Below are 95,291 nucleotides of genomic sequence, written 5' to 3' on the forward strand. Positions count from 1 at the left end.
TAGGTTTCCACGCCCTGTTTGCCGAACTGCTTGCGCAGCAGGTTGGGCAATTCGGTGAGCGGGATGACATGGCGGCCTTCGTCGGTGTCCCGTATGAAATCACTGAGCGCCAGCATTTCGCCGGGCACTATCATCAGCAGCAGTTCATCCTGGCGGGCCTGTCGGCTGCTGCCGGCGGTATCCAGGTGGGCGCGCACGCCGATCACCGCAGTGAAGGGCTCGGCGGTTTCGCCCTGGGTCGGATGGAACACGCCAGCGATGTAGCCATCGGTGGTCCAGGGACGGGCGAAGGCGCCGTCATCACAGCCCAGCACGTAAGAGGCGAGGGTGCGCACCTGTTTGCCACCGCGGCCACGCTGGGTAGTTTCGTCCTGCCCGGGGTTATAGTTGAACAGGTTGTCATGGGCAGCGGTCATCAGAGTCTGCAGGGCGTCGGCGGCGGTGGTCTTGCCGGAGCCATTGCCGCCGGAGAACAGGTTGATCGGGCCGTATTCCATTTCCTCGACCGGCAGGTTACCCCAGTTGGCGGTAATCGAGCGTTTCAGGTACATGCTCAGTTGGCTCCTTCGGCAAGGTCAGGGTGTTCGTCAATAGGGTTTTCGTCATCCAGTACCACGCCGCCGGCCAACTGGCTGAGGGCGGTATCGGTCACCAGGCTGATGATGCCGGGGCGGATGATCAGCCAGCCTTCGCCATCTTCCAGGGTGCCATCGCCGGGGCTGCGGATCAGGCGCAGCTGGCGCATGCGCCGCAGCAGGATCTGGCGTTCGCCGGCGTTCTCCGGCAGGGGCCGCCCGAGCAGGTGGCGGTGGCTGAGGCTGAGGGCTTCGAGGGACAGCATGACCTGGCCCAGCTCATCCACCTGGCCGTCACGCAGGGCCTTGTCGTACTCGGCGCGCAGTACCAGCACCAGCGACACTTCCTGCTGATTGAGGCGTTCACGCAGGCCGCTGTTGAAGCTGTCGTCGCTGTCGGACAGACCGGGCACTTCGGCGCCCGGCGGGAAGATGCGCACCATGTTGAAGCGCGATTCGTGGAGCAGGCGGATGCGCAGCACCCACAGGTAATCCTCGACCAGCGGCTGCACCTGCAGGAAGCGGTCGTAGAGCTCGGCTTCGCGCTTGCTTTCGTCACGGCACAATACGCCGCGGTCGAGCAGGCGGATCATCAGGTCGGAAAAGTCGTCGGCGCTGATGCCGTGTTGCTGCAATTGGTCTTCCAGGGCGTCACGCATGGGTATCTTGTTCCAGTTCGATGATGAATCCGTCGCGGCGGTTGAAATAGGTATCGCCGGTCACCGGCTGGCCGGTCGGCTCGATCTTCACGCGAAAGCCGGCGGCGGCCTGGTCGGCGCTGCCCAGGGCGATCACGTGGCTGACCGCCAGCAGATCGCTGGCGCCATGGATGGGCAGGTCACCACTGTTGATGCGGCGGCCGTCGCCCAGGGCGCTGCGCAGGTAGTCGCGCATGCCGCTGGCATTGATGTTGAACGCTCGTTCCAGCAGTTGGCTGACCGCCAGTGAACGCAGGGTGTCGTCGTCGGGCATCCCGGGGTCGTCCATGTGGCTTTGTACCGGCTGGCGATTCTGCCGCTCGCGCAGGCGCACCTGGGCGGGATCGATGAGTTCCACGCGGATGCGCGCCATGGCGTCGCCGGCGGCATTCAGGCGCTGTTCGTAGCTGGCTGCATCGAGGGTGCTGAGTTCCCGGCACAGACCGACGATGTCGTTGTGCTGTTGGGTTTGCAGGTAGCTGAGTTGGCGAATGAGGATGTCGGCGCGTTTGGTGAAGCTCTGCAGGGTGCGGCGCAGGGCCGGCAGCATGATTTCCGAGGCGTTGCGCAGGCGGTTGTCGATGGTGTCGAGCAGTTGCCAGAGCACCGAAGCGCTATCGTCGACGATCAGGTCGGGGGCCAGGCGGCGCAGTTCCCGTTCGGCATTGGCTTTCCAGTCCCTGGGCTTGTGGCGGATACGGCGCAATACGTCGTGGATGCGGTCGCGGTGTTTTTCCACGCTGTCGGCGGACAGGCGGATCGACACGTCGGGCTGGAAGCGGCGCTCCATGAAGTCGAAGAACTGGTCGCTGGCCTGTTGCACCAGTTGCTGGGCTTCGACTTCGCGCACCAGTTGGCGTTTGCGCTCTTCCAGCTCGGCGATGATGTCGGTGAAGTCGGCGATGATGCGTTCGGAGTATTCGTAGGCGTCGAGCAGGTCATAGACTTCGCCGCGCTCGGCGAAGGCGGACAGGGCGTTGAGGGTGTTACGGGTGTTGCGATGCCGGGTGCGTACGCTGTGGCCGACGGCTTCGACCAGTGACTGGGTGAACAGGCGGCCGAGGCGGCTGAAGGGGTAGGTGGACTGGAAGGTGGCTTGGTCTACCTGGCGTTCGAGCCAGCCGTGTTCGATCAGACTGTTGAGTACCCAGCCGGCCTGTTCGCGGTTGTTGCGAAAGCGGCTCTGTTCGTCATCGTCACCGTCGAGCAGGGGCGCGCGCTCCAGGGCTTCGCTGAAGATATCCAGCACCTGTTCGCGCTTTAGCGATTCGCCGTAGTCGGCGCTGGCGCTGTACAGGCGGTCGTGCAGCAGGCGCAGGCATTCGACGATCTGTTCGCGGTATTTGCTGGTCAGTGGTTTGAAGAACTGCAGGCGCTGGTCGGTAAAGAACATGGGGCGTCCGGAGTGGGTGAATCAGCCGGGTATTATGCCGCATGCGGCGGGGGATTTGAGCTTTCCCGGGTCGGTGATGGGTGGTTTTTGTGGACCGGGTCTGGGTATCTGGCTGCAGATGGTTCTTTACGCTACGCGCGGCGGTGCCGAGTTAAATCGCTGTATCATGAAACACTTGGGCGCACGGGGTGCGCCCGGGAGGTATAGAGCAGTCTTCCGTTATTGGGTCGACAACCGCTGGCGGATGGATTTTTCGATGCCTGCGGCATCCAGGCCGCATTCGGCCAACATGCTGTTGGGCTTGTCGTGTTCGACATAGATGTCCGGCAGGCCGAGGTTGAGCACCGGGATCTGGATGCCTTGGGCAAGCAGCCATTCGTTTACCGCGCTGCCGGCGCCGCCCATGATGGCGTTCTCTTCGAGGGTGACCAGCAGGCTGTGACTGTCGGCCAGTTGCTGCAGCAGTTCGGTATCCAACGGTTTGACGAAGCGCATGTTGGCCACGGTGGCATTCAGCGTTTCGGAGGCGAGCATGGCATTGGCGTGCAGAGTGCCGAAGCTGAGAATGGCGACCTGTTCACCCTGGCGGGTAATCACGCCCTTGCCGATGGGCAAGGGCTCGAGCGCCGAGTCGATCGGCACGCCTGGCCCGGTGCCTCGGGGGTAGCGCACGGCGGCAGGGCCATTGTGCAGGAAGCCGGTGGTGAGCATCTGCCGGGTTTCGTTTTCATCGGCCGGCGCCATGATCAGCATATTGGGAACGCAGCGCAGGTAGCTCAGATCAAAGCTGCCGGCATGGGTTGGGCCGTCCTCGCCGACCAGACCGGCGCGATCGATGGCGAATAACACGTCCAGATCCTGCACCGCGACGTCATGAATCAGCTGGTCGTAGGCGCGTTGCAGGAAGGTTGAGTAAATGGCCACCACCGGCTTGGCACCTTCACAGGCCATGCCTGCAGCCAGGGTGACGGCATGCTGTTCGGCAATGGCGACATCGAAGTAGCGCTGCGGGAAGCGTTCGCTGAAGGCAATCAGGTCGGAGCCTTCCTTCATCGCGGGGGTAATGCCGACCAGCCGTGCATCGGCTTCGGCCATATCGCATAACCACTGACCGAAAACGCTGGAGTATTTCGGCTTGCTTTGCCCATTGCCTGCAGGCTTGGGCTCGAGCTTGGTGATGGCGTGGTAGCCGATGGGGTCGGCTTCGGCAGGAGAGAAGCCCTTGCCCTTTTTGGTCACCACATGGAGAAACTGCGGACCCTTGAGCTGGCGCATGTTGCGCAGGGTGGTGATCAGGGTCGGCAGGTCGTGGCCGTCGATGGGGCCGATGTAGTTCCAGCCCAGTTCCTCGAACAGTACGCCCGGTGCCAGCATGGCCTTGGCAGTTTCTTCGGTCTTGCGTGCCAACTCCCATGCGGGGGGGAGCTTTGATAGTACCTTCTTGCTGCCTTCACGCATGTGCGCATAGGTGCGGCTGGAGAGGATCTTGGCCAGGTAGTTGGACAGCCCGCCGACGTTATGCGATATCGACATGTCGTTGTCGTTCAACACCACCAGCATGTCGGCATCGACCACACCGGCGTGGTTGAGTGCTTCGAAGGCCATGCCGGCGGTCATGGCACCATCGCCGATGACTGCGACGGAGCGGCGATCCAGTCCTTGCAGGCGAGAGGCGATGGCCATGCCCAGGCCGGCGCTGATCGAAGTACTGGAGTGACCGACGCCAAAGGTATCAAAAGGGCTCTCACTGCGTCGTGGAAAGGCGGATAGCCCGTCTTTCTGGCGCAGACTGGCCATCTGTTCGCGGCGACCGGTGAGAATCTTGTGGGGGTAGGCCTGATGGCCGACGTCCCACAGCAACCGGTCTTCCGGGGTGTGATAGATATAATGCAGAGCGACCGTCAACTCGATTACTCCGAGTCCGGCGCCAAAATGTCCGCCGGTCTGGCCGACCGTCCATAGCAGGAACAGGCGCAGCTCATCCGCCAGGTCAGGCAGCTGTGCTTCGTCGAGTTCGCGCAGCTGGGCTGTGGTGTCAAGGCTGTCCAGCAGGGGAGTGCAGGGACGGTCACGGGGTATGTCGTGGAAAGTGCTAGGCATCAAACAAGGCTCTGATTGCCGCAGGGTGCAGCAGGAAACAAGCGCGCAGTTTAACCGATGAGGGATGGATAGCCCAACCTCGACTGCGCTGTCCGACGGAACTGGTGCTCAGAACCGGCGTTCCACAATGTAGCGGGCGACTTGGCGCAGGCGCTCGGCGGGACTGCCGAACGGCTCAAGCGTGCTGATCGCCTGATCACACAGCGAGCGCGCCAGCGCATGCGCGCCGTCGAGTCCGAGCATGGCGGGGTAGGTGGGTTTGCCCCGCGCGTGATCGGCGCCCTGTTGCTTGCCCGACACGCTGGTATCGCTTTCGATATCGATGATGTCATCCTGCACCTGGAATGCCAGGCCGATGCAGCGAGCATACTCTTCCAGTGCCGCCAGCTGATCATCATCGGCACGCTCGGTCGCTAGAGCGCCGAGCCGCACGCTGGCGTGAATCAGTGCGCCGGTTTTATGTTGATGCATGTCTTCCAGCGCGTTCTGGTCCAATTGCGCGCCTACCGAGGCGAGGTCGATGGCCTGGCCACCTACCATCCCCTGCGGACCGGCGGCGCGGGCCAGCAGAGTGGTCATGCGTAGCCGGGTCTCGGCCTGCCAGCTGCCTTCGCAGCTGATCCATTCAAAGGCCAATGCCTGAAGCGCGTCACCGGCCAGAATGGCGGTGGCTTCGTCGAAGGCGCGATGGCAGGTTGGACGTCCGCGCCGCAGGTTGTCGTCATCCATAGCGGGCAGGTCGTCATGAATCAGCGAATAGGCGTGAATCAGTTCGACGGCGCCCGCAACCACATCCACCGGCTTGTCGGTCCCGCCCAGCGCTTCGCAGCTGGCGTAGGCGAGGAGCGGGCGGACGCGCTTGCCGCCGCCGGTGACGCTGTAGCGTATGGCGGCGTAGAGGCGCTCCAGCCCAGGGTGGCTGTTGCAGAACTGCTGATCGAGATGGGTGTCGATGCGTTTCTGGCAGGCCTTGAGATAGTCGCCGAAATCGCTCATTGCGCGTCATCCGCAAAGGGCGCGGTCACCAGTTGGCCATCCTGCTCCAGCAGCTGCGAGACCTTCTGTTCGGCCTGGGTCAGGGCCTGCTGGCATTCGCGGGTCAGGGTCACGCCCTGCTCGAAGGCGCTGAGAGAATCTTCCAGGCTGAGATCGCCGCTTTCCAGGCGTTCAACCAGGGTTTGCAGAGCGCCCAGCGATTGCTCGAAATCGACTGCGGTTTTTTTTCGGGCCATGGGTCGCTACCTCGATTGAATGATGGATCGGAAAACCGCTGAACATTACCCAAGCCGGTGGGTGTGGTCAATTGCAGCTCGACCAGCCTCAGAAATCGCCCCACAACTGTTGCGCAATGCTCAGCGCTACTACGGGTGCGGTTTCAGTACGCAGCACACGCGGGCCGAAGCGTGCAGCCTGGAAACCGGCGCCTTCTGTCTGCTCTATTTCGGCGGCGCTGAGTCCGCCTTCAGGGCCGATGAGCAGACCCAGCGTTTGTGGCGGTGTCATGCTGGACAGGCGCTGGGTAGTGCGATGATGCAGCACCAGTTTCAGATCGACCTTGAGCGAGCTGAGCCAGTCGGCCAGCGCAATGGGCGGGTTGATGATCGGTACCACGCTGCGTCCACACTGTTCGCAGGCGCTGATCGCGATTTGCTGCCAGTGGTTCAGCCGTTTTTCTGCACGCTCACCTTGCAGGCGCACCTCGCAGCGTTCGGTCATCAATGGCGTGATCTGCGCTACGCCCAGCTCTACGGCTTTCTGAATGGCCCAGTCCATGCGCTCACCGCGAGACATGGCCTGCCCCAGATGCACACGCAGCGGCGACTCGGTCAGCCCGGCCATCGGTGCGCCTAGTTCAATGCGTACCTCGCGCTTGCCAGCTTCCAGCACCTCGCCGGGCCATTCCTGGCCGCTGCCATTGAAGATCTGCACCGCTGCGCCTGCGCTCAGGCGCAGCACGCGACTTATATAGTGCGCCAGATCACCGTCCAGCAGCTGTTCGCCCTGGCTCAGGGGCGCATCCAGATAGAAGCGGGAGACACGCACGGCTCAGTTCCTTGTAGCCAGTTCGATACCTTCCCAGGCGACGCTGGCGAGATGGTCGATCTGGTCGGGGGTGATGACATAGGGCGGCATGAAATACACCACGTTGCCCAGTGGGCGCAGCAGGGCTTCGTGCTTGAGGCCGTATTCATAAACACGGATACCGCGGCGCTCCTGCCAGGGGTAGGGCGTGCGGCTGGCCTTGTCCTGCACCATTTCGATAGCCAGCACCATGCCGGTCTGGCGAACCTCGGCGACATTGGGATGATCGGTGAAATGCGCCGTGGCCTTGGCCATATGCGCGGCCAGAGTCTTGTTGTTTTCGATCACATTGTCCTGCTCGAACAGATCCAGAGTCGCCAATGCCGCGGCGCAGGCCAGCGGGTTGCCGGTGTAACTGTGCGAGTGCAGGAAGGCGCGCAGGGAGCTGTAATCGTCGTAGAAGGCTTCATAGATCCTGTCGGTGGTCAGACAGACCGACATCGGCAGATAGCCACCGGTCAGCGCCTTGGACAGACACAGGAAGTCCGGACTGATATCGGCCTGTTCACAGGCAAACATGCTGCCGGTACGTCCGAAGCCTACGGCGATTTCATCATGAATCAGATGCACGCCATAACGGTCACAGGCTTCACGCAGCAGCTTTAGATATACCGGGTGATACATGCGCATGCCGCCCGCACACTGGATCAGCGGTTCGACGATGACCGCGGCGACTTGCTCATGGTTCTCCGCCAGGGCGCGCTCCATGTGCTCGAACATGAGTCGGCTGTGCTCTTCCCAGGTGGAGCCCGGTTCGCGATCGTAGCAATCGGGCGATGGGACGGTAATGACCTCCATCAGCAGGGGCTCGTAGGTTTCCTTGTACAGCGGCACATCACCTACCGCCAGGGTTGCCAGGGTCTCGCCGTGATAGCTGTTGGACAGGGTGATGAAGCGTTTCTTCTCCGGTTTACCGATATTGAGCCAGTAATGGAAGCTCATCTTCAGCGCCACTTCGATGCAGGAGGAACCGTTGTCGGCATAGAAACAGCGGGTCAATGGTTCCGGGGTGATGGCGACCAGGCGCTCGGAGAGTTCGATGACCGGCGGATGGGAAAAACCGCTCAGAATGACATGCTCGAGGGTGTCGAGTTGCTGCTTGATCCGCTGGTTGATGTAGGGGTTGGCGTGGCCGAAGGCATTGACCCACCAGGAGCTGACCGCATCCAGATAACGGTTGCCCTCGAAGTCATGCAGCCACACACCTTCACCCCGCTGAATTGGGATGATCGGCATGTGTTCGTGGTCTTTCATCTGGGTGCAGGGATGCCAGAGTACCGAAATGTCCCGCTGCATCCACTCGTTGTTCAGACCCATAGTCGCCTCGCCGGATAGGAAATTATCCGGCGATTGTACATCAAGCTAACGGGTGGCTGCAGAGCCTCAGCGGGTACCGTAGACCACCATGGTCTTGCCCTTGGCGTGAATCAGGCCCTGGTCTTCCAGCGTCTTGAGTACGCGACCGACCATCTCCCGTGAGCAACCGACGATACGGCCGATTTCCTGGCGGGTGATTCTGACCTGCATGCCGTCAGGGTGAGTCATGGCGTCGGGCTGTTTGCACAGATCCAGCAAGGTGGCGGCGACCCGACCGGTGACGTCGAGAAATGTCAGGTTGCCTACCTTGCGGGTAGTGCGGCGCAGGCGGTCGGCCATTTGCCGGCCCACTGCATAGAGCAGTTCAGGATCGCGGGCGGTAATGGCGCGGAACTCGGCATAGGGCAGTTCAGCCACTTCACATTCGGTTCGCGCCTTGACCCAGGCGCTGCGGTCCTGTTCGGCGAAGCCTTCGTCGAACAAACCCATCTCGCCGAAAAAATCGCCCTGATTGAGGTAGGCGAGAATGACGTCGCGGCCAGGGGCTTCCTGGAGGGTGATGGTGACCGAGCCCTTGACGATATAGAACAGGCTGTTGGATACATCTCCGGCATGAATGATGGTGCTGCGGGGCGGGAAGAGATGATGCTCACAATGTCCCAGAAACGCATCGATGTTTGTTGTTATGAGTGTCGGCGAATTAGCAATCATTGTTGTCATCCTGGCAGATATGATTGAGCAGACCATGCATACATGGGCATCCTTGCAGCCTCAATGCGAGACCAAATCGGATTATGTCCAGTTTTGCGGCGAATGACCAGCTCCAGCTGTCGCACCGGCGCTGTGCTATTCTCCGCCGCCAGCGGATAACTTATTGCAGCGGGAGAAAGAAATGAAAGCGCATATCAAGTGGGTGGACGGTGCCATGTTTCTGGGCGAATCGGGCAGCGGTCACACCGTGGTGATGGATGGGCCGGAAGAGGCGGGTGGGCGCAACATGGGCGTGCGCCCCATGGAGACCCTGCTCATCGGTCTGGGTGGTTGCGCCAGTTACGACGTGGTCAGCATTCTCAGGAAAGGGCGGCAGAATATTCACAACGTGGAGGCCAAGCTGGAAGCGGTACGCGCTGACAGTGAGCCAAAGGTGTTTACCCGCATCCACGTGCATTTTGTAGTCAAGGGCAGGCAACTGAAAGAAACTCAGGTCAAACGTGCGGTAGAGCTGTCGGCAGAGAAGTACTGCTCCGCCTCTATCATGCTTGGTCGCGGTGGTGTGGAAATTACCCACGACTACGAGATTATCGACGTCGACTGAATGCGGCTCGGCTGTGACTGGCGCCAGGGTCAACAGACCCTGGGCTCAGATCCGATAGGTTGCTGCAGTCATGACTCTAGACATCAGTTTCATGACACCTTTAACCGGTCGCGGAAAGTCCACGCCGCCGGCCTGAAGTGCCTGGCTACCATGTTCGATCTCGTCCAGGCGCATCTGCTCAAGAATCGCGCGGGACTTGAGATCATCCTCTGGCAGTTGACGAAGGTGATCATCCAGATGCCGTTCCACCAGCTGCTCCGTAGCGGCAACAAAACCCAGACTGATACGATCGCTGATCTTGCCTGCGGCGGCGCCGATACCGAAGGATAAGCCGTAGAACAGTGGATTGAGTACGCTGGTACGGCTGTCCAATTCGCGCAGACGTTGCTCGCACCAGGCCAGGTGATCTACTTCCTCGGCGGCGGCCTGTTCCATCTTGCCGCGTACCTCGGGCAATCTGGCTGTCAACGCCTGCCCCTGATACAACGCCTGGGCGCATACCTCGCCGGTATGGTTGATGCGCATCAGGCCGGCAGTGTGTTGGCGCTGCTGCCCGGCGACGGCATCGGTACGCAGATGCTGCGCCGGGGAGGGACGGCCGGGTTGGGCAGCACCGGGCACCAGGGTGCGCATGGCCTGATCGGACTGGCTCAGCAGCCGGTCAAGCAGACTGTATTGGCGTGTACTCATGTCATGTCTCCTGAAACGTACTTGCAGTATAGCGGTAGCGTCAGCGGCGGCCATTGTTGCAGATCAACCCGGTGGCCAGCCCATCTGCCGCTGCCCGAGTACATGCAGGTGAATGTGGTACACCGTCTGGCTGCCCATTTCCTTGCAATTGAATACGGTACGGAAGCCGCCATCGCAGCCCAGTTCCAGGGCCAGCCGCTGGGCGGTATAGGTCATATGGCCAACCAGCTCGCAATCTTCCTCTGTCATGTCATTCAGAGTGGCGATATGCTTTTTCGGAATCACCAGAAAATGCACCGGAGCCTGAGGGTTGATATCGTGGAAGGCCAGCACACGGTCGTCTTCGAAGATCTTCTTTGATGGGATCTTGCCTTCGGCAATCATGCAGAACAAACAGTCCACGGCATGCTCCTGGTTATTTGTGAGAGTGCCGCCAGTTTAACCGACCATCGGCAGAATGTAACAGCGAGGGATACGCAGTGAAAAATGACATCCAAGATCTAGGGCTGGTGCTGGAATCCCGGGTCCGCTTGGTGGTTATCGAATCCTGGGAAGAGCGGCGCGTGCTTGAAGCCATAGGGGCGCTTGCGATCAAGCGGCAGCAGACCTGGTATACCTGGGATCAGATTGACGGGTTGCAGCGCCTGGGTTTCGGCAGCGCGCTGGAAGAGGCGGATGACCTTGTCGATCCGGAAGTGGCTCTGGACCACATCCGACGGCATCGTCAGCCGGCGTTGTATGTCTTCTGCGACCTCCATCCGTTCATGCAGTCTCCACGCTTGATTCGCCTGCTCAAGATGATCGCCATGGACCCATCCGATAACGCGCCGACGCTGTTGCTGATCAGTCATGAGCTTTCATTGCCGCCGGAACTGCAGCGGCTGACTGCGCGCCTCAGCCTGAGCATGCCTTCGGACGAGCAGCTTGCAGCCATCATCCGTGAGGAAGCGGCCCGGTGGACCGAGCGCAACCAGGGCCAGCGCGTGCGCACCGACAACCGCACTCTGCAGCAGGTAGTGCGCAACCTGCGCGGTGTAACGCATGAGGAAGCGAGACTGCTGGCGCGCAAGTTGATTGTCGACGACGGCGCCATTACACAGGAAGATCTGCCGGTGCTGAACCGTGCCAAGTTCAGCCTGCTGGATATGCAAGGCACGCTGAGTTTCGAGCAGGATACAGCCCGTTTTGCCGATGTGGGTGGGCTGACGCAGTTCAAGTGCTGGTTGGCTGACCGCCAGGCCGCCTTCCATGAACCACGAGTGAACGGTGACACCCCCAAAGGTGTATTGCTGGCGGGTGTGCAGGGTTCCGGCAAGAGCCTGGCAGCGCGCGCTGTAGCTGGGCTGTGGGGACTGCCGTTGCTGCGGCTGGATTTCGGCGCCTTATACAACAAGTACATCGGTGAAACCGAGAAGAATCTGCGAGAGGCGCTGGCCATGGCCGATGCCATGGAACCCTGTGTGTTATGGGTCGACGAGATCGAGAAAGGTCTCGGTGAGGACGGCGCCGATCAGGGCGTTTCGCGACGTGTGCTGGGCACCTTGCTGACCTGGATGGCCGAGCGCAAGAGCCGGGTGTTTCTGGTGGCCACGGCAAACAATGTCATGCAGCTGCCACCGGAGCTGATTCGCAAGGGGCGCCTTGATGAGCTGTTCTTTGTCGACCTGCCAGATGCGCGGGTGCGCGAGGATATCTTTCGTATCCACCTGGGCAATCGCGAACTGGCCGTCGAGCGTTTCGACCTGCCCGCGCTGGCCGATGCCAGTGAGGGTTTCGCTGGCGCCGAAATCGAGCAGGCCGTGGTCTCGGCGGTGTACTGCGCTGCCGCCCGTCGGGAAGAGGTCGAGAGCGCACACCTGCTCGATGCGCTGAGTCAGACCTCGCCTTTGTCAGTGGTTATGGCTGAACGTATTCAAGCCCTTCGTGACTGGGCCCAGGGGCGTGCGGTAATGGCCGATTGATCAGAAGGGTTTCAGCACCGCAAGCAGCACGGCACCGACCAGCGCGATCACCGGTGCCTCGTTGAACCAGCGGTAGAACACGTGGGAGCGGGTGTTACTGTCGGCGGCGAAGCGTTTGAGTTGCGCACCGCAGAGAAAGTGATAGCCGATCAGCAGCGCGACCAGGGTCAGTTTGGCGTGCAGCCAGCCCTGCGCGAGCCAGCCGGGAGTCAGGACCAGCATCCAGATACCCAGTCCGGCGGCGACCAGCATCGAAGGGGTCATGATGCCGCGATACAGCTTGCGCTCCATGATTTTGAAGCGGTCACGGCTGATCTGGTCCTCGCTCATGGCGTGGTAGACGAACAGCCGCGGCAGGTAGAACAGGCCGGCGAACCAGGTGACGACGGCCATGATGTGAAAGGCTTTGATCCACAGATACACGTTTGACTCCTGAAATGGATGACGCGAAACCCCATACGCGTTGGTTGTCGTCAGGGTTTACTGGTAATTTCCCTCAGCGCTTTTATCATAGGGGGCTTGTCAGCCATGTTAATCGATTCGAGGCGTAAAATGATCAAGATAGGCATTGTAGGGGGAACCGGTTATACCGGTGTCGAATTGCTGCGTTTGCTGGCAGTGCACCCGGAGGCGCATGTCGAGATCATCACGTCCCGATCGGAAGAAGGCGTGCGCGTGGCGGACATGTATCCCAACCTTCGGGGCCACTATGATGAGTTGGCCTTCAGCGTGCCGGACACCGCCACCCTCGGCAAATGCGATGTGGTGTTCTTCGCCACACCCCACGGCGTTGCACATGCTCTGGCAGCCGAACTGCTGGCGACGGGCACCCGTGTCATTGACCTGTCCGCGGATTTCCGCCTGCGTGATGCCGATGTCTGGGCCGAATGGTACGGCCAGCCTCATGGCGCGCCCGAATTGCTCGGCGAGGCGGTCTACGGTCTGCCGGAGGTCAACCGCGAGGCTATTCGTGATGCACGGCTGATTGCAGTGCCCGGCTGTTATCCCACATCGGTGCAGTTGGGTCTGATTCCTCTGCTGGAGGCCGGTCTGGCGCGTACCGATAACCTTATTGCCGACTGTAAATCCGGAGTCAGCGGTGCCGGGCGAGGAGCTAAGGTCTCGTCGCTGTTCGGTGAAACCACCGAAAGCATGAAGGCCTATGGCGTGGCGGGGCACCGTCATCTCCCGGAGATTACCCAGGGGCTGCGGCGTGCGGCGGGCAGCGATGTCGGTCTGACCTTCGTGCCGCACCTTACGCCGATGATCCGCGGTATCCACTCCACCCTGTACGCGCATGTGCCGGATCACAGTGTCGATCTGCAGCAGCTGTTTACCGAGCGCTATGCCAACGAGCCCTTCGTTGATGTGATGCCGGCTGGCAGCCATCCGGAAACCCGCAGCGTGCGCGGCGCCAACGTCTGCCGCCTGGCCGTGCATCGGCCCCAGGGGGGCGATCTGGTTGTGGTGTTATCGGTGATCGACAACTTGGTTAAAGGCGCCTCGGGGCAGGCCATCCAGAATATGAATATCGCTCTGGGGCTGGATGAGTCCATGGGGCTGGCTCATCCGGCGCTCATGCCTTGATGGATAGCGAGCAGACCAGCGGGCCCGCCGACGAGCGCAGTTTAAGCCTGTTGCCAGTTGCGCCGGTGTCGCGCCGACGCAAGCTGCTGGTATGGGTGCTGTTCGCCGGCTTGCCGCTCTGCGGCTGGTTGGGCTGGACGGCGGCGATGAATTCCTCGCAAATGCAGGATTATCAGCGCCTGCAACAGGAGCGTAGCGGTATCCAGACCGAGCTGGAGGAGACTCGTCTACGTCACCAGCAGCTCGAAGTGGATCTGCTGGTGGCACGTCAGTCCGCCAGTGATGGGCAGCAGACCATTGATGATCTTGAGCAGCAGTTGTTCCGTCTGCAGCAGGATCTGGCCCAGTATCAGGGTGCCTTGGCGCCCAACGCGATGAACCCGGGCGTACGCTTTCAGGCCTTCGAATTGCAGGCCACTGATGTGCCCGGCGTTTTCCGGTACAAGGTGATGGTAAGTCGCGTCGGCAATGAAAGTGATACCGTTCAGGCGAGTTTGACCGTGTCGGTGCAGGGTAAGCTCGAAGGCAAAGACACCCGGGTAAGCTTGTCCGAGCTCACTGGCGGCAGAATCAGCGCATTAGAGCTGAATTTTCGGTATTTTCAGGTGGTGCCGGCAAATGGTAACGATGCCGAGCTGATGCTACCGGTGGGCTTTGTGCCGGAAAGCGTGCATCTGCGTGCCGAACAGGATGGCAAGCTGCTGCTTGAACAGACAATGGAATGGACCGAAACGGGAGTCAGATCCTGATGTTGAATTTGAATAAGCGCAAGAGAGCGGGTATCAATCAACCCGCTGGCAAGACCACCTTCATCGCCGGGGATACAGAACTGCGTGGTAATCTGCGTTTCAGCGGAGCGGTAAAAGTCGAAGGGCGGGTCATCGGTAATATTGATGCGGACGAGGGCGCGATAGCTGTCGGGCAGGAAGGCTATGTGGAAGGAATCATCAAGGCACCGAGCGTGCTGGTGAATGGCGTGATAGTCGGTGATGTGCACGCTTTCGAACATCTGCAGCTGGATGCCGAAGCTCGTGTCGACGGTGATCTGTATTATCGCTTCATGGAAATGGTTTCGGGTGCGCAGATCAACGGGCAGCTGCACTACCTCGGTGAAGGGCAGAGCGCGGATGCTGGCAATGAGTTGATGCCCCCGCAGCTGAAGAGTAGTTGACCAAAAGAGTCGGATAAATGGATAATAGCCGGCTTGTTGTGCTGCGGCACTTGCCGCCGGAGGTTGTATGTCTAGTGCTGAAGTTTTTACCCCTGCTGCGATGCAGTTTTCCGATAGTGCCGTGGGCAAGGTTCGCGCGCTGATCGAGGAAGAGGGTAACGAACGCCTGAGTTTGCGTGTATTCGTGACCGGGGGCGGTTGTTCCGGCTTCCAGTACGGTTTCACCTTTGATGACGAATTGGCCGAAGACGATACCGTGGTTGAACGCGGCGGCGTCAGGTTGGTGATTGACCCGATGAGTTTCCAGTATCTGGCCGGCTCGGAAGTGGATTACCTGGAAGGGCTGGAGGGTTCTCGGTTCGTCATCAACAACCCCAACGCCACCACGACCTGCGGTTGCGGTTCGTCATTCTCCATCTGACGTCCGCCGGGCGCTATTCAGGCGGGATATATCGCCCCCAGAATGCGCTCGCCGCGGGCGCCGGTAACCGCCGGCAGATTACCACTCTGGCGTGATGTGCAGCGCCACGCCAGCCAGGCAAAGGCGATCGCCTCCATCCAGTCCGGGTCCACGTCCAGAACCGCTGTGCTATGGATGGACCTGGGAGCCAGCAGTTGTTGCAGACGCTCCATGAGCCAGCCGTTGCGTACCCCGCCTCCACAGATATAAACCTCTTCCGCTGGTGGTTGGCAGCTTGCCAGTGCATCGACAATGGTCCGGGCAGTCAGTTCCAGCAGGGTTGCCTGTACATCGACCGGTTTGTCCTGCCGCCTGCTGAGCCGCTGTTCCAGCCAGGCTGGATGAAAATACTCCCGCCCCGTGCTTTTCGGCGCGCCGCGACTGAAGTACGGGTCCTGCAGCATGTTTTCCAATAATCTCGGCACTACCTGGCCGCTCCGTGCCCATGCACCGTCAGCGTCGAACAGCTGGCCCATGTGTCGCTGCGCCCAGTAATCCAGCAGCACATTCCCGGGGCCGCTGTCGAAGCCACTGACGCGCCCTTCGCCAAGCAACGTCATGTTGGCAAAGCCGCCAATATTCACCAGCGCCCGGGTATGTTGCGCAGAGGTCAGCAGCCAGGCGTGAAAAGCCGGTACCAGAGGTGCGCCTTCGCCGCCGGCCGCCAGATCGCGGTTGCGAAAATCACAAATCACATCGATACCACACAGCTCTGCCAGCAGCGCTGGCGCGCCAATCTGAACGCTGAAACTGGATTCGGGATGATGGCGAATGGTTTGGCCATGGCTGCCGATAGCCGATATCTGGCTATTGGCAATGCCTTGCTGCTGCAATAGCCGGTTCACCCCCTGCGCCGCCAGCGTAGCCCACTGCTGGCCTGCAATGCCGGCACGGTGAATTTCGTCCGCGCCCGGTTGGCAGAGCGAAAGCAGGTCATTACGCAGGGCAGTGGGGAAAGGCATGCACAGCGCGCCCATCAGGGTGGCGCGCTGTGCTGATGGGGAAAAGGAGGTCAGGGCGATGTCGATACCATCCAGGCTGGTGCCTGACATGATACCGACATACAGCTGTTCCACTTACTCGTCCAGCTGGGCCAGCTGTGTGCCACCCTGCTGGTCGAGACTGGCCATCATCTGATCGCTCAGCGCCATGAACTTGGTGCGTTCGTTGTTTGCGATGGGGTCGGACGCCGGAAGCTTGACGCTGAGTGGGTCCACGTGCCGGCCACTGACGCGGAATTCATAATGCAGATGTGGTCCTGTGGCCAGTCCTGTCATGCCGACATAGCCGATGATCTGGCCTTGGGCGACGTTGCTGCCGGACTTGATCCCTTTGGCGTAGCGGCTCATATGTGCATATAGGGTCTGGTAGGTCTGGCCATGCTTGATGACCACGGTATTACCGTATCCACCCTTGCGTCCCGCATGAACCACGCGGCCGTCGCCGGTTGCCTTGATCGGGGTGCCGGTGGCGGCAGCATAATCCACACCATTGTGCGCGCGGATCTTGTTCAATACAGGGTGGCGGCGGTTGGGGTTGAAGCGTGAACTGATGCGGGCGAATTCAACCGGGGTGCGAATGAAAGCCTTGCGCATGCTGGTACCGTCAGCACGATAGTAGCTGCTGTTGCCGCTGCTGTCGGTATAACGCACTGCGGTGAAGGTGCGGCCGCGGTTGGTGAAACGGGCAGCAAGAATATTGCCGCTGCCGACGCGCTGATCGCCGACATGTTTGTCCTCGAATAACACTTCGAAACTGTCGCCCTGGCGAATTTCGCGGGCGAAATCCACGTCATAGCCAAAAATATTTGCCATCTGCATGGTCAGGTTGTGCGACAGCCCGGCATTCTGAGCGGCGACAAACAGCGAGCTGTTGATAGTGCCATTGGCGAAGCGGGTGCTGATCTCGGGCTCGATAACGTCTTTGCTGAACGCATAGTCGTCACCATCGCGATCAATCTGGATAGTCTCGAGGCTGTTCAGCTTGGAGCGCATGCCGAGCAGCTCGCCGTTGTCGTCCAGTTTGAATTCGAGTTCCTGGCCAGCGCGAAGGCGAGTGAACGCTCTGGCTTCCTTGCTGCTGCTGATGACCGAATGCAGCGTATTGGCCGACAGGCCGGCATTCTGAAACAGGATCGACAGGGTATCGCCAGTGGTGACCGTTACGCTTGACCATTCAGGGGCGGGCGAGGCAGCAGCTTCTGCTGCTTCTTCCGACACGAGGGGTAGCGCGAGGCCGGTTTGAACGATCTCCGGAGACGCGGCGGTATTCAGCGACTCGGAGGTGCTGGTCATTTCCAGCGGAGAGCTGATTGTGACTGTTTCACTGATCAGTGCATCCAACTCTTCAGAGAGAGCGGATTTCGAGTTGTCCAGCTGCATATCCTGCAGTTCGAGCTGGACCAGAGTCTTCTTGGCTTCGACTTCGGTGGTGGGGATGACGAGCAGAAAAATGCTCAGCGCGGCGGCGATACCACTGGCGGCCATAAGATGGCTTTTAGGGTAGCGCGGTGACTTTGACTTGTGATGGCCCATAAGCGCTCTTGTAGTTGATTCTGTGAAATGTTGACTAACTTGCTAAAATATAACTGAAAGTGCCTCAAGGCAAGCTTTTGCGCGTCCGCCTGTCAGGTTACCGGCGCCATTTTTCAGTTTGTGCTACGCGAGTTATGTCGGCATCAGGCGTTGCAAGTTTAATCTTGATCGTCAATGTTGTATCGTTTGCCGCCTTTCTTCTTTGACCTCTATCAATCTTCACAGACAGGAATCACGCATGAAACCGGTTGACGAGCAGTTGGCGCTGATCAAGCGCGGGGCGGACGAAATACTGGTGGAAGCCGAGCTGCTGGCCAAGCTTGAGCGCGGTACACCGCTACGCGTCAAGGCCGGTTTCGACCCGACGGCGCCGGATCTGCATCTTGGTCACACCGTTCTCATCAATAAGCTGCGTCAGTTCCAGGACCTGGGGCACGAGGTGTTGTTTCTCATTGGTGACTTCACCGGCATGATTGGCGATCCGAGTGGCAAGAACAGTACCCGTCCGCCGCTGACTCGCGAACAGGTATTGGCGAACGCCGAGACCTATAAGGAGCAGGTGTTCAAGATTCTGGATAGGGAGCGCACCCAGGTGATTTTCAATTCGGAGTGGATGGATGCCTTTTCCGCTGCCGACATGATCCAGCTGGCGGGTAAGTACACCGTGGCGCGAATGCTTGAGCGGGATGATTTCGACAAGCGCTATAAGGGTAATCAGGCAATTGCGATTCATGAATTCCTCTATCCATTGATACAGGGCTATGACTCGGTCGCGATGCGGGCTGATATCGAGCTGGGTGGCACCGACCAGAAATTCAACCTGCTGATGGGGCGAGAGCTGCAGCGTCAGTATGGGCAGGAGCCGCAGATAACATTGACCATGCCGCTACTGGTTGGGCTGGATGGTGAGATGAAAATGTCCAAATCGCTCGGCAACTATGTCGGCATCAATGATCAGCCGGGCGTGATGTACAACAAGATAGTGTCTATGCCGGATTCGTTGATGTGGCGTTACTTTGAATTGCTCAGCTTCCGCAGCATGGAAGAGATCAGTGGCTTGCGTGCAAATGTCGAGGCCGGTGCCAATCCACGGGATATCAAGATAAAGTTGGCGGAAGAGTTGGTTGCGCGTTTCCATGGTGAGGAGGCGGCGGCCAGCGCTCATCGTTCAGCGGGTAACAGGCTGAAGGAGGGTGAGCTGCCCGAGGATTTGCCGGAAGTAGTGCTGGAGGCGGAGTCTGATCTACCGGTATCGGCTGCACTCAATCGTGCGGGGATGGCAAAGAATGCGGCAGCGGCGCGGGATCTTCTGAGTGCCGGTTCAGTGAAGGTGGATGGCGAGGTGGTCGGTCGGGGATTCATGTTCAAGACCGGATCGGTGTACGTCTGCCAGGCGGGCAAGAAGAAGTTTGCCAGAATTACCGTAAAAACCCCTTGACGGAAAAGCTGAGGGGTCTATAATTCGCCCCTCGCAAGCCGCGGTGCTTTGAAAAAAGCCCAGGCCAATCAATAAGTTAGCGATAACTTGGGGGTTGACAGGCAAGCGAAACGGCGTAGAATGCGCCGCTCACTGAAGAGGCCGGTTTGGTCGCTTCTTCAGGGTGAGAAAGGAATTTCAGGAAGGCGTTGACAAGGGGTTTTACTCCTGTAGAATGCGCCTCCCTGGTCCGGAACAGCAGCAGCGTTCCAGGCCGATGTGCCAAGCGGTGCAGCGCTGAAAAGCCTCACAAAAAACGCTTGACAGATCAGAAGGTTAGCGTAGAATGCGCGGCCTTGGTTAAGCGGAAACGCAGACCGAATCGCTCTTTAACAAATTGGAATCAAGTAATTCGTGTGGGTGCTTGCTCAATGGAGAGATGATCGCAAGATTATCAGCCTAAGCAAGTTACTCTGTGAATTCATCGAGTTTATAGAATTTTTTGTACGGCTGAGCCAAGTTTAGGGTTTTCTCAAAACCCAATCAGTATTTTAACTGAAGAGTTTGATCATGGCTCAGATTGAACGCTGGCGGTAGGCCTAACACATGCAAGTCGAGCGGATGACGGGAGCTTGCTCCCTGATTTAGCGGCGGACGGGTGAGTAATGCCTGGGAATCTGCCTGGTAGTGGGGGATAACGTTCGGAAACGAACGCTAATACCGCATACGTCCTACGGGAGAAAGCAGGGGATCTTCGGACCTTGCGCTATCAGATGAGCCCAGGTCGGATTAGCTTGTTGGTGAGGTAATGGCTCACCAAGGCCGCGATCCGTAACTGGTCTGAGAGGATGATCAGTCACACTGGAACTGAGACACGGTCCAGACTCCTACGGGAGGCAGCAGTGGGGAATATTGGACAATGGGCGAAAGCCTGATCCAGCCATACCGCGTGTGTGAAGAAGGTCTTAGGATTGTAAAGCACTTTAAGTTGGGAGGAAGGGTTGTAGCTTAATACGCTGCAACTTTGACGTTACCGACAGAATAAGCACCGGCTAACTCTGTGCCAGCAGCCGCGGTAATACAGAGGGTGCAAGCGTTAATCGGAATTACTGGGCGTAAAGCGCGCGTAGGTGGTTCAGTAAGATGGGTGTGAAATCCCCGGGCTCAACCTGGGAACTGCTTTCATAACTGCTGAACTAGAGTACGGTAGAGGGTAGTGGAATTTCCTGTGTAGCGGTGAAATGCGTAGATATAGGAAGGAACACCAGTGGCGAAGGCGACTACCTGGACTGATACTGACACTGAGGTGCGAAAGCGTGGGGAGCAAACAGGATTAGATACCCTGGTAGTCCACGCCGTAAACGATGTCAACTAGCCGTTGGGAACCTTGAGTTCTTAGTGGCGCAGCTAACGCACTAAGTTGACCGCCTGGGGAGTACGGTCGCAAGATTAAAACTCAAATGAATTGACGGGGGCCCGCACAAGCGGTGGAGCATGTGGTTTAATTCGAAGCAACGCGAAGAACCTTACCTGGCCTTGACATGCTGAGAACTTTCCAGAGATGGATTGGTGCCTTCGGGAACTCAGACACAGGTGCTGCATGGCTGTCGTCAGCTCGTGTCGTGAGATGTTGGGTTAAGTCCCGTAACGAGCGCAACCCTTGTCCTTAGTTACCAGCACGTTATGGTGGGCACTCTAAGGAGACTGCCGGTGACAAACCGGAGGAAGGTGGGGATGACGTCAAGTCATCATGGCCCTTACGGCCAGGGCTACACACGTGCTACAATGGGGGATACAAAGGGTTGCCAAGCCGCGAGGTGGAGCTAATCCCATAAAGTCTCTCGTAGTCCGGATTGGAGTCTGCAACTCGACTCCATGAAGTCGGAATCGCTAGTAATCGTGGATCAGAATGCCACGGTGAATACGTTCCCGGGCCTTGTACACACCGCCCGTCACACCATGGGAGTGGGTTGCACCAGAAGTAGCTAGTCTAACCTTCGGGAGGACGGTTACCACGGTGTGATTCATGACTGGGGTGAAGTCGTAACAAGGTAGCCGTAGGGGAACCTGCGGCTGGATCACCTCCTTAATCGAAAGATCACCTCTGTTTTTCAAGCACTCACACGAATTACTTGATTCCGAAAGAAAGGCGATTGGGCCTGTACTCCAAGCAGCAACGGTGGCAGCCCGAGATAATTGGGTCTGTAGCTCAGTTGGTTAGAGCGCACCCCTGATAAGGGTGAGGTCGGCAGTTCGAATCTGCCCAGACCCACCAATTATCGAGGTGTCAGATTCGTCAGGTCTGAACGGGGCCATAGCTCAGCTGGGAGAGCGCCTGCCTTGCACGCAGGAGGTCAGCGGTTCGATCCCGCTTGGCTCCACCAGGTCAGCATGCAGGCTTGGAAGATTGACCAACATCGCCGGTACTCGATAAGAGTTCATACATGAATTATCCCGCAGGTTTATGATGGGATGATTGATGTCTGATCTTTGATCAGTCGCTCTTTAACAATGTGGAAAAGTGATAGAAGTAGACAAGACATAACGGGTGTTTCACTGCACACGTTATGGCTAAGGTAACTTGTGATCTCAAGTGCAAGTTCCGGATTGTCGTGAAATCATGTCAAGACGTATGGCAGCAAGCGATCAGCGCAAGCAGATTGTTTGGGGTTATATGGTCAAGTGAATAAGCGCATACGGTGGATGCCTTGGCAGTCAGAGGCGATGAAAGACGTGGTAGCCTGCGAAAAGCTTCGGGGAGGTGGCAAACGACCTTTGATCCGGAGATATCTGAATGGGGAAACCCACCCAGCATAAGCTGGGTATCACACACTGAATACATAGGTGTGTGAGGCGAACCCGGGGAACTGAAACATCTAAGTACCCGGAGGAAAAGAAATCAACCGAGATTCCCCAAGTAGTGGCGAGCGAACGGGGAGCAGCCCTTAAGCGGTATTGAGTCTAGTGGAACGCTGTGGGAAAGGCGGCCATAGTGGGTGATAGCCCCGTACACGAAAGACTCTTTGCCGTGAAATCGAGTAGGTCGGCGCACGTGAAACGTTGACTGAACATGGGGGGACCATCCTCCAAGGCTAAATACTCCTGACTGACCGATAGTGAACCAGTACCGTGAGGGAAAGGCGAAAAGAACCCCTGTGAGGGGAGTGAAATAGATCCTGAAACCGTATGCGTACAAGCAGTGGGAGCCGACTTGTTCGGTGACTGCGTACCTTTTGTATAATGGGTCAGCGACTTATATTCAGTAGCGAGCTTAACCGTCTAGGGGAGGCGTAGGGAAACCGAGTCTTAATAGGGCGTTTAGTTGCTGGGTATAGACCCGAAACCGGGCGATCTATCCATGGGCAGGTTGAAGGTGCCGTAACAGGCACTGGAGGACCGAACCGACTACCGTTGAAAAGTTAGCGGATGACTTGTGGATAGGAGTGAAAGGCTAATCAAGCTCGGAGATAGCTGGTTCTCCTCGAAAGCTATTTAGGTAGCGCCTCGTGTATCACCACTGGGGGTAGAGCACTGTTTGGGCTAGGGGGTCATCCCGACTTACCAACCCCATGCAAACTCCGAATACCAGTGAGTGCAGAGCACGGGAGACACACGGCGGGTGCTAACGTCCGTCGTGAAAAGGGAAACAACCCAGACCGTCAGCTAAGGTCCCAAAGTTATGGTTAAGTGGGAAACGATGTGGGAAGGCTTAGACAGCTAGGAGGTTGGCTTAGAAGCAGCCATCCTTTAAAGAAAGCGTAATAGCTCACTAGTCGAGTCGGCCTGCGCGGAAGATGTAACGGGGCTCAAACCATACACCGAAGCTACGGGTGCATCTTAGGATGTGCGGTAGAGGAGCGTTCTGTAAGCCTGTGAAGGTCAATTGAGAAGTTGGCTGGAGGTATCAGAAGTGCGAATGCTGACATGAGTAACGACAATGGGAGTGAAAAACTCCCACGCCGGAAGACCAAGGGTTCCTGCGCAACGTTAATCGACGCAGGGTGAGTCGACCCCTAAGGCGAGACCGAAAGGTGTAGTCGATGGGAAACGGGTTAATATTCCCGTACTTCTGGTTACTGCGATGGGGGGACGGAGAAGGCTAGGCCAGCACGGCGTTGGTTGTCCGTGTTTAAGGTGGTAGGCTGAGATCTCAGGTAAATCCGGGATCTCAAGGCCGAGAACTGATGACGATCCTTCTTTTTAGAAGGAGAAGTGGTTGATGCCATGCTTCCAGGAAAAGCCTCTAAGCTTCAGGTAACCAGAAATCGTACCCCAAACCGACACAGGTGGTCAGGTAGAGAATACCAAGGCGCTTGAGAGAACTCGGGTGAAGGAACTAGGCAAAATGGCACCGTAACTTCGGGAGAAGGTGCGCCGGCTAGGGTGAAGGACTTGCTCCGTAAGCTCTGGCTGGTCGAAGATACCAGGCCGCTGCAACTGTTTATTAAAAACATAGCACTCTGCAAACACGAAAGTGGACGTATAGGGTGTGACGCCTGCCCGGTGCCGGAAGGTTAATTGATGGGGTTAGCTTCGGCGAAGCTCTTGATCGAAGCCCCGGTAAACGGCGGCCGTAACTATAACGGTCCTAAGGTAGCGAAATTCCTTGTCGGGTAAGTTCCGACCTGCACGAATGGCGTAATGATGGCGGCGCTGTCTCCACCCGAGACTCAGTGAAATTGAAATCGCTGTGAAGATGCAGTGTATCCGCGGCTAGACGGAAAGACCCCGTGAACCTTTACTATAGCTTTGCACTGGACTTTGAATTTGCTTGTGTAGGATAGGTGGGAGGCTGTGAAACGTGGACGCCAGTTCGCGTGGAGCCAACCTTGAAATACCACCCTGGCAACTTTGAGGTTCTAACTCTGGTCCGTTATCCGGATCGAGGACAGTGTATGGTGGGTAGTTTGACTGGGGCGGTCTCCTCCTAAAGAGTAACGGAGGAGTACGAAGGTGCGCTCAGCACGGTCGGAAATCGTGCGTAGAGTATAAAGGCAAAAGCGCGCTTGACTGCGAGACCAACACGTCGAGCAGGTACGAAAGTAGGTCTTAGTGATCCGGTGGTTCTGTATGGAAGGGCCATCGCTCAACGGATAAAAGGTACTCCGGGGATAACAGGCTGATACCGCCCAAGAGTTCATATCGACGGCGGTGTTTGGCACCTCGATGTCGGCTCATCACATCCTGGGGCTGAAGCCGGTCCCAAGGGTATGGCTGTTCGCCATTTAAAGTGGTACGCGAGCTGGGTTTAGAACGTCGTGAGACAGTTCGGTCCCTATCTGCCGTGGACGTTTGAGATTTGAGAGGGGCTGCTCCTAGTACGAGAGGACCGGAGTGGACGAACCTCTGGTGTTCCGGTTGTCACGCCAGTGGCATTGCCGGGTAGCTACGTTCGGAAAAGATAACCGCTGAAAGCATCTAAGCGGGAAACTTGCCTCAAGATGAGATCTCACCGGGGACTTGATCCCCCTGAAGGGCCGTCGAAGACTACGACGTTGATAGGCTGGGTGTGTAAGCGCTGTGAGGCGTTGAGCTAACCAGTACTAATTGCCCGTGTGGCTTGACCATATAACACCCAAACAATTTGGGCCTATGGCTTGACGCATTGAACGACAGTCTGGAACTGCAGGAGATTGCAAGTCCTTAACCTTGTCTGATAAACAACTATCACTTTTCCCACCCTTTACGCCGTGTGGACTGACAAACGCACAGCAACGAATTGCTTGACGACCATAGAGCATTGGAACCACCTGATCCCATTCCGAACTCAGCAGTGAAACGATGCATCGCCGATGGTAGTGTGGGGTTTCCCCATGTGAGAGTAGGTCATCGTCAAGCGCTATACCGAAACACCCCGATCTGGAAACAGGTCGGGGTGTTTCTCTTTGTGCCGTCCAAAATCTTGATGCTTATTACTTATCGTTTGGAGTAATAAGCAAAACGGTATAACGCATATATTGTTATATAGAGGTGGCTTCGTTATGCTCTTCGGCCTGATTAACCCATTGCAATAATCTGCCTGGAGGATGTATGACCACCAACCGTTCTTTGTTCAAGCGAGCCAGCCATCTCGGTGGTGTGCTGATGTTGAGCGTCGGTTTGTCCGTTGGTCACGCCCAGGCGGCGGATCAGGAGTTGCTCAACTCATCCTATGATATTGCTCGCGAATTGTTCTCTGCCTACAACGAGCTGTTCACCGAGCAATGGCAGAAAGAGACCGGCAAGACTGTTGAGGTAAAACAGTCGCATGCAGGCTCCTCTCGTCAGGCCCAAGCCATTATCCAAGGGCTGCGGGCGGATGTGGTTACTTATAATCAGGTGACCGATGTCGACATCCTGCATGAGCGCGGCAACCTGATTCCGGAAGATTGGCGCGATCGATTGCCCAATTCCAGTTCGCCGTATTATTCGACCATGGCTTTCCTGGTTCGCAAGGGTAACCCGAAGAACATCAAGAACTGGGACGACCTGGCTCGTGATGACGTGAGCTCGGTACTACCCAACCCGAAGACCTCTGGCAATGGCCGCTACACCTATCTCGCTGCTCTGGGCTACGCACAGAAGACCTACGGTGATGATCAGGAAGCGATTGATGGCTTCTTGCGCACCATGCTGGGTAATGTCGCCGTATTCGACACCGGTGGCCGTGGTGCGACCACGACCTTCGTTGAGCGCGGCATCGGGGATGTGCTGCTGACTTTCGAGTCGGAAGTGAACAACATTGCCGCGCAGAATGCAGATTATGAAGTGGTAGTGCCGAAGATCAGCTTCCTGGCAGAGTTCCCGGTTACCTGGATCGACAAGAGCGTCAAGCACAATGGAACCGAAGAGCTGGCCAAGGCCTATCTGGAAGGGCTGTATTCCGAAGATGCCCAGCGCTTGATTGCCGGTTTCTATAACCGCGTGCATAACGAGACGGTGAAGGCCGAATTCTCCGAGCAGTTCCCGGAAGTCGAATTGTTGCCGGTGGAAGAGATTGGCGGTAGCTGGGAAAATGTCATGAAGGTGCATTTCGCCAGTGGTGGTAAACTTGACCAACTTCAACGTCGGTAAAATAGCTTTCAGATGAATCGATCTTTTTCCGGTCTGTTACCGGGTCGTTCCAGCCAACCCGGCAAGCGTGTCTTGCCGGGTTTTGCTTTGAGTCTCGGTGTCTCGCTGTTCTTCATCAGTATCGTCCTGTTGTTGCCACTCACTGGTCTGATCATGCAGACCACTGGCATGGGCTGGGAACAATATTGGGCGGTGGTCACCGATGAGCGGGTAGTCGCCTCCTATAAGGTCACCTTGTGGACTGCGGCGATTGCGTCGATGATCAACGGCCTGGTGGGGCTGTTACTGGCCTGGGTGCTGGTACGCTACGACTTCCCCGGCAAGCGCATCATGGATGCGCTGATCGACTTGCCGTTTGCATTGCCCACGGCTGTCGCCGGGATCACCTTGACCGCATTGTTTGCTGCAGATGGTTGGTACGGGCAGTTCTTCACTGCTCTTGGCATCAAGGTGGCGTTCACCCCGCTGGGCATCATAGTAGCGATGTCGTTCACCAGTCTGCCTTTTGTAGTGCGAACGGTTCAACCTGTCTTGGAAGACCTGGCACCCGAGGATGAAGAGGCAGCGGTGAGTCTGGGTGCCTCTGATTGGACGGTGTTTCGCAGAATACTGTTTCCGGCGATGTGGCCGGCACTGATGACCGGTGTGGCCTTATCGTTCACGCGCAGTCTTGGTGAATTCGGTGCGGTGATCTTCATCGCCGGCAACATGCCCTACGTCAGTGAGATCATCAGCCTGATGATCTTTGTGCGACTGCAGGAGTTCGATGCTGCGGCTGCCAGCGCCATCGCGTCGGTGGTACTGATCGCTTCGCTGATTCTGCTGCTGGGTATCAATCTATGGCAGGCGCGATATCTGCGCCGGTCGCACGGACGGTAACGAGCATGCATGAACGCAAAACAATGCGCGCAGGTGATCAGTCCTGGGTGAAATGGTCATTGATCGGTTTGGCCATGCTGATGACCATATTGATGCTGGTCATACCGCTGATCATCATTTTCACCCAGGCATTTTCCGCTGGCGGCGCCAATTACTGGGCCAACCTGACCAACAGCTACACCCTGCACGCAATCGGGTTGACCCTGATGGTGGCAGCGCTGACGGTGCCCATCAACCTGGTTTTCGGGGTGCTGCTGGCCTGGCTGGTGACGCGCTTCGACTTCCCCGGACGCAAGGCCTTGATCACGCTGATCGACATCCCCTTCGCCGTCTCGCCTGTGGTCGCCGGTCTGTTGTATCTGCTGTTGTATGGCAGCAATGGCTGGTTGGGCAGCTGGCTGATCGATCGGGATATGCAGCTGATGTTCTCCTGGCCGGGTATCGTGATGGTGACGGTATTCGTGACCTGTCCTTTCGTGGCCCGCGAGCTGATCCCGCTGATGCAGCAACAGGGGCGCGAGGAAGAAGAGGCGAGCGTGGTTCTGGGTGCCACCGGCTGGCAGTTGTTCCGTCGGGTTACCCTGCCGAACATTCAATGGGCGCTGCTGTATGGCGTGGTGCTGACCAACGCGCGGGCGGTTGGTGAGTTCGGCGCGGTATCCGTGGTATCGGGCAACATCCGTGGTCAGACTAACACCCTGTCATTGCACGTCGAGCTGCTGTATCAGGATTACAACGTGGTTGGCGCTTTTGCCAGTGCATCGTTGCTGGCCGGTATCGCGCTGCTGACCATTATTGTGAAAAGTTTTGTGGAGTGGCGGCAGGCACGTCAGCGTGCTCCTCTGAATGAACAATCGGATAATCGCTGATGAGTATTTCCATAGAAGGTATTAGCAAGCATTTTGGCTCCTTTCAGGCACTGAAGAACATCTCGCTGGACATCCCGGATGGTCAACTGGTGGGTCTGCTGGGGCCATCCGGATCGGGCAAGACCACCTTGCTGCGCATCATTGCCGGTCTGGAAACCGCCGATAGCGGACGAATTCTCTTTCATGGCGAAGACGTTACCAATTTGCACGTGCGCGAACGCAAGGTCGGCTTCGTGTTTCAACATTACGCGCTGTTCCGGCATATGACGGTGGCGCAGAATGTGGCCTTTGGTTTGGAGGTGCTGCCTGCACGGGAGCGGCCACCTGCGGCGGAGATTCGCAAGCGCGTCGACATGTTGCTGGAGATGGTCCAGCTCGGTCAGCTGGCTGAGCGTTATCCGGCACAGCTGTCCGGTGGCCAGAAGCAGCGTATTGCCCTGGCGCGCGCTCTGTCGATGAAGCCTCAGATCCTGTTGCTGGATGAGCCCTTCGGCGCTCTGGATGCCAAGGTGCGTAAGGATCTGCGCCGTTGGCTGCGCGCTCTGCATGCGGAGTTTCATTTCACCAGCGTCTTTGTCACCCATGACCAAGAGGAGGCGCTGGAGCTGTCCGATCAGGTGGCGGTGATGAGTGCAGGGCGGATCGAGCAGGTAGATAGACCGCAACAGCTTTATGCCGAGCCAACCAGCCGCTTTGTGTTCGACTTCCTCGGTCATGTGAACGTCTTCGCCGGCGACCAGCAGGGTTCGTCGCTGAGCCAGGGCGATGCCTGGGTGCGTCTGCCTGCCAATGCGGCAGAGCAGGCGGCGCAACTGTATATGCGTCCGCATGAAGTCAGTCTGCAGAGCATGCCAGCTGCGCATGCGAACCTTCCGCTACGTATCGAATCAATCAGTCTGGTGGGGGCCGAGGTACGACTGGAGTTGTCCCCCATCGGCTGGGAGGCGCAGGAACACTGGGAAGTCGGCATCACTCACGCGCAATTCAACAGCTGGCAACCGTCCCGGGGCGATCACTGTTTTGCCGCGCCGCGAGTCGCTCATATTTTCGGACATGAAGAGCAGGCGCCTGAAGCGATACGCTGGGAAATCGGTGAGCTGGACGACCCGGCCGCGATGATCTGATATTGGCGTGACATTATCTCGAGCAGTGATTAATATCCGAAACGCGTACTTGATGTAGGCAAGGAACGGCTGCTATCGAGCAGCCCCATAGAATGGAATGGAGTAAGTTCATGTTGCGTAAGTCACTGTTGGCGATCCTGGTTTCTGGTGCAATGGTTGCTGGTGTTCAGGCCGCCGAAATTCAGCCTAATGGTTATCTGTTTGGTAATATCGGGAAGTCTGATGCAGATACACCTGACTATATTAGCGGACTGGATCGCGAGTTAGGTATCACTGCCAACGACTTCGGGCTGGGGTTCGGGTCGGATTATGATGAGCAGGACTCTGCATTCAAAGTTGGCGCGGGCATTCAAATAAATCGTCACGTCGGTTTGGAGTTTCAATACATAGATTTGGGTACAGTTACATATAAAGCAAGACTGAGCGACGGTATCGATACATTGAACGCCAAGGTTACCGGAGGCACTGATGGCTTCGGTGCGAATGTGGTTGGTACGTTGCCCTTTGACCGCTTCAAGCTGCTCGGCAAGATCGGATACCATAAACTCAAAACCGAAGTTAAGGAAAAGGTATCAGTCGTTGGCATTGGTACCTTTGCAGAAGGAAAGGAGTCGGTTACCGAGTGGGTTAGCTCGTTTGGGGTTGGTGCATCCTACGCTTTTACTCCGCAGATTGAGCTGGTGGCTGAATTCGAGCGTTATCAGGACGTGGCAGATGAATACGATGTGGACTTCGCCTCCATCGGCCTGCGCTACAACTTCTGATCCCTTCAGCCCGGGGCGCTCTGCCCTGGGCTGTTTCCGCAATACGCCGTACTGAATCAAAGCTGTCGCCGACCAAATTCCCTCGAAGCACCGTCCCCTTTGCACTATAATCGCCCGTTTGCGTAATTGCCTGGCTCCGCGCCCGGCGAATTCGAGGGCCATGACATCGTGATCAAGACGCCGTATTACCTGATCGACAAGATCAAACTGCAGCGCAACATGGAAAAAATCGCCTATGTGCGCGAGCACTCCGGCGCCAAGGCATTGTTGGCGCTCAAGTGTTTTGCTACCTGGTCGGTATTCGACCTAATGCAGGAATACATGGACGGCACCACGTCATCGTCGCTGTACGAGGTCAAACTCGGCAAGCTCAAGTTCGACGGCGAGACTCATGCCTACAGCGTGGCCTATGCCGATGATGAAATTGAAGAGGTGCTGGCCCATTCGGACAAGGTCATCTTCAACTCCATCAGCCAGCTGCAGCGTTTTGCCGATGTCTCGGCCAATCACACCCGGGGGCTGCGACTCAACCCGCAGATCAGCAGTTCCGACTGGCTGATTGCTGACCCGGCACGTCCGTTCAGCCGACTGGGCGAATGGGACGCACAGAAGGTCGAGCAGGTTGTCGACCAGATATCCGGCTTCATGATCCACAACAATTGTGAGAACAGTGATTTCGCCCTGTTCGACAGCATGTTGCAGCAGATCGAGGAGCGCTTCGGTGAATTGCTGAAGCAGGTGCAGTGGGTCAGCCTGGGTGGTGGAATTCATTTCACCGGCGAAGGCTATCCGTTGGATCAGTTCTGTGCTCGTCTGAAGCAATTCTCCGAGCAGTACGGCGTACAGGTGTACCTGGAGCCAGGCGAAGCAGCTATCACCATGAGTACCTCACTCGAAGTGTCAGTGCTGGATACGCTGTATAACGGCAAACAACTGGCCGTGGTCGACAGTTCCATTGAAGCGCACATGCTGGACCTGTTGATATATCGTCAGCCGGCGAGAATGGAGCCCTGTGATGGCGCCCATGAATATATGGTCTGCGGCAAGTCCTGCCTGGCCGGTGATATTTTCGGCGAGTTCAGATTTGATCGCGAACTGCAGGTAGGTGATCGTCTTTCGTTCATCGATGCTGCAGGTTACACCATGGTAAAGAAGAACTGGTTCAATGGCGTAAGGATGCCATCCATCGCTGTACGCCAGCTTGATGGTGAGGTTGAACTGGTCCGGGAATTCGGATTCGAAGATTTTGTAAGTGCCCTCTCCTGAGGTCATGCCCAAGCCGAGGAGGCATTCAGAGGAAGAGAAATGAAGAGAAACGTTCTGATTATTGGTGCCGGAGGAGTGGCTCAGGTCGTCGCGCACAAGTGTGCGCAGCATAATGACGTGCTGGGTAACATCCATATCGCCTCGCGTACTGTCGAGAAGTGTCAGGAAATAGTCGACAGCGTGCGGGAAAAGGGCAGTCTGAAAACTGCCGGTGAATTGCAAGCCCATGCTCTGGATGCGCTCGATATCGAGGCAACCAAGGCTCTGATTGCCAAGACACAGTCGCAACTGGTCATCAACGTCGGATCGCCTTTCATCAACATGTCGGTCTTGCAGGCCTGTATCGAGACCGGCGCCGCCTACCTCGACACCGCCATCCACGAAGACCCAGACAAGATCTGCGAAACACCGCCGTGGTATGCCAACTATGAGTGGAAGCGCCGCGAGCTGTGTGCAGAGAATAAGGTTACTGCCATCCTCGGGGTGGGTTTTGACCCGGGCGTGGTCAACGCCTATGCAGCAATCGGGGTGAATGAGTATTTTGACAGTGTCAGCGATATCGACATCATCGATATCAACGCGGGTAGCCACGGTCACTATTTCGCTACCAATTTCGACCCGGAAATCAATTTCCGTGAGTTCACCGGCCGGGTGTGGAGTTGGCAGAACAGCCAGTGGGTGCAGAACAAGATGTTCGAGGTCAAACGCACCGACGACCTGCCGGTAGTCGGCCAGCACTCGAGCTATATGACCGGTCACGATGAGCTGCACTCGCTGTCGAAGAATCTGGATGTGCCGAACATTCGCTTCTGGATGGGATTTGGCGATCACTACATCAATGTATTCACTGTTCTGAACAGTTTGGGTCTGCTGTCCGAGCAGCCGATCACTACCGCAGAGGGTCTGGAAGTGGTGCCGCTCAAGATGGTCAAGGCAGTGCTGCCCGACCCGGCCTCGCTGGCCCCGAAATACACCGGCAAGACCTGCATTGGTGACATCGTCAAGGGCAAGAAGGACGGCAAGGACAAGGAGATCTTCATCTATAATGTCGCCGACCACGCCGAGGCCTATGAAGAAGTGGGCAGCCAGGGCATTTCCTATACTGCCGGTGTACCTCCAGTTGCTGCGGCGATTCTGATTGCTCAGGGCGTCTGGGACGTGCAGAAGATGGTCAACGTTGAAGAGTTGGACTGCAAACCCTTCATCAATCTGCTCAATGAGATCGGCCTGCCGACGCGAATCAAGGATGCGGACGGCGATCGCCTGTTGAGTTTCTAAGGCGACTTGCGACATGAAAATCCCCGGCTCAGGCTGGGGATTTTTCGTTGCGTCAGCAGTGGGGCGGGTCAGTGAAATTATTCACCAAGCAGCCAATGCGGTAATATCGTTGCCTTTTCCAGGCAGGCAGCTGTCTCAACAAGGTGTTTTCCCCATGACCTCTCTATCCGCAGCTCAATCTCTTTCCCAGCGCCTGGATGGCATAGGCGAGGTTGAGTTTCTGATTCCAGACATGAATGGAATACCGCGCGGCAAGGTGATCCATGCCCGGAATTTCATAGAGGGGCGTCGGGTGCAGATGGCCTATGGCGTGCTGGTGCAATGTCTGACCGGTGAATATCCCGATCCGCGCTATTACGGCTACGATGACAGCGACTTCATCCTGCACCCACTGCCGGGGCAGCTGCACATCACACCATGGACGGCGACGCCGCGGGCGCTGGCCTTGTGTGAAGTACTGGAGATGGATGGCGCGCCATCCAAACTGTCCTCGCGCAGCATGCTGCAGCGAGTGGTGGAGGGCTATGCAGCGCGGGGCTGGGCACCCAAGGTGGCCACCGAGATGGAGTTCTATCTCTTCGAACAGAACGCCGATGTGCAGCAGCCGTTTCGCCCACCGGTGGGATTGGATGGCCGCCGTGAGGTGGGTAGTCAGGCCTTTGCTGTCGGTTCGGTGACCGGTCTGCAGCCCTTTTTTGCTGAATTGAAGGCCGCTATGACGGCCCTGGGTATTCCCTGTGAAGCAGTCATGCACGAGATGGGATTGAGTCAGTATGAAGTCAACTTCACCCATGACGATCCGCTGCTGATCGCCGATCAGACGTTCCTGTTCAAGTACCTGCTGCATGAGGTTGCCCTCAAGCACGGCCTGATTGCGGTCTGCATGGCCAAGCCCTTGTCGAAAATGCCTGGCTCGTCGATGCATATCCATCAGAGTGTGGTGGACCAGAGCGGGCAGAATATCTTCACTGATCCCGACAGTCTCCAGGCTACGGCGGCGTTCCGGTATTATCTCGGCGGTATGCAAGCGCATCTGGGTGATCTGATCCTGCTGATGGCACCAAACATCAACTCCTATCAGCGCTACTGTCACACCTACGCCTCGCCGAACAATCTGTGCTGGTCGAATGACAACCGTCGCACCGGTCTGCGCGTCCCCGCCAGTGAGCCGGATGCGCGGCGTGTGGAGAACCGTGTGCCCGGCGCGGATGCCAATCCCTATCTGGCGGTAGCGGCCAGTCTGGCTGCCGGACTGCACGGCATTGATCATGCACTGGAGCCGGATCTGCCGGCCCAGGGCGAGTTCGAGGTGCCGGAGGATCTGCGTCTGAGCTGCACTTTGCACCGTGCGATTCGTCGGCTGGAACGCAGCAGCATGGCCCGCGAGGCGTTCACCGATGAATTCATCGACGGCTATCTGGCATGCAAGCGCGTGGAACTGGAACATTTCCTGGACGAAATCAGTCCCTGGGAGCGGCGTTTCCTGGGTAGCGTGATCTGAGTTCAGGCTCCGGTTTCAGCCATTTGCGTTCCGGCGCACGCGACGTCGCAATGGGCTGGTACTATCTGAATGACGGGCCGGGATAGATAGCCGGCCGCCTCATTGCTGCACAGGAGCTGGCATGTCGGACGCCGAATCACTCGTACCAGGTTTCATGATCATCCATGGCAATCGCCTGGAAGGCCTGCGCCAGCTGGTGGTGAACTGGGTGGCCAGGTATCCGCTGGGGCCGCTGGAAAATGATGTGGTGCTGGTGCAGAGCAACGGCATCGCCCAATGGCTCAAGCAGGCGCTGGCCGCGGATGTGACTGATGACGAAACCAGTGGCTGCGGGATTGCTGCTGCTTTTGATGTAAAACTTCCAGCTCGCTTTCTATGGGATGCCTACCGGGGCGTGCTGGGAGCAGAATCCGTACCGGCCAGCTCGTCGCTGGACAAGGCACCGCTGACCTGGCGGCTGATGCGCCTGTTGCCGGCGGTCATGCATGAGCCGGTGTTCGAGCCGCTGCAGCGTTTCCTGGCCGATGATCAGGATTGCCGCAAGCGCTATCAACTGGCCGAGCGACTGGCTGACCTGTTCGACCAGTATCAGGTGTATCGTGCCGACTGGCTGGGCGACTGGGCCGCCGGTCACGACCAGATTCGCCATGCCCGCGAAGGGGTAAAACCGCTGGAGCCAGCCGACTGCTGGCAGCCTGCGCTATGGCGAGCGTTGTTGCAGGATGTTGGCGAGGCCCGTCTGGCGGATAGCCGGGCAGGTATCCATCCGCGCTTCGTCAGCCAACTGGCCGAGCTGAGTGAACGCCCCGCTGGCTTGCCGCGCCGGGTCATCGTGTTTGGTATCTCGTCATTGCCAGCGCAGACACTGGAGGCGCTGGCAGCCATCGGTCGGTTCAGTCAGGTGCTGCTCTGCGTCCTCAATCCCTGCCAGCATCACTGGGGTAATATCGTCGGTGATCAGGATCTCCTGCGTCACCAGTATCAGCGTCAGCAGCGTCGTCCCGGCAGCCCGCTGGATCTGGATGAGAACAGCTTGCACCAGCATGCTCATCCCCTGCTTGCAGCTTGGGGAAAGCAGGGTCGCGACTATATCAACCTGCTCGACAGCCACGATGAGCGTGCCAGTTATGAGCATCAGTTTCAGGCCATCAATGGTGGGCGCATCGATTTGTTCGATGAACCGGATACGGTGTACCTGCTGGGTCAGCTGCAGTCGGATATCCTTGACCTGCGTCCGCTGGCCGAGACCCGCGTACAATGGCCGCCAGTAATGGCGCAGGATCAATCCATCTGCTTTCATCTGGCCCATAGCGCCCAGCGCGAGGTCGAGATTCTGCATGATCAGTTACTCGCCTGGTTCAATGCTGATCCCAGCCTGAAACCGCGCGACATCATTGTCATGGTGCCGGACGTCAACGCCTACGCGCCCTCGGTGCAGGCTGTATTCGGTCAATACACGCCGGATGACAAGCGCTACATTCCCTTCACTCTGGCCGATCAGGGCCAGCGTGGTATTGAGCCTCTGCTGATCGCGCTGGAGTCATTACTGCGCCTGCCGGACAGCCGCCTGCCGGTGAGCGAGGTACTCAGCCTGCTGGATGTGCCCGCGCTGCGCGCGCGCTTCGGTATTCAGGAAAGTGAATTGCCCACGCTGCGGCGCTGGATCGAGGGGGCCGGCATCCGCTGGGGCATGCATGCCGAGAGTCGCGCCGCGCTGGGTCTACCGGGCGGGCTGGAAGCCAATACCTGGCGCTTCGGTCTGCGGCGCATGTTGCTCGGTTATGCAGTAGGTGCGGGTGATCCTTATGCCGGTATCGAACCCTACGATGAAATCGGCGGACTGGATGCAGCGCTGATCGGCCCTCTGGTGGCACTGCTGGAAGCGCTGGATCAAGCCTGTGCTCGGCTGGCTGAGCCGGCTCCGGCAGTTACCTGGGGCGTGCGTATGCGCGCGCTGCTGGAAGACTTTCTGCTGCCAGCCGGCGAGCGTGACGAGCGCCTGCTGGGGCAGCTGGATGAAGCCATGGATCAGTGGCTGGAGCTGTGCGCCGGGGTCGAGCTCAACGATGATCTGCCGCTCAATGTGGTGCGTGAGGCCTGGCTGTCCGGGGTCGAGCAGAGTCAGTTGGGGCAGCGCTTTCTAGCGGGGGCGGTGAATGTCTGCACACTGATGCCAATGCGTGCCATCCCGTTCCGGCGCATCTGCCTGCTGGGCATGAATGATGGTGATTATCCACGTGCGCAGCCGCCGCTGGATTTCGACCTGATGGCCCGCGATTATCGTCCTGGTGACCGTTCGCGTCGGGAAGACGATCGCTACCTGTTACTCGAAGCCTTGCTCTCGGCACGCGAGCGTCTGTATGTCAGCTGGGTAGGGCGCAGTATCCATGACAACAGTGAGCGCCCGGCCTCGGTACTGGTCGGTCAGCTGCGTGATCATCTGACCAGCGGTTGGCGCGCCGAGCATGATGAAGCGCTGCTGGCGATGCTGACCCTGGAGCATCCTCTACAACCCTTCAGCAAGGATTACTTCCAGGGCGACGAGGCGCTGTTCAGCTATGCCCACGAATGGCTGCCGATGCATGGGGTGCAAGGGGTTGGCACAACCGCCGCGCGTTTGTCCGACCTGCTGCCCGATGCGCCGATCGAAGTGGAGCAGCTGCAGCGCTTCCTGCGCAATCCCGCCGTGCACTTCTTCACGGGCCGGCTCAAGGTGTTTCTGGATGAGCGCAATGACAGCCTCGACGACCATGAACCCTTCGCTCTGGATGCCCTGCAGAACCACCAACTGAGCGAAACCCTGTTGCAGGCCTGTCTGCCGCTGCCAGCAGAGCAGGATGTCGATGACGCGCTGACCCATCTGGCTTCGCGCTTGCAGGGGCAAGGCCGGTTTCCGTTAGCGGGCTTCGGCGAGCTGGCTCGCAGCCAGCTGATTCTGCCGCTGGGCGAGCAGATGCGCCGTTTTCAAGCGGTGGCGGCCGAGTGGCCGGAGATTATCGACAACCCGCTGGCGCTGGAGGCGGGGCAGCATCAGGTGCAGCTGGCCAGCTGGCTGAGCGGCGTGCGCAAGGCCTCCGGCAGCGATGCGCTGGCGAGGATCAACCTGGTGCCGGGCAAGCGGTTGGGCAAGAAGAAGTCCCTGCGCTGGCGCCAGCTGATGGCCGACTGGGTCATACATGTGCTGGCCTCGGCCAGCGGCCATGACCTGCAGACCTGGGTCGTGGCCGGCGACGCCACGCTGCATTTCAAGCCATTGCCCGCACCGCAGGCGCAGAATCTGCTGGAAGTCTGGTTGGCCGCCTGGCTGGAAGGGCTGAGCCGACCGTTGCCCTGTGCTCCGGACACCGCCTTTGCCTGGCTGGACAATCTCGCCAACGGTGAGGAGAAAGCCACTCAGGCAGCGCAGGCGGCCTATGAAGGCGGTTTCAAACTGACCGGTGAGGTCGAGCGCAGTGCAGCCCTGCGCCGGCAGTATCCCGATTTTGCCAGTCTGATCGCGTCGGGCGAGTTTGCCGAGCTGAGTCAGCAATTGTACGCGCCGTTGACCGAAGCCTGCCGCGACCAGTTGCTGACCCTGGTTGACGCTATCGGAGAAGATGCATGAGCACTGATAACCTGCCCTTGGCGCTGCGCTTTCCGCTGCGGGGCAGCCGCCTCATCGAGGCCAGCGCCGGGACCGGCAAGACCTTCACCATCTCCGCGTTGTACCTGCGTCTGGTTCTGGGCCATGGTGATGACGATTCCCGTTTCAATCGTGAGTTATTGCCGCCGGAAATTCTCGTGGTCACCTTCACCGATGCTGCCACACGCGAATTGCGTGACCGCATTCGCGCAAGGCTGGTGGAAGCAGCCCAGGCTTTCCGTGGTGAGTTGGCCCGTCCCGATCCAATCCTGCTGGCACTGTTGGCGGACTATCCCGAGCAGAGCCATGCGGGATGTGCTCGCCGCTTGGACATTGCTGCCCAGTGGATGGACCAGGCCGCCGTATCGACCATTCACAGTTGGTGCCAGCGCATGCTGCGCGAGCATGCCTTCGATAGCGGCAGCCTGTTTGCCCAGCAACTGGAAACCGATCACAGCGATCTGCTGGCGGATGTGGGACGCGATTACTGGCGCGAGCAGTGCTACAACCTGCAAGGCCCGGCGCTGCACTGGGTGGTGGAGAAGTGGCAGCAGCCGGACAACCTGATCGCCCGGGTCAGAGTCTTGTTTCGGGAATCCTTGAATGACGCCGGGCAGGGGCTGCAGCATATCATCGAGCCGGCTTTGGAGCAGTGCAGCCAACGTCTGGCTGAATTGAAACAACCCTGGCTGAACTGGGCCGACGAGTTGGAGCAGTTGCTGGACAGAGCGTTTGAGGCGGGGCAGGTCAACAAGCAGAAGATTCACAGCCGTTACTACCGCAACTGGTTTGCAGTCTTGCGCGACTGGGCCGCGAACGAGGCGCTGACGGAGTTGAAACTGCCGGATTCCGCTTGGAATCGCCTGAGCCACGATGGTCTGGCAGAAGGCTGGAAATCCGGCGAGTTGCCGAGTCACCCAGCTCTGGACGCGCTCGGCCAATTGCGTGTGGCGCTGAATAATCTGCCTGATCCGGGACAGCCGGCCCTGCGGCATGCGGCGTGCTGGATTCGCCAGCGTTTCGAACAGGAAAAGCGGCGGCGCGCGGAAATGGGTTTCGATGACATGCTGGAGCGGCTCGAGGCGGCCCTGCAGGGCGTGAATGGCGAGCGCCTGGCCGAGGTCATCCGCCGTCAGTTTCCGGTGGCCATGATTGACGAGTTTCAGGACACCGACCCTCTGCAGTACCGCATCTATGACCGTATCTACCGGGTCGAGGCCAATGACCCCGAGCATGGCCTGTTTCTTATCGGCGACCCCAAGCAGGCGATCTACGCTTTTCGCGGCGCGGACATCTTCACTTATCTCAAGGCCCGTCACGCCACCGCCGGGCGGCACGACAACCTGGATACCAACTACCGCTCCAGCCAGCCCATGGTCGACGCGGTCAATCATGTTTTCCAGCTGGCCGAGCAGCGTCCCGACGGGCATGGCGCCTTTCTATTTGCCCGTGACGGGGACAATCCGCTGCCGTTCATTGCGGTGGGCGCACAGGGGCGGGCAGAGCAGTGGACGGTCAATCAGCAGCCACCAGCCGCACTGACCGCCTGGCACCTGGCGAGTGATAAACCGCTGTCCGGTGATGCCTATCGGACCGAGATGGCAACGCGCTGCGCCAGTGAAATGGTGCGCCTGCTCAATCTCGGGCAGCACGGTGAAGCGGGTTTCATGCATCCAGAAGAGGGGCTGCGGACGGTCTGCCCGGCGGATATGGCGGTACTGGTGCGAAACTTCCGTGAAGCCCAGGCGATCCGGGACGAGCTGGCTGCACGCGGTGTGCGCAGCGTCTACCTGTCGGACAAGGACTCGGTATTTGCCAGTGCCGAAGCAGTCGATATTCTGCGCTGGCTGCGTGCTTGCGCCGAACCGGATAATGATCGGCTGCTGCGCGCGGCGTTGGCCAGCCCGACGTTGAATCTGGATTGGCAGGTGCTGGATGCTCTGAATCAGGATGAGCGCATCTGGGAGCACCGGGTCTTCCAGTTCCGCGATTATCGACGCATTTGGTTGCGTCAGGGGGTACTGCCGATGTTGCATCGGCTATTGCACGACTTCAGCCTGCCGGCGCAGTTGCTGGCCGGCAGCGATGGCGAGCGGCGTCTGACCAATCTGCTGCATCTGGCCGAGCTGCTGCAGCAAAGCGCCCGTGAACTGGATGGTGAGCAGGCGCTGATCCGGCATTTTGAAGAGCTGGTGATCAACCCCGGAGACAATACCCAGGATGAGCAGGTGCTGCGGCTGGAAAGCGATGCGGCGCTGGTCAAGGTGGTCACCATCCACAAATCCAAGGGACTGGAATATCCGCTGGTGTTCCTGCCATTCATCTGCAATGCCCGCATGACTCAGGGCGACCAGCCACTGGCGATCCATGGCGATGGCGGTACCCAGGTGGTGCTGCAGCCGACCGAGGAAGACGTGCAGCGCGCCGATGCCGAGCGGTTGGCCGAGGACATGCGCCTGTTGTATGTCGCGCTGACCCGCGCGCGCCACGCTTGCTGGCTGGGCATGGCCGATCTCAAGTACGGCAACAAGGCGTCGTCGGTGCTGCACCGTTCCGCGATTGGACAGTTGCTCGGCGGTGGCCAGTCACTGTCAGCTTCCGCCGATCTGGCGGCCTGGCTGGGGCAGTGGGATGCCGAAGGGATTGCGCTGCTGCCGGCGCCGGAGATCGACGATAACCACTACACACCGCCCCAGGTGGAGAGTCAGCAACTGCAGGCACGCGAAGCCAGACGCCGCGCGGCCGAGCACTGGTGGATCGCATCCTACAGCGCCCTGCGCCCGGGTGAGACGGCAATACCACGCACGCGCAGCGATGACGCTTCACCGGATAGCCCGGCGGCGCAGAAAGCCGCCGATGACGATCGCCGGGCAGTATTCCAGCCGCTGCGTCCGGGCGAGACGCCGAGCATCCATCGTTTCCCCCGCGGCCCAAACCCCGGCACCTTTCTGCACGGCTTGCTGGAGCTCGCGGGGAACGAAGGCTTTGCCAGTCTGGCTTCTGCCGAGGCTTGCGCTCGATGGCTCAGGCCACGTTGTGCGCGCCGGGGTCTGAACGAGTGGATCATACCTTTGAGCGAGTGGCTGAGCAGGCTGATCAACCGCACGCTGCCGCTGGATTCAGATCATCCGGCCTTCAGCCTGATGCAACTGCGGCGTGATCAATACCAGCCGGAAATGGAGTTCCTGTTTTCTGCCAGCCGGGTGGATGTCAGTGCCCTGGACCAACTGGTGCAGGCGGCCATTGCCCCCGGTATGCCGCGCCCTGAGTTGCCAGCGGAACGCCTGAATGGACTGTTCAAGGGCTATATGGACCTGGTGCTGGAGCAGGACGGACGCTATTACGTGGTCGATTACAAATCCAACTGGCTGGGCGCCGATGAAAGTGCCTACACCGCGCAGGCCATGCAGGCGGCGGTACTGGATCATCGTTACGACCTGCAGTACGTATTCTATGTGCTGGCGCTGCATCGTCAGTTGCGCGCGCGCCTTCCTGGCTACGATTACGATCGACATGTCGGCGGGGCACTGTATTGGTTCATCCGCGGCAGTGAAGCGGACAACGCCGGCGTATGGCATGACAAGCCGCCCCGTAAGTTGATCGAGGCACTGGATCGTCTGTTTATCGGTGCAGCGGCGGGCGGTAATACCGAGGAGATGGAACATGAGCGTTGAACAGCTGGATCTGCTCGCGCAGCTACCGGCCGGCCAACCGGAGCCGGTGGCGGATGCCGACGTGCTGCACCAACTGGAGCAGTGGGTCGAAGTCGGCTGGCTGCGTGCGTTGGACCGGGCGCTGGCAGTGTTTCTGCTGGATCTGGCACCGGACAGCGATCCGCTGGTGCTGCTGGCGGCGGCACTGGCCAGTCATCAGCTCGGTCACGGGCATGTCTGTCTGGATCTGGGCGCAACCATGCAGGCCCCCGACCTGAGTCTGTCGTTACCGCCGGAAGGGCAGGAAACCGGGCGAGATATCCTGTTGCCCTCGCAATTGCTCAAGGGCGTGACGCTTGACGCCTGGCTTCAGGCATTGGCAGCCAGTGTGATGGTCGACAGACAACCCGAGGGCGAGCAGCCTGAGCGTCCGCTGGTGTTGCATGGCCAGCAGCTGTATCTGCGGCGTTATTGGCATTATGAACGGCAAGTGTTGGCGGCGCTCGGGCGACGGTTGCGGGCTCGACCGGCCTTGCCATCGGGATTGCCGCAGGGGCTGGAGCGGCTGTTTGCCGATAGCCGGCAGCAACCGGACTGGCAGAAACTCGCCTGCGCGCTGGCTGCCCGCGGGGCCTTCAGTATCATCACCGGCGGCCCCGGTACCGGCAAGACCACGACGGTGGTGCGTTTGCTGGCGCTGCTGCAGGAGCCGGCGGTGGTCGCCGGAAAGCCGCTGCGCATCAGGCTGGCAGCACCCACCGGCAAGGCGGCGGCGCGGCTGACCGAATCCATCGGTCGGCAGGTCGGCAGTCTGCAGGTCAGCGCAGCGGTGCGTGAACACATTCCCACCCAGGTCACTACCCTGCATCGTCTGCTGGGCAGCCGGCCGGACACCCGGCACTTCCGTCATCATGCGGGTAATCCGCTGGCGCTGGACATGCTGGTGGTGGACGAGGCGTCGATGATCGATCTGGAAATGATGGCTAACCTGCTGGCTGCATTGCCTGCCCATGCGCGCCTGGTCCTGCTGGGAGACAAGGACCAGCTGGCCTCGGTGGAAGCGGGTGCGGTACTGGGTGATCTGTGTCGTGATGCCGAGGCGGGTCGTTACAGTGAGCAAACCCAACAGTGGCTGGAGCAGGTCGGTGGTCAGTCCATTGCGGCTGCCGGACTGTTGGCTGGCGACGAGCGTCAGCATCTGCTGGCGCAGCAGACGGTAATGCTTCGCCACTCCCACCGTTTCGGCACGGACAGCGGCATCGGCGAGCTGGCGCGCAAAGTCAACCATGCCGACCCGCAGGCGGCCCGCAGGGCGTTGGGGCAGCAGTGCTATCAGGATTTGCACCAGCATATGGCAACCGGGCTGGATGACCCCAGACTGGCGTCTCTGATACTCGGCAGCGGCGCGGCCGAGGCATCGCTGCCTGGCTATGGCGATTATTTGCAGCTGCTGGCGCAGCAGCGTCCGGCAGCCGATCTGTCTGCCGAGGACCCGACCTGGGAGGAGTGGGCGGGCCATGTTCTCGCGGCCTTCGACCGCTTTCAGGTGTTGTGCGCGGTGCGCAAGGGGCCTTGGGGCGTCGAGTCGCTGAACCGGCATCTGGCCGAGCTGATGCACCGGCGCGGGTTGTTGCCTGCGGCGCAGGGTTGGTATGAAGGGCGTCCGGTACTGGTTACACGCAACGATTACGGACTGGGGCTGATGAACGGCGATATCGGTATCGCCCTGATGATCCGCGAGCGGCCACTGCACGCCGGCGAGCCGGAGCGCATGGTGCTGCGGGTAGCTTTCCCGCGTAACGACGGCAGCGGGCGCCTGCGCTTCGTGCTGCCCAGTCGGCTTACCGAGGTGGAAACCGTGTTTGCCATGACGGTGCACAAATCCCAGGGCTCGGAGTTTGCCCACGCCATGCTGGTGCTGCCGGAGGCGCGCAGTCCGCTGTTGACCAAAGAGCTGGTGTACACCGCGATTACCCGCGCCAGCCGAGACTTCACCTTGCTGGAAACCCGCCCCGGTGTATTCGAAGCGGCAGTGGCACAGCCCGTGCGGCGGGTGAGTGGGCTGGATCTGGGGAGCGAGGTCAATCCACGCGATTGAACAGGAATGCCAGCGCCGCCAGGGTAAAGCTATCTTCGATCTCGCCAGTCCTGAGCATCTGCCGTAGGTGTGGCAGGCTGATGCGATTTATGTCCTGCGCTTCATTATCGCGTTGGGCGGGCTGGCTGTTGTTGTCGATCCGGGCGAGATAGAGATCGACGGAGGATGCCAGGATGGCTGAATTGGGCTTGAGCCGGCCCAGCAGAGTCAGCTGATCTTCATTGACCTTATAACCGGTTTCTTCGGCCAGTTCTCGGCGTGCACAAGCCAGGCTGCTTTCCCCCGGCTCGCCGTAACCGCGGGGGATTTCCAGTTGCAGTCCTGGGTGGGCTTGGCGCTTGACTCGCAGCAATAGAAAATCATCATTACCGATCTGCGCCAGAACAGCTGCGCCGTTGCGGGCATTGTCTTCCACAATCCAATGAAAGTGGCCTTCCTGAACCACACGAAACCAAGGGTTTTCATACAAGGTCTTCATTTGATCTCCAAACCCATGAAACGGCGCATGCGAGGGTACATACCGAACCAGTTCTTGCGGGTCATATAGGTCTTGCCGCCATCGACCATCTTGTCTTCGATATAGCCGATGGCCTCCTCTGTCAGAAAGCGAACGATCTCGCCAGCGCCGAAGCTGGAGATGAATTCGAACACCTTCAATGGATATTGGATCAATTCAATCTCTCGGCGCATCGACTTGAAACCGATGCTGGCATCCAAAATCACTTCGGGGACGCCGGTCAGATAACGGATGTCGTCCTGCAAGAAACCTTCGTTGGGGATAGCGAACAGCGAATTGTAGGCAGGATCAATGATTTCCGCCCGAAAACGAGGGAAAGTCCCCATGCCCCTTGAACCGAAGAAATTCTGCGTGTGGCTGTACCACTCGGAGCGTGAAATGGCCTTATCTGCGCCCAACAGAAACAGATTGTAATCACCATCACTCTCGAAATAATGTTGTGCACAGGCCGGGTCCGCCAGCCGGGTGAAGACTTCGTTGCGTAGACTTTCCCTGACCAGAGACAGGTCCTCTGTCACCGGACGGACTTCGTGCAGCACTTTCTGCAATGCTGCGATGCGGTCGCGCATTCGCTGCTGCTGGTAGCGGTCCAATGCATCCTTACGTGGGGCGCCTGGCAAGCTGGAGAGAATGAAGCTGCCAGGCAGGGCGTGGTAATACTCTTCCAGATTGGAGTGCTGCGCCATGCCGAACCCACGAATCACCAGCTTGCCGCTACCTTCCTCGTTCAGGTATGTGACGACATTCGTCTGTCCTATGACCGGTGCGATATCGAGATTGTCGATCAGCGCATTGGGCGACAGCACCACGCCATCGGCGAAGGCCAGGCCGGTGAGAAAGCGTTTGCGCAGTTCATCGCCATCCAGCGCGCGAACCGAATCGCAGTTGGACAGCAATAGTTTTTCCTTGAACAGCATTCAAATCGGTCTCCCTTCAACAATACGCGCCATAATATGGCAGCGAACAGCTGCCTGGCGATTAAAATGAAGATCGGGAACGTTTGCTCGCAGCTTCGATCAAGGCCTGAAACAGACGACGTTGGCGGCGTACCAGCAGCAGAAACTCCGGATGCCACTGCACCCCGATCAGGAAGGGGTGCTCCGGGTCTTCGATGGCCTGGATGATGCCGTCGAGATCGCGCCCGCTGACCTGCAGTTGCTGGCCGAGCTGATTGATGGCTTGATTGTGCAGGCTGTTGATCTGCGCCCGCTCGGTGCCAAACAGGTCTGCCAGTCGACTGCCGGGTACGATGTCCAGAGTTTTCAACGGTAGAACGGTACGACGGTTGGAGGTTCTGCGGCGCTGGGAGCGCAGCTCCTGATACAGATTGCCACCGCGGCGCGCATTGAGCAATTGCGCGCCGCGACAGATACCCAGCAGAGGCAGCTGGTGTACCAGGGCGTCATCTATGATCGCCGCTTCCAGCGCGTCACGCTCGGGATCATATTTGGGTACCGCTTCTGGCTCGGCGGTATATAACACCGGGTCGATATCATGCCCGCCGGTGATGACGACGCCGTCATACTGGTGTTGTTGCCAGGTATCACCCGGGCGTAGCTGCAAGGGTTTGCCGCCATACCAGCGAATGGCGCAAGCAACCAGGAAGCGTGGCCCGAAGGCACCTCGTTGTGGGCCGGTCACCGCGATGATCGGAGGCTCGTTCACTCCTCGTTCAGCCATTGACGCTCCACTTGGGTTTTCCAGCGATCCAACAAACGCCCCAGACCCTGATCCAGGTGCTGCCCATAGGCTCTGCAGCAGGCATTCAGGCGCTCGGTGTCGTCCGCCAGGGACTCGACTTGCAACCAGTCATGCCAGGCGCCGCCGATGCCCCAGCCAGGTTGATCGACCAAGCTGTTGGGCAGCCGGTAGTGCAGCGCTGGCCGCGCCTTGATCAGTGGGTCTGCGGTGGCCGCCCGAACTTGCTGCTCATTCAGATGCTTGAACAATGGCAGCATATCCAGCGCACGATTGCGGGTCGGGTTGGCCCGCAGATAATCGGCAATCAGTTGCTGCTGGTCGGGCCAGTAGTGCGGGTCGATCACTTGTCTGATATAGACTGGCGGAAACGGCTCGGCGAAAGCCGTCAGACGTCGCGTCAGGTTGATTCTGGCGCGCTGGGCGAGCCAGTCGTACAGACAAAGAAAAGCCTTGAGATAGGTTGTAATGGTGTCGGTCTGAAGATCCGGCAGGTCGGGATTGAACTGCATGCCGAAGGCGCTGATAACGCTGCCGGAGGTGCCCTGGGCGCCGGCTATCCGCAGCAGGGCGATGATATCGTCGAACTCGCCGAGGCGGGACATGGGCAGCGGGGGGCTGACCAGCTCCAGTGGGACGACATCGGTGGTGGCCCATTTGATCAGGTCTTCCACCGAGGTGCGCAGTTCATCCCCCAGGTCGTTTTCCAAGCGTTGCTCGCGACCCATTTCCCGCAGCAGGGTGAAGTCCAGTTCAATGCGCCATTCTCCGGCGGGGTCGCCCAGCAGCGTGCGTTCATAGCGGCTGACCGTCTGGCTGCGCAGCTTCAGGTAACGACTGCAGATAGCGGTCAGGCGGTCGATATCCAGCCCACTCATTTCCAGCTCTACACCGACGCGTCGCATATCACCGGTGTCGGTATGACTGCGCGCCGGCAGCATGAGTGGCGGGGAGGGCGTGGTCATGCGCTGGCCCGTTGTCTGAATAAAGCCCTGTCATGTAACGGCATCAGCACTGCGGGGGTAGCCTCAAACAAGATCTGGCGTGATAGAATCGGTCTGCTCCGTTCTGGCTGTCTCGCCCGGAACGTCATCCGGTCGGGTTGTTTCCTGCCTCCATGGCAGTTGTCCTCAGAAATGACCGCGACCGACGACAGCCAGACTGTCAGCTTCCAGTTGTCGTTTGAAACGGAGCCAAAAGGATATTTCCGGGCCAGGGTGATCTGACATCTGCATCCATAACTCCCGTGCGCTGCCGATTGGCGTGGTTGTGCGGTGTTGACTCAGGCCTGAACAAATTTGACCTGTATGAACTCAAGGCTAGCCGCTGATAGCGTCATCGTCCATCCGATGCCGCCCGGCGAACAACAGAGTTTTATTTAATTTCCGGTAGGTTAACTATGAGCAAGAATGCTGCGTTCCGTGAAATCGAACGCAAACTGGCTGAAAACCTGGCGCAACTTGATGCCAGGAAGAAAACCGAACATTTGCGCGAAGAGCGCGCATTCGGTGATGAACTCAAGGCTCTGATGAAAAGCTATCGGCTGTCCGCACCGGATGTGCTGGCCATCCTCCATTCGGCGCCCAAAGCGCACTGAACATCTCGTTCGCTCCTCCGGCTTAGTTGCACTGCCATCTCCAGGACGGCGAAACCACTGCGAGGATAGCGGTCTTGTAATGGTATTCGGCGTTGCCTGCTGTAGTCATGAGCTCTGTTTCGTTATTGTTGTCATGAGAGCAGAGCTTCAGGCATTGCTGAGCGCCGCGTTTGCCGGAAACAGACGAGTGAGACACCTATCGATTTTTACACCGCGCCCGGTTGGGTTATCATGCGCTGCTTTTTCGGCAACCTTTCATACAAGCGACTAAGGTTAATGCTGAGTCAGCGTTATCCATGCCTACGGGCATCTCCGGCGACGTTTGTTTGCCGCCCTTCAGTGTGCTGCTGAATACTGACATGCAAGGAGTAATTCCATGGGAACTCAGCCCACGAACGAGAATCTGCCGCAGGCGCCAGCCTCCAGTGCGGATGGTATTCCGCCGCCGTCCGGTGAAACCAATCTGATCGATACCGATTATGTCGTTGGGCAGGACAACTTTTCCGGGCAGGTGAGCATCAGCCTGGATATCCATAGCAAGGTATTCCTGATCTCGGCGGGCGCCATTCTGCTGTTCGTATTATTGACCCTTGCATTGCAGGGCCAAGCAGAGGCGGTGTTCAGTAGTTTGCGGGGTTGGGTGACCGGCAAGATGGACTGGTTCTTCCTCGGCGCCGCTAACATCTTTGTAGTGTTGTGCCTGGCGCTGATTGTCTCTCCACTGGGGAAGGTGCGTATCGGGGGCAAGGAGGCGACGCCGGATTATACCTATTTCGGTTGGTTCTCGATGCTGTTCGCCGCCGGCATGGGCATTGGCCTGATGTTTTATGGGGTGGCTGAACCCCTGGGGCATTTCACCGCAGCCTACGATGGCGTCGTAGTGGGAGCGGATGGTGTGCGGACCGACTGGGCGCCTCTTGGCGGCGCCGCCGGAAATGCTGAGGAGGCGATGCGCCTGGGCATGGCCGCGACCATTTTCCACTGGGGGCTGCATCCTTGGGCCATCTACGCGATCGTCGCGCTGTCGCTGGCAATTTTTTCCTACAACAAGGGATTGCCGCTGAGTGTGCGCTCGATTTTCTATCCGCTGCTGGGGGAGCGAATCTGGGGCTGGCCAGGGCATGTTGTGGATATTCTTGCGGTTTTCGCAATCATGTTCGGTCTGGTGACGTCCCTGGGTATCGGCGCGCAGCAGGCAAGCGCTGGTATGGAGCACTTGTTCAATATTCCAACCACCAGCCTGACCATGGTGCTGTTGATTCTTGCCATTACCGCAGTGGCCTTGTGGTCTGTTGTCGCTGGGGTAGAAAAGGGTGTACAGCAATTATCCAAAATCAATCTGATGCTGGCGCTGTTGCTGCTGGTATTTGTGATCGTGGTAGGACCGACGCTGGCAATTTTCAAAGGTTTGTTCAGCAACCTGGGAGCCTATGTCAGCTATCTGCCAGCGTTGGCCAACCCGGTTGGCCGCGAGGATGTTAACTTCGTTCAGGGCTGGACGGCCTTTTACTGGGCCTGGTGGATCAGTTGGTCGCCCTTTGTGGGCATGTTCATCGCCCGCGTCAGCCGAGGCAGGACAGTGCGCGAGTTTCTTGTCTCGGTTATGCTGGTACCCTCTCTGGTGTCGGTGCTGTGGATGACCTCCTTTGGCGGTGGAGCAATTAATCAGGTAATCGCGGAGGGTTTCACAGGTGTGCAGGAAGCAGCTCTTGAGTTGCAGCTGTTCACCATGCTCAGTCAGTTGCCGCTATCGGCGATTACCTCCTTCATCGGCATAGTCCTGGTCATCATGTTTTTCATCACATCGTCGGACTCCGGCTCGCTGGTGATCGATACGGTTACTGCCGGCGGTAAGGTTAACGCCCCAGTGGGGCAGCGGGTCTTCTGGGCTATTATTGAGGGGGTACTGGCTATCGCATTGCTGCTCGGCGGTGGTCTGGTAGCCTTGCAGGCGATGGCGGTGTCAACCGGCCTGCCGTTTACCCTGGTGCTGCTGGCCGGGTGTGTGGCGGTGGTCAAGGGATTGATGAGCGAGCCGCGCTAGCGGCTCAGCACCATAGATCACCCAGGCGTTGCTGTGACGAGAAGTGTGTCGCCACTTGCGCCTGAAACAGTTCTGCCGTGGCCAGAGCATCAGTCAGGGCGTGATGCGCCTGGTACAGCGGCAGGCCGTAGCGGGTGCGACTGTCGGCCAGTCGAATCGAGATCGGCTGCCTGCCCAGCACGCGCAGCAGCCAGCCGGGCTGGCGCTGTGGATGCAACCGGGCTTCCAGTTCCATGGTGTCGATCATGGGAAACAGCAGACCTTCCTGCAACTCGTGGCGCACCGCCTCATCAATGAAGCTGCGTTCGATATGGCGGTAATGCGCGACTACGACCTTGCCTGCCAACTGCTCCAGTAGCTGTTCCAGCACCGCTACGAAGCGGGGTGCCTGGCGGATTTCCGAATGAGTGATGCGATGAAAGGCAACCGACTCCTCGACCAGTCGTCCATGGGGCCGCACCACTTGATACCAGGCCCGGGAGCAATCCGCGCGCCGAAGGGTGAAAGGCAGCATGCCGATACTGACGATGGCGTGGCGGCGGGCATCCAGTCCGGTAGTCTCGATATCGAGCGCAATCAGCGGGACATCTTCCAGAGGTGTATCGGCTGCCGGCCAGTTGGACTGATAGAAACGTGCCAGTCGGGGATCGCGCGTGCTGCGTGCCAAGCCTGCCATCTGTTGCTGCCAATCGGATACCGCTGCTGGCGCCCGACTCATAATGGGCGGGTCACACGCAGTGCAGGATAGCGATAACGCAAAAACTTCTGTGCATTGCTGAGAATCTGGAACGCATCCTTGAGCCCGTGACGTTCTGCGGCAGAGACGTTCTCAGGCTCGATGTTGTTGTCCGGCTCACGGCCCTGCTGGATATCCAGCGCCTGATGACGAATCCGGGACATCGATAGAAGCTCCAGGGCATAGCGCAAGCGGTCGATGGATTCGGGCGGCATCAGCTTGGTGGCGGCGATGGCATCCAGCCGCTCGAATGAGTTCTGTTCCCGGGAGCCGCAGGCCAGAGCATGCACGCGGATCAGATCGGTCAGCGGTGCCGTGCCGCGGCGCTTGATATTGATGACATTGTTCTGCTCGCCATCCTTCTCCATGACAAAGGTACGGAAGAAGCCCAGCGGTGGAGTACGGTTGAGCGCATTGCGCGCCATCAGTGCGAGAAACTGCTCATTGCGGCTGGCCTTCTCAGCAATAACGTCCTTCAGCTGCTCGGCAAAGTCGGCCTCGCCGGCGACCGCAGCCAGATCGAAGAAGATATTGCTGTGCAGTAGGGTTTCCGGGTTCGGCTGTTCGATCCAGCGGCTGAAATAGCGCTTCCAGACCTTCAGTGGCTGACGCCATTGCTGGTTGGTAGCCATGATCTTGCCCTTGCAGTACGTATAACCGCAGGCCGCCAGCCCGTCACTGACAAATGACGCCAGCTGCAGAAAATAGGCATCATGTTGTTCTGGATCGAAGCTGTCATCAAGCACCAGGGCATTGTCCTGATCAGTGACGATCAGTTGCTCATCGCGGGCCATCGAGCCCATGACCATAAAGCAATAGGGTATGGGTGGCGGTCCCAGTTGAGTTTCGCCAAGTTCCAGCAAACGCTGAATGAAGCTGCGCCCGACGCTCGACAGGGTGCTGCCGATCATGTGTGAATTGAGGTCGTCCCCGGCCATGCGTACAAAGGTTGCGCGTACATCCGGCAGCAGCGCCTGCAGTTCTGCCACGGACTGCCGGTTGCTGACAGTGTTGACCAGATACAGGCTGCTCTGCGACTCGTACTTGATGATATCCGCCAGGGTGATCACGCCCACCGGACGCTGGCGATGCATCACCGGCAGGTGATGGATGTTATGCCGCAGCATGCATAACGTAGCCTCGAATACCGAGTCATCGAGCTGCAGGGTAATGGGCTCGGGCGACATCGCCGCGCTCAATGGCGTGTCCGCAGACAGGCCTTCTGCAATCACGCGGGTTCGGAAATCCCGGTCGGTGATAATGCCGACCATCCGTTGCTGGCGCGGATCGGTATGGCTGTGGGGGTCGACAATAATAAGCGCGGAAGCACCCTGTTCCGTCATCAGTACCGCTGCCTGCTGGATGCTGGCATCCATTGGCAAGGTGGCCGGCAGCCTGCTGAGTAATTTGCGCACCTTGATATTGACCGATTCGCTGGCTTGCGAATCCGCCGCCGATTTGAGCCGTGATTGGCCTTCGGTATCTACAAAATCGGAAAAGTTGTCATGCTGCTCGCATAACTGATGGAACAGCGCTGATGGAATGAAATAGATCAGCGTGTCTTCAATGGCCTGCGCCGGAAAACGCACCCGATTGCCGCGCAGCAACCCCGCCTGGGCAAAAATATCACCCTCGGTGAGGCGGTTGTATAGCTCGCCGTTGCGCCGGTGGATATCCACCGCGCCACTGCGGATGTAATGCAGGTCGGCCACCGGCTGATCATGTTCAAGTATGTGGCTACCTGATTTGAAGTAACCGACCTGCACCTGCCGGGCAATGCCATCCAGTACCTCGTCCGGCAGCTCGTCAAACGGCGCAAACCGACTCAAGTGGTCACGTATCTCGATCAGTTCAACCTGCATGACGGACTCCGAACGGGCTTGAAGGGGATAGTGTAATACTTCCCGCTGGCTTCTACTCGGACGGCGTCAACTTCAGCAGCTGACCGTCACCTCCGCGCATGCCATCCTCCAGCAGCCAGATCGCGCCATCTGGGCCTTGTTCCACCTCGCGGATGCGCTTCTGCATATCGAACCGTTCGGCTTCGTGTGCCTTTTCACCATCAAATTCCACGCGCACCAGGGACAAGGAGGACATGCCGCCAATGAAACCGCTGCCTTGCCAATCCGCAAACAGCTCACCGTCGTAGATGATGAAGCCGGCGGGTGAGATCACGGGTGTCCAGGTGATGGCCGGTGTCTTGAATTCGGGGCGGGTGTCATGATCCGGAATCGAAGTGCCGTCGTAATGATTGCCGTTGGATACCAGTGGGTAACCATAGTTGGCGCCTTTCTCGATCAGATTGAGTTCATCACCACCTTCCGGACCCATCTCATGCGCCCAGAGCTTGCCGCTGCTATCGAATGCCATACCCAGAATATTACGGTGCCCCAGGGACCAGACCTGCGCTGCTATCTCGCCCTGATCGGTAAAGGGGTTATCCTCAGGGACGCTGCCATCATCATTGAGCCGCACCACCTTGCCCAGGTTGGAGTTCATGTCCTGCGATGGATCAAAGGCCTGACGCTCGCTGGAGCTAATCCACAGCATGCCGTCACTGTCGAAGGCCAGGCGGTGACCAAAATGCCCATTGCCGCTCAGCTTTGGCGTCTGCCGCCAGATCACATCAAGGTCTTCAAGTTTGCCGCTGCCTTCGTCGTCCAGTACCAGCCGGGCGCGCGCAACGGCGGCGCCGGCACCGCCGTCACCGGCCTCGGCATAGCTGAGGTAAATGTGTTGATTGGTTTCGAACTGTGGGTGCAGCAACACATCGCCAAGCCCGCCCTGACCTGCATGCACCACCTCCGGCACGCCGCCGATGGTGCCACTGCGCTCGCCGGCAAGATCGTGCAGACGTAGTGTGCCGGCCATTTCGGTTACCAGCAGGCGGCCATCAGGCAGAAAGGTCATGGCCCAGGGAGAGTCGAACTGGGTCACTTCGCTCACGCTGAAGGGGAGTGCATCGGTTCCGGGGTCGGCGGTCGGTTGCCCCGCAGCCGCCTGCTCAGCGGACTCTTTTTCCGCGCTGCTGGCTTCTGCAGAGGACTGGTCGTGGGCGCGGGTATTGGACTCGGATTCGGTGACCGTTGGCGTCGGAGCATCGGTCTGCTTGTCCGGGGTCGCCGAATTGTCGCAGCCAGCCAACAGGCCGAGCGTGGCGAGGAAGATCAATGAATGCCGGTAAGGGACCATGACTGCTCCTGTGTGGTTACGGGAGGGGATCCATCATCCTGGAGCGATGACTGAAGATTTAAGTGTGCCGATACCACAATATAGATCGCTGTTCGCGTTTGGCAAACTGGCCGGCAGGTACGGTGCGCGGTGGTCTGATCCATGCTGCTTCTCGATAACCACAGCACCACTCGGAATTGAAGTTCGACGAGGGTGGCTGCTCACCCATCCAGTTTTCGTACCCGCTGCGCCAGTATTGAAAAATCAAAGAGGGTTCCTGCAGGTAAAAGCAGCAGTATCAGCGACACGGCGATGGGCACCAGTGATGCCAGCAGGAAAGCTTCCAGCAGGTAAGTAAGGGGCGCGCCCGGTGCCGGAAATACCATCAGTCCAGTTACCAGGCCTGCGAAGGTACTTAGCGCAGCGTTGTAGCTTTGATAGCGGGCGTTGTAGAAACCGAAGAACACGGGGAAGGCTGCTGCGCAGCACAGTAGATCGGCCAACAGAAACAGGTAGAGCACGCTGTAGCCCTGGGATGCCGCCACGAGCACCGGTATCGACAGCAGCACAATCAGCCAGCGCGATAGCGATAGCAGGTTGTGATTGCTCAGCTTCGGCAGCAGCCTGCGCAGATCCACCACCATGATGCTGGATAAGCCGCTGATGGTAGAGTCGGCGCTGCTCATAATCAGCGCCAGGCCGAACGGCAGCAGGCCGATGGCAAACCACACCGGGACCTCGGCCAGCAGCACACTGAACAATGCCACCGAGCCATCGCCGGGCAAGCCCAGCCCGACAAACGCCAGGCCAAACAGACCCATGATGAAAATGATGGGAAAGCTCAGCAGACCGCTGATGATAAAACCGTTGCGGATAACCTTGTTATCGCGGGCGGCGAAAATACGCTGCCAGGTGCCCTGGTAAAACAGTCCGGTCAGTACCACCGCGATAAAGAATGTCAGACCAGATTTCAGACCGTTGATATCTAGCGGGTTCAGCAAGTGCGGCGCGTTTTCCTGCAGGCCCTCCAGTGCCGGCGCAAGGCCGCCGGCGGCTTGCCAGCCAAAGACGATCAGCAACGCCAGAAAGGGCAGGATTACCAGCATTTGCACTCGGTCGGTAAAAATGGTGACCCGTAGACCGCCATACAAGGTATATAGCAGCGTGGCGCCCATCACGATGCTGGCGGTCAGCCACAGAGGGACCGGTGCCAGCAAGGACACCATTTTGGCGATGGCGGTCAGGCCTGCGGTCAGACTGATGAACAGGTAAAACAGCATGATCACCAACACAAAAGCGTACATCACCCGGCCATAGCGGCCGAGCACAAACTCGGTCAGCGTGTGGCCTTCGGGCATCAGCGAGCGAAGGCGTTGGCCCAGCGGAATCATGATCAGCCGTGGTGCTAGTGCGCCCAAAGCGTAGCCGGTCACAGCGCCAATACCGCCCCAGGTAGCGGCCTGTGCCGGGCCAAACAGAATCCAGGTGCCCATGGTGGTGGCCAGCAATGTTAGTAGCGTGGCGGAGCTGTTCTGGCTGTTACGGGCTACCAGGAAATCGTCCAGCTTGTCCTGTTTGCGGCGGGCGTATATCAGGCCGGGTATGGCGAACAGAGCAGAGAACAGAGTCAGCCACGCAAGGGCGGTAAAGGGGCTTAACATCGGTGGTCTTCCTTGCCGTGGCAGGCGCAGGTGAAATCGCCAAAAGATGGCGTAGCACCCGGACAGCGGCAAAGAAGAAGGTGCACACAGGACGCGTAGAGCAGGCGTTTCCTTCCCTTCGCCGGCATTATCCGGATCAGGTTCGAAGGGTTACCGCATCAGATGCGGAGTCTCAGCCATCGCAATGGCACCCCCAGGAGTGACCGAAGAGTAGGGAGCCGAAGCCTGCTTGTCAATTGCAGCCATTGGATTACATATTCATGATGGGACTGTGCTATGTTTCCGTCTCGACACGGGGTGTCCTGGATTGCAGGACTGAGAACACACCCGTTGAACCTGATCCAGTTCGTACTGGCGAAGGGATGTCAGCCGCCGGCCTGAGGCCGCATCTGCCTATTCATACCTTCGCCTCAGTCATGAGGTGTCTATGCAATCATCCACTCGTCTTGATCAACAACTGGTGCTGGTTACCGGTGCTGCCCGCGGTTTGGGTGAACACCTGGTGCGCGCATTTCTGCGCGAAGGTGCCAGCGTGGTGATCAACTACCGTAACAGCGCCGCGGCAGCGCACAGGCTGGCCGGAGAACACTCTGCTCGTGCGCTGGCAGTGCAGGCTGACGTGACCGACCGCGCCGCGGTGCAGGCGATGTTCGCCCAGGCCCGGCAGCATTTCGGGTTCCCGGTGACCACAGTGATCAACAATGCGCTGCCGGATTTTTCATTCAACGGTGATGCCCGGGCGAATGCAGAGCAGTTGTCCTGGGACAGTCTGAACCAGCAGTTTGCCGGTGTGGTGGGTGGAGCGTTGAACACTACCCAGGCAGCGCTGGCCGGCATGCGCGAACTGGGGTTTGGCCGCATTGTGAACGTGGGTACCAATCTGTTCCAGAATCCGGTGGTGCCATACCACGATTACACGGCGGGCAAAGCGGCGTTGCTGTCCCTGACCCGCACCCTGTCGCAGGATCTGGGGCCGGATAACATCACCGTGAATATGGTGTCAGGTGGCTTGCTGCGCACCACTGACGCGTCTTCTGCTACGCCTGAAGCCGTGTTTGATTTTATCGCGGCCAGTACGCCACTGCGGCGAGTAACCACGCCGGCGGAATTTGCCGATGCCATCCTGTTTTTTGCCTCGCCGTGGGCTCGTTCGGTGACCGGTCAGAACCTGGTGGTCGACGGTGGACTGGTGAAAAACTGATGGCGAACTTACATTCACGCCGACGGATGATGCACCTTAACTTGTTTCTGATGGGCTGCGGCCATCACCGCGCCGCATGGCGCCATCCGCAGTCCGCGGTGGAGCAATTGGGTGATATACGCTATTACGAACGCCTGGCGCAAACCGCCGAACGTGGCAAGCTGGACGCGGTGTTTTTTGCCGACAGCAACTCGACAGGTGATGTGTCGGACGGCAGTTGGTGGTATCTGGAACCGCTTACCGCCATTGCCGCCATGAGTCGGGCAACGGAGAAAATCGGCTTTATCAGTACTGTCTCCAGTACGTTCTACACCCCCTTTCATGCCGCCCGGCTGGTAGCATCGCTGGATCACATCTCTGGCGGCCGCATTGGCTGGAATGTGGTCACCTCAATGTTTGACGTGGAAGCCCGGAACCACGGTTATGAATCCATGCCCGGCCATGCCGAACGTTACCGTCGCGCCGACGAGTTTGTGCAGGCCGTGCTGGGCTTGTGGGACTCTTGGGGTGATGACGCTCTGAAGTTTGATCGACAGGGTCATTACGCCGACCCGGCTAAAGTGCAGCCTGTTAACCATCGAGGGGAGTTTTTTCGGGTGGACGGGCCGCTGAACGTCCCGCGTCCGGTGCAGGGCCATCCGGTGCTTTTTCAGGCCGGCGCCTCGGAGCCCGGGCGCGAGCTCGCGGCCAGATGCGCCGAGGCCATCTACGCGGTGGCTTACGATTTGCCCGCGGCGCAAAACTACTACCGCGATATCAAGCGACGGGTAAAAGCGGCTGGCCGTGAGGTTGACGTGCCCATCATGCCTGGGCTGGTCACCTACGTTGCAGCCACCGAGGAGGAGGCATTCAGAAAGCAGCGAGAGTTGGATGAGTTGCTGCCCGCCGATGCATCCTTGCGCCAGTTGGCGACGTTTATTGGCCAGGACTGTTCAGCCTGGGAGCTGGACGCGCCGATACCTGCGTTACCGCCACTGTCCGAGTTCAGCGGGCCGCAAGGGCGCTACAGCACAATTCTGCGCATCATTGAAACCGAACAACCCACGCTGCGCCAATTGCTGGGCCGGTTGGCAGCGGGCGGGGGCCATTGCACCATGGTAGGTACGCCGCAGCAGATCGCGGACAGGATGGAGCACTGGTTTAACAACGAAGGTGCTGACGGGTTCAACCTCATGCCACCATCGCTGCCTGCGGGCATTGAAGATTTTATCGAGCAGGTGGTCCCGGAGTTGCAGCGTCGGGGGTTGTTCCGTACCGCCTATGAGAGCTGTACTCTGCGCGAGCATCTAGGCTTGGCGCGCCCAGATAAGTCCTGAGCACGGGCAGGTCGTCGCAATCGAATCGGCGACTGTTATTGGCTTGCCTGGCGATGTCGACCAAGCACAGGAACGCATCACTTTAGCGACGTGGCACAGGGTGGCATAGCGCCAAGACTTCCCTCGCAGAGCTGCGGCGCGGCCTTCGGACCCAGGCTCAGTCTCAGGGTCAAAGTCGGGCGAGTACTGGCGATGAGAGGGTGAAATGTGGTTGGGAACGACCAATTCAGGCAGCAGGCAAAGTCTGCACCAGTATGCGGTGAATCGACGTGAGTCAGGCAAGAAAAAGCCCCAACTGATAACAGTTGGGGCTTGGTGTTGGTGGGCCGGGGTAATCTGAACTCGTGTTGCAACTCATTGATTTTTATCAATATGTCTCGGTTAAAATTTTCCTTGGTATACTTTTTGGTATGCCAGGCAGTGAATGCTGCAAAAATCACCGGCATCCAGCACCCCTTCACCATCTCGATCGCTTCAGACGCGTCGTTTGCTGGATCATGAATTTGATTTCAATTGTAGGCTTGAGGATTCCTTTCATCAAGACTCTGCAGGCCTAACTCCCAAGCAAGTCAGTGAGCGGCTGGAGGTCTCTGCGCCTGTCGTCTTCAAATGGCGCAAGGGTTATCCGGAGGGGCTTGATGGCCTGAAGGACTTGCCGCGCAGCGAGGCACCCCGCACACTCAGCGAGGCGAAGGCCAAGGAAATACTGACACTGACAACCCAGCGGGTAACGCGAGGAGCCACTCACTGGAGCCTCCGTCTGACGGCCAAGTATGCCAAGGTCAGCATCTGGCAAGTGGCGCAAGTATGGGCCGCTGCGGACTTGAAGCCACATAGACTCAAAACCTTCAGAATCAGCAAAGATCCTGACTTTGCCGACAAAGTCGTTAATGTCGTTGGCCTGTACATGGATCCGCCGGACAATGCGATGGTGCTGTCTGTTGACGGGAAAACCCAGATCCAGGCGCTGGATCGCACTCAACCCATGCTGCCACTCAAGCCTGGTCAGGTTGAGCGCCGCACGCATGACTACAAGCGTCACGGTACGGCCAGTTTGTATGCTGCCTTTGATATTCTGACTGGCAAAGCCATCGGACGCATTACCCAGCGGCACAGGGCCAAAGAGTTCCTGGGCTTCCTTCGCCAAATCGACCGCAGTACTCATGCCGAGCTGGATCTGCATGTCATTCTGGACAACAGCTCAATCCATAAGGCCGCAGCGGTTAAGGTGTGGCTGGCGAAACACCCACGTTTCAAGCTGCACTTCACACCGACCAGCGCATCTTGGATGAACGTCGTAGAAGGTTGGTTTGCGCAACTGGAACGGCGGGCGCTTTATCGCGATGCTTTCACCAGCGTGGCCGACTTGATAGCGGCCATCCGAGGTTTTATTGATGTCCATAATGAGCATTCAGCCAAGCCCTTTCGCTGGAGCAAAATAGCCAAGTCAATTATCAGCTCGGTGAATCGAGCAAAGCTGTCTGCAGTTCGGAATAAGTTATTGAAATAACCAAACAGGACACTAGTTGGTGTTCGGTTTCATTAGGCCACTACACATATAGGCGAAACTGTTCGCGGGCGGCATATTTGATGTGGCTTTTCAATTATATGTTATTGCCCATCGAGGTCGAAATTCAAAGCGTACCCTTGGGTGGTTGTATCACTGTTTATCTTTTCATTTTTGTTCTCAGACGGGGAATATTTAGGCATCGGCCTGTTTGCCTTATCGGTTGTTTCTGGAATGTAGAGTTGGTGTGTGTTTTCCATTTCTATAAGTATTTCGATAGCTTTTGATTGAGTTATGTTGTGCTTGCTGGATAGCTCTTGTAGATTTTTTATAGAGCGATCGGATAATAATAAGTTTTTCTGGGATTTGCTTTTGTTTGATTTTCTATATTTGTTTTGATGCCAGCGAGCTTTTATTTTGGATATTTGAAATGCTATATATTCTTTGTCTTGGTGTTTGTTTTCAAAGTAAGACATAAGGTCTTCTTTGTCATGAACTATAGGTGTTGGTTCGCCGTATTCTTTGTTGTTGTTTAGCCAGTCGCTCGCTAGGCTTATCTTTTCCTTAGTGTCAAACCAGGTGTAGATTCTGTCGTTTGATTTATGACTCTTCCATTTTAATTCCAAGTCTTCCAGGAACTTAACTTTTCCTGGCGCCGGTGCTTCCCATAAATCAATCTTCAGGATTATGAAATCCAAATCGGAGCACTGACTTTGAACTAGGTGTATTTGGGACAGAGGGCCTACCTGGTTGTTTATCCATTTTTCCAAGCGACGCCCTTCAGAAATCCAAGAAAGGTGTTTTTTGTGAACTATGGAATTTTTAAACTTTGCGGATACTTGGGGAAAAAGCTGGGGGTATTTTTTTAAGAAGTATAATGCAGTGCTTGTATTGTCTTTGTACGCTTCGGTAGGAGTTCCTTGAATTTCAATGCAATTAGCCATTAACCAGGAGCTTATCCATAACAAGTTTCTGCTACTTGCGGGAATGGGATCGAGGATCTTTTCTATCTCATCGCTGTCGTCATGTATCATATTTCTAGCGTCCATATAGGCTGAAAATATAGCATGTCTAGACTCTATCAAGTAGATATATATTGTCAATCTAGTAGATAGGATTATGTGCTTAATCCCCGTTTTTGGGCACTCTGCGCGGGGCTGTGGCTACCTTCTCAGCTTCATAGAGTTATCAGCAGCGGATCTTGCCATCACGTTATGGGATCCGCGGGCACTGCCAGCTAAGGAAGGCCAGGGATCATCACGAAACAAAATACTGGCGATGCACATCCTCTGAACCAATACCAGAGGTCGCCATCATGCGCATAATTCGTCTCAAAGAAGTAATGCATAAAACCGGGCTGGCACGCTCCACGGTTTACAAGTACATGTCAGAAAAACGTTTTCCTATGACTGTTCAATTAAGTGAGAGCAGCGTGGGCTGGGTTGAAAGTGAAATTGATGATTGGATTGAAATGTTGATTTCACAAAGAGGGTGATGGTTTGATTTCGTATATTTACGCTTGTTTTTATTTCAGGAGTGAAATGTTGATGCTTTTATCTCTGTAGCGTCTATGTTTGCTGAGATTCTGAGCGATGCGTATCTTCGGTGCGGGTAGTATGCTTTATAAGTGTTGTTAGTGTTGTTAGCATATAGGGTGTGAAATGAGCATATCAAATAGTAATAGAAATCTGACTATACAGTTTGTCGATAACTTTAATGGTCTTCCTGTGATGGCTGATAAAGGTCCGTTTATAACAGAGTATCTTGAAAAGCTTAGGAGGGTGATTGGTTGTGCAATGGATGCCTATCCAAGGCTGATGGCTTTTAGAGTAGACCTTCGTCTACCAAATATGGAGGGCCTGCCAGAGTTTTATTCTTCAAATAAAGTAATCAGTCGGTTCTTCGATTCATTCAAGGCAAAAATAGAAAGCGACCGGCATAGAGCAAGAGTGAGCAGCCCTTCTGCTCATGACACAAAAGTAAGATATTTCTGGGTGAGAGAGGCGTCATCTACTGGTATCCAGCACTACCATTTGCTAATTCTTTTGAACAAAGACGCGTACCACGTAGTTGGTAAGCTTGGATCTGATAATATGAATATGGTTCGACGTTTGGAAGAGGCATGGGCTAGTGCTTTAGGCTTGCAGTTTCATGAGGTATCAGGGTTGGTGGAGTTTCCAGATAATTCTCTGTGGTGGCTTCATCAGAACGATGCCGGATTTGCGGAAGTTTTATCTTCCTTGTTTCACAGAGCCAGTTATCTCTGTAAGGCTGCGACGAAAAAATATGGACAGCATCATCACGGAGTTGGGAGTAGTCGAGGCTGATCGCTACTCGGAAGCTAGGTCCAAGGCCGGGCCACTCACAACTGATCCATCCTGGTGACATACGCAGGGCTCAGTAACTGCGTATGTTTGGACATCGAGAGGGCAGGCATTGGGAGTCTTCTCCCATGGGTATCGCAGCGTGGTCTAGCGAACCTCGTAAATCGGGTCGCCATTGATCTCGAAGTAATCCTGACCATAAATGAAGGGAATATAGAAGCCGCCACGTATGACCGTTACGTTCGACAGGCTGACTGCACCAGGCTTCTGTTCGATGGCAATGTCCATCTGTTCTTTCATCCTCGGCAAAGCGGTCGTGAAGACTGCTACGAATCAATGCAACGATAGCAATATCAGAGCTTTCAAGCGGGCAGTGCCGCTTGACGATCGCATCAATCATCTCCACCATCGCGCGCCATGAAACTACTCAATACCTACGATGATAAAGACGAGGCGGAAACCGCTGCAGCTAAGCTGCAAGGTGACAAGCGCTTGGCCAGCGAGCGTGATGCTACTGAGGTAATTTACAACCTGTTCGGTATGCCTACGTGGGGTAATTTCCATCGCCTCGGGATGTACAACCTGCATGAGTTACAAGCTCTGCTTGAGCGGCGTAACACCTGGGGGGAGCAGGAGACTGCTCGCCATAAGCAAATCATGGCTACGCTGCAGATCGTCGCTAAGAATCACGTGCTGGCCATACCTGCTCATTGGCAGTAGAGCTGGTGCGGGATAGATGTTGGCTGTCGATTGCCTTGACTAATCAGTGGGCGGGAGGCTTTATACTTGGACGCATTTGCGTATGGATACGCCCATGGAGTCTCGCCCCAAGGAGTCGTTGTTGATCACTGCTTACCACGCCAAGTATTACGCTCACGAGCTGACGCGCAGGCATGCTGCAGACGGTGTAGATCGTCTCTCTCAATCGTTGTTCGATGCCAGTGTCGATCTGAACCCCCACCAGATCGAGGCGGCGCTCTTCGCTTTGCGCAACCCGCTACAGCAAGGGGTTCTGCTGGCCGACGAAGTCGGTCTGGGTAAAACGATTGAAGCGGCACTGGTTATCTGCCAGCTTTGGGCAGAGCGTCGCCGCAAGCTGCTGATCATTGCGCCTGCAAGCCTGCGCAAGCAATGGGCACAGGAGCTGCTGGAAAAGTTTGCCGTTCCTGCCACGGTGCTGGATGCGGTGGCCCTGCGTAAACAGGCTGCAGGCAGCGCGCTGGATACCCTTCAGCGCATCACTGGAAAATCCGTCGTCATCATGTCGTACCAGTTCGCAGCTCGAATGGAGGCAGAGTTGCGTGCAGTGGCCTGGGATGTGGTGGTGATCGATGAAGCGCACAAGCTGCGTAATGCACATCGCCAGAGCAACCGCACCGGCCAGGCACTGCGGCGCGCTCTGGATGGCCGAAAAAAGCTACTGCTCACGGCTACGCCACTACAGAACTCACTGATGGAGTTGTACGGGCTTTCGACCCTGATTGATGAGCACATGTTTGGCGATGAGAAGGCCTTTCGCAAACAGTATCTGAACAACCCGGATGGACTGGAAGAATTGCGAGGACGCCTTGCTGGGTTTACCCAGCGGACTCTGCGAAAAGACGTTCTGGAGTATATCCAGTACACCGAGCGCAAGGCACTGACCCAGCCTTTCAACCCAACAGATGAAGAGCAGGCCCTCTATGAGCGGGTTTCGGCTTTCCTGTTGCGAGAGGAGTCCTTTGCGCTACCCAAGCGTCAACGACATTTGACCGGACTGATCTTACGCAAACTGCTGGCCTCCAGTACCCCCGCCATTCTGGGCACGCTGATTACCATCCGCGCCCGATTGGAGCAGATGCTGGTTGATGAGGCCGCTGCCGAAAAACAGAGCTTGTTGGAGCAGTGGGTAGAAGAAGACGATCTTGAAGCGGACTATCTGGAAGAAGATGAGCTTGAAAACGATGTCAGCGTAAATGACGTTAGCCCAGGCTATTTGATTGCAGACACCCCCGTTCCGTTGGCTCCCGAGCAGAAGAAGCAAGCCATACAGCTGGAGATCGCCGAGCTCGATAGCATTATTGCGCTCGCCCAGGGTTTACACAGCGATACCAAGGCGCAAGCATTGCTGACGGCACTGCAGCTCGGCTTTAACAACATGGCCGAGTTGGGTGCACCGCGCAAGGCGATTATCTTTACCGAGTCAAAGCGCACGCAGGAGTATCTCTACCAATTCCTGTCTGCCAATGGCTACGAGAGCAAGCTCGCGCTGTTCAGCGGTACCAATAACCATCCGGATACCACCACCCTATACCAGCGGTGGCTGATTGAGCATCAGGGCACTGACAGGGTGACGGGCTCCCCGCAGGTGGATCGCCGCACAGCTCTGATTGATCATTTCAGAAAGGATGATGGCAACGGTGCCGATATAATGATCGCCACAGAAGCCGCCGCAGAAGGGGTCAACCTGCAGTTTTGCGCGCTATTGATCAATTATGATCTCCCATGGAACCCCCAACGAGTGGAGCAGCGGATTGGTCGCTGTCATCGCTACGGTCAGAAATACGACGTGGTGGTGATTAACTTCCTCAATACGCGCAACCAAGCGGATCAGCGTGTATTGGAATTGCTCTCGGAAAAATTCAGCCTGTTCTCCGGCGTGTTTGGCGCATCCGATGAAGTGTTGGGCCGGATTGAAAGTGGTATCGATTTCGAGAAGCGTATCCTCACTATCTATGAAACCTGCCGACATCCGGATGAGATTGAGCAAGCCTTCAATACTTTGCAGGCCGAGCTGGAAGACGTAATCAATGACCGCATCAAGGATACCCAGAGCCAGCTGCTGGAGAAGTTCGACGAAGATGTCCATGATCGTCTCAAATTAAGGCTAGACGAGGCCGAAGCACGCCTTGATAAGATAGGCCGCTGGTTCTGGGGGTTGACGCGCTTTGCACTGGAAAAGCAGGCGCGTTTCGATCATGCGGCCTATGCGTTTTCCTTGCCGCAGTCGCCTGCCGGTATCAGCCCACCGGTTGCAGCTGGCCGATACCAGTTGATCCGGGGGGCATCCCAGCCGGATATGCTTGCCCATGCCTACCGGCTCAGCCACCCCTTGGGTGAGTGGGCTCAGGAAGTCAGCCTGACGGCAGAAACCCCAACCGCACAGATCATCTTCAATTACAGCAGTCATGGCAGCAAGGTCTCCCAGGTTGAGACGCTGCTGGGCAAGTCCGGCTGGCTGCGCCTCGACCGTCTTCAGGTCACCGCCTTTGAAACGACCGATTCCCTGTTGTTTTCTGGCCTCACCAGCGATGGTAAGGCGCTTGACCAGGAAGCATGTGAAAAGCTCATGGCCGTCGAGGCCGAAGGTCAGCCAGTGCCCAGTCATGAGCTGCCACCGTCTAAGCTCATAGCCAACAGTGAGCGCCATATTGCCGCTGCCATCGCTGATGTTCTCGAAGCCAACCAGCGCCTGTTTAATGAAGAGCGCGACAAGCTGGAAAAGTGGGCCGACGACAAGCTGATGGCATCCGAGGAGGCGTTAAAAAACACCAAGGCACGCATTGCCCAGCTCAAGCGTGATGCTCGCAAGGCTCCAACCCTGCAGGAACAGTCTGATATCCAGCAGGAGATCTCATCACTGGAGCGGCAACAGCGTCGCCAGCGGCAGGAAATTTTCGCCGTTGAAGACGAGATCATCGCGCAGCGCGACCAACTGATTGAATCCCTGCAGCAGCGTCTGCAGGAAAAAACCGAAACCCATACCCTGTTCACCCTGCACTGGCAGGTGGTGTGACACACGCGGTAAACAACCTGCAAGGCTATCCATGAGCGTCAAGACCCCCAAATTTCAGGAACTCGTCACCAAGCTGCGGGAGATCTTCCAGATCGACCGACCGGAGCTGGATTTCGGGATCTACCGCATCCTCAATGCGCGTGCTGATGAGATCAACGATTACCTGGAGAAACGTCTGCCGGAAAAGGTGCAGGCAGCCCTCAGCAGTGGCAGCGAGGCTCAGCGCGAGCAAATTGCACGTGAACTGCAGGAAAAAGAAGAGCAATACACAGCCGATGGCCTGGAACCGAGCAATGTACCCAAGGTGCAGGAGCTGCGGCAGAAGCTGGCGGAATACAGCGTGGGGGCTGCCGAGCATGAAAACGCCGTGTTCTCGCACCTGCTGACTTTCTTCTCACGCTACTACGACAATGGCGACTTTATCAGCCAGCGTCGCTACAAGGGTGACACCTACGCCATTCCCTACGCCGGTGAAGAGGTCATGCTGCACTGGGCCAACAAGGATCAGTATTACACCAAGAGCGGGGAGAACTTTGCCAACTACAGCTTCAAACTGGAAGATGGCCGCACGGTTCACTTCCGCCTGATCTCCGCCGATACCGCCAAGGACAACCGCAAGGACAATGAGAAGGAGCGCCGCTTCGCGCTGATTCATTCCAAAACGGTCATCCGCACTGACGAGGAAGGTGAAGAGTATGAAGAGCAGCTAATCCCGATCGAAGAAGTGGATGGCGTGAACGGCAAAGAGCTGGTTATCCGCTTTGAGTACGCACCACAGCCCAAGGGTACCAAGCAGGACGCGCTGGTCAGCAAGGCGGTAGATGCGGTATTGACGGATGAAGCGGTGACGGCCCGCTGGCTGGATCTGGCCAACCGTGCACCCACAGAGAAGAACCCACAGCGCACACTGCTGGAAAAATACCTGACGGACTACACCACCAAAAATACCGCTGACTACTTTATACACAAGGATTTAGGCAGTTTTTTGCGCCGCGAGCTGGACTTCTATATCAAGAATGAGGTCATGCACCTGGACGATGTGCAGAATGCTAGTGCTTTTGCTGATATCGAAAAAAACTTGCGGATGATGCAGTGCCTACGCGCCATTTCCCTTGAGCTGATCGATTTTCTCGCGCAGCTGGAAGACTTCCAGAAGAAGCTTTGGCTGAAGAAAAAGTTTGTAGTGTCCAGTCACTACTGCATTACGTTGGATCGAGTACCGGAAGAGCTCTATCCGGAGATCGTGGCTAATGAAAAGCAGTGGGAGCAATGGTTTCAGCTGGGCGTATGGGGAAAATCGAGCCCGGGAACACTGAGTGACTTGAAGGCTGGTATGCACCGGATGATGGATACCAGTCTGTTCGAGGAGGGTTTCGGCAAGAACATTTTATCGCTCATTGATGGACTGGATGAGAAAATCAACGGGCTTCTAGTGCATGGCGATAACTTTCATGGATTATTGTTATTACAAGAAAAGTATAGGGAGAGTCTTGCTTGCGTATACATTGATCCTCCTTACAATACAGACGCAACGGTGATAAATTATAAAAACGGATATCGAGAGTCTAGCTGGCTTTCGTTAATATCATCGCGGATGGGCTTAGGGAAAAATTTGTTGCGGAGTGATGGGGTGCATATTTTAACTATAGATGATTATGAGCATGCTCCTGTCAGGCAAGTTTTAGATGCCGCTTTCTCAGAAGACAGCTACTTAGCTACAGTGGTAGTTAGGAACAATCCTTCAGGAAGGTCTACGGTTAAAGGGTTTTCGATAAATCACGAGTTTGCACTTTTTTATGGCGCAGAGCCTAATAAAGCGCGTGTGGGGCGTTTACCGCACAGCGAGCAGCAAAAGAGCAGATATGATTTGGTTGATGAGTTTGGACCATATGAGTGGGAAAATTTCCGTAAGAGTAGTGCGGGCTCTGATAGAGCGAGCAGGCCAAAACAGTTTTACCCTCTGTATGTAAGTTTGGTCGATTATTCTGTAAGAGTACCCGACCTGATGTGGTTGGATTTGGAAGGCACGTATGAGTTAATTACAGCGCCTTCATCTAACGAAGAAGTTGTTTGGCCGCTAGATTTAGGCGGGCGTGAGAGAGTTTGGAGATGGGGGTTGGAGCGTGCTTCTGCCGAAGTTTCAACACTGGTGGCTAAGAAGCCGAAGGGTGGTTCTAAGATTGAGATCTATGGGCGTAAATATCTTAATGAAGAGGGTATTCTTCCCAGAACGTGGTGGGACAAGCCGGAGTATTCTGCTCGTGACAATGGAACGAGGATGCTGCGTGAAATGTTTTCACAGAATATTTCATTCGATTTCCCAAAAGCTTTGAATGCGGTTTCTGATAGCATAAGGATTGGTTCGCCAGACCCTGATGGTATTGTTCTTGATTATTACGGTGGATCTGGAACGACCGCGCATGCAGTTATAAATCTTAATAGATATGAAAAGCAGAAGAAGAAATTTATAATAGTCGAGCAGGGTGATTATTTTGAAAGCGTTACGAAATCGAGAGTCATAAAGTCAATATATAGCCCAAGCTGGAGAAAAGGAAAGCCAACCACGTCAGAAAACGGCATCTCCTTCTGCTTCAAAGTCCTAAAGCTAGAAAGCTACGAAGACACCCTAAACAACTTGCAGCTTCACCGTGATGCCAAGCACAACCAGACCCTTGGTCTGTTGGATCAACAGGCCAAGGATGATTACCTGCTACACTACATGCTAGATGTGGAGAGTCGTGGCTCACTGCTGTCGGTGGAGGACTTCAAAAAGCCCTTCGATTACAGCATGAATATCGCCACTGACTCGGCTGGTGCTTACGAGCCAACCCAGGTCGATCTGGTAGAAACCTTCAACTACCTGATTGGCCTGCGGGTAAAACATCTTGATGCTCAACTAGAGCGCGGATTTGTCACGGTCAACGGTACCCTGCCCAGCGGGGAGAGCTGCCTGGTGCTGTGGCGCGACTGTGATCTGCTGGATTACGAGGGAGTCAGCCGTTTGTGTGACAAGCTCGCGATCAACCCAGCGGATAATGAATTCGATGTGGTGTACATCAATGGTGACCACAATATCCCGACGGTGCTGACGCAAACCAGTGACGAAGGTGGTGCGACCCGTGTACTCAAACTGCGTCAAATCGAGCCGGAATTCCTGGAGCGCATGTTCTCGGTTGAGGACGTGTAATGGCGAAGGCTCAAAGGACAGGCAAGCGTAGCTTCCACCAGGAGCTGGTGCTCAACCGCTGGATGTTGCAGTTCTTCAATGCAGACAAACTCGCCGGGCTGACGCTGCGTCTGGGCGAGGGTCGCCATGAAGGTATTGACGAAGACGGGCAAAGCAAACTCTTCCATGAGTTGATGCGTGGCCTATTCAATCCGAACCGGCTTGCGGACACCGAGCTGCGCCGCTACGACCTGAATATCGTTCGCTACTGGCAGGAGATTACGGCCGAGCGTAACAAGCTGGAAGGTCATGAGCTACAGATGAAGTACTTCCAGTACCTCTCGCTGCTGTTCTCCGAGATCTATCTGGACTGGTACTTCAACAAGCGCCAGGCGTTGCTGGATGGCTTGAACGAGGAAATGCTCAGCTATCGAGCGGACAAAGGTGCTGAGCCCTTCCGTGACTTTACGGCTGATGATCTAAACAAGGTGGCTTTCTGGAACGCTACAGGTAGCGGGAAAACGCTGCTGTTGCACGTCAACATCAAGCAGTACCTGCACTACTTCCAGGCTGGTCGGGGTAGCGGCTACCCGGACAAAATCATCCTGTTGACGCCCAATGAGGGGCTATCACGCCAGCACCTCGAAGAGCTGAAGCAATCAGGTTTCGCCGCCCAGCACTTCAACAAGAACCAGACGCTCACCTACCCCGGCATGGTCGAAATCATCGACATCAATAAGCTGGGTGATGAGATGGGAGACAAGACGGTTGCAGTAGAAGCCTTTGAAGGCAATAACCTGGTGTTGGTGGACGAGGGGCACCGTGGAACGGGTACCGCTGCAGGGGCCTGGATGAGTCGCCGTGAAGCGCTGGTACGCGGTGGCTTTGCGTTTGAATATTCGGCCACCTTCGGGCAGGCAGTCGCCAAGGGTTTTACCGTTGAGGCTGCGGAGTTCGAGATACAAAAAAAACGGGCCAAGATGCTGTTTGGCACCACCAGTTTGAAAAAGCTGAGCGATGAAGAGCTTTTACAGCTGGCGCTGACCCACGAAGAGAGGCGACTTGCCCGGGCGACGGCAACCCGTGAGATCTACGCCAAGTGCATCCTGTTCGACTACTCGTACAAGTTCTTCTATGAGGACGGCTACGGCAAAGAGTCGCTGATTCTCAACATGGACGGCAAGGCCTATGAGCAGAGTGACAATGGAGCCAAATATTTCACCGCTTGCCTGTTGGCCTTCTATCAGCAGCTGTGGTTATGGAACACTCACCGCGAAGCAGTCACCGATTTCAATATAGAGAAGCCTCTGTGGGTGTTCGTGGGCAACACGGTCTCCGGTGAGGAGTCGGATATCCTGGAGGTGATAAGCTTTCTTGCCGACTTTCTGAACAACGAAGCGCAGATCAAGGTCTGGCTGGCGGATCTGGTGGCAGACCGGGCACAGATTCTCGATGCCAAGGGTAATAACATCTTCAAAGGTCGCTTTACCCCTCTGATGGGTTTCACGGACCGGATGGACGCGCTGTATGCCGACATCCTGCAGCGTGTGTTCAATGCACCGGCCAGGCAGCGGCTTAAACTGGTCAATATCAGAAGTAGCAAGGGCGAGCTGGCGCTGCGCGTGGGTGAGGCCGAACCCTTTGGTCTTATTAACATCGGCGATGACAGCAAGTTCTTCAGTCTGGCCGAGAGCGCTGAAGTTTTTGACAGCGAACGTGATGATTTTGGCGGAGCCTTGTTTGGCACCATCAACAACAAGAGCAGTAAGCTGAATGTGCTTATTGGCTCGCGCAAGTTCACCGAAGGCTGGAGCAGCTGGCGGGTGTCGACCATGGGGCTGTTGAACATGGGGCAGGGAGAGGGCTCGCAGATCATCCAGTTGTTTGGCCGGGGAGTGCGTCTCAAGGGTAAGGACTTCTCGCTGAAGCGCACCACTGCGCAAGAGCGTCCCAAGGGAGTGCATCTCGACAAGCTTGAAACCCTAAATATCTTCGGCGTCCGTGCCAATTACATGGCCGCGTTCAAGGACTATCTACGTGAAGAGGGCATTACTCCCAGCGATGAAATTCTTGAGCTGGACTTTCCTACCCGAGCCAACCTGCCAGCTGGCAAGCTGAAAACGCTGGCGTTAAAGGATGGCTATAAAGACAACCAGAAGCTGGGCTTCAAGCGTACCCACTTCCCCTGGTTGTATGAGATACCGGCTGCGTTTCAAGGCAAAATTAAAACCCCTCAAGTTGCACTGGATTTGTACCCGCGAGTAGAAGCATTGACCACTCAACGAAGCGCGTTCATCGGCAAGTCAGTGCAAACCAGCGAGCCCCGTCATCAGGGTAAGTTGAATGCAGCGCTTTTTTCTCTCTTCGATTGGGATCGAATCTATCTGGCGCTTCAGGACTATAAAATCCAGCGCAGCTGGAGCAATCTGCGGCTTGATCGTCAACGGCTGATCGAATTCTGTATGGGCACGGCAGACTGGTACACGCTGTTCATCCCGGCTGCTGAGCTACAGGTAAGAAGCTTCAGCGATCTGCGAAAGCAGGAAGACATCCTCATCAGACTGCTCATTGATTACACCGACCGGTTCTACAACGCCCTGAAAAAGGGCTACGAGGGGCAGTTCTACGAGATCGCCCACATTGATGAAGATCACGGTTCGATGCTGAAGCTGTACCAGTTTGAGATCGACAACAGCGATGACGGCTTGGAATACCTAGAGAAACTCGAAGTTCTCAAGCAGCTTGTCGCAGACGGAAAGATCGGGGAGGCCAGCAATTGGAACGCTCCGAATATGGTGGCCATCAGTTTTGATCGGCATTTGTACTACCCCTTGCTGGCATTGGAGGATAAGGATGCTGTGCCCCTGAAGCTGCGGCCTTTGGGCTTTGATGCGGAGAGTGAATGGCTGTTCGTCCGCGATCTGGAGGCGTTCTATCACTCACCTGCAGGTAAAGAGGTCATTGGCGCGCGCAGCCTTTATCTCCTGCGTAATGCCGACAGCGAGAAGAAGGGACTGGGTTTTGCGCTGGCCGGTAACTTCTATCCGGACTTTTTGCTCTGGTTAGTGGATGACGCGACCGGCCAGCAATGGCTGTCATTCGTCGATCCCAAAGGTATACGCAACCTGGACTTATCCCATCCTAAGCTCAGACTGTACAAAGAAGTAAAAACGCTGGAATCCACACTGGCCAGTCAAGCGAAGCCTGATGAGCCACCATTGGTACTGAATGCCTTTGTGCTGTCAGCCACTCGGTTCGCCGACCTGCTTAACGTCGGAGATCCGGCAAAAAAAATAGAGCTGGAAGACCGTCATGTGCTGTTTATGGAGGATGGTGGGGCCAGCTACTTGGAGAAGATGTTTACTCGGATTTGTCAGATTTCACAGAAAAATCATTGACACACGGCGATGCCTTTTCGATGGTCGGCGAGCTGGTGGGCAAGTGGGTACCGTAAAGCGTAAGTAACAACAAGGAAGGTCAGACAGTATGAAACTGCAAACGCTGCGCCTATCAAGCTTTCAATCTTTCGGCCCTGAGCCTACTGACGTCGGCCTCGAAGCCATCACCTACTTGATCGGCCCTAATGGCTCCGGCAAGACGGCTGCCCTTCAAGCTCTATGCCGCCTGTTCGCTTTTGACCCATCCCAGCGTCGTATCCAGCGGTCTGACTTCCACGTTCCCTTCGATGAAAAAGATATTCCGGAAGAGCGGCAGCTTTGGATAGACGCAGACTTCCTGTTCCCTGAACTAATAGAGGACGAAGATAACAGCACGGTTGCCCCTCATTTTGGTCACATGCGCCTGGATGAACCGGACGGCATTCCACGAGTGCGTTTTCGCCTGAGCGCGGCCATGGGGCCTGATGGCGATATCGAAGAAACTTTTGTATATGTACTGGACGTCAATCCAGATGACTCGCCACTTACCACTGCGCAAGTGCCGCGAGCCGAGCGCAACCATATACATGTCCACTACCTGCCCGCACGACGTGACCCCGCCGACCACATTGCTTATGGGGCCAACGCTCTGCTTGGGCGGATACTTCGTGCCGTGCAGTGGGATAAGGAGCGAGACGCCATTAGAGGGCTCACAGACGATATAAGCGAGAGTCTGGCAGCCAATCCATCTGTCAATGCGTTTAGTGAGCATTTGAAAATGGCATGGGCAGCGCTGCACAAAGGTAGTTTCTTTACCGATCCCAAAATTACTTTCGTGGCCTCTGAGATCGAGGCCTTACTGCGGCATATGTCGGTCTCATTCACACCCGGCCACGGCGAAAACCTGGTCGACTTTTCTAGGCTGAGCGATGGCCAAAAGTCGATGCTCTATCTGTCTCTCGTGCTGTCGTCGCAGGCAATAGGTCGTGCCGTTTTAGCTGAACAAGATAATTCCTTCGATCCTGACAAGCTGCGCCCCCCAGTTTTTACACTGATTGCCGTGGAAGAGCCTGAGAACAGCCTTTCTCCTCACTATCTGGGACGGATTGTCAGTGCACTGAATGTCATGACAAGCCAAGGTGATGCTCAAGCCCTCATCGCTACGCATGCGCCTTCTATGCTTCGGCGAGTCGAGCCTGAACACATTCGCTACTTGCGGCTGACTGAAGCGCGACGATCTCGCATAACCTGCATTCAGTTGCCTGAAAAAACGGACGATGCGCACAAGTTCGTACGCGAGGCAGTACAGGCATTCCCCGAAGTGTATTTCTCTCGATTGGTTGTCCTCGGTGAAGGGGACAGCGAGGAGATCGTGTTGCCCCGCCTGCTGCGGGCCAAAGGCGCGCCGATCGATGAGTCTGCTGTCGTGATAGCGCCACTGGGTGGTAGGCATGTCAACCACTTCTGGCGGCTACTTTCGGCATTGCAAATACCTTACTTGACGCTGCTTGACTTGGATGTGGCTCGCCATCAGGCAGGCTGGGGGCGCGTCAAATATGTAAATGACCAGCTCACGAAATTTGAGCCCACTAAAGTGCTTCCCGCTGATTGGGATCTGCCGAAATGGGATGTAACTGAGACACCCATCCGTACACATCACTGTTTCGGCGATGAAAATCTGAGCGTCTTCGTTGAGTTAGAGCAACGAGGGGTGTTTTTTTCTGCTCCGATGGACCTTGATTTTGCAATGCTTCTCGCCTATCCAGACGCTTACAGCGTTGAAGAGGAAGTGCCAGGCGATGATGCGATCAAGGCTGTCCTCGGGAAAAGCCATCACGACTCATCTCAATACAGCGAAGACGAACTCAAGCTGTTTGGCACCTATCATCAACGTTTCAAGCTTGGCAGCAAGCCCGCCGCGCATATCAGCGCACTTGCTCAACTGAGCGACCAAGAGTTGCTTGAGGATATGCCGGCATCGCTAAGCAGTCTGGCAGACGCTGTAATCACAAAGCTTGCGGAGCTACCAGAGTGATTGCAGTCGAAGCTTGGCAGCCCGCTGACGGGTTAACGCTTGAGCCGAATGCTCTGCGCGCAGCCAGGGAGCAGGAGCGCTGCCTTGCCCTGACTGCAGGGCCTGGTGCAGGCAAGACCGAAATGCTTGCACAGCGAGCTGATTTTCTTTTGCGCACTGGTACGTGTCGTTATCCCAAGCGGATTCTGGCTATATCGTTCAAAGTTGATGCCAGCAAAAACCTGAAAGAGCGGGTTCAGCGCCGCTGTGGTCAGGATCTGGCCTCGCGCTTTGACAGCTTCACCTTCCATGCTTTTGCCAAGCGCATCATCGATCGCTTTCGGCCAGTTTTGACAGGGAAAGATGCTCTGGACGCGGGTTACAAAATCACCGATAGGAAGGTGGAGTCCTCTCGAAATCAAATTGTGTTTGGTGACTTGGTGCCGTTGGCTATCGAGATATTGCAGACGTCTAAAATGGCTAGGAACGCCATTCGTCAAACTTACAGTGATGTTTTCTTGGATGAATTCCAAGACTGTACCAATCTGCAGTACGACTTAATACAGCTTGCCTTTCAAGGCACTAGCACTCGTCTCACCGCCGTTGGAGATACCAAGCAAAAAATTATGGGCTGGGCCGGAGCCCTTGATGGCATCTTTGAGACCTTCGCTGCTGATTTTGCTGCGGTACCGCTCAATATGTATCGCAATTTCCGCTCTCAGTCTCGCTTACTCCGAGTGCAGAACGAGATCATCCGTGTCCTTGACCCAGCGTCCGCCATGCCCGGCGAGCAGCTGGTCGGTGATGAAGGTGAGGTTTTTGCGTGGCAATTTGAGGACAGCCGAAAAGAGGCTGAGTGCTTGGCCGACTTGATTGCCAACTGGATAAGAGTTGAACAACTTCCACCGTCCGAAATCGCGGTGCTGGTTTCCAAGCAGTTGGAGCTGTACGCCGACCATCTCATGGCCGCCTTAGAGGTACGGGGCATTCCTTTCCGTAACGAACAGCAGATGCAGGACATCACGGTCGAACCTGCTGCGCGTTTGATCGTGGACTATTTGTCCTGTCTTTATGGCAAGCGTGAGCCCAAAGCCTGGGTTCGATTGATGAATCAGTTGGTTCCTTTTGCGGATGATGAAATCCAATCCAGCACGCGGAAGGATTTAGATCGGTTAATCAAGCAGCAGCGAAAAGCCGCTGTTGTGGCTGAGCTTCTTGACGTGCCGCTCTCAGGCTGGTGGGAATCGGTACGGGCGTTCTTGAAGCAGGTCCGCATCGAAACTCTAGTCGCGCTCTCGCCAGACTATGAATCCCACGACAGGCTCAAGGAAGTTATCCGGGACACCAGAATGCGCATTGAAGAGTTGCTCAAGATTAAGCCTGATCTGCCCAAGGCTCTTGAGCGTTTTTCGGATGACCAGGCGGTACGCATTATGACGATGCACAAAAGCAAGGGGCTGGAGTTCGATTCGGTCATCCTTCTTGGCGTCGAGAGCCAGACCTTCTGGGGGAAGGCCGACGAGGAGCGCTGCGCGTTTTTTGTTGGCGTATCACGAGCAAAACGTCGACTGATAATGACCTATAGTGAGCGCCGTGAGACACCACCATCCAAACCATACAAATGGATTGAGAAGAGAGCGCCTCACGTAGAATTCTTCCATTATGCTATTCCTTTTTTGAGTAATTCGTCATGAATTTATCAAATTGAAAACGGGTAAAAGCCGGGGAATACGTTGCGGCCATAATGACGCAGTTTAATGGCCTGTTTACCAATGCGTAGGCGAATATGGGTTGGTATGGATCGCAAAAAAGTAACAATAGCTAATGCACCCATTCGAACAGCCTTTCAGCTGTTCGAATGGGTGAGGGTTAGATGGTCATTGGTTCGGCGGTTGGCAGCCGGCTTAAGATCCAACAAGCTAATAAAACCGCTACCAACAGTGGCGGGAACTTGATCATCGCCATCAAGGTGGCAATGATCGCACTGCTTCCCACTAGAGTGCCGATTAAAAGCAACGTGTCTCTAAAAACTTTAACTGTTTTCATGATTTCACCTTGGTTTGTATTGGGGGCAAGAAGTAAAAGTGTTTTGATGAGATGCTGAGAGCGAAGGCAGGCACGGCCGATTGACTTTCGTCGTGCAAGTCGAGAGATGAAATAGTTATCACGCCGGCCGCCCTTGTCTGGACGGGTAGCAGCACTCTAAAAGCCTCGTCGGGATCTGTGGGCCTACAGCCCGCGTGAGGCTCTGATCAGATCGTTATTTTCTATGTGCACACTGATTGATCGCGTCTTGAGTGAGCGTAACGCTATCTCCTTGCTGAGAGAACCAGTGCTTCTTCCATGCTGATTCCGGAGCGCAGTCAGATCGACATAGAAGATTGGTGTGCCATGGCTCTGGCGGATGGGCTAGCCGGGTATGCTCAGGAGGGTGATATAGACCCGAATCGTATTTGATTAAGGACTGGTCGGGAACCAGATTGAATCGCACCGGGTTTCGTGGAGGCCTCAACTCTTGAGAGAATGAGGCATGAAGAAATCTAATAGCTATTCCCCTGAAGTCCGTGAACGTGCTGTGCGCATGGTTCTGGAGAACCTGAAGGACTACCCCTCCGAATGGGCAGCCATCGAATCCATTGCGCCCAAGATCGGCTGTTGTTAATGGCCAATTAAACTGACCCACCTCTGGCCAACAATTTTGACCCACCCATGGTGGCACTGGCCACCGATCCATGTAGCGTCACCCGCCTTATGCACAGGCCGGGGACAGATCATTGAAGGAGTGGGTTGTGATTCACAAGATCAAGGGGTTGTACGACCAGGGCCGGGGTTTGTCGGTCCGTGCCATCAGCCGTGAGCTGGGGATTTCCCGGAATACCGTACGCAAGTATCTTCACCTGGATGAAACGCAGATCAGCGTCGCCATTGCTGACCCTTCGCGGACCAAGCTGCTCGACGGGCACCGTGATTATCTGATCAATCAGCTGATCCAGTTTCCAGCACTCAGTGCGGTCAAGTTGGCCCGACGTCTGAGAGAGCGCAGCGTTGATCTGGCGGTATCTGACCGGAGCATCCGCCGGTATGTACAAACGCTCAAGCAGCAGGTTGCCTGCGGCCAGTTCCGCTATTACGAACCGGTCGTTGAGTCGGTGCCGGGCGTTCAGTGCCAGGTCGATCCCGGTGAGTTGCGTGGCGTCATGATCGGCGGCGTGGAGCGCGTGGTGCATTTTGTGGTTTTTGTGTTGTCCTGTTCCCGGCTAATGTATGTCGGCCTGAGCTTCCGTCCGTTGGATACCGAGCGTTTTATCCAGATGCATGACGAGGCATTCCGTTACTTCGGCGGCGTCACTGAGGAGTGCATTTACGACCAGACCAAGATGGTGGTGATCAGCGAGCAATATCGAGAGCTGACGCTCAACCAGCGCTTCCACCAGTATGCAACCACGGCTGGCTATCGTATCCATGCCTGTGAGGGCTATGACCCGGAGAGCAAGGGCAAGGTGGAGGCCGGCGTCAAGTACGTCAAGCGTGACTGTTTCTATGGCGAGCAATTTGCGGACGAGAACGCCGTTCACCAGCATCTGCATGACTGGCTTGAGACCGTAGCCAATGCGCGTGTGCACGGCACGACCGGACAGCATCCTCGGGAGCATTTCGAGGCGCTGGAGCGCAGCCAGCTCAAGCCCTATCTGGTCCCGCAGAGCCTGCTGCACTTGATGCCTGCAAGAGAAACGCGCAAGGTCGACAAGACCGGGCTGATCTCCTGGCAGGCTAACAAGTATTCGGTACCCATGGCTTGGCAGCAAGCCCGTGTCGGTGTCAGCGCACAGGACAACCAGCTGCTGATCCATGACCTGGAGAGCGGCGAGCTCATCGCCACCCATGACCTGTGCAAGGCCAAGGGCCGGATGATCAAGAACAACAACCACTACCGAGACCAGACCCAGCGCATTACCGATCTGGAACACAGCATTGATGCGATCCTCTCCGATGATCTGGGCTCTGCCCTGTGCCAATTGCTTAAGCGGACCTCACCGCGTATCTACAAGGACCAACTGGTCGCCGTGCGTGATCTGCTCATGGCCCACGCGCCGGTTGATACCAAGCTGTTGGGTGAGTTGTGCGAGCGCAGCGAGCTGACCGCCACCGGACTCAGGCGCTACCTCGAAGCCTGGCAGCAAGCCAGGGCGCGAGGACGCGCCATCAGTGACCGCGAGTATGCGCCGGAGGCGGGTAGCCGCGTCGGCCATGCCGATCTGAATGCTTACGCCCACGTTGGCCAGTCGACTGGCCACGGAGTGACCCCATGAGCCTACTCGATAGCACCGTAGCGCAGTACCGCAGCCTTCGCCTCAGCGCGACCGCCGGTGAACTGACCGCCCTGCTGGCCAGGGCTGAAGCCAATGAGATGTCTTACCTGAATTTCGCCCAGTCGTTGGTTGAGCATGAGATCAACGCCCGTTCGAGTAGTCGTGTGAGCCGCAACCTCAAACAGGCCCAGTTCCCCTCGGAGAAGCACCTGGAGGCCTTTGATTACCGGCATCAGACCACGATCACCAAGCGACAGGTCAGTGCCTTGCTGGACTTCAGCTTTATCGATAACCGCGACAACCTGGTGTTCATTGGGCCACCGGGGGTGGGCAAGACCCACCTGGCCATTGGGATTGGCCACAAGGCCGTCCAGGCTGGCTACAAGGTGCTGTTCCGCACTGCACTGGCACTGGTCGAGGACCTGGAGTTGGCGGAGATGAAGGGCGAGCTGAAGAAGCGACTGAACCAGCTGAGCAAGTACGATGTGCTGATCATCGATGAGCTGGGCTACCTGCCGATGACCCGTCAGGCCCGGTATAACCTGTTCCAGTTGATCAACAACTTGTACGAGTACCGCTCGGTGATCCTGACCACCAACAAGGACTTCACCAGCTGGGGCGAGTTCTTCCATAACGACAACGTGGCAGTGCCCATCATTGACCGTGTAATCCACCATTCACACATTTTTATGCTGGGAGGGGAGAGCTACCGCTTGAAGCAGAAAACCGCCGGTTAGCGGTGAGCAAGTGGGTCAATTCTATTGGCCAAAAGTGGGTCAAAATTAATGGCCATTGACAGCTGTGTCCCCCAGACGCTGCATGGCTGGATACGCACTGATATTGGCCACCGCCCCGGCCAGACGACCGAGGAACGAGAACGCATCAAGGCTCTGGAACGCGAGAACCGGGAACTGCGCAAAGCGAACGAGATTCTGCGCCTGGCCAGTGCGTATTTTGCCCAGGCGGAGCTCGACCGCCGCAACAAACCCTGAACGCCTTCGTTGACGAGTACCGTGACCGCTACGGAGTCGAGTCGATCTGTCGGGTAATCCAGATCGCTCCGTCCGGTTATTACGTGCATGCAGCCAAAGCCCGTCAACCCGAACTGCGAAGCGCTCGTGCCAAACAGGACGAGCTGTTGAGCGATAAAATCCAGCGAGTCTGGGATGACAATATGCAGTGCTATGGCGTCGTGAAAGTCTGGAAGCAACTCAAGCGTGAGGGCATTGATATTGCTCGCTGCACGGTACAGCGGCTGATGCGTCAACTGGGCCTGCAGGGCGTTCGTCGCGGTCATGTGATCCGCACCACCATCCCGAATGAGAACGCGATTTGTCCGCTGGATAGGGTCCAACGCCAGTTCCATGCGGATCGACCCAATCAGCTATGGGTGTCCGACTTTACTTATGTTTCAACGTGGCAAGGCTGGCTCTACGTCGCCTTCGTGGTCGATGTATTTGCCCGGCGTATCGTTGGCTGGCGGGTGAGCAACAGCATGCGAACAGACTTCGTTCTGGATGCCCTGGAGCAAGCGCTGCACGCTCGACAGCCGAGCCGCATGGACGGCCTGATACACCATAGCGACAGGGGTAGCCAATACGTCTCCATCCGATACACCGAGCGTCTCGCTGAGGCCGGCATAGAGCCCTCTGTAGGCAGCAAAGGCGATAGCTATGACAACGCTTTGGCTGAAACCATCAACGGGTTATACAAAGCGGAGCTGATCTATCGGCAATCCTGGCGTAGTCGCGAAGCCGTGGAAATCGCCACTTTGAAATGGGTTCACTGGTACAACCACCAGCGGTTGCTGAGCTCGATTGGGTATATACCCCCGGCAGAAGCTGAGGCAAACTTCTACCAGCAACAATCCGGTCAGACCATGGCGGCCTGACTTAAACGAAATGGCCTCCATAAAACCCGGTACGATTCAGATTGATCTGCTGGTTGCGGCTAAAGAATATTGATCAACTGATGTTCTTAAGGGTGGCGGGGGGGCCGAGAGGGCTACCGCGTCGCAAGGAATTGGCGTATGAAGCCACCGAATCTACCTGATTTCCAATTGCTGATATCTACGGCCTTGGCTCCAGTCTTAAAGTCCTTGGGATTGACAGTAGCCATCAGCTAAGCCTGTGTCACAACAATCCCCTCTCTTCAAAACTCACTGACTCTCCGCCACCGATCACCAAGTGATCCAGCAGTTGCACATGGACGGCCTCCAAGGCAGTTTTAAGGCCTTTAATCAGCGCTTTATCTGTACCATCGGGTTCGAGGTCACTGTTAGAAAGATAATGTGTTGTGATGACAGCCGAGGCGCTGGCATTTAGCGCTGCCTTGACTACTTCTCGACGGTAGAAGCTTGCAGACAATATATTTCCATCGAACAGTCGCTTGAACCCTAAAACGCCATGCTGGCTATCGAGTAATATAACACCAAGCGTTATATGCTCTGATTGTATTTTTAAGGTGAAGTCATAACTTGGCGTTATTGCTGGTCGGGTCTTTCCTTTTTTTCTATTACGCTCCCTTGTCCATTGATTTCTTGTGATAACAGCAGTGGCGTAGTCGTCGGCATTTGGGCCGTCACTTTGATAGTAAGGGGAAGAGCAGACTCTTAATCCCGAAGCGTTCCAGTAGGTTCCTAGGCCGTTATTAGTGGCGATTGGTAAAGATCCTGAGAACCATACCTCACCATCAACATCTTGTGTAGCATAGGGCAGATCGCCGTACGGCCATAGATCGAGCCCGTTCGTAAGCATCTCAAGCAGATTCATGAAATATCCTTCTTCGTGATGTGGCGAACCATTTGCGCTTGGAAGTTGCGGCTAGTGCCATACAACGTCACCGCCTTGAAAGCCCCGAACTCGACATCTACCAATTGGTTTTCAAGGATTAAAAACTCTTGGTCAGTTTCTATGGTTAATTGTTGAAGCGCATTGATGCTTTTGGCTTTTACTCTGGCCCCATTCAGCCATAGTTGGTCGGCTATTTCGGCGGCTCGCAATAAGGTTGTTTGAAATCTCATTTTTCTTCCTCACCGTGAAACTTCAGTGCCACCTGTTCTAATTGCGGTGTTGTTCAGGTCACGATGACAACACACTGTCGACTCAATTTGGGCGTCCAAGTCCAGGCAAATTCGGCTGGGCAGCTATATAAGGTCAACTCCGCCGGATACGGGATTTGCGAAACCCGCCGTGGCTGGAAAAAAAGCCGGTGTCGCCCCATAAACTGAAGCGGACCGCTCGGTAGCACGCTTGTATTGATGAGACGTGATAGCTGCGCGCCTTGCGGTAAGCCCAGAGCCAGTTGTGCTGCGGATTAAAGTCTTTTCTGTGCACAGTGACCTCCCTGTACGGTAGTGGCCTAATGTAATCGGGAATTATTAGCAATAATTACCTCTCTAAATCCTTAGAGGGGTTGACTTGCTACCACCGTAGCGATGCGGATTGCCTGAGCGGGTAACTGGCATGATGCGAAGGCGAGCCCGTCATGCCGCTCCGGTCGCAGCAAGGTGATCTTAAATTAATGGCATTCAACTTTTGAAGATGAATTTCAACTCATTGAGTCCTTCATGTCAACCGGTTGATGCCCAACTATTCAGGGTGAATAGGAGGGCTGTATGTCCACTGCAACAGAAAAGACCCTAGCAGCAAGCATCGGGCGGGCGATTGCTCTACAACGCACTCGCGTGGGCCTGACTCAGGAGCACGTGGCGGCCAAGCTAGGGATTGGTAATGAGGCGGTCTCGCGTATTGAGCGTGGGGTGGCAATGCCGTCGCTCCAGCGCCTGTACGACCTGGCAAAGCTGTTTGGCTGTGAGGCGGTGGATCTGCTGACCGAAGGGAGCCCGCACGTTGATGACCAAGTGCGTCACCTGCGGCAGTTGTTAGAGCCCTTGAATGTGGATGATCGTGATCTGGTTCTGCGGTTAGTCGAGCAATTGAGCAGCCGACTGTCCCGGTAACCCAAGAGCTATGTCGGCTGCACTTCAGCGCGGGGTGTCGTCTTCCATCAACATGAATCCGCAGCTCAGACACAGGCTTTCAAATTCACCCAGCCAGTTCCGCTCGACATTAGCGGCCAATGTCACGCCTTGTGCCAGCCCTTCAAGCTGTAGGGCACGGGGGTCTTTCAATGCTCCTAACAAATCACCCAGGTGCATCCAGGGAGTGCGGTCAGGTGGCTGCTCTCGCTGCTGAGCGCTGTACTGACGCAGTAGCACATCCAGCGTGCCAGCCAGGGCGGCCAGCGTATGCAGGTTCTGTCGGTTGATCAAAGTGGCTGATTGGCAGATGCAACAGGTGGGGGTGGGCATGATAGCCTCCGGTTCAGTTAGAAGATGGGCTTACAGCAGAGCCCGTTCCGCAAAGCTCACGGTGTCGGTTCCGCCGATCACCAGATGGTCCAGTACGCGGACATCAATCGTCTGTAGGGATGCAGTCAGGCGTTTGGTAAGATGAATGTCCGCCTGGCTGGGCTCAGGATTACCACTGGGGTGGTTGTGCGCGATGATGACTGCAGCGGCATTAGCATTGAGAACAGTCTTGATCACCTCCCGGGGATAGACACTGGCGCTGTCGATGGTGCCGTAGAACAGCTTCTCAAAACTCAATACCCCATGCTGGCTATCCAGCAGGATGAGCGCGAACACTTCACGCTCTTCGGTGGCCAACTGGGCTTTGAGATAAGCCCTGACTAACGAGGGGTTGGTCAGATAGTTACTGCGTTTAAAGCGTGCTTCGAGGATGGACTGAGCCCATTTCAGTACGTCCAATTCGGATAGATTGGGAACCGCCAGATACTCCTTAATCTCGTTCATTGGTTTACTCTTGGTGATATGTCTACGTTGGCTGCAACATCGTGCTGTTGCATGGGGTGGCTGCGTTCCAGAATCAGCTCATGCAGCGTTGGTGTGTTTTTCCGAGTGCGCGGTGTGCTGATAGAGGGATTGGCGATGGTGCCGGAGTCCGGATAGAACTCCTCCAGTACCTGATGGGCCTCGTCTTCACTGTCTTCAAAGGCCCCGTTGTTCAGGCCGGTCTGGGCCGCAGCATCTAACGCTTGCTGATCAAACCCCGCCTCCCGACGTGCTTGATCCAACTGCTGGGCCTGTTGCAGGGCTTCTTCCGTGCTGATCCCCGAGCGCAGGATCAGGTCGACGTAGAAGATCGGTGTGCCATGGCTCTGGCGGGTGGATTTTCCTCGTAGCCGCAGTTCCAGCGGCAGGCAGGCCAGCCGGTCACCGGATAACGCCTGCAGGTAGCTGAGCCTGGCGGTGAGGGTGCGGATGCTGTTGTAACCAGTGGTTCTGAACACGAAGCTGCCAAGCGGGTCGTCCTCGCTAAGCCCCACATTCAGTCGTCCGTAGGGTTTGCAGTTGCCGCCTTGAGCCAATATACAGCCATCCGGTGAAGGGCAAGGGAAAGACTGAATTCCTTCGTTGGTAGACCGCTTGCAAGTCTCGCCATTGCCCACGCATAGAGGGCGTCCACTATTACGATCAAACAAGGTGTATTCGGCCCGGAAGTTCAATGCTGGATCGTTGAACAGCAGGCGTACTGGGATGCTGCGTATCTTGCCGCCTTGCTCCTGGCGTAGCTGTTCATCCAGAGGGTGCGGCAGCCAGCCCTCACGGGTTTGGACTTGGGAAGTGATGGTGAACTGGTCGTCCTTTTCTGGCATACGCTTGCGGTTCTTCTCGACGACTCTGCCAATGGATATACGCCCCAGTGCAGGTGGGGTAATGACTAGACCTTTGATCATGGGACTACTCCTGATGTAGGGACACAAAAAAGCCGACGGCGCAGGCGGTCGGCTTGGAAAGTTGAGTTGGTGATAGCGAATGTCAGCTGATGAGAAAGCGTCTGCTCCCAGGTCTGCTGATCTGATAACGGGATTTCAATTCAGGGTTATCAGCGAAGAGAGTCGCGGTATCGATGACCACGGAGTCCCTGGACTTCTTCCAGCTGATACTGCCATCGGCAAAAACAGCCTTGCTGGCGGTGCCGATGGCTTGTTGCAGAATCTGTTTTAGCTCGCCTTCACGTTGGTTGAGCTCCGCTTGGGTGTGACGCACCTGCTTCAGATTAAAGAAGACTTCGTTCAATGCCTGATCCTGGCTGAAGTCCAGCTCCTCGCCATTATCTTCGGGGTACAGCAAGCGCAAGGCCCGTTCGGCGGAGTCAGAGCCGTCGGCAGGCGGTGGTGTGTCAGTCTCAACGTAATGCCAGAATTGGCGCTCCAGCTCGATTAGGTGCTTGATCAGTAGCTCATCGCGCTCAATGCGGTATACCTCCAGTTGCTGGCCACCCAACAAAACGGCTACGTCCGCCGCTTTCTTGCCGGTCACAGCCAGTTGGTGCATCACCTGCACCTCGACGTACTTGGGTACACCATCACGCCAAAGCCTAGCCCCGTTAATGCCAGCGGTCTTGCATTCCAGAATCTGCACATCAGCGCTGCCGACCACCTCACGGTCGATATTGGCTAGCATCCAGGGGATCTCCGGATGCTGTAGGACCGCATTGACCTTGCGTACCTTATTGCCGGAGCGCCGCTGATACTGGGAAGCGACTACGGGCTCTAATACGACACCCCAGAAAACCGGTGCGCTGTCGTCGTCGGGGTTCGGCTTGGGCAGATGCTGATCACGGTTGGTCTTCTCCAGCCAGAGCTCCAGTTGCGACTTGTAAGGGTTGAGGCCGATCGCAGCAGATGAGTCAGAGCTACCGATGCCGCGTTTGCGGACATCCAGCCATTCGTCTCTGCTCAGATCCTTGGTGCTGACCAGGCGCAATAGACCACGGCCTGTTTTGTGGGTGCTTGGCTGTTGTACCGATTGGTTAGTGCTCATAAAAACCTCCAGACGCAAAAAAGCCCCGGTCAGCATGTGCTGGCCGGGGCTTATGCCGTGAATGAGAAATCAGTTCTTGGGGTGAGGGTGCAGGGGAGTTAAGCGACCAGCTCAAGCGCATGATCCAGTGCTTTCTGTTTGAGATTGGCACCCTGGCCAAACCAGGCTGAATCCAGACGGTGATCCACGCTACGGGCGCGCTTCTCGTGATCCACATACTCCGTAATAGCGCATAGTAGACCCCAAGCGGTGTCCTGGGCAGATTCCAGTGTCGATCCGCGTCCTTTGCCGGAATACAGGTTCTGCACCTTCTGCAGGGCCCTGTGTTGGATCAGCTCACGACGGTCTTCTACATCCTTCTCTGCATCACAGATGACCCGCAGGAAGTAGCTCAGCGCTTCGCCCGTGTTCACTCGGCGATTGGATAACGTCTTCATGCGGGACATGAAGTCATCCCACTGGGAGACTGAGATACCCAGTTGCTGTTTAACCGCCTGCGGATTGAATACGGTGCTGTGGGGGACACGAATGGACTGGGGCGCGCCATTCACTGCTATGGCGAGGGTGTTATTGCAGACCACACGTACCGTTGTGGGCGTGGCAACCGTAGCCAGACTGCCATCGCAGGAAGTGGCCAGTAGTAGGTAGCCATTGACCTGGTCGTTTCCCTTGAGCACGGAGGCCTGTCCGGTGCGGGCCAGAGCCCAGAACTTGCGACCACCTTTGAGTACACCGGCTGTCTCCAATTCGAAGCCTGCGTATTCGGTCAGGTCTCGATAAAACTCCAGGACATCCCACGGCTGAACCACTTTATAGCGTTCCGAAACCACGGAAAGGGGTGCCTTAGTGTCTGATCGATACAGCACCTTCTTCTCGGGGAAAGCGTGGATGCCGCCCAGATATGATGCTGTATTGCTTACGAAGCGCACTGGGGATTGCTTGATATGCCAATTCATACCGGCTTCCTGCTGCCAGACCTCCAGCGGTTGATGACGAGATAGCTGGTTGCCCAGGCCATGCCAGGGGGTAGTGCCTACATAGGCCATGTTTTCAATTTCGTGTGCCATGGGGTTTCTCCATGAAAATATCGGGACCTCTGGCTGCAAATGCAGACAGTAAACCCGGAGGGGGCTTAGATAGAGCAGGGGGTGAAGTGGCAGCGGCAATCTTCGCAGCGGAAGCTATGAAGTAATTGATCATCGACCAAGGAACCAAGACGTAGCCCAAGCACGCAGCCTCCAAGGGCACCGCTGATAGCACCTAGCACTGCGCCAGCGCTTGCTCCAGCGGGGCCAACGATCAGCCCAGCGGTCATGCCGAGACGTGCGCCGGTAGCGGCACCTGTTACCGTAGCAGTAGCGGCACCACTGATAGCGCCTGCTGCGGTACCAACGACACCGCCGATCCGCCGGCCGTAGTTACAGTGGGTGATGTGCTGCGAGCTGCAGCGAGGACAAATCAAATCCATAGGTACTCCTCGAGAAGTGGGCCAGCCGGGTGGGCTAGCTGGGTATGCTCAGGAGGGTGATATAGATCTGAAATGTTTTTGATTAAGGATTGGTAGAGAACCAGACTGATTTGCCGGCTGCCAAGTGGTGCCTTGGCTCCACTCTTCAAGTCCTTTCAATAAGGGCTGGCCCCTCGTTTCTCACGTTGCCCACACCGCGCTCGACCTGGTGCCACTCGAACGCTCCTACGGGTTCTGCCTTCTCTGCAACAATAGATTCAGCTTCATGTGGAGATAGCTCAGGGTTTAGCCAATGCGCTGCGGTTTCTGGCGACAGCACGATCGGTCTGCGATCGTGTATATCCACCATTCCTTCGTCGCTGTCGGCTGTGATAATTACAAAGCCGTCCCCATCTTTTGGCTCGCTGCCGTCACGCCTGAACTGACCAAGTCCGGCAAAGTACATTGGCTGGTTGTCACGCCGGTGAATGTAATACGGTTGCTTTCTCTTCGGATCATCCTGATCCTTCACCCACTCATACCACCCATCCGCTGGCACGATGCAGCGCCCCGATTCCCATATCGGCTTGAAGAATTTACCGGTGGCCGCAGTCTCGCTTCTGGCATTTATGGCCGGCGGACGTTTGCCCTTAGCCCAAAACGGCTCCCAGCCCCAGCGCACCAGGTCCCAGCACAGCCCGTCCGGATCTTGGTGCAGAATGCGCACCTTTGACCGGGGGGCTACGTTGTAACGGTTGACGGGTTCTGGGTCGACAAAGTTTGCCATTGGCACGTCTAACCCAATCGGTTCGATGTACTCCCAGGGAATTCGGTACTGAGCAAAACGACCGCACATGGCTACCTCCTATCAACTCTTCGTTGACGACTCATGACAATATTAATACTGTATGCATGTCCAGTTCGTGTAGTGAGTCACGCTAATGAGTAGCAATGCAGTAACCATAGGCTCTTTGACCAGATCAACCATCGAGCTGCCGTTTTACGCCTGTCGAGTACCTGCCGGTTTCCCCAGTCCAGCGATTTTCCCATATCGTTTTTTATGTCAATGCGCAGGCCTGTTTTAATAAACATATATAAAACAATGATATACCGGATAAATAATCGATCTTGCCTACCTTAATAGCGCTGACAACTATCAGCGCGGTTCGCTTCCTTCACTGATTCCCGCCAAGATCCCACAATCGGTTGCTTCGCGCTTATCCGAGCAACGCCCTCTCAGTGCAACAAGCTGCGGGGGCTGCCCTTTTCAAAAGTGGCTTTCTTTTACTATTCAGCATCTTAATTATCGGTGAAGCCATCCGTAAGAGCTTCTTGGGCGTGGTGCCAGAGGCGGGGTGGATGGGTCTGATCGGTCTTGTTGCGCTCGCCGCCAACCTGAGCTGCCTGGCGTTGCTTTATAGTCACCGCAGCGACGACATCAATATGAGCTCGACTTGGTTGTGCTCGCGAAACGATGTTATCGCTAACCTAAGCGTGTTAGGCGCGGCCGGGCTAGTCATGCTGACCCAGTCGCAGTGGCCGGATCTGATCGTTGGGGTGGCACTCGCGCTACTGTACCTGCACTCTTCCGTTCAGGTCGGGCGGGATGCTTGGCCAAAGTGGCGCGGTCGCGATGAACAGCAAGGCGCTGGCAGTGAAGCTGGTGTCGTAGCCCCATCGAGTAGCTGCTGTAAACCTGATGCCGTGACGAAGCAAGAGGCCGGCTGTGAAACGAATGCCGTGGCACAACCGGCCGGCTGTTGCGAAAGCCGCACCGTAACGCCCGCAGACACTTGCTGTGGAACGGGTTCGACAGAGGCTTTTTACAGACAGGGCATTTCCCATCCGAGAGCAGATGCAGCAGAAAAAAAGCGAGGGAGCCCTAAATGACAAAATTGTCATTTAAGGCTAATCCTCTCGTCAGGCTTGAACTGGATAATAGCGGCATGGAATTCATACCCAATGCCAAGCCGAGGGCGCTATGACATATCGCAACATGATGGCCGTATTTAGCATGGCTTTTGTCTTGATGGGAGCCAGTACAGCAGTGCAGGCTGAAGATGGGAGCTTGAAATTGAGGACGATGCTTGCCGATCGTCACGGATATGGTCTGCCTCTTGATGAGCGTAAGGGCAATGAAGTAAAAGAGCGTAAGCAGCGTATCCTGAATAATGATGAGTTATTCTTGAAAACGACAGAAAAATCAGATCCAGCGAACAGATAATTTCAGTTTCATCTCTTGGGTAGTTACTCCTTCAACAAGAGATGTTTTAGGCGCCTTTGGGCGCCTTTTTTTACAATTAGCGACGCCCGCGCATCAGAACACGAAGATGGAAGGCCAAAAAGGTGCAACGATGCGAGTCTTGATCATCGAAGACGAATTGAAGACAGCCGAATATTTGCAACAAGGTCTAAGCGAATCTGGTTACACCGTTGACTACGCTTTAACGGGAACGGATGGAATACACCTGTTCAAAAGCCAGCAGTATGCTTTAGTAATATTGGACGTAAATTTGCCTGGCATGGACGGTTGGTCGATATTGGAGGATATTCGCCGCACTAGCGATGCGCGCGTAATGATGTTAACTGCTAGCGGCAGGCTGTCGAACAAGGTGAAAGGATTGGACCTGGGTGCAGATGATTATCTGGTTAAGCCCTTCGAATTCCCTGAATTGCTGGCAAGAATCAGATCGCTTCTGAGGCGAAGTGAGAAACTGACTGAAACCGACTCTCTGAAAGTGGCTGACCTTGAGGTTGATCCCGCCAGACATCGTGCATACCGAGCAGGGCAGCGCATCGATCTGACTGTTAAGGAATTTTCCTTATTACATCTGCTCATGCGAAATTCTGGTGTCGTTATGACAAGAACTCAAATAATTTCGTTAGTATGGGACATTAACTTCGATTGTGACACTAACGTAGTTGACGTCTCTGTCCGAAGGTTGCGCGCCAAAATAGACGAACCCTTTGACAGGAAGCTAATCCACACCCTGCGCGGGGTAGGGTATGTCCTTGAGGATCGCGGATGACCAAGCCTTTGAGTTTGTCGCTGCGAATTGGATTGTCTGTAGGTGTTATGGGATCAATTCTCGTTATTTTGATATTCAGTCAATCCTGGATGACGCTGCGCAATCAATTGGGAATAATTGCCGAGTCCAGGTTAGAACAAAAGTTAAATCAAATCGAACATGTAATATCAGAGTCTAACCTGTCGCTTGTTAAAGATACTAGCTCGCACCCGCTGGGCGACTTAGTGTCCGGCCATCCAGATCTAGGCCTGCTAGTATGCGATGCTCAAAGGCCGAATAAACTAAATTTTACGGTTGGCTCGGTGCCAAGTCATTTGCTAACTGGAAGTACTTGTGCCGTCGAACCTGATACATATAAAAAACGACTCTCTCAGCATGGCATCGAGGCGCTAATAGAATCTAACATCGTGCGCATTGCCGGGAGCAATGAGAGTTTTCTGCTAGTACTCTTCAGTAATCGTTCCGATGATTCCGAACTGCTTAGTGCATACCTGAATTCGACCATATTAGCGGTGCCGCTGTTCCTGGTATTAATTGGGTTCGGATCCTGGTGGATTGCCCGACGAGGAATGGCTCCGCTGAGCAACTTCAGAGAGCTGACTTCCATCGTTACCACAAATGATCTTGATGGAAGAATAATAACCTCTGGTCTGCCCGTGGAGCTTAAAGAGCTAGCAGACAGCGTAAATTTCATGTTGGGAAGGCTTGAGGGCGGCGTGCAACAACTTTCCGATTTTTCGGATGATCTGGCCCACGAATTGCGATCTCCGATTACTAATCTAATGGGGAAAGCGCAGGTGGCTCTTTCTCGAGACAGATTATCCTCCGAATACAAAGAAACATTAGAATCATGTGTAGAAGAGCTCGGCAGAATATCTCGGATCGTTTCAGACATGCTCTACCTTTCGCAAGCTCTTCAGTCGGATTCAGCTGATCTGTCAGATCAAATATCCTTAAAAAGAGAAGCTGAACAGGTAGTCGACCTGTTTAATATTATGGCTGAAGAAAAGGGAATATCGCTGACCGTCCAGGGAGACGGCGTTATCGTGGGCGACAGGCTGATGGTGCAGCGAGCCATATCGAACCTACTATCGAACGCCATCAGACACGCGTCTCACCACAGCAACATTCCGATACTCATCGAGAGTCAAGGTCAATCTATCGTGTTGTCTGTGACAAACGATGGCCCCGGTATACCCGAAGAGCACACCGAAGCGATATTCAAGCGATTTTTTCGCGTGGATAGCGGGCGCTCACGTGACGAAGGAGGGACTGGACTTGGTCTTTCGATCGTCCGTTCGATCATGCAGATCCATCAAGGCAGCGTGACTGTAAATACCAGCACAGCCGGCCCTACGACATTCCAATTGTGGTTCAACCTTATGTGAGGTGGTTTATGCTCGCCCTTATTTGTCGTCTACGTCCGGCCCGATGGCCGCGTCAGGCGAGGCTCCTGTTTGTCTGCAGTATGTTGGGGTTGTCAAACCTTGCTTGGGCAGCCGACCGCGAGACCGCAATACTGACCTTGCCTAAGGCACTAGCTCGTGTTCTGCAGTCCAGCCCCGAGTTGGCTGTTTATCCCTATGAAATCCGTGCCGCCGAAGCGCGAACCCTGCAGGCGGGCCTGCGACCCAATCCTGTTCTTTCCGTGGAAGTCGAAAATGTTCTTGGCAACGGAGCATTTTCGGGGGTTGATGCAATGGAAACCACCCTGGCATTGAGCCAAGTCATTGAGATGGGTAATAAACGCAACTTGCGGCGCGACGTCGGCAGTTGGCAGCGCCAGGCGGTGGAGCGTGATTACGAGCTTGCTCGCCTTGATGTTCTGGCGGCAGCTGCAAGCCGCTATCTGGAAGTGGCGCAAACCCAGAGATTGTTGGATTTCTCCGAGCAGGTTGTTGAATGGACTTTAGCCGCTCAATCCGTGGCCAATAGACGTTTCGACGCTGGTAGCGCAAGCAGGGCCGAGCTTGGTCGCGCACGAACGGATGCGATGCAGGCTGCGCTGGCGGTTAGCAATCTCGAGGTTCGGCTGGCGAATGCCAAGCGCCGCCTGGCAAGTTTGTGGGGGGACAGTGAACCGGATTTTGCGATTGTGGGCGCGGAACTTTTTTCATTGGTGGAGCTTCCGGACTTCGCCCGTATTCGTACTCAACTCGAGCAAGCACCGCAATTGCAGCGATTTCTGACACAGGGCAGGTTACGCGAGGCCGAGCTTGAACTCGCTACCGCTCGCGGCCGACAGAACATTGAGGTCGGCGCCGGGTTCAAACACATTCGGGAAACGAACGATATCGGAATGGTGCTGCAGTTCTCCATGCCGCTGGGCGTTAATGACCAGAATCAGGGAAATATCCAGGCCGCCCGTGAGGGCCTAGCGAAGCTCGATCTGGAAGAGGAGGCAACACGGGTCAAGATTTTTACCGAGCTACACAATGCATACGCACAACTGGAACAGACACGTAACCAGGTCACGGTACTGCGTAACGATATCCTGCCCGAAGCACGGGAGACTCTCGAGTTGATTCAGGACGGTTACAGGGTGGGGCGCTTCTCCTATCTCGAACTCGTGCAGGCCCGGCAGCAAGTGCTGGCCGTCGAGAACGACGCGGTTGTCGCCGCCACCGACTTCCATCAAACCCTTATTACCCTTGAAACCCTGACGGGCCAGCCTCTGACGGGAAGCGGACAAATTCTTACCCGAGCCGATACCGCAAGCGGTGTGTCGTCCGAATTCCGTCTGCCCTACCTGGATGGATCCGCTGGTGCAGAGCAAACGTCACGACAGGAAGAATCTCGATGAACAAACTATTGAATCTGGTACTTGGCAGTTTGCTCCTGGCAGGGCTGCCGCTTCACAGCGCAATTGCGGTAACCGATCCAAAAGTGGAAACACGAGCCGCTCACACCGAGGAGGAAGCTTCGCATCAGCATGAATCGGAAGAGCCAGAAGCTGAAGCAGAACATTCTGAAGAGGAGCACGGTGAGCGGGAAGGTGACCATGCTGCGGAAGAAGCAGGACATGACGATCATGACGGTCATGCCGAAGAAGGTCAGGCTGAGGGCCACGAAGGCCACGAGGAGAACGAAGAGCCGGTTCTGACCCTTAGCGCTGATCTGTTACGCGAGTTCGGTGGTGAAATTGCCGTTGCTGACGCGGGTGTCATTCGCCAGCAGGTGTCATTGCCAGGCGAGATCCAACTGAACAAGGAAGCCGTCGCTCACATCAGTCCGCGTTTTGCGGCGAAAATCGTTGAGGTGCGGGCAAAGATCGGCGACAAGGTCAGTGCCGGCGAAACCCTTGCCGTGGCAGAGAGTTCTGAAACGCTTGCACGCTTCAACCTCACATCGCTGATCGACGGGGTGGTGATCAATCGGGACGTTACGTTGGGAGAACATTTGTCACCGGATGACACTGCCTTCGTGGTCGCGGATGTGTCTACTCTCTGGGCTGACATAGCGCTCTATCCCAAGCAAGTACCGTTGGTGGAGGTTGGTCAGCCGGTTCGTCTCAGTACCAGCTATGGCCCAGAGCCGGTTGATGCTCGCATCGACTATGTGGCCCCGTCGGTAGATGAGCGCACGCGTACTGGCCTGGCTCGAGTCTTCCTGCCAAATGAGAGCCGCGCATGGAAACCGGGTATGTTCGTTCAGAGTGATATTGCCATTGGCGAGTACCCGGTAGACGTCGTAGTTCCCGAGGGTGCGATCATTGATTTGGAGGGTCAGCCAACGGTTTTTGTACAGGAAGGCGAGCGCTGGGAGCCGCGGTCAGTGAAGCTCGGTCGCGACGATGGAAAAATGGTCGAAGTCCTGAGCGGTCTTGAACCCGGAGAAAGTTACATTGTCGAGGGCGGTTTCGTGCTTAAGGCGCAGCTGCAGAAGAATGAATTTGAATCCGGTCACAACCACTAGCCCAGGAGAACAGTATGCAAGGCATTATCCGTTTTGCGCTGGATAACCGGCTACTGGTAGTCGTGCTAGCTCTGGCGACCCTGGTGGGCGGCTACTTCGCCTATCGCACCCTGCCGGTGGACGCCTACCCTGACATTTCGCCGGCATTGGTCCAGGTGTTCGTAGAAACTGAGGGATTGGCACCCGAAGAAGTGGAAAAATACGTCACCTATCCGATCGAAAGTGCAATGAATGGTCTGCCAGAACTCGACCATGTGCGTTCGATTTCCAACTTTGGGCTGTCAGTTGTCAATATCTATTTTGAGGATGGAACTGATATCTATTTCGCCCGGCAATTGGTGGGCGAGAGGCTTCAGGTCGCCCGGGAGTCGATTCCCGCCGGTTTTGGCGAGCCGGTCATGGGGCCTATTACTACAGGGCTTGGGCAGATACTGTTTTATGTACTCGAGGACACCAGCGGTCAGTACAGCACTACCGAGCTGCGTGAGATTCAGGACTGGATCGTCAAGTTCAATTTGCAGACCGTCAAGGGCGTAACCGAAGTTCTTTCGATTGGCGGCGAAGTGAAACAGTTTCAGGTGAATGTCGATCCGAACGCGCTGCTTCGCTACGACGTCAGTTTGCCGGAAATCAAGGAGCGTATTGAAGCCAACAACGCCAATGCCGGCGCCCAGTTCATCGTCAAAAATGACGAAGAGTACATTGTGCGGTCGGTGGGTCTTGCCACAGATCTCGAGTCTCTTCGCAACATTGTGGTGAAGACCATCGACGGGACTCCCGTTTATTTGAACCAACTTGGCGATCTGGACATTGGCGGAGAAATTCGCCGCGGACTGACCACCAAGAATGGCAACGGCGAGGTGGTTGTCGGCATGGTGTTGAAGCTGATCGGCAGCAACACCTCCAACGTGATCAATGCGGTAAAGCAGGAGTTGGCGACAATCAACGACAACCTGCCTGAAGGCATCGAGGTGCAGCCGTATTACGACCAGGCTACGCTCGTGAAAGCGGCCGTAACCACTGTGATCAATGCTCTGTTGCAGGGCATCATTCTAGTAGCCCTGGTTCTGCTGGCTTTTATGGGTGGTCTCAGGCCAAGCCTGGTGGTGGCGCTCTCCATTCCGTTTTCGGTCGGCTTTACCTTTCTTGCGATGAAAATTTTCGGAATATCCGCGAACCTGATGTCGCTGGGTGGGCTTGCCATCGCTATCGGTATGATGGTGGATGGCGCGGTTGTGGTGGTTGAAAACGTTGATCGCATGTTGCGCGAAGCCAAGCCTGATGAGTCGCGTCTGCATATCGTGATGCGCGCCTGCCAGTCGGTCGCAAGACCGATCCTGTTTGCGATCAGCATTATCATTGTCGTGTTCTTGCCGCTATTCACTTTACAGGGCGTGGAAGGTGCGACATTCAAACCGCTGGCCTACACGGTGGCGGTGGCGATGTTTGGATCGCTGATCTTCGCGCTAGTGATCGCTCCAGTAGCCGCTTCGCTCCTGATGAGGAGTCCCAAGGTTCGTGAGGACAAGCCACGCAAGGACATCATCAGCTTTCTGCTCAAAGGTTATAAACCACTGGTAGAGGCAATGGTTGCTCGCCGCTGGATCGCGTTGGCGCTGGCGGTCGTCGTTCTGGCCGTGGGCGCTGCAGTAGCGCCGCGTCTGGGCTCGGAATTTGTGCCGCGTCTGAATGAGGGTGACCTGTTGATTCGCGCTACCATGGCGCCTTCTATCTCGCTGGAGAAAGCCAAAACCACTATCACTGTTTTTGAACGGCAATTGATGGAGGATTTTCCGGAGGTAACGCAGGTAGTCTCGCGTATTGGCCGGGGTGAAGTTGGCGCTCACGCCGATCCGGTAAACAACGCCGAGATATTCGTTGCTCTCAAGCCACAGGAGGAGTGGGTAAGCGCGGATACATTGGACGGTCTTTACGCCGCAATGAGCAAGAGATTTGAAGATTTCCCCGGTGCCAAGTTCAACTTCACACAACCTATCGCCGCAGCTGTGGATGAGTTGCTGACGGGGACCAAGGCCGAACTTGCAGCCAAGCTCTTTGGTGATGACCTTGATGTGCTTGTTGAAAAAGCACGAGAGATCGAACAGGTGATGGGCACAGTGCGTGGAGCTCAGATGTTCAACGCGATCAGATCGGTGGCACACCGCAACTGCGCATTACGTTGGACCGGGCTGCGATCGCCCGCTACGGGCTCAATGTGAGTGATATTCA

At 56.5% G+C, this 95,291-nt stretch carries 74 protein-coding genes, 2 tRNA genes, 3 rRNA genes, 4 pseudogenes, 2 riboswitches and 1 other annotated feature (1 of these 86 running past the window's edge); of the genes and pseudogenes, 48 read left to right on the plus strand and 35 right to left on the minus strand.

Annotated elements, in window-relative coordinates; translation table 11 throughout:
- From BLU11_RS18710 to crp, 9 genes are all read right to left on the minus strand, one after another.
- Nucleotides 1-551, minus strand: partial view of an ATP-binding protein gene (locus tag BLU11_RS18710; protein ID WP_090275970.1) — the 5' end (the start) only. Its footprint begins 3,079 nt before the window's first position; the window shows 551 of its 3,630 coding nt (coding positions 1-551); its start codon is at nucleotides 549-551; the stop codon falls past the left edge of the window.
- A 2-nt stretch (nucleotides 552-553) separates the two neighbouring features.
- Nucleotides 554-1,234, minus strand: coding sequence for a DUF4194 domain-containing protein (locus BLU11_RS18715; RefSeq protein ID WP_197674227.1), 681 nt, complete (start codon nucleotides 1,232-1,234; stop codon nucleotides 554-556).
- Complete coding sequence (locus BLU11_RS18720) at nucleotides 1,227-2,666, minus strand: Wadjet anti-phage system protein JetA family protein (RefSeq protein WP_090275973.1); 1,440 nt, start codon at nucleotides 2,664-2,666, stop codon at nucleotides 1,227-1,229. Before BLU11_RS18720 ends, BLU11_RS18715 begins: the two co-directional genes overlap by 8 nt.
- A gap of 219 nt (nucleotides 2,667-2,885) precedes the next feature.
- Nucleotides 2,886-4,766, minus strand: coding sequence for a 1-deoxy-D-xylulose-5-phosphate synthase (gene dxs / locus BLU11_RS18725; RefSeq protein ID WP_090275975.1), 1,881 nt, complete (start codon nucleotides 4,764-4,766; stop codon nucleotides 2,886-2,888).
- A 108-nt stretch (nucleotides 4,767-4,874) separates the two neighbouring features.
- Nucleotides 4,875-5,762: a polyprenyl synthetase family protein gene (locus tag BLU11_RS18730; RefSeq protein WP_090275976.1), complete on the minus strand. Its 888-nt coding sequence runs from the start codon at nucleotides 5,760-5,762 to the stop codon at nucleotides 4,875-4,877.
- Nucleotides 5,759-5,998, minus strand: a complete 240-nt coding sequence (locus BLU11_RS18735) for an exodeoxyribonuclease VII small subunit (protein WP_090275978.1) — start codon at nucleotides 5,996-5,998, stop codon at nucleotides 5,759-5,761. The genes BLU11_RS18730 and BLU11_RS18735 overlap by 4 nt, the downstream gene beginning before the upstream one ends.
- A gap of 88 nt (nucleotides 5,999-6,086) precedes the next feature.
- Entirely contained in the window at nucleotides 6,087-6,809 is a 723-nt protein-coding gene (locus BLU11_RS18740) for a 16S rRNA (uracil(1498)-N(3))-methyltransferase (RefSeq protein WP_090275980.1), read from the minus strand.
- A 3-nt stretch (nucleotides 6,810-6,812) separates the two neighbouring features.
- Nucleotides 6,813-8,165 (minus strand): adenosylmethionine--8-amino-7-oxononanoate transaminase, encoded by a 1,353-nt coding sequence (locus tag BLU11_RS18745; protein WP_090275982.1) that lies wholly within the window; start codon nucleotides 8,163-8,165, stop codon nucleotides 6,813-6,815.
- A 66-nt stretch (nucleotides 8,166-8,231) separates the two neighbouring features.
- A complete protein-coding gene (crp, locus tag BLU11_RS18750; protein ID WP_090275984.1) occupies nucleotides 8,232-8,876 on the minus strand; it encodes a cAMP-activated global transcriptional regulator CRP in 645 nt (214 codons plus the stop codon).
- Between the two features lie 181 nt (nucleotides 8,877-9,057).
- On the opposite strand from crp, the gene BLU11_RS18755 reads away from it, so the two are divergent.
- A complete protein-coding gene (locus BLU11_RS18755) occupies nucleotides 9,058-9,480 on the plus strand; it encodes an OsmC family protein (RefSeq protein WP_090275986.1) in 423 nt (140 codons plus the stop codon).
- A 45-nt stretch (nucleotides 9,481-9,525) separates the two neighbouring features.
- Here the strand turns inward: BLU11_RS18755 and coq7 are convergent, their stop codons facing one another.
- Together coq7 and BLU11_RS18765 are read right to left on the minus strand one after the other, a co-directional pair.
- The gene (coq7, locus tag BLU11_RS18760) at nucleotides 9,526-10,170 is read right to left on the minus strand and encodes a 2-polyprenyl-3-methyl-6-methoxy-1,4-benzoquinone monooxygenase (protein ID WP_090275988.1); all 645 of its coding nucleotides are present in this window, start codon (nucleotides 10,168-10,170) and stop codon (nucleotides 9,526-9,528) included.
- 63 nt (nucleotides 10,171-10,233) lie between these two features.
- On the minus strand, nucleotides 10,234-10,572 hold the full coding sequence (locus tag BLU11_RS18765; protein WP_407920219.1) for a histidine triad nucleotide-binding protein: 339 nt from the start codon (nucleotides 10,570-10,572) through the stop codon (nucleotides 10,234-10,236).
- A gap of 77 nt (nucleotides 10,573-10,649) precedes the next feature.
- On the opposite strand from BLU11_RS18765, the gene BLU11_RS18770 reads away from it, so the two are divergent.
- Nucleotides 10,650-12,131: an AAA family ATPase gene (locus BLU11_RS18770; protein WP_090275990.1), complete on the plus strand. Its 1,482-nt coding sequence runs from the start codon at nucleotides 10,650-10,652 to the stop codon at nucleotides 12,129-12,131.
- Here BLU11_RS18770 and hemJ read toward each other — a convergent pair whose 3' ends face one another.
- Nucleotides 12,132-12,554: a protoporphyrinogen oxidase HemJ gene (hemJ, locus tag BLU11_RS18775; RefSeq protein WP_090275992.1), complete on the minus strand. Its 423-nt coding sequence runs from the start codon at nucleotides 12,552-12,554 to the stop codon at nucleotides 12,132-12,134.
- A 129-nt stretch (nucleotides 12,555-12,683) separates the two neighbouring features.
- Here hemJ and argC point away from each other — a divergent pair, with 129 nt between their 5' ends.
- The 4 genes from argC to erpA all read left to right on the plus strand — a co-directional run bounded on the left by argC (nucleotide 12,684) and on the right by erpA (nucleotide 15,310).
- Nucleotides 12,684-13,718, plus strand: coding sequence for an N-acetyl-gamma-glutamyl-phosphate reductase (argC, locus tag BLU11_RS18780; protein WP_090275994.1), 1,035 nt, complete (start codon nucleotides 12,684-12,686; stop codon nucleotides 13,716-13,718).
- Nucleotides 13,718-14,467, plus strand: coding sequence for a DUF6776 family protein (locus BLU11_RS18785; protein ID WP_090275996.1), 750 nt, complete (start codon nucleotides 13,718-13,720; stop codon nucleotides 14,465-14,467). The genes argC and BLU11_RS18785 overlap by 1 nt, the downstream gene beginning before the upstream one ends.
- Nucleotides 14,467-14,889, plus strand: a complete 423-nt coding sequence (locus tag BLU11_RS18790; protein ID WP_157718714.1) for a bactofilin family protein — start codon at nucleotides 14,467-14,469, stop codon at nucleotides 14,887-14,889. The genes BLU11_RS18785 and BLU11_RS18790 overlap by 1 nt, the downstream gene beginning before the upstream one ends.
- Before the next feature lie 67 nt (nucleotides 14,890-14,956).
- Nucleotides 14,957-15,310, plus strand: coding sequence for an iron-sulfur cluster insertion protein ErpA (gene erpA / locus BLU11_RS18795; RefSeq protein ID WP_090276000.1), 354 nt, complete (start codon nucleotides 14,957-14,959; stop codon nucleotides 15,308-15,310).
- A 17-nt stretch (nucleotides 15,311-15,327) separates the two neighbouring features.
- Here the strand turns inward: erpA and BLU11_RS18800 are convergent, their stop codons facing one another.
- On the minus strand, nucleotides 15,328-16,425 hold the full coding sequence (locus BLU11_RS18800) for an anhydro-N-acetylmuramic acid kinase (protein WP_269433222.1): 1,098 nt from the start codon (nucleotides 16,423-16,425) through the stop codon (nucleotides 15,328-15,330).
- Nucleotides 16,426-17,883 carry a peptidoglycan DD-metalloendopeptidase family protein gene (locus tag BLU11_RS18805; protein ID WP_090276002.1) on the minus strand — a complete coding sequence of 486 codons (1,458 nt, stop codon included), beginning with the start codon at nucleotides 17,881-17,883 and terminating at the stop codon, nucleotides 16,426-16,428.
- Between the two features lie 238 nt (nucleotides 17,884-18,121).
- Between BLU11_RS18805 and tyrS the strand changes: the two genes are divergently transcribed.
- From tyrS to recD, 17 genes are all read left to right on the plus strand, one after another.
- Nucleotides 18,122-19,321 carry a tyrosine--tRNA ligase gene (gene tyrS / locus BLU11_RS18810; protein WP_090276004.1) on the plus strand — a complete coding sequence of 400 codons (1,200 nt, stop codon included), beginning with the start codon at nucleotides 18,122-18,124 and terminating at the stop codon, nucleotides 19,319-19,321.
- Nucleotides 19,322-19,852: 531 nt separating this feature from the next.
- Nucleotides 19,853-21,389, plus strand: a 16S ribosomal RNA gene (locus BLU11_RS18815).
- A gap of 109 nt (nucleotides 21,390-21,498) precedes the next feature.
- Nucleotides 21,499-21,575, plus strand: a tRNA-Ile gene (locus BLU11_RS18820).
- A gap of 33 nt (nucleotides 21,576-21,608) precedes the next feature.
- Nucleotides 21,609-21,684: transfer RNA gene (locus BLU11_RS18825), tRNA-Ala, on the plus strand.
- Nucleotides 21,685-21,976: 292 nt separating this feature from the next.
- A 23S ribosomal RNA gene (locus BLU11_RS18830) occupies nucleotides 21,977-24,868 on the plus strand.
- Nucleotides 24,869-25,022: 154 nt separating this feature from the next.
- Nucleotides 25,023-25,138, plus strand: a 5S ribosomal RNA gene (rrf, locus tag BLU11_RS18835).
- The 16S, 23S and 5S rRNA genes sit together here with 2 tRNA genes alongside, the layout of an rRNA operon.
- A gap of 246 nt (nucleotides 25,139-25,384) precedes the next feature.
- Nucleotides 25,385-26,353: a thiosulfate ABC transporter substrate-binding protein CysP gene (cysP, locus tag BLU11_RS18840; protein ID WP_090276688.1), complete on the plus strand. Its 969-nt coding sequence runs from the start codon at nucleotides 25,385-25,387 to the stop codon at nucleotides 26,351-26,353.
- 12 nt (nucleotides 26,354-26,365) lie between these two features.
- Nucleotides 26,366-27,232, plus strand: coding sequence for a sulfate ABC transporter permease subunit CysT (gene cysT / locus BLU11_RS18845; RefSeq protein WP_090276006.1), 867 nt, complete (start codon nucleotides 26,366-26,368; stop codon nucleotides 27,230-27,232).
- A 5-nt stretch (nucleotides 27,233-27,237) separates the two neighbouring features.
- Entirely contained in the window at nucleotides 27,238-28,101 is an 864-nt protein-coding gene (gene cysW / locus BLU11_RS18850) for a sulfate ABC transporter permease subunit CysW (RefSeq protein ID WP_090276007.1), read from the plus strand.
- Nucleotides 28,101-29,225 carry a sulfate/molybdate ABC transporter ATP-binding protein gene (locus BLU11_RS18855; protein WP_090276009.1) on the plus strand — a complete coding sequence of 375 codons (1,125 nt, stop codon included), beginning with the start codon at nucleotides 28,101-28,103 and terminating at the stop codon, nucleotides 29,223-29,225. The genes cysW and BLU11_RS18855 overlap by 1 nt, the downstream gene beginning before the upstream one ends.
- Before the next feature lie 110 nt (nucleotides 29,226-29,335).
- Complete coding sequence (locus tag BLU11_RS18860) at nucleotides 29,336-29,989, plus strand: porin family protein (RefSeq protein ID WP_157718715.1); 654 nt, start codon at nucleotides 29,336-29,338, stop codon at nucleotides 29,987-29,989.
- A gap of 168 nt (nucleotides 29,990-30,157) precedes the next feature.
- Complete coding sequence (nspC, locus tag BLU11_RS18865; RefSeq protein ID WP_090276690.1) at nucleotides 30,158-31,255, plus strand: carboxynorspermidine decarboxylase; 1,098 nt, start codon at nucleotides 30,158-30,160, stop codon at nucleotides 31,253-31,255.
- Between the two features lie 39 nt (nucleotides 31,256-31,294).
- Nucleotides 31,295-32,533, plus strand: coding sequence for a saccharopine dehydrogenase family protein (locus BLU11_RS18870; protein ID WP_090276013.1), 1,239 nt, complete (start codon nucleotides 31,295-31,297; stop codon nucleotides 32,531-32,533).
- A gap of 154 nt (nucleotides 32,534-32,687) precedes the next feature.
- Complete coding sequence (locus tag BLU11_RS18875; protein WP_090276016.1) at nucleotides 32,688-34,034, plus strand: glutamine synthetase family protein; 1,347 nt, start codon at nucleotides 32,688-32,690, stop codon at nucleotides 34,032-34,034.
- Nucleotides 34,035-34,155: 121 nt separating this feature from the next.
- Nucleotides 34,156-37,638 carry an exodeoxyribonuclease V subunit gamma gene (gene recC / locus BLU11_RS18880; protein WP_090276018.1) on the plus strand — a complete coding sequence of 1,161 codons (3,483 nt, stop codon included), beginning with the start codon at nucleotides 34,156-34,158 and terminating at the stop codon, nucleotides 37,636-37,638.
- Nucleotides 37,635-41,330, plus strand: a complete 3,696-nt coding sequence (gene recB, locus BLU11_RS18885; protein ID WP_090276020.1) for an exodeoxyribonuclease V subunit beta — start codon at nucleotides 37,635-37,637, stop codon at nucleotides 41,328-41,330. The genes recC and recB overlap by 4 nt, the downstream gene beginning before the upstream one ends.
- Nucleotides 41,320-43,407, plus strand: coding sequence for an exodeoxyribonuclease V subunit alpha (gene recD / locus BLU11_RS18890; protein ID WP_090276022.1), 2,088 nt, complete (start codon nucleotides 41,320-41,322; stop codon nucleotides 43,405-43,407). Before recB ends, recD begins: the two co-directional genes overlap by 11 nt.
- On the opposite strand, the gene BLU11_RS18895 is transcribed toward recD, so the two are convergent.
- From BLU11_RS18895 to BLU11_RS18910, 4 genes are all read right to left on the minus strand, one after another.
- Nucleotides 43,391-43,885, minus strand: a complete 495-nt coding sequence (locus BLU11_RS18895; protein ID WP_090276024.1) for an NUDIX hydrolase — start codon at nucleotides 43,883-43,885, stop codon at nucleotides 43,391-43,393. The two genes, recD and BLU11_RS18895, sit on opposite strands and share 17 nt — an antisense overlap.
- Nucleotides 43,882-44,841, minus strand: a complete 960-nt coding sequence (locus tag BLU11_RS18900; RefSeq protein WP_090276026.1) for a hypothetical protein — start codon at nucleotides 44,839-44,841, stop codon at nucleotides 43,882-43,884. The genes BLU11_RS18895 and BLU11_RS18900 overlap by 4 nt, the downstream gene beginning before the upstream one ends.
- A 61-nt stretch (nucleotides 44,842-44,902) precedes the next feature.
- Entirely contained in the window at nucleotides 44,903-45,604 is a 702-nt protein-coding gene (locus BLU11_RS18905; RefSeq protein WP_090276029.1) for a gamma-glutamyl-gamma-aminobutyrate hydrolase family protein, read from the minus strand.
- Nucleotides 45,586-46,587: an amidoligase family protein gene (locus BLU11_RS18910; RefSeq protein ID WP_197674228.1), complete on the minus strand. Its 1,002-nt coding sequence runs from the start codon at nucleotides 46,585-46,587 to the stop codon at nucleotides 45,586-45,588. Before BLU11_RS18910 ends, BLU11_RS18905 begins: the two co-directional genes overlap by 19 nt.
- Nucleotides 46,588-47,021: 434 nt before the next feature.
- On the opposite strand from BLU11_RS18910, the gene BLU11_RS18915 reads away from it, so the two are divergent.
- Complete coding sequence (locus BLU11_RS18915) at nucleotides 47,022-47,219, plus strand: hypothetical protein (protein ID WP_090276034.1); 198 nt, start codon at nucleotides 47,022-47,024, stop codon at nucleotides 47,217-47,219.
- 376 nt (nucleotides 47,220-47,595) lie between these two features.
- Nucleotides 47,596-49,263, plus strand: a complete 1,668-nt coding sequence (locus BLU11_RS18920; RefSeq protein WP_090276036.1) for a BCCT family transporter — start codon at nucleotides 47,596-47,598, stop codon at nucleotides 49,261-49,263.
- A 4-nt stretch (nucleotides 49,264-49,267) separates the two neighbouring features.
- Here the strand turns inward: BLU11_RS18920 and BLU11_RS18925 are convergent, their stop codons facing one another.
- The 4 genes from BLU11_RS18925 to BLU11_RS18940 all read right to left on the minus strand — a co-directional run bounded on the left by BLU11_RS18925 (nucleotide 49,268) and on the right by BLU11_RS18940 (nucleotide 54,831).
- Nucleotides 49,268-49,981 carry a 3'-5' exonuclease gene (locus tag BLU11_RS18925; RefSeq protein ID WP_090276038.1) on the minus strand — a complete coding sequence of 238 codons (714 nt, stop codon included), beginning with the start codon at nucleotides 49,979-49,981 and terminating at the stop codon, nucleotides 49,268-49,270.
- Entirely contained in the window at nucleotides 49,978-51,861 is a 1,884-nt protein-coding gene (locus tag BLU11_RS18930) for a DUF294 nucleotidyltransferase-like domain-containing protein (protein ID WP_090276040.1), read from the minus strand. Before BLU11_RS18930 ends, BLU11_RS18925 begins: the two co-directional genes overlap by 4 nt.
- 52 nt (nucleotides 51,862-51,913) lie before the next feature.
- On the minus strand, nucleotides 51,914-53,191 hold the full coding sequence (locus BLU11_RS18935; RefSeq protein ID WP_090276042.1) for a PQQ-dependent sugar dehydrogenase: 1,278 nt from the start codon (nucleotides 53,189-53,191) through the stop codon (nucleotides 51,914-51,916).
- A 200-nt stretch (nucleotides 53,192-53,391) separates the two neighbouring features.
- Entirely contained in the window at nucleotides 53,392-54,831 is a 1,440-nt protein-coding gene (locus BLU11_RS18940) for a sodium:solute symporter family protein (RefSeq protein WP_090276044.1), read from the minus strand.
- Between the two features lie 96 nt (nucleotides 54,832-54,927).
- Nucleotides 54,928-55,036: riboswitch (TPP riboswitch) on the minus strand.
- 78 nt (nucleotides 55,037-55,114) lie between these two features.
- Nucleotides 55,115-55,211: riboswitch (TPP riboswitch) on the plus strand.
- A gap of 47 nt (nucleotides 55,212-55,258) precedes the next feature.
- Between BLU11_RS18940 and BLU11_RS18945 the strand changes: the two genes are divergently transcribed.
- The 3 genes and pseudogenes from BLU11_RS18945 to BLU11_RS18955 form a co-directional block, all read left to right on the plus strand.
- Nucleotides 55,259-56,032: a 3-oxoacyl-ACP reductase gene (locus BLU11_RS18945; RefSeq protein WP_090276047.1), complete on the plus strand. Its 774-nt coding sequence runs from the start codon at nucleotides 55,259-55,261 to the stop codon at nucleotides 56,030-56,032.
- The gene (locus BLU11_RS18950) at nucleotides 56,032-57,348 is read left to right on the plus strand and encodes an LLM class flavin-dependent oxidoreductase (protein WP_231702236.1); all 1,317 of its coding nucleotides are present in this window, start codon (nucleotides 56,032-56,034) and stop codon (nucleotides 57,346-57,348) included. The genes BLU11_RS18945 and BLU11_RS18950 overlap by 1 nt, the downstream gene beginning before the upstream one ends.
- Nucleotides 57,349-57,892: 544 nt before the next feature.
- A pseudogene (locus tag BLU11_RS18955) lies at nucleotides 57,893-58,858 on the plus strand (IS630 family transposase); the annotation flags it as partial.
- 101 nt (nucleotides 58,859-58,959) lie between these two features.
- Here BLU11_RS18955 and BLU11_RS18960 read toward each other — a convergent pair.
- Nucleotides 58,960-59,889, minus strand: coding sequence for a hypothetical protein (locus BLU11_RS18960; RefSeq protein WP_090276050.1), 930 nt, complete (start codon nucleotides 59,887-59,889; stop codon nucleotides 58,960-58,962).
- Between the two features lie 281 nt (nucleotides 59,890-60,170).
- Between BLU11_RS18960 and BLU11_RS18965 the strand changes: the two genes are divergently transcribed.
- Together BLU11_RS18965 and BLU11_RS18970 are read left to right on the plus strand one after the other, a co-directional pair.
- Nucleotides 60,171-60,350 carry an AlpA family transcriptional regulator gene (locus BLU11_RS18965; RefSeq protein WP_090276052.1) on the plus strand — a complete coding sequence of 60 codons (180 nt, stop codon included), beginning with the start codon at nucleotides 60,171-60,173 and terminating at the stop codon, nucleotides 60,348-60,350.
- 166 nt (nucleotides 60,351-60,516) lie between these two features.
- Nucleotides 60,517-61,182, plus strand: a complete 666-nt coding sequence (locus BLU11_RS18970) for an inovirus Gp2 family protein (protein ID WP_090276054.1) — start codon at nucleotides 60,517-60,519, stop codon at nucleotides 61,180-61,182.
- Between the two features lie 144 nt (nucleotides 61,183-61,326).
- Here BLU11_RS18970 and BLU11_RS19360 read toward each other — a convergent pair whose 3' ends face one another.
- Complete coding sequence (locus BLU11_RS19360; RefSeq protein ID WP_157718716.1) at nucleotides 61,327-61,467, minus strand: hypothetical protein; 141 nt, start codon at nucleotides 61,465-61,467, stop codon at nucleotides 61,327-61,329.
- A gap of 129 nt (nucleotides 61,468-61,596) precedes the next feature.
- Between BLU11_RS19360 and BLU11_RS18975 the strand changes: the two genes are divergently transcribed.
- From BLU11_RS18975 to BLU11_RS19000, 6 genes are all read left to right on the plus strand, one after another.
- Nucleotides 61,597-61,899 (plus strand): hypothetical protein, encoded by a 303-nt coding sequence (locus BLU11_RS18975; RefSeq protein WP_090276056.1) that lies wholly within the window; start codon nucleotides 61,597-61,599, stop codon nucleotides 61,897-61,899.
- Nucleotides 61,900-61,993: 94 nt separating this feature from the next.
- Nucleotides 61,994-64,954, plus strand: a complete 2,961-nt coding sequence (locus tag BLU11_RS18980) for an SNF2-related protein (protein ID WP_172828703.1) — start codon at nucleotides 61,994-61,996, stop codon at nucleotides 64,952-64,954.
- Between the two features lie 31 nt (nucleotides 64,955-64,985).
- Nucleotides 64,986-68,141 carry a site-specific DNA-methyltransferase gene (locus BLU11_RS18985; RefSeq protein ID WP_090276058.1) on the plus strand — a complete coding sequence of 1,052 codons (3,156 nt, stop codon included), beginning with the start codon at nucleotides 64,986-64,988 and terminating at the stop codon, nucleotides 68,139-68,141.
- Nucleotides 68,141-71,518, plus strand: coding sequence for a DEAD/DEAH box helicase family protein (locus BLU11_RS18990; protein ID WP_090276059.1), 3,378 nt, complete (start codon nucleotides 68,141-68,143; stop codon nucleotides 71,516-71,518). Before BLU11_RS18985 ends, BLU11_RS18990 begins: the two co-directional genes overlap by 1 nt.
- An 88-nt stretch (nucleotides 71,519-71,606) precedes the next feature.
- Nucleotides 71,607-73,532, plus strand: a complete 1,926-nt coding sequence (locus tag BLU11_RS18995; protein ID WP_090276061.1) for an ATP-dependent nuclease — start codon at nucleotides 71,607-71,609, stop codon at nucleotides 73,530-73,532.
- Entirely contained in the window at nucleotides 73,529-75,205 is a 1,677-nt protein-coding gene (locus BLU11_RS19000) for a UvrD-helicase domain-containing protein (RefSeq protein WP_090276063.1), read from the plus strand. Before BLU11_RS18995 ends, BLU11_RS19000 begins: the two co-directional genes overlap by 4 nt.
- Nucleotides 75,206-75,380: 175 nt before the next feature.
- Here BLU11_RS19000 and BLU11_RS19425 read toward each other — a convergent pair whose 3' ends face one another.
- Nucleotides 75,381-75,557 (minus strand): hypothetical protein, encoded by a 177-nt coding sequence (locus BLU11_RS19425; protein ID WP_172828704.1) that lies wholly within the window; start codon nucleotides 75,555-75,557, stop codon nucleotides 75,381-75,383.
- A 484-nt stretch (nucleotides 75,558-76,041) separates the two neighbouring features.
- On the opposite strand from BLU11_RS19425, the pseudogene BLU11_RS19365 reads away from it, so the two are divergent.
- From BLU11_RS19365 to BLU11_RS19015, 4 genes and pseudogenes are all read left to right on the plus strand, one after another.
- Nucleotides 76,042-76,167: pseudogene (locus BLU11_RS19365) on the plus strand (IS3 family transposase); the annotation flags it as partial.
- Between the two features lie 133 nt (nucleotides 76,168-76,300).
- On the plus strand, nucleotides 76,301-77,821 hold the full coding sequence (gene istA, locus BLU11_RS19005; protein WP_090271454.1) for an IS21 family transposase: 1,521 nt from the start codon (nucleotides 76,301-76,303) through the stop codon (nucleotides 77,819-77,821).
- On the plus strand, nucleotides 77,818-78,558 hold the full coding sequence (istB, locus tag BLU11_RS19010) for an IS21-like element helper ATPase IstB (protein WP_090271457.1): 741 nt from the start codon (nucleotides 77,818-77,820) through the stop codon (nucleotides 78,556-78,558). Before istA ends, istB begins: the two co-directional genes overlap by 4 nt.
- 63 nt (nucleotides 78,559-78,621) lie before the next feature.
- A pseudogene (locus BLU11_RS19015) lies at nucleotides 78,622-79,712 on the plus strand (IS3 family transposase); the annotation flags it as partial.
- Nucleotides 78,768-78,884, plus strand: a sequence feature (AL1L pseudoknot). It overlaps the preceding pseudogene by 117 nt.
- 241 nt (nucleotides 79,713-79,953) lie before the next feature.
- On the opposite strand, the gene BLU11_RS19020 reads toward BLU11_RS19015, so the two are convergent.
- Nucleotides 79,954-80,592 carry a JAB domain-containing protein gene (locus BLU11_RS19020; RefSeq protein WP_090276065.1) on the minus strand — a complete coding sequence of 213 codons (639 nt, stop codon included), beginning with the start codon at nucleotides 80,590-80,592 and terminating at the stop codon, nucleotides 79,954-79,956.
- Nucleotides 80,589-80,843 (minus strand): hypothetical protein, encoded by a 255-nt coding sequence (locus BLU11_RS19025; protein ID WP_022960931.1) that lies wholly within the window; start codon nucleotides 80,841-80,843, stop codon nucleotides 80,589-80,591. Before BLU11_RS19025 ends, BLU11_RS19020 begins: the two co-directional genes overlap by 4 nt.
- 594 nt (nucleotides 80,844-81,437) lie before the next feature.
- Between BLU11_RS19025 and BLU11_RS19035 the strand changes: the two genes are divergently transcribed.
- Nucleotides 81,438-81,782, plus strand: coding sequence for a helix-turn-helix domain-containing protein (locus BLU11_RS19035; protein WP_090276067.1), 345 nt, complete (start codon nucleotides 81,438-81,440; stop codon nucleotides 81,780-81,782).
- A 24-nt stretch (nucleotides 81,783-81,806) separates the two neighbouring features.
- On the opposite strand, the gene BLU11_RS19040 is transcribed toward BLU11_RS19035, so the two are convergent.
- The 8 genes and pseudogenes from BLU11_RS19040 to BLU11_RS19645 all read right to left on the minus strand — a co-directional run.
- Nucleotides 81,807-82,133, minus strand: a complete 327-nt coding sequence (locus BLU11_RS19040; protein WP_090276069.1) for a hypothetical protein — start codon at nucleotides 82,131-82,133, stop codon at nucleotides 81,807-81,809.
- A gap of 30 nt (nucleotides 82,134-82,163) precedes the next feature.
- Entirely contained in the window at nucleotides 82,164-82,637 is a 474-nt protein-coding gene (gene radC, locus BLU11_RS19045; protein WP_090276071.1) for a RadC family protein, read from the minus strand.
- Nucleotides 82,634-83,581, minus strand: a complete 948-nt coding sequence (locus BLU11_RS19050; RefSeq protein ID WP_090276073.1) for a recombination directionality factor — start codon at nucleotides 83,579-83,581, stop codon at nucleotides 82,634-82,636. The genes radC and BLU11_RS19050 overlap by 4 nt, the downstream gene beginning before the upstream one ends.
- An 82-nt stretch (nucleotides 83,582-83,663) precedes the next feature.
- Nucleotides 83,664-84,671, minus strand: a complete 1,008-nt coding sequence (locus BLU11_RS19055) for a YqaJ viral recombinase family nuclease (RefSeq protein WP_090276076.1) — start codon at nucleotides 84,669-84,671, stop codon at nucleotides 83,664-83,666.
- A gap of 98 nt (nucleotides 84,672-84,769) precedes the next feature.
- Nucleotides 84,770-85,738, minus strand: coding sequence for a DUF932 domain-containing protein (locus BLU11_RS19060; protein WP_090276078.1), 969 nt, complete (start codon nucleotides 85,736-85,738; stop codon nucleotides 84,770-84,772).
- Between the two features lie 65 nt (nucleotides 85,739-85,803).
- The gene (locus BLU11_RS19065; protein ID WP_090276080.1) at nucleotides 85,804-86,139 is read right to left on the minus strand and encodes a glycine zipper family protein; all 336 of its coding nucleotides are present in this window, start codon (nucleotides 86,137-86,139) and stop codon (nucleotides 85,804-85,806) included.
- Nucleotides 86,140-86,284: 145 nt separating this feature from the next.
- A complete protein-coding gene (locus BLU11_RS19070) occupies nucleotides 86,285-86,974 on the minus strand; it encodes an SOS response-associated peptidase family protein (protein ID WP_090276082.1) in 690 nt (229 codons plus the stop codon).
- 300 nt (nucleotides 86,975-87,274) lie between these two features.
- Nucleotides 87,275-87,370, minus strand: a pseudogene (locus tag BLU11_RS19645) (Cd(II)/Pb(II)-responsive transcriptional regulator); the annotation flags it as partial.
- On the opposite strand from BLU11_RS19645, the gene BLU11_RS19075 reads away from it, so the two are divergent.
- The 7 genes from BLU11_RS19075 (at nucleotide 87,358) to BLU11_RS19370 (ending at nucleotide 95,281) form a co-directional block, all read left to right on the plus strand.
- Nucleotides 87,358-88,008 (plus strand): cation transporter, encoded by a 651-nt coding sequence (locus BLU11_RS19075; protein ID WP_231702237.1) that lies wholly within the window; start codon nucleotides 87,358-87,360, stop codon nucleotides 88,006-88,008. The pseudogene BLU11_RS19645 and the gene BLU11_RS19075 sit on opposite strands and share 13 nt — an antisense overlap.
- A gap of 91 nt (nucleotides 88,009-88,099) precedes the next feature.
- Complete coding sequence (locus BLU11_RS19080) at nucleotides 88,100-88,342, plus strand: hypothetical protein (RefSeq protein WP_090272043.1); 243 nt, start codon at nucleotides 88,100-88,102, stop codon at nucleotides 88,340-88,342.
- A 130-nt stretch (nucleotides 88,343-88,472) separates the two neighbouring features.
- Nucleotides 88,473-89,147: a heavy metal response regulator transcription factor gene (locus BLU11_RS19085; RefSeq protein ID WP_090272042.1), complete on the plus strand. Its 675-nt coding sequence runs from the start codon at nucleotides 88,473-88,475 to the stop codon at nucleotides 89,145-89,147.
- Nucleotides 89,144-90,535 (plus strand): heavy metal sensor histidine kinase, encoded by a 1,392-nt coding sequence (locus BLU11_RS19090; protein ID WP_090272041.1) that lies wholly within the window; start codon nucleotides 89,144-89,146, stop codon nucleotides 90,533-90,535. Before BLU11_RS19085 ends, BLU11_RS19090 begins: the two co-directional genes overlap by 4 nt.
- 8 nt (nucleotides 90,536-90,543) lie before the next feature.
- Nucleotides 90,544-91,950, plus strand: a complete 1,407-nt coding sequence (locus BLU11_RS19095; protein ID WP_090272040.1) for a TolC family protein — start codon at nucleotides 90,544-90,546, stop codon at nucleotides 91,948-91,950.
- Nucleotides 91,947-93,062, plus strand: a complete 1,116-nt coding sequence (locus BLU11_RS19100; RefSeq protein WP_090276086.1) for an efflux RND transporter periplasmic adaptor subunit — start codon at nucleotides 91,947-91,949, stop codon at nucleotides 93,060-93,062. The genes BLU11_RS19095 and BLU11_RS19100 overlap by 4 nt, the downstream gene beginning before the upstream one ends.
- 14 nt (nucleotides 93,063-93,076) lie before the next feature.
- A complete protein-coding gene (locus BLU11_RS19370; RefSeq protein ID WP_197674230.1) occupies nucleotides 93,077-95,281 on the plus strand; it encodes an efflux RND transporter permease subunit in 2,205 nt (734 codons plus the stop codon).
- Nucleotides 95,282-95,291: the final 10 nt, after the last annotated feature.

This window comes from Halopseudomonas litoralis, from assembly GCF_900105005.1.
In the GTDB taxonomy this organism is placed as follows: domain Bacteria; phylum Pseudomonadota; class Gammaproteobacteria; order Pseudomonadales; family Pseudomonadaceae; genus Halopseudomonas; species Halopseudomonas litoralis.

Bases quoted from the DNA above. Each gene is read 5' to 3' on its own strand.
- BLU11_RS18935 (WP_090276042.1), bottom strand. From the start codon at position 53,191: ATGGTCCCTTACCGGCATTCATTGATCTTCCTCGCCACGCTCGGCCTG.
- BLU11_RS18960 (WP_090276050.1), bottom strand. From the start codon at position 59,889: ATGATACATGACGACAGCGATGAGATAGAAAAGATCCTCGATCCCATT.
- BLU11_RS18940 (WP_090276044.1), bottom strand. From the start codon at position 54,831: ATGTTAAGCCCCTTTACCGCCCTTGCGTGGCTGACTCTGTTCTCTGCT.
- coq7 (WP_090275988.1), bottom strand. From the start codon at position 10,170: ATGAGTACACGCCAATACAGTCTGCTTGACCGGCTGCTGAGCCAGTCC.
- recD (WP_090276022.1), top strand. From the start codon at position 41,320: ATGAGCGTTGAACAGCTGGATCTGCTCGCGCAGCTACCGGCCGGCCAA.
- BLU11_RS19050 (WP_090276073.1), bottom strand. From the start codon at position 83,581: ATGATCAAAGGTCTAGTCATTACCCCACCTGCACTGGGGCGTATATCC.
- dxs (WP_090275975.1), bottom strand. From the start codon at position 4,766: ATGCCTAGCACTTTCCACGACATACCCCGTGACCGTCCCTGCACTCCC.
- BLU11_RS18930 (WP_090276040.1), bottom strand. From the start codon at position 51,861: ATGCAGGTTGAACTGATCGAGATACGTGACCACTTGAGTCGGTTTGCG.
- crp (WP_090275984.1), bottom strand. From the start codon at position 8,876: ATGATTGCTAATTCGCCGACACTCATAACAACAAACATCGATGCGTTT.
- BLU11_RS19425 (WP_172828704.1), bottom strand. From the start codon at position 75,557: ATGAAAACAGTTAAAGTTTTTAGAGACACGTTGCTTTTAATCGGCACT.
- BLU11_RS18895 (WP_090276024.1), bottom strand. From the start codon at position 43,885: ATGAAGACCTTGTATGAAAACCCTTGGTTTCGTGTGGTTCAGGAAGGC.
- BLU11_RS18730 (WP_090275976.1), bottom strand. From the start codon at position 5,762: ATGAGCGATTTCGGCGACTATCTCAAGGCCTGCCAGAAACGCATCGAC.
- BLU11_RS18735 (WP_090275978.1), bottom strand. From the start codon at position 5,998: ATGGCCCGAAAAAAAACCGCAGTCGATTTCGAGCAATCGCTGGGCGCT.
- BLU11_RS18950 (WP_231702236.1), top strand. From the start codon at position 56,032: ATGGCGAACTTACATTCACGCCGACGGATGATGCACCTTAACTTGTTT.
- BLU11_RS18945 (WP_090276047.1), top strand. From the start codon at position 55,259: ATGCAATCATCCACTCGTCTTGATCAACAACTGGTGCTGGTTACCGGT.
- BLU11_RS19060 (WP_090276078.1), bottom strand. From the start codon at position 85,738: ATGGCACACGAAATTGAAAACATGGCCTATGTAGGCACTACCCCCTGG.
- BLU11_RS19065 (WP_090276080.1), bottom strand. From the start codon at position 86,139: ATGGATTTGATTTGTCCTCGCTGCAGCTCGCAGCACATCACCCACTGT.
- BLU11_RS18900 (WP_090276026.1), bottom strand. From the start codon at position 44,841: ATGCTGTTCAAGGAAAAACTATTGCTGTCCAACTGCGATTCGGTTCGC.
- cysP (WP_090276688.1), top strand. From the start codon at position 25,385: ATGTTGAGCGTCGGTTTGTCCGTTGGTCACGCCCAGGCGGCGGATCAG.
- BLU11_RS18995 (WP_090276061.1), top strand. From the start codon at position 71,607: ATGAAACTGCAAACGCTGCGCCTATCAAGCTTTCAATCTTTCGGCCCT.
- BLU11_RS19055 (WP_090276076.1), bottom strand. From the start codon at position 84,671: ATGAGCACTAACCAATCGGTACAACAGCCAAGCACCCACAAAACAGGC.
- BLU11_RS19020 (WP_090276065.1), bottom strand. From the start codon at position 80,592: ATGAATCTGCTTGAGATGCTTACGAACGGGCTCGATCTATGGCCGTAC.
- erpA (WP_090276000.1), top strand. From the start codon at position 14,957: ATGTCTAGTGCTGAAGTTTTTACCCCTGCTGCGATGCAGTTTTCCGAT.
- BLU11_RS18985 (WP_090276058.1), top strand. From the start codon at position 64,986: ATGAGCGTCAAGACCCCCAAATTTCAGGAACTCGTCACCAAGCTGCGG.
- BLU11_RS18975 (WP_090276056.1), top strand. From the start codon at position 61,597: ATGAAACTACTCAATACCTACGATGATAAAGACGAGGCGGAAACCGCT.
- BLU11_RS19040 (WP_090276069.1), bottom strand. From the start codon at position 82,133: ATGCCCACCCCCACCTGTTGCATCTGCCAATCAGCCACTTTGATCAAC.
- BLU11_RS19095 (WP_090272040.1), top strand. From the start codon at position 90,544: ATGCTCGCCCTTATTTGTCGTCTACGTCCGGCCCGATGGCCGCGTCAG.
- BLU11_RS18990 (WP_090276059.1), top strand. From the start codon at position 68,141: ATGGCGAAGGCTCAAAGGACAGGCAAGCGTAGCTTCCACCAGGAGCTG.
- BLU11_RS18755 (WP_090275986.1), top strand. From the start codon at position 9,058: ATGAAAGCGCATATCAAGTGGGTGGACGGTGCCATGTTTCTGGGCGAA.
- istB (WP_090271457.1), top strand. From the start codon at position 77,818: ATGAGCCTACTCGATAGCACCGTAGCGCAGTACCGCAGCCTTCGCCTC.
- tyrS (WP_090276004.1), top strand. From the start codon at position 18,122: ATGAAACCGGTTGACGAGCAGTTGGCGCTGATCAAGCGCGGGGCGGAC.
- radC (WP_090276071.1), bottom strand. From the start codon at position 82,637: ATGAACGAGATTAAGGAGTATCTGGCGGTTCCCAATCTATCCGAATTG.
- BLU11_RS19100 (WP_090276086.1), top strand. From the start codon at position 91,947: ATGAACAAACTATTGAATCTGGTACTTGGCAGTTTGCTCCTGGCAGGG.
- BLU11_RS19070 (WP_090276082.1), bottom strand. From the start codon at position 86,974: ATGTGCGGTCGTTTTGCTCAGTACCGAATTCCCTGGGAGTACATCGAA.
- BLU11_RS18790 (WP_157718714.1), top strand. From the start codon at position 14,467: ATGTTGAATTTGAATAAGCGCAAGAGAGCGGGTATCAATCAACCCGCT.
- BLU11_RS18805 (WP_090276002.1), bottom strand. From the start codon at position 17,883: ATGGGCCATCACAAGTCAAAGTCACCGCGCTACCCTAAAAGCCATCTT.
- BLU11_RS18855 (WP_090276009.1), top strand. From the start codon at position 28,101: ATGAGTATTTCCATAGAAGGTATTAGCAAGCATTTTGGCTCCTTTCAG.
- BLU11_RS19085 (WP_090272042.1), top strand. From the start codon at position 88,473: ATGCGAGTCTTGATCATCGAAGACGAATTGAAGACAGCCGAATATTTG.
- cysT (WP_090276006.1), top strand. From the start codon at position 26,366: ATGAATCGATCTTTTTCCGGTCTGTTACCGGGTCGTTCCAGCCAACCC.
- BLU11_RS18905 (WP_090276029.1), bottom strand. From the start codon at position 45,604: ATGGCTGAACGAGGAGTGAACGAGCCTCCGATCATCGCGGTGACCGGC.
- BLU11_RS18720 (WP_090275973.1), bottom strand. From the start codon at position 2,666: ATGTTCTTTACCGACCAGCGCCTGCAGTTCTTCAAACCACTGACCAGC.
- BLU11_RS18715 (WP_197674227.1), bottom strand. From the start codon at position 1,234: ATGCGTGACGCCCTGGAAGACCAATTGCAGCAACACGGCATCAGCGCC.
- BLU11_RS18970 (WP_090276054.1), top strand. From the start codon at position 60,517: ATGAGCATATCAAATAGTAATAGAAATCTGACTATACAGTTTGTCGAT.
- BLU11_RS18870 (WP_090276013.1), top strand. From the start codon at position 31,295: ATGAAGAGAAACGTTCTGATTATTGGTGCCGGAGGAGTGGCTCAGGTC.
- BLU11_RS18915 (WP_090276034.1), top strand. From the start codon at position 47,022: ATGAGCAAGAATGCTGCGTTCCGTGAAATCGAACGCAAACTGGCTGAA.
- BLU11_RS19080 (WP_090272043.1), top strand. From the start codon at position 88,100: ATGACATATCGCAACATGATGGCCGTATTTAGCATGGCTTTTGTCTTG.
- BLU11_RS19360 (WP_157718716.1), bottom strand. From the start codon at position 61,467: ATGGACATTGCCATCGAACAGAAGCCTGGTGCAGTCAGCCTGTCGAAC.
- argC (WP_090275994.1), top strand. From the start codon at position 12,684: ATGATCAAGATAGGCATTGTAGGGGGAACCGGTTATACCGGTGTCGAA.
- BLU11_RS18745 (WP_090275982.1), bottom strand. From the start codon at position 8,165: ATGGGTCTGAACAACGAGTGGATGCAGCGGGACATTTCGGTACTCTGG.
- BLU11_RS19090 (WP_090272041.1), top strand. From the start codon at position 89,144: ATGACCAAGCCTTTGAGTTTGTCGCTGCGAATTGGATTGTCTGTAGGT.
- BLU11_RS18860 (WP_157718715.1), top strand. From the start codon at position 29,336: ATGTTGCGTAAGTCACTGTTGGCGATCCTGGTTTCTGGTGCAATGGTT.
- BLU11_RS19370 (WP_197674230.1), top strand. From the start codon at position 93,077: ATGCAAGGCATTATCCGTTTTGCGCTGGATAACCGGCTACTGGTAGTC.
- BLU11_RS19035 (WP_090276067.1), top strand. From the start codon at position 81,438: ATGTCCACTGCAACAGAAAAGACCCTAGCAGCAAGCATCGGGCGGGCG.
- BLU11_RS18910 (WP_197674228.1), bottom strand. From the start codon at position 46,587: ATGACCACGCCCTCCCCGCCACTCATGCTGCCGGCGCGCAGTCATACC.
- BLU11_RS18875 (WP_090276016.1), top strand. From the start codon at position 32,688: ATGACCTCTCTATCCGCAGCTCAATCTCTTTCCCAGCGCCTGGATGGC.
- cysW (WP_090276007.1), top strand. From the start codon at position 27,238: ATGCATGAACGCAAAACAATGCGCGCAGGTGATCAGTCCTGGGTGAAA.
- BLU11_RS18965 (WP_090276052.1), top strand. From the start codon at position 60,171: ATGCGCATAATTCGTCTCAAAGAAGTAATGCATAAAACCGGGCTGGCA.
- BLU11_RS18925 (WP_090276038.1), bottom strand. From the start codon at position 49,981: ATGAGTCGGGCGCCAGCAGCGGTATCCGATTGGCAGCAACAGATGGCA.
- BLU11_RS18980 (WP_172828703.1), top strand. From the start codon at position 61,994: ATGGAGTCTCGCCCCAAGGAGTCGTTGTTGATCACTGCTTACCACGCC.
- BLU11_RS18785 (WP_090275996.1), top strand. From the start codon at position 13,718: ATGGATAGCGAGCAGACCAGCGGGCCCGCCGACGAGCGCAGTTTAAGC.
- recC (WP_090276018.1), top strand. From the start codon at position 34,156: ATGTCGGACGCCGAATCACTCGTACCAGGTTTCATGATCATCCATGGC.
- BLU11_RS18920 (WP_090276036.1), top strand. From the start codon at position 47,596: ATGGGAACTCAGCCCACGAACGAGAATCTGCCGCAGGCGCCAGCCTCC.
- recB (WP_090276020.1), top strand. From the start codon at position 37,635: ATGAGCACTGATAACCTGCCCTTGGCGCTGCGCTTTCCGCTGCGGGGC.
- BLU11_RS19025 (WP_022960931.1), bottom strand. From the start codon at position 80,843: ATGAGATTTCAAACAACCTTATTGCGAGCCGCCGAAATAGCCGACCAA.